114 protein-coding genes, 1 pseudogene and 3 riboswitches (2 of these 118 cut by a window edge) are annotated in these 114013 nt (G+C 63.1%); of the genes and pseudogenes, 53 read left to right on the top strand and 62 right to left on the bottom strand.

The window, feature by feature from the left end; genetic code table 11:
• The 6 genes from AC2ETI_RS16905 to AC2ETI_RS16880 all read left to right on the top strand — a co-directional run.
• Nucleotides 1–405, top strand: partial view of a hypothetical protein gene (locus tag AC2ETI_RS16905; RefSeq protein ID WP_019744481.1) — the 3' portion only. Its footprint begins 48 nt before the window's first position; only the last 405 of its 453 coding nucleotides appear in the window; its start codon lies off the left edge, out of view; the stop codon is at nt 403–405.
• Nucleotides 395–1414: a DNA polymerase III subunit beta family protein gene (locus AC2ETI_RS16900; RefSeq protein ID WP_113682329.1), complete on the top strand. Its 1020-nt coding sequence runs from the start codon at nt 395–397 to the stop codon at nt 1412–1414. Before AC2ETI_RS16905 ends, AC2ETI_RS16900 begins: the two co-directional genes overlap by 11 nt.
• A 72-nt stretch (nt 1415–1486) precedes the next feature.
• A complete protein-coding gene (locus AC2ETI_RS16895) occupies nt 1487–2200 on the top strand; it encodes a phosphatidylserine decarboxylase (RefSeq protein ID WP_003941540.1) in 714 nt (237 codons plus the stop codon).
• 59 nt (nt 2201–2259) lie between these two features.
• Nucleotides 2260–3090: a CDP-alcohol phosphatidyltransferase family protein gene (locus tag AC2ETI_RS16890; protein WP_029254795.1), complete on the top strand. Its 831-nt coding sequence runs from the start codon at nt 2260–2262 to the stop codon at nt 3088–3090.
• A gap of 21 nt (nt 3091–3111) precedes the next feature.
• Nucleotides 3112–5289, top strand: a complete 2178-nt coding sequence (locus tag AC2ETI_RS16885; protein WP_019744483.1) for an AAA family ATPase — start codon at nt 3112–3114, stop codon at nt 5287–5289.
• A 9-nt stretch (nt 5290–5298) separates the two neighbouring features.
• Nucleotides 5299–6921 carry an amidohydrolase gene (locus AC2ETI_RS16880; RefSeq protein WP_483634144.1) on the top strand — a complete coding sequence of 541 codons (1623 nt, stop codon included), beginning with the start codon at nt 5299–5301 and terminating at the stop codon, nt 6919–6921.
• A 90-nt stretch (nt 6922–7011) separates the two neighbouring features.
• Here the strand turns inward: AC2ETI_RS16880 and AC2ETI_RS16875 are convergent, their stop codons facing one another.
• On the bottom strand, nt 7012–7164 hold the full coding sequence (locus AC2ETI_RS16875) for a hypothetical protein (RefSeq protein WP_060939319.1): 153 nt from the start codon (nt 7162–7164) through the stop codon (nt 7012–7014).
• Between the two features lie 198 nt (nt 7165–7362).
• Here AC2ETI_RS16875 and AC2ETI_RS16870 point away from each other — a divergent pair, with 198 nt between their 5' ends.
• Complete coding sequence (locus AC2ETI_RS16870) at nt 7363–8601, top strand: HNH endonuclease signature motif containing protein (protein ID WP_069146186.1); 1239 nt, start codon at nt 7363–7365, stop codon at nt 8599–8601.
• Between the two features lie 88 nt (nt 8602–8689).
• Here the strand turns inward: AC2ETI_RS16870 and AC2ETI_RS16865 are convergent, their stop codons facing one another.
• Genes AC2ETI_RS16865 through AC2ETI_RS16855 form a run of 3 tightly spaced genes read right to left on the bottom strand, consistent with a single transcriptional unit; the run spans nt 8690 to nt 11779 of the window.
• Nucleotides 8690–9709 (bottom strand): DUF2804 domain-containing protein, encoded by a 1020-nt coding sequence (locus AC2ETI_RS16865; protein ID WP_483634143.1) that lies wholly within the window; start codon nt 9707–9709, stop codon nt 8690–8692.
• A gap of 2 nt (nt 9710–9711) precedes the next feature.
• Entirely contained in the window at nt 9712–10464 is a 753-nt protein-coding gene (locus AC2ETI_RS16860) for an isocitrate lyase/PEP mutase family protein (RefSeq protein ID WP_483634142.1), read from the bottom strand.
• 46 nt (nt 10465–10510) lie between these two features.
• Nucleotides 10511–11779: a cytochrome P450 gene (locus tag AC2ETI_RS16855; protein ID WP_019744488.1), complete on the bottom strand. Its 1269-nt coding sequence runs from the start codon at nt 11777–11779 to the stop codon at nt 10511–10513.
• 128 nt (nt 11780–11907) lie between these two features.
• Here AC2ETI_RS16855 and AC2ETI_RS16850 point away from each other — a divergent pair, with 128 nt between their 5' ends.
• The 4 genes from AC2ETI_RS16850 to AC2ETI_RS16835 are packed head-to-tail and all read left to right on the top strand — an operon-like array spanning nt 11908 to nt 16825.
• Nucleotides 11908–12543, top strand: coding sequence for a TetR/AcrR family transcriptional regulator (locus tag AC2ETI_RS16850; RefSeq protein ID WP_020968862.1), 636 nt, complete (start codon nt 11908–11910; stop codon nt 12541–12543).
• Between the two features lie 9 nt (nt 12544–12552).
• Nucleotides 12553–13968 (top strand): hypothetical protein, encoded by a 1416-nt coding sequence (locus tag AC2ETI_RS16845; RefSeq protein WP_483634141.1) that lies wholly within the window; start codon nt 12553–12555, stop codon nt 13966–13968.
• Between the two features lie 13 nt (nt 13969–13981).
• The gene (locus tag AC2ETI_RS16840; protein ID WP_483634140.1) at nt 13982–15397 is read left to right on the top strand and encodes a hypothetical protein; all 1416 of its coding nucleotides are present in this window, start codon (nt 13982–13984) and stop codon (nt 15395–15397) included.
• A 48-nt stretch (nt 15398–15445) separates the two neighbouring features.
• The gene (locus AC2ETI_RS16835) at nt 15446–16825 is read left to right on the top strand and encodes a hypothetical protein (RefSeq protein WP_019744492.1); all 1380 of its coding nucleotides are present in this window, start codon (nt 15446–15448) and stop codon (nt 16823–16825) included.
• Here the strand turns inward: AC2ETI_RS16835 and AC2ETI_RS16830 are convergent.
• The gene (locus AC2ETI_RS16830; protein WP_007730102.1) at nt 16782–17207 is read right to left on the bottom strand and encodes an NUDIX hydrolase; all 426 of its coding nucleotides are present in this window, start codon (nt 17205–17207) and stop codon (nt 16782–16784) included. The two genes, AC2ETI_RS16835 and AC2ETI_RS16830, sit on opposite strands and share 44 nt — an antisense overlap.
• 190 nt (nt 17208–17397) lie before the next feature.
• Here AC2ETI_RS16830 and AC2ETI_RS16825 point away from each other — a divergent pair, with 190 nt between their 5' ends.
• Genes AC2ETI_RS16825 through mnhG form a run of 6 tightly spaced genes read left to right on the top strand, consistent with a single transcriptional unit; the run spans nt 17398 to nt 23752 of the window.
• Complete coding sequence (locus AC2ETI_RS16825; protein ID WP_019744494.1) at nt 17398–20235, top strand: Na+/H+ antiporter subunit A; 2838 nt, start codon at nt 17398–17400, stop codon at nt 20233–20235.
• Nucleotides 20232–20864, top strand: coding sequence for a Na(+)/H(+) antiporter subunit C (locus AC2ETI_RS16820; RefSeq protein WP_019744495.1), 633 nt, complete (start codon nt 20232–20234; stop codon nt 20862–20864). The genes AC2ETI_RS16825 and AC2ETI_RS16820 overlap by 4 nt, the downstream gene beginning before the upstream one ends.
• Nucleotides 20861–22576, top strand: a complete 1716-nt coding sequence (locus tag AC2ETI_RS16815) for a Na+/H+ antiporter subunit D (protein WP_019744496.1) — start codon at nt 20861–20863, stop codon at nt 22574–22576. The genes AC2ETI_RS16820 and AC2ETI_RS16815 overlap by 4 nt, the downstream gene beginning before the upstream one ends.
• Entirely contained in the window at nt 22573–23145 is a 573-nt protein-coding gene (locus tag AC2ETI_RS16810; RefSeq protein WP_003945063.1) for a Na+/H+ antiporter subunit E, read from the top strand. Before AC2ETI_RS16815 ends, AC2ETI_RS16810 begins: the two co-directional genes overlap by 4 nt.
• A complete protein-coding gene (locus tag AC2ETI_RS16805) occupies nt 23142–23411 on the top strand; it encodes a monovalent cation/H+ antiporter complex subunit F (protein ID WP_003945061.1) in 270 nt (89 codons plus the stop codon). The genes AC2ETI_RS16810 and AC2ETI_RS16805 overlap by 4 nt, the downstream gene beginning before the upstream one ends.
• Nucleotides 23408–23752: a monovalent cation/H(+) antiporter subunit G gene (gene mnhG, locus AC2ETI_RS16800; RefSeq protein ID WP_003945045.1), complete on the top strand. Its 345-nt coding sequence runs from the start codon at nt 23408–23410 to the stop codon at nt 23750–23752. The genes AC2ETI_RS16805 and mnhG overlap by 4 nt, the downstream gene beginning before the upstream one ends.
• Here the strand turns inward: mnhG and AC2ETI_RS16795 are convergent.
• The 5 genes from AC2ETI_RS16795 to napA all read right to left on the bottom strand — a co-directional run bounded on the left by AC2ETI_RS16795 (nt 23718) and on the right by napA (nt 28203).
• Nucleotides 23718–25085: a phosphatase PAP2 family protein gene (locus tag AC2ETI_RS16795; RefSeq protein ID WP_019744497.1), complete on the bottom strand. Its 1368-nt coding sequence runs from the start codon at nt 25083–25085 to the stop codon at nt 23718–23720. The two genes, mnhG and AC2ETI_RS16795, sit on opposite strands and share 35 nt — an antisense overlap.
• 105 nt (nt 25086–25190) lie before the next feature.
• Nucleotides 25191–26315, bottom strand: a complete 1125-nt coding sequence (locus AC2ETI_RS16790; RefSeq protein ID WP_003945034.1) for a glutamate--cysteine ligase — start codon at nt 26313–26315, stop codon at nt 25191–25193.
• A gap of 90 nt (nt 26316–26405) precedes the next feature.
• Complete coding sequence (sodC, locus tag AC2ETI_RS16785) at nt 26406–27107, bottom strand: superoxide dismutase[Cu-Zn] (protein ID WP_020906693.1); 702 nt, start codon at nt 27105–27107, stop codon at nt 26406–26408.
• A gap of 95 nt (nt 27108–27202) precedes the next feature.
• On the bottom strand, nt 27203–27799 hold the full coding sequence (locus AC2ETI_RS16780) for a LytR C-terminal domain-containing protein (protein ID WP_021333972.1): 597 nt from the start codon (nt 27797–27799) through the stop codon (nt 27203–27205).
• A gap of 53 nt (nt 27800–27852) precedes the next feature.
• Nucleotides 27853–28203, bottom strand: coding sequence for a nucleoid-associated protein NapA (napA, locus tag AC2ETI_RS16775; protein WP_007730120.1), 351 nt, complete (start codon nt 28201–28203; stop codon nt 27853–27855).
• A gap of 244 nt (nt 28204–28447) precedes the next feature.
• Between napA and AC2ETI_RS16770 the strand changes: the two genes are divergently transcribed.
• Genes AC2ETI_RS16770 through AC2ETI_RS16760 form a run of 3 tightly spaced genes read left to right on the top strand, consistent with a single transcriptional unit; the run spans nt 28448 to nt 30816 of the window.
• A complete protein-coding gene (locus AC2ETI_RS16770; RefSeq protein ID WP_019744501.1) occupies nt 28448–29047 on the top strand; it encodes a peptide deformylase in 600 nt (199 codons plus the stop codon).
• A gap of 10 nt (nt 29048–29057) precedes the next feature.
• Nucleotides 29058–29999 (top strand): N-acetylglutamate synthase, CG3035 family, encoded by a 942-nt coding sequence (locus tag AC2ETI_RS16765; RefSeq protein WP_443706226.1) that lies wholly within the window; start codon nt 29058–29060, stop codon nt 29997–29999.
• Between the two features lie 16 nt (nt 30000–30015).
• Nucleotides 30016–30816, top strand: a complete 801-nt coding sequence (locus AC2ETI_RS16760) for an exodeoxyribonuclease III (RefSeq protein WP_020906690.1) — start codon at nt 30016–30018, stop codon at nt 30814–30816.
• 61 nt (nt 30817–30877) lie between these two features.
• On the opposite strand, the gene AC2ETI_RS16755 is transcribed toward AC2ETI_RS16760, so the two are convergent.
• Nucleotides 30878–31309, bottom strand: coding sequence for a GNAT family N-acetyltransferase (locus tag AC2ETI_RS16755; RefSeq protein WP_223257849.1), 432 nt, complete (start codon nt 31307–31309; stop codon nt 30878–30880).
• 248 nt (nt 31310–31557) lie between these two features.
• On the opposite strand from AC2ETI_RS16755, the gene thiC reads away from it, so the two are divergent.
• Entirely contained in the window at nt 31558–33189 is a 1632-nt protein-coding gene (thiC, locus tag AC2ETI_RS16750; protein ID WP_019744505.1) for a phosphomethylpyrimidine synthase ThiC, read from the top strand.
• On the top strand, nt 33186–34028 hold the full coding sequence (gene thiD / locus AC2ETI_RS16745; protein ID WP_070796573.1) for a bifunctional hydroxymethylpyrimidine kinase/phosphomethylpyrimidine kinase: 843 nt from the start codon (nt 33186–33188) through the stop codon (nt 34026–34028). The genes thiC and thiD overlap by 4 nt, the downstream gene beginning before the upstream one ends.
• A 4-nt stretch (nt 34029–34032) precedes the next feature.
• Here thiD and AC2ETI_RS16740 read toward each other — a convergent pair whose 3' ends face one another.
• The 7 genes from AC2ETI_RS16740 to thiO form a co-directional block, all read right to left on the bottom strand.
• On the bottom strand, nt 34033–34884 hold the full coding sequence (locus AC2ETI_RS16740) for an adenylate/guanylate cyclase domain-containing protein (protein WP_019744506.1): 852 nt from the start codon (nt 34882–34884) through the stop codon (nt 34033–34035).
• Between the two features lie 97 nt (nt 34885–34981).
• Nucleotides 34982–36436, bottom strand: coding sequence for a M20/M25/M40 family metallo-hydrolase (locus AC2ETI_RS16735; protein ID WP_020906687.1), 1455 nt, complete (start codon nt 36434–36436; stop codon nt 34982–34984).
• A 132-nt stretch (nt 36437–36568) separates the two neighbouring features.
• Complete coding sequence (locus AC2ETI_RS16730) at nt 36569–37339, bottom strand: ABC transporter permease (protein WP_019744508.1); 771 nt, start codon at nt 37337–37339, stop codon at nt 36569–36571.
• Nucleotides 37339–38328: an ABC transporter ATP-binding protein gene (locus AC2ETI_RS16725; RefSeq protein ID WP_046378165.1), complete on the bottom strand. Its 990-nt coding sequence runs from the start codon at nt 38326–38328 to the stop codon at nt 37339–37341. Before AC2ETI_RS16725 ends, AC2ETI_RS16730 begins: the two co-directional genes overlap by 1 nt.
• Before the next feature lie 128 nt (nt 38329–38456).
• Nucleotides 38457–39209, bottom strand: a complete 753-nt coding sequence (gene thiG / locus AC2ETI_RS16720; RefSeq protein ID WP_020968851.1) for a thiazole synthase — start codon at nt 39207–39209, stop codon at nt 38457–38459.
• Entirely contained in the window at nt 39202–39417 is a 216-nt protein-coding gene (thiS, locus tag AC2ETI_RS16715; RefSeq protein ID WP_003944402.1) for a sulfur carrier protein ThiS, read from the bottom strand. The genes thiG and thiS overlap by 8 nt, the downstream gene beginning before the upstream one ends.
• A complete protein-coding gene (gene thiO / locus AC2ETI_RS16710; RefSeq protein ID WP_080910214.1) occupies nt 39414–40493 on the bottom strand; it encodes a glycine oxidase ThiO in 1080 nt (359 codons plus the stop codon). Before thiO ends, thiS begins: the two co-directional genes overlap by 4 nt.
• Nucleotides 40493–40639: riboswitch (TPP riboswitch) on the bottom strand. It overlaps the preceding gene by 1 nt.
• A gap of 26 nt (nt 40640–40665) precedes the next feature.
• On the opposite strand from thiO, the gene thiE reads away from it, so the two are divergent.
• Both thiE and AC2ETI_RS16700 read left to right on the top strand, forming a co-directional pair.
• Complete coding sequence (gene thiE, locus AC2ETI_RS16705) at nt 40666–41361, top strand: thiamine phosphate synthase (RefSeq protein WP_019749516.1); 696 nt, start codon at nt 40666–40668, stop codon at nt 41359–41361.
• Nucleotides 41362–41609: 248 nt separating this feature from the next.
• Complete coding sequence (locus AC2ETI_RS16700; RefSeq protein WP_003944354.1) at nt 41610–41741, top strand: hypothetical protein; 132 nt, start codon at nt 41610–41612, stop codon at nt 41739–41741.
• A 78-nt stretch (nt 41742–41819) separates the two neighbouring features.
• Here the strand turns inward: AC2ETI_RS16700 and AC2ETI_RS16695 are convergent, their stop codons facing one another.
• A complete protein-coding gene (locus AC2ETI_RS16695; protein ID WP_019749515.1) occupies nt 41820–42464 on the bottom strand; it encodes an NUDIX hydrolase in 645 nt (214 codons plus the stop codon).
• A gap of 158 nt (nt 42465–42622) precedes the next feature.
• Here AC2ETI_RS16695 and AC2ETI_RS16690 point away from each other — a divergent pair, with 158 nt between their 5' ends.
• From AC2ETI_RS16690 to AC2ETI_RS16680, 3 genes are read left to right on the top strand one after another with little or no spacing between them, the layout of a single operon-like run.
• Nucleotides 42623–43984 carry a hypothetical protein gene (locus tag AC2ETI_RS16690; RefSeq protein ID WP_020968848.1) on the top strand — a complete coding sequence of 454 codons (1362 nt, stop codon included), beginning with the start codon at nt 42623–42625 and terminating at the stop codon, nt 43982–43984.
• Between the two features lie 14 nt (nt 43985–43998).
• Complete coding sequence (locus AC2ETI_RS16685; RefSeq protein WP_020968847.1) at nt 43999–44985, top strand: glutamate ABC transporter substrate-binding protein; 987 nt, start codon at nt 43999–44001, stop codon at nt 44983–44985.
• 7 nt (nt 44986–44992) lie between these two features.
• The gene (locus AC2ETI_RS16680; protein ID WP_483634139.1) at nt 44993–47350 is read left to right on the top strand and encodes a serine/threonine-protein kinase; all 2358 of its coding nucleotides are present in this window, start codon (nt 44993–44995) and stop codon (nt 47348–47350) included.
• A gap of 15 nt (nt 47351–47365) precedes the next feature.
• Here AC2ETI_RS16680 and AC2ETI_RS16675 read toward each other — a convergent pair whose 3' ends face one another.
• From AC2ETI_RS16675 to AC2ETI_RS16650, 6 genes are all read right to left on the bottom strand, one after another.
• Nucleotides 47366–48565 carry an acetate kinase gene (locus AC2ETI_RS16675; RefSeq protein ID WP_019749511.1) on the bottom strand — a complete coding sequence of 400 codons (1200 nt, stop codon included), beginning with the start codon at nt 48563–48565 and terminating at the stop codon, nt 47366–47368.
• 2 nt (nt 48566–48567) lie between these two features.
• The gene (gene pta, locus AC2ETI_RS16670) at nt 48568–50646 is read right to left on the bottom strand and encodes a phosphate acetyltransferase (protein ID WP_003944313.1); all 2079 of its coding nucleotides are present in this window, start codon (nt 50644–50646) and stop codon (nt 48568–48570) included.
• A gap of 146 nt (nt 50647–50792) precedes the next feature.
• Complete coding sequence (gene fgd / locus AC2ETI_RS16665; RefSeq protein WP_003944371.1) at nt 50793–51806, bottom strand: glucose-6-phosphate dehydrogenase (coenzyme-F420); 1014 nt, start codon at nt 51804–51806, stop codon at nt 50793–50795.
• A 108-nt stretch (nt 51807–51914) separates the two neighbouring features.
• The gene (locus AC2ETI_RS16660) at nt 51915–52262 is read right to left on the bottom strand and encodes a YidH family protein (protein ID WP_019749510.1); all 348 of its coding nucleotides are present in this window, start codon (nt 52260–52262) and stop codon (nt 51915–51917) included.
• Nucleotides 52259–52732 (bottom strand): RDD family protein, encoded by a 474-nt coding sequence (locus AC2ETI_RS16655; RefSeq protein ID WP_019749509.1) that lies wholly within the window; start codon nt 52730–52732, stop codon nt 52259–52261. The genes AC2ETI_RS16660 and AC2ETI_RS16655 overlap by 4 nt, the downstream gene beginning before the upstream one ends.
• Nucleotides 52732–53439 carry a hypothetical protein gene (locus AC2ETI_RS16650; RefSeq protein ID WP_019749508.1) on the bottom strand — a complete coding sequence of 236 codons (708 nt, stop codon included), beginning with the start codon at nt 53437–53439 and terminating at the stop codon, nt 52732–52734. Before AC2ETI_RS16650 ends, AC2ETI_RS16655 begins: the two co-directional genes overlap by 1 nt.
• Before the next feature lie 115 nt (nt 53440–53554).
• Between AC2ETI_RS16650 and AC2ETI_RS16645 the strand changes: the two genes are divergently transcribed.
• Nucleotides 53555–54496: an alpha/beta hydrolase gene (locus AC2ETI_RS16645; protein ID WP_029538606.1), complete on the top strand. Its 942-nt coding sequence runs from the start codon at nt 53555–53557 to the stop codon at nt 54494–54496.
• A gap of 29 nt (nt 54497–54525) precedes the next feature.
• Here the strand turns inward: AC2ETI_RS16645 and AC2ETI_RS16640 are convergent, their stop codons facing one another.
• The 15 genes from AC2ETI_RS16640 to AC2ETI_RS16570 form a co-directional block, all read right to left on the bottom strand.
• On the bottom strand, nt 54526–55023 hold the full coding sequence (locus tag AC2ETI_RS16640) for a nucleoside deaminase (protein ID WP_167343319.1): 498 nt from the start codon (nt 55021–55023) through the stop codon (nt 54526–54528).
• 28 nt (nt 55024–55051) lie between these two features.
• The gene (locus AC2ETI_RS16635; RefSeq protein ID WP_070386607.1) at nt 55052–56194 is read right to left on the bottom strand and encodes an LLM class flavin-dependent oxidoreductase; all 1143 of its coding nucleotides are present in this window, start codon (nt 56192–56194) and stop codon (nt 55052–55054) included.
• Nucleotides 56191–57015 carry a DUF1684 domain-containing protein gene (locus AC2ETI_RS16630; RefSeq protein ID WP_483634138.1) on the bottom strand — a complete coding sequence of 275 codons (825 nt, stop codon included), beginning with the start codon at nt 57013–57015 and terminating at the stop codon, nt 56191–56193. Before AC2ETI_RS16630 ends, AC2ETI_RS16635 begins: the two co-directional genes overlap by 4 nt.
• Nucleotides 57012–58382, bottom strand: coding sequence for an NtaA/DmoA family FMN-dependent monooxygenase (locus AC2ETI_RS16625; RefSeq protein WP_020906676.1), 1371 nt, complete (start codon nt 58380–58382; stop codon nt 57012–57014). The genes AC2ETI_RS16630 and AC2ETI_RS16625 overlap by 4 nt, the downstream gene beginning before the upstream one ends.
• 24 nt (nt 58383–58406) lie before the next feature.
• Complete coding sequence (locus AC2ETI_RS16620; RefSeq protein ID WP_070386605.1) at nt 58407–59525, bottom strand: LLM class flavin-dependent oxidoreductase; 1119 nt, start codon at nt 59523–59525, stop codon at nt 58407–58409.
• Nucleotides 59512–61134, bottom strand: a complete 1623-nt coding sequence (locus AC2ETI_RS16615; RefSeq protein ID WP_259121682.1) for a dipeptide ABC transporter ATP-binding protein — start codon at nt 61132–61134, stop codon at nt 59512–59514. Before AC2ETI_RS16615 ends, AC2ETI_RS16620 begins: the two co-directional genes overlap by 14 nt.
• On the bottom strand, nt 61131–62021 hold the full coding sequence (locus AC2ETI_RS16610) for an ABC transporter permease (RefSeq protein WP_483634137.1): 891 nt from the start codon (nt 62019–62021) through the stop codon (nt 61131–61133). The genes AC2ETI_RS16615 and AC2ETI_RS16610 overlap by 4 nt, the downstream gene beginning before the upstream one ends.
• Complete coding sequence (locus tag AC2ETI_RS16605; protein WP_003944382.1) at nt 62014–63012, bottom strand: ABC transporter permease; 999 nt, start codon at nt 63010–63012, stop codon at nt 62014–62016. Before AC2ETI_RS16605 ends, AC2ETI_RS16610 begins: the two co-directional genes overlap by 8 nt.
• Before the next feature lie 2 nt (nt 63013–63014).
• Nucleotides 63015–64652 carry an ABC transporter substrate-binding protein gene (locus AC2ETI_RS16600; protein ID WP_003944291.1) on the bottom strand — a complete coding sequence of 546 codons (1638 nt, stop codon included), beginning with the start codon at nt 64650–64652 and terminating at the stop codon, nt 63015–63017.
• A 137-nt stretch (nt 64653–64789) separates the two neighbouring features.
• Complete coding sequence (locus AC2ETI_RS16595) at nt 64790–64879, bottom strand: putative leader peptide (RefSeq protein WP_310504006.1); 90 nt, start codon at nt 64877–64879, stop codon at nt 64790–64792.
• Between the two features lie 8 nt (nt 64880–64887).
• Nucleotides 64888–64982: riboswitch (SAM riboswitch) on the bottom strand.
• A gap of 17 nt (nt 64983–64999) precedes the next feature.
• Nucleotides 65000–65590: a GNAT family N-acetyltransferase gene (locus AC2ETI_RS16590; protein ID WP_019749497.1), complete on the bottom strand. Its 591-nt coding sequence runs from the start codon at nt 65588–65590 to the stop codon at nt 65000–65002.
• A gap of 8 nt (nt 65591–65598) precedes the next feature.
• A complete protein-coding gene (locus AC2ETI_RS16585) occupies nt 65599–66708 on the bottom strand; it encodes an FAD-dependent oxidoreductase (RefSeq protein ID WP_097387703.1) in 1110 nt (369 codons plus the stop codon).
• Nucleotides 66709–66718: 10 nt separating this feature from the next.
• Nucleotides 66719–67690, bottom strand: coding sequence for an ABC transporter substrate-binding protein (locus AC2ETI_RS16580; RefSeq protein ID WP_020968834.1), 972 nt, complete (start codon nt 67688–67690; stop codon nt 66719–66721).
• Between the two features lie 34 nt (nt 67691–67724).
• Nucleotides 67725–68510 (bottom strand): amino acid ABC transporter ATP-binding protein, encoded by a 786-nt coding sequence (locus AC2ETI_RS16575; protein WP_046378154.1) that lies wholly within the window; start codon nt 68508–68510, stop codon nt 67725–67727.
• Complete coding sequence (locus tag AC2ETI_RS16570) at nt 68507–69481, bottom strand: amino acid ABC transporter permease (RefSeq protein WP_020906669.1); 975 nt, start codon at nt 69479–69481, stop codon at nt 68507–68509. The genes AC2ETI_RS16575 and AC2ETI_RS16570 overlap by 4 nt, the downstream gene beginning before the upstream one ends.
• Before the next feature lie 191 nt (nt 69482–69672).
• Nucleotides 69673–69767, bottom strand: a riboswitch (SAM riboswitch).
• Between the two features lie 199 nt (nt 69768–69966).
• Between AC2ETI_RS16570 and AC2ETI_RS16565 the strand changes: the two genes are divergently transcribed.
• The 8 genes from AC2ETI_RS16565 (at nt 69967) to AC2ETI_RS16530 (ending at nt 76417) form a co-directional block, all read left to right on the top strand.
• Nucleotides 69967–70734, top strand: coding sequence for a sulfite exporter TauE/SafE family protein (locus tag AC2ETI_RS16565; protein WP_003944404.1), 768 nt, complete (start codon nt 69967–69969; stop codon nt 70732–70734).
• Nucleotides 70735–70771: 37 nt separating this feature from the next.
• The gene (locus AC2ETI_RS16560; protein ID WP_029254768.1) at nt 70772–71587 is read left to right on the top strand and encodes an HAD-IIA family hydrolase; all 816 of its coding nucleotides are present in this window, start codon (nt 70772–70774) and stop codon (nt 71585–71587) included.
• 286 nt (nt 71588–71873) lie between these two features.
• Complete coding sequence (locus AC2ETI_RS16555) at nt 71874–72431, top strand: alternate-type signal peptide domain-containing protein (protein WP_020906667.1); 558 nt, start codon at nt 71874–71876, stop codon at nt 72429–72431.
• 4 nt (nt 72432–72435) lie between these two features.
• The gene (locus AC2ETI_RS16550; RefSeq protein WP_355333911.1) at nt 72436–73002 is read left to right on the top strand and encodes a hypothetical protein; all 567 of its coding nucleotides are present in this window, start codon (nt 72436–72438) and stop codon (nt 73000–73002) included.
• Nucleotides 72999–73643, top strand: coding sequence for a signal peptidase I (locus tag AC2ETI_RS16545; protein ID WP_355333914.1), 645 nt, complete (start codon nt 72999–73001; stop codon nt 73641–73643). Before AC2ETI_RS16550 ends, AC2ETI_RS16545 begins: the two co-directional genes overlap by 4 nt.
• Nucleotides 73627–74229: a SipW-dependent-type signal peptide-containing protein gene (locus AC2ETI_RS16540; protein WP_355333917.1), complete on the top strand. Its 603-nt coding sequence runs from the start codon at nt 73627–73629 to the stop codon at nt 74227–74229. The genes AC2ETI_RS16545 and AC2ETI_RS16540 overlap by 17 nt, the downstream gene beginning before the upstream one ends.
• 5 nt (nt 74230–74234) lie before the next feature.
• A complete protein-coding gene (locus AC2ETI_RS16535; RefSeq protein WP_483634136.1) occupies nt 74235–75821 on the top strand; it encodes a signal peptidase I in 1587 nt (528 codons plus the stop codon).
• Entirely contained in the window at nt 75821–76417 is a 597-nt protein-coding gene (locus AC2ETI_RS16530) for an alternate-type signal peptide domain-containing protein (RefSeq protein WP_387404463.1), read from the top strand. The genes AC2ETI_RS16535 and AC2ETI_RS16530 overlap by 1 nt, the downstream gene beginning before the upstream one ends.
• Before the next feature lie 43 nt (nt 76418–76460).
• On the opposite strand, the gene AC2ETI_RS16525 is transcribed toward AC2ETI_RS16530, so the two are convergent.
• The 3 genes from AC2ETI_RS16525 to AC2ETI_RS16515 are packed head-to-tail and all read right to left on the bottom strand — an operon-like array spanning nt 76461 to nt 78581.
• Nucleotides 76461–77684 (bottom strand): O-succinylhomoserine sulfhydrylase, encoded by a 1224-nt coding sequence (locus AC2ETI_RS16525; protein ID WP_029254764.1) that lies wholly within the window; start codon nt 77682–77684, stop codon nt 76461–76463.
• A complete protein-coding gene (locus AC2ETI_RS16520) occupies nt 77681–78109 on the bottom strand; it encodes a rhodanese-like domain-containing protein (protein ID WP_007726822.1) in 429 nt (142 codons plus the stop codon). Before AC2ETI_RS16520 ends, AC2ETI_RS16525 begins: the two co-directional genes overlap by 4 nt.
• Before the next feature lie 46 nt (nt 78110–78155).
• Complete coding sequence (locus tag AC2ETI_RS16515) at nt 78156–78581, bottom strand: Rv0361 family membrane protein (protein WP_019749485.1); 426 nt, start codon at nt 78579–78581, stop codon at nt 78156–78158.
• Between the two features lie 230 nt (nt 78582–78811).
• On the opposite strand from AC2ETI_RS16515, the gene AC2ETI_RS16510 reads away from it, so the two are divergent.
• Complete coding sequence (locus AC2ETI_RS16510; RefSeq protein WP_019749484.1) at nt 78812–80209, top strand: FAD-dependent oxidoreductase; 1398 nt, start codon at nt 78812–78814, stop codon at nt 80207–80209.
• Between the two features lie 109 nt (nt 80210–80318).
• Nucleotides 80319–81158, top strand: coding sequence for an amidohydrolase family protein (locus tag AC2ETI_RS16505; RefSeq protein WP_024487914.1), 840 nt, complete (start codon nt 80319–80321; stop codon nt 81156–81158).
• Here the strand turns inward: AC2ETI_RS16505 and AC2ETI_RS16500 are convergent.
• The 6 genes from AC2ETI_RS16500 to AC2ETI_RS16475 form a co-directional block, all read right to left on the bottom strand.
• Nucleotides 81062–81544 carry a DUF456 domain-containing protein gene (locus AC2ETI_RS16500; protein WP_019749482.1) on the bottom strand — a complete coding sequence of 161 codons (483 nt, stop codon included), beginning with the start codon at nt 81542–81544 and terminating at the stop codon, nt 81062–81064. The genes AC2ETI_RS16505 and AC2ETI_RS16500 overlap by 97 nt on opposite strands.
• Nucleotides 81541–82776, bottom strand: coding sequence for a formate-dependent phosphoribosylglycinamide formyltransferase (gene purT / locus AC2ETI_RS16495; RefSeq protein WP_400821769.1), 1236 nt, complete (start codon nt 82774–82776; stop codon nt 81541–81543). Before purT ends, AC2ETI_RS16500 begins: the two co-directional genes overlap by 4 nt.
• Nucleotides 82777–82816: 40 nt before the next feature.
• On the bottom strand, nt 82817–84322 hold the full coding sequence (locus tag AC2ETI_RS16490) for a GGDEF domain-containing protein (RefSeq protein WP_483634135.1): 1506 nt from the start codon (nt 84320–84322) through the stop codon (nt 82817–82819).
• A gap of 240 nt (nt 84323–84562) precedes the next feature.
• On the bottom strand, nt 84563–84709 hold the full coding sequence (locus AC2ETI_RS16485; protein ID WP_003944356.1) for a hypothetical protein: 147 nt from the start codon (nt 84707–84709) through the stop codon (nt 84563–84565).
• 362 nt (nt 84710–85071) lie between these two features.
• Complete coding sequence (locus AC2ETI_RS16480; RefSeq protein ID WP_019749478.1) at nt 85072–85194, bottom strand: hypothetical protein; 123 nt, start codon at nt 85192–85194, stop codon at nt 85072–85074.
• A gap of 210 nt (nt 85195–85404) precedes the next feature.
• Nucleotides 85405–85527 (bottom strand): hypothetical protein, encoded by a 123-nt coding sequence (locus AC2ETI_RS16475; RefSeq protein ID WP_003944443.1) that lies wholly within the window; start codon nt 85525–85527, stop codon nt 85405–85407.
• A gap of 320 nt (nt 85528–85847) precedes the next feature.
• Between AC2ETI_RS16475 and AC2ETI_RS16470 the strand changes: the two genes are divergently transcribed.
• From AC2ETI_RS16470 to AC2ETI_RS16460, 3 genes are all read left to right on the top strand, one after another.
• Entirely contained in the window at nt 85848–87581 is a 1734-nt protein-coding gene (locus tag AC2ETI_RS16470; RefSeq protein ID WP_019749475.1) for an ABC transporter ATP-binding protein, read from the top strand.
• On the top strand, nt 87578–89644 hold the full coding sequence (locus tag AC2ETI_RS16465; RefSeq protein WP_483634134.1) for an ABC transporter ATP-binding protein: 2067 nt from the start codon (nt 87578–87580) through the stop codon (nt 89642–89644). Before AC2ETI_RS16470 ends, AC2ETI_RS16465 begins: the two co-directional genes overlap by 4 nt.
• A gap of 107 nt (nt 89645–89751) precedes the next feature.
• The gene (locus AC2ETI_RS16460; RefSeq protein ID WP_020968820.1) at nt 89752–90852 is read left to right on the top strand and encodes a CaiB/BaiF CoA transferase family protein; all 1101 of its coding nucleotides are present in this window, start codon (nt 89752–89754) and stop codon (nt 90850–90852) included.
• 59 nt (nt 90853–90911) lie between these two features.
• Here AC2ETI_RS16460 and AC2ETI_RS16455 read toward each other — a convergent pair whose 3' ends face one another.
• On the bottom strand, nt 90912–92015 hold the full coding sequence (locus AC2ETI_RS16455; RefSeq protein WP_211917964.1) for a class I SAM-dependent methyltransferase: 1104 nt from the start codon (nt 92013–92015) through the stop codon (nt 90912–90914).
• Nucleotides 92016–92062: 47 nt separating this feature from the next.
• Nucleotides 92063–93538, bottom strand: a complete 1476-nt coding sequence (yczR, locus tag AC2ETI_RS16450; RefSeq protein WP_050655050.1) for a MocR-like transcription factor YczR — start codon at nt 93536–93538, stop codon at nt 92063–92065.
• A gap of 61 nt (nt 93539–93599) precedes the next feature.
• Between yczR and AC2ETI_RS16445 the strand changes: the two genes are divergently transcribed.
• Both AC2ETI_RS16445 and AC2ETI_RS16440 read left to right on the top strand, forming a co-directional pair.
• Nucleotides 93600–93830 (top strand): hypothetical protein, encoded by a 231-nt coding sequence (locus AC2ETI_RS16445; protein ID WP_483634133.1) that lies wholly within the window; start codon nt 93600–93602, stop codon nt 93828–93830.
• Nucleotides 93831–93875: 45 nt separating this feature from the next.
• The gene (locus AC2ETI_RS16440; RefSeq protein WP_019749470.1) at nt 93876–94346 is read left to right on the top strand and encodes a 5' nucleotidase, NT5C type; all 471 of its coding nucleotides are present in this window, start codon (nt 93876–93878) and stop codon (nt 94344–94346) included.
• Nucleotides 94347–94397: 51 nt separating this feature from the next.
• Here the strand turns inward: AC2ETI_RS16440 and AC2ETI_RS16435 are convergent, their stop codons facing one another.
• Nucleotides 94398–95687, bottom strand: a complete 1290-nt coding sequence (locus AC2ETI_RS16435) for an adenylosuccinate synthase (protein WP_003944351.1) — start codon at nt 95685–95687, stop codon at nt 94398–94400.
• 283 nt (nt 95688–95970) lie between these two features.
• Here AC2ETI_RS16435 and AC2ETI_RS16430 point away from each other — a divergent pair, with 283 nt between their 5' ends.
• The 3 genes from AC2ETI_RS16430 (at nt 95971) to AC2ETI_RS16420 (ending at nt 97971) form a co-directional block, all read left to right on the top strand.
• Nucleotides 95971–96645, top strand: a complete 675-nt coding sequence (locus AC2ETI_RS16430) for a hypothetical protein (RefSeq protein WP_408990074.1) — start codon at nt 95971–95973, stop codon at nt 96643–96645.
• Nucleotides 96642–97412: a site-2 protease family protein gene (locus AC2ETI_RS16425; RefSeq protein ID WP_003944319.1), complete on the top strand. Its 771-nt coding sequence runs from the start codon at nt 96642–96644 to the stop codon at nt 97410–97412. Before AC2ETI_RS16430 ends, AC2ETI_RS16425 begins: the two co-directional genes overlap by 4 nt.
• Nucleotides 97413–97482: 70 nt before the next feature.
• On the top strand, nt 97483–97971 hold the full coding sequence (locus AC2ETI_RS16420; protein WP_020968817.1) for a GNAT family N-acetyltransferase: 489 nt from the start codon (nt 97483–97485) through the stop codon (nt 97969–97971).
• Between the two features lie 97 nt (nt 97972–98068).
• Here the strand turns inward: AC2ETI_RS16420 and AC2ETI_RS16415 are convergent.
• Nucleotides 98069–99308, bottom strand: a pseudogene (locus AC2ETI_RS16415) (HNH endonuclease signature motif containing protein).
• Nucleotides 99309–99400: 92 nt separating this feature from the next.
• Complete coding sequence (locus tag AC2ETI_RS16410; protein ID WP_003944415.1) at nt 99401–99898, bottom strand: winged helix-turn-helix transcriptional regulator; 498 nt, start codon at nt 99896–99898, stop codon at nt 99401–99403.
• Nucleotides 99899–99956: 58 nt separating this feature from the next.
• Between AC2ETI_RS16410 and AC2ETI_RS16405 the strand changes: the two genes are divergently transcribed.
• Together AC2ETI_RS16405 and AC2ETI_RS16400 are read left to right on the top strand one after the other, a co-directional pair.
• Nucleotides 99957–101372 (top strand): MFS transporter, encoded by a 1416-nt coding sequence (locus AC2ETI_RS16405; RefSeq protein ID WP_029538593.1) that lies wholly within the window; start codon nt 99957–99959, stop codon nt 101370–101372.
• The gene (locus AC2ETI_RS16400; RefSeq protein WP_483634132.1) at nt 101369–102538 is read left to right on the top strand and encodes a thiolase family protein; all 1170 of its coding nucleotides are present in this window, start codon (nt 101369–101371) and stop codon (nt 102536–102538) included. Before AC2ETI_RS16405 ends, AC2ETI_RS16400 begins: the two co-directional genes overlap by 4 nt.
• Nucleotides 102539–102566: 28 nt before the next feature.
• On the opposite strand, the gene AC2ETI_RS16395 is transcribed toward AC2ETI_RS16400, so the two are convergent.
• Nucleotides 102567–103223, bottom strand: coding sequence for a class I SAM-dependent methyltransferase (locus AC2ETI_RS16395; protein WP_003944335.1), 657 nt, complete (start codon nt 103221–103223; stop codon nt 102567–102569).
• A gap of 240 nt (nt 103224–103463) precedes the next feature.
• Here AC2ETI_RS16395 and AC2ETI_RS16390 point away from each other — a divergent pair, with 240 nt between their 5' ends.
• A complete protein-coding gene (locus tag AC2ETI_RS16390; protein WP_020968812.1) occupies nt 103464–104405 on the top strand; it encodes a DUF808 domain-containing protein in 942 nt (313 codons plus the stop codon).
• Here AC2ETI_RS16390 and AC2ETI_RS16385 read toward each other — a convergent pair whose 3' ends face one another.
• Nucleotides 104406–105356, bottom strand: a complete 951-nt coding sequence (locus AC2ETI_RS16385) for a helix-turn-helix transcriptional regulator (protein WP_483634131.1) — start codon at nt 105354–105356, stop codon at nt 104406–104408. It abuts the gene before it with no gap.
• Between the two features lie 64 nt (nt 105357–105420).
• Between AC2ETI_RS16385 and AC2ETI_RS16380 the strand changes: the two genes are divergently transcribed.
• Nucleotides 105421–105885: a pyridoxamine 5'-phosphate oxidase family protein gene (locus AC2ETI_RS16380; protein WP_378668118.1), complete on the top strand. Its 465-nt coding sequence runs from the start codon at nt 105421–105423 to the stop codon at nt 105883–105885.
• Here the strand turns inward: AC2ETI_RS16380 and AC2ETI_RS16375 are convergent.
• The 3 genes from AC2ETI_RS16375 to AC2ETI_RS16365 all read right to left on the bottom strand — a co-directional run bounded on the left by AC2ETI_RS16375 (nt 105875) and on the right by AC2ETI_RS16365 (nt 108444).
• Nucleotides 105875–106804 carry a cation diffusion facilitator family transporter gene (locus AC2ETI_RS16375; protein WP_019749454.1) on the bottom strand — a complete coding sequence of 310 codons (930 nt, stop codon included), beginning with the start codon at nt 106802–106804 and terminating at the stop codon, nt 105875–105877. The genes AC2ETI_RS16380 and AC2ETI_RS16375 overlap by 11 nt on opposite strands.
• A 91-nt stretch (nt 106805–106895) precedes the next feature.
• Nucleotides 106896–108002 (bottom strand): FUSC family protein, encoded by a 1107-nt coding sequence (locus AC2ETI_RS16370; RefSeq protein WP_051295979.1) that lies wholly within the window; start codon nt 108000–108002, stop codon nt 106896–106898.
• Nucleotides 108003–108027: 25 nt separating this feature from the next.
• A complete protein-coding gene (locus AC2ETI_RS16365; RefSeq protein ID WP_151531315.1) occupies nt 108028–108444 on the bottom strand; it encodes a DUF3151 domain-containing protein in 417 nt (138 codons plus the stop codon).
• Between the two features lie 125 nt (nt 108445–108569).
• Between AC2ETI_RS16365 and AC2ETI_RS16360 the strand changes: the two genes are divergently transcribed.
• Nucleotides 108570–109517, top strand: coding sequence for an Rv0361 family membrane protein (locus AC2ETI_RS16360; protein ID WP_483634130.1), 948 nt, complete (start codon nt 108570–108572; stop codon nt 109515–109517).
• 79 nt (nt 109518–109596) lie between these two features.
• Here AC2ETI_RS16360 and fbaA read toward each other — a convergent pair whose 3' ends face one another.
• A complete protein-coding gene (gene fbaA / locus AC2ETI_RS16355) occupies nt 109597–110634 on the bottom strand; it encodes a class II fructose-bisphosphate aldolase (protein WP_021343256.1) in 1038 nt (345 codons plus the stop codon).
• A gap of 180 nt (nt 110635–110814) precedes the next feature.
• Between fbaA and AC2ETI_RS16350 the strand changes: the two genes are divergently transcribed.
• Nucleotides 110815–111552, top strand: a complete 738-nt coding sequence (locus AC2ETI_RS16350) for a VTT domain-containing protein (RefSeq protein WP_029254751.1) — start codon at nt 110815–110817, stop codon at nt 111550–111552.
• A gap of 29 nt (nt 111553–111581) precedes the next feature.
• Entirely contained in the window at nt 111582–112244 is a 663-nt protein-coding gene (locus AC2ETI_RS16345; protein ID WP_019749448.1) for a DedA family protein, read from the top strand.
• 11 nt (nt 112245–112255) lie between these two features.
• On the opposite strand, the gene AC2ETI_RS16340 is transcribed toward AC2ETI_RS16345, so the two are convergent.
• Together AC2ETI_RS16340 and AC2ETI_RS16335 are read right to left on the bottom strand one after the other, a co-directional pair.
• On the bottom strand, nt 112256–113383 hold the full coding sequence (locus AC2ETI_RS16340; protein WP_047888713.1) for a GTP-binding protein: 1128 nt from the start codon (nt 113381–113383) through the stop codon (nt 112256–112258).
• Nucleotides 113384–113427: 44 nt separating this feature from the next.
• Nucleotides 113428–114013: the final stretch of an LLM class flavin-dependent oxidoreductase gene (locus tag AC2ETI_RS16335; RefSeq protein ID WP_483634129.1), read on the bottom strand. 767 nt of this gene lie beyond the right edge of the window; 586 of the gene's 1353 nt are visible here — the last part of the coding sequence; the start codon falls outside the window, past its right edge; the stop codon is at nt 113428–113430.

Here is a 114013-nt window from a genome sequence, read left to right as displayed (position 1 = left end):
TCCGGCGATCGAGCCGGGGCTCGCTCTGCGTTCGAGAAGATGTGGGAAGAGATCAGCGCCGCCCCCGATGCGCTCCACATCGTCTCCCTCGCGCACTACATGGCCGACGTTCAAGACGATCCGGCTCAGGAGCTCTGCTGGGACCTGCGCGCCCTCGACGCTGCCGATTCGTTGACCGACGCGCGAGCCCAGGAACACCACGCATCGCTGCAGGTCGCCGGTTTCTATCCATCGCTGCACCTCAACCTGGCTGCCGACTACCGCAAACTCGGACGCGACACCGAGGCCGTCGAGCATCTGACGAAGGCCGAGGCGTCGGTCGGCACACTCGCCGACGACGGTTACGGCCGGATGATCAGGGGCGCTATCGAGCGACTGCGGGCAGAATTGATCCGTGACCACTAGTTCCGCCCTCTTGACGATCGGCGAGATGTCCCGGGCGTCGGCGCTCCCGATCAGCGCTCTGCGGTTCTACGACAAGGAAGGCGTGCTCGTCCCGCATTCCGTCGATCCGCACACCGGTTACCGCTGGTACACCGACGATCAGCTCCGCGACGCCCGCATGATCGCCGGTATGCGACGCGTCGGTGTTCCGATCCGCGACATGATGGCCGTCCTGACCGGGCCGGAACCGCATTCGTGCCTGGACGCCCATCTGCGCAACCTCGAGTACGGTCTCGCCGACGCCCGCGCCGAACTGGGGCGAATTCACCGGCTGATCGATTCGCTACCTGCCTCCGGCGGCGTGGACATCGACTCGTGGGATCTACGACGCGCACTCGACGCCGTGCTGTTCGCCGTGAACGAGGAATCGGAGTTCCCGATACTTCGCGGCGTCCACCTCGACATTCACGACGGCGTCGCTGCGTTTGTCACCACTGATCAGTTCCGGCTCGCGGTCGCCGAGGTGAAAGTTCACTCTGCTCTGACGGTGTCCGCTGTCGTTCCCGTGGCCTTCGCGCGATTGTTGCGCGATGTCGCCGGCGTCGTGACGCTGACTTTCTCCGCGCGCACGGTGACTGCGTCGTATCCGGGAGGTGAGGTGTCCAGCCCGCTGATCGAGGACGGCGAGTTCCCCGATCACCGAATCCTGCGCGAGCACCACGACGCGGTCGAACTGAGCGGCGACCAACTTGCCGCCCTGCTCAACGGCACCGGACACGGAGCCGTCGTCAGCATCGGCGAAGACGGTGGTGCCCGGGTGGATCCGGGTGGAATGGATCCCCGTGAGAGGTTCCGCGTACTGGTCGACCGGCAGCGACTGCGCGACGCCGCCGCAGCCCAACCGGGGCGGCAACTGGTGATCCGAGTAAGCGGCGCGACGCTCCCGCTGGCGATACGCACCGGCGACTGTGTCGGGTACTACTCGTACTTGATGCCACTACAGCCTGTAGGAGAGAAGGCGTTCACGTAATCTATGGATGCTCTACCACCCCGTACTGTCAGTGCGACCAGCAGAAGACCTACCGAGTAGTTAGAGGAGCCTGTGGCACGCCGACCCACACCCCCCGGAACCCCGCAACCCACCGGGATCGGACATATCGTCGATCTGGTTCGCCATGCGATTCCGCCACTTCATCCCGCCGGCCTGCCGTTCGTGCTGGCCCCGCTGGGAGTTGCAGCTCTAGGCCGCAACCGTAAGTGGGTGCGCCGAGCCGGTCTGACCACCGCCGCCGCATGCGCCACGTTCTTCCGTCACCCGCACCGGGTGCCGCCGAACCGCATCGGCGTCGTCGTCGCGCCCGCCGACGGCGAGGTGGCGTTGGTCGACAACGCCGTTCCGCCCGCCGAGCTCAATCTCGGAAGCGAGCCGCGCCCGCGCGTCAGCATCTTCCTGTCTGTTCTCGACGTGCATGTCCAGCGCAGCCCTGTCGGTGGAACGGTCAAAGAGGTCGTTCACCAGGCAGGCAAGTTCCTCTCCGCAGATCTCGCCGACGCCAGCGAGGTCAACGAGCGCAACAGCATGCTGATCGAAACCGCCGATGGTCACGACGTTGCGGTTGTCCAGATCGCGGGACTGCTCGCGCGCCGCATCGTCTGCTACGCCGGTGTCGGTGACGTCCTGCCGATCGGCGACACGTACGGACTGATCCGTTTCGGCTCACGCGTCGACACCTATTTCCCCGCCGGAACCACACTCCTGGTCGAGCCGGGACAACGCACGATCGGTGCTGAAACAGTTATCGCGCAACTGCCGTGAAGACGCCGAAGATGAAGTCAGCCGTGAAGAAGCCGGGAGCAGCCCAACCCGGCGCGAAGATGCCCAAACGCACCCAGGCGGTGCGGTTGCTGCCGTCCGTCATCACCATCCTGGCGCTGTGCGCCGGGCTGTCCGCCGTCAAATTCGCTCTCGACGGACAACCCGGTACCTCGCTCGCGATGATCGGCGCCGCTGCCGTCCTCGATTCACTCGACGGCCGCATCGCGCGACTGCTCGACGCCACCAGCAAGATCGGCGCCGAACTCGACTCACTGGCCGACTCCATCTCCTTCGGCGTCGCCCCGGCCCTGGTCCTGTACGTGACCTTGCTGGACGGCACCAGCATCGGCTGGATCATCGCGTTGATCTACGCGGTCAGCATCGTGTTGCGACTCGCACGTTTCAACACCCTGCTCGACGACGACGACGTCCCCGCGTACGCACGTGAGTACTTCGTCGGCGTGCCGGCTCCGGCCGGCGCACTCATCGCCCTCACTCCCCTGGCCGCGACGGCTCAGTGGGGTGACGGCTGGTGGTCTTCGCACTTCGTCGTCATCGTGTGGACGCTCTTCTCGGCTGCACTGATCGTCAGCCGCATCCCGACGCTGGCGATGAAGTCTGTATCCGTGCCGCCGCACATGGCGGCCGGCCTGCTCGTCCTGGTGACGTTGGCTGCGGCCGCACTCATCACCTACCCGTACATCCTGCTGATCGTTCTCATCGCGATCTACCTGGTGCACATCCCGTTTGCCGTGCACTCGAAGCGGTGGGTGGCAGCACGTCCTGAAACCTGGGACATCAAGCCTTCCGAACGCCGCGCGATCCGACGCCAACCCAACGTCGGTGGCCGCCGCTCGGCCGCTCGTCTCGGATTGCGGCGACCCCGCTAGTCCACGACGTACTCTCGAGAGGTGACTTCGCCGGAACTCGCCCTCACCGTTCGACTCAACACCTCTGCCGCCGACCTACGCCGCGGGGTCGTGCGCTTGCACCCCGAAGCGTTGGCGGCGTTGGGCATCCGCGAATGGGATGCCATCGCACTCATGGGAGCCCGCGGCACCGCGACCGTCGCGGGCCGTGCACCCACCGGAACCCCGGCAGGCACGATCCTTCTCGACGACGTCACCATGTCGAACGTCGGCCTGACCGAGAACTCTTCCGTCGTGGTCGGTCCGGTGACGGTGTACGGAGCGCGATCCGTCTCCGTCACCGGCTCGTCCATGGCGACAAATTCGATCAGCTCGACGGTTCTGCGACAAGCTCTTCTGGGCAAGGTCGTCAGCGTCGGCGACACGGTCTCGCTCCTCCCCCGCGATCTCGGTCCGGGTACGAGCACTTCCGAAGCCACCCAAGCGCTTTCCCGTACCTTCGGCGTCGCGTGGACATCCGAACTGCTCACCGTCACGGCCGTCGAACCTGCCGGTGGTCCGGTCAGCGTCCAGCCGAATTCGGCGGTCAACTGGGGTTCCGGCTCGGCGGGTGCGCTGACACCGAGTGCGCTTGTCTCCAGTCCCGCTACAGCCGCGATCGAGCCTGCACCGTCGGTTCCGCTGGATCACCTCGTCGGCGCGCAAGCGCAGGCAGCCAAGCTGACCGAGTGGCTCGGCCTGGCACTCGACGAACCAGAACTGCTCCGTACGCTCGGCGCCTCACCGCACCTCGGCGTCCTCATCACGGGCCCCGCCGGCGTGGGCAAAGCCACGTTGGCCCGCTCGGTCCTGTCCTCACGCAAACTGGTCGAACTCGACGGCCCGGGAGTCGGTGCCACCGAGGCGAATACCCGCCTGCAGCGAATCGTCGACGCCGTTGCTGCCGTGCGCGGCGGTGGTGTACTGCTGATCAGTGACATCGACGCTCTGCTTCCGGCCACCGCGGAACCGGTGTCCGCACTGATCCTCGAACAATTGCGCAGCGCCGTCGCAACCCCGGGCGTGGCATTCGTCGCGACCTCCGCCCATCCTGAAACCGTCGACGCGCGCCTTCGCGGACAGGATCTCTGCGATCGAGAACTCGCACTTACCCTGCCGGACGGCGCAACCCGCAAGGCATTGCTCGAACTCCTGCTCCGCCGCGTGCCCACCGGAACCCTCGAACTCGACGCCATCGCCTCGCGCGCACCCGGATTCGTGGTCGCCGACCTCGCGGCGCTCTGCCGTGAAGCTGCTTTGCGAGCGGCGACGCGGGCGTCCAAATCCGGTGATTCCCCGGAGATAACGCAGGAAGATCTTGTCGGCGCCCTCGAAGTGATTCGGCCACTGTCTCGTTCGAGTACCGAAGAACTGTCGATCGGCAGCGTCACCCTCGACGACGTCGGCGATATGGTCGAAACCAAACAGGCGCTCACCGAGGCGGTCCTGTGGCCGCTGCAGCACCCCGACTCCTTCGCACGCCTCGGTGTCGACCCACCCCGCGGCGTGCTCCTCTACGGCCCTCCCGGCTGCGGTAAGACGTATCTCGTTCGTGCCCTTGCCAGCTCAGGCCACCTCAGCGTCCACGCCGTCAAAGGTGCGGAGCTGATGGACAAGTGGGTCGGCGCCTCCGAAAAGGCCGTACGCGAGTTGTTCCAGCGCGCACGCGATTCGGCGCCCTCGTTGATCTTCCTCGACGAAATCGACGCCCTTGCCCCGCGTCGTGGTCAAAGTTCCGACTCCGGGGTGTCGGATCGCGTCGTAGCCGCGTTGTTGACCGAACTCGACGGCGTCGAACCGCTACGCGACGTCGTGGTGTTAGGCGCCACCAATCGACCGGATCTGATCGACCCGGCTCTCCTGCGCCCCGGCAGACTCGAACGTCTCGTATTCGTACCGCCGCCGGATGCGGAGGCTCGCAAAGCGATTCTGCGTGCTTCCGGCAAGTCGGTACCGCTCGCCGAAGATGTCGATTTGGACATTCTGGCCGTCGATCTCGAGGGATACTCGGCAGCAGACTGCTCGGCTCTCCTGCGTGAGGCTGCACTCGCCGCCATGCGTCGGAGCATGGACGCGGCCGACGTGACGGCCGCGGACGTGGCAACCGCCCGTGAGAAGGTACGTCCCTCACTCGATCCCGAGCAGGTGGCACACCTACAGGCGTACGCGGACAACCGATAAGGACTGACCATGGCTGCTGATCTGGTTCTGTACGGCGACATCGTGACCATGCACGAGGAATCACCACGCGCCCAGGCGCTCGCCGTGACGGGCGGCCGGATCACGGCCGTCGGCGCGCGCACGGACGTCGAGAAACTGGTGGGGCCGGATACCCGCGTCGTCGACGTCGGAGGTGCCGCTGTTCTGCCGGGGTTCATCGAACCGCACGGTCACCCCCTGGAAGAAGCCATCGTTCTCGGGCCTGACGTCGTCGACATTCGGCCTGTCACGATCGCCGAGGCGGATGCCGTAGTTGCTGCCGTCGTCGACACTGTTCGTTCGCGAGGTGCTGCCGGCGCTTCTTTGAACGGTTGGGACCCGTTGCTGCAGAAGGGCCTACCCGATCCGACCATCGACTGGCTGGACTCCGTAGCGCCGGAGTACCCCCTCGTGATCATGCACAACTCGGGACACGTCGCGTATTTCAACACGGCGGCAGCAGTGCAGGCCGGCATCACCCGCGATACCCCCGATCCGATCGGCGGATCGTACGGCCACGACGCGACGGGCGCACTCGACGGATCCGCGTACGAAATGCCCGCGGTGTTTGCAGTCGCGGGCCACGCAGTCACCATCGGTGACGACTTCCCCGCACTGGTGGCGGCCGAATGCGCCCGGCTGAACGCCGCGGGAATCACCACCATCGCCGAATTGTCGTTCGACCCCAAGATGCGGCCCGCCCTGGCAGCGATAGCCGACGCCGGACTGCTCACCACCCGCCTGCGGCTCTACGAGATGTCCAACGACGCGCGCACTACCGAGGCGTCACCGGGCGACGGAAACGACCTGGTGCGCCAGATCGGCATCAAGGTCTGGTCCGACGGTTCACCGTGGGTCGGCAACATCGCCACCAGCTTCCCGTATCTCGATACCGAAGCCACCCGCGCGCTCGGGATCGCCTGCACGCACGGGCACGCCAACTACACCGGCGAACAGATCCACGACATCAGTTCCGCCTACTTCGCCAAAGGGTGGCAGATGGCGTGCCACGCGCACGGCGACGACGCGATCACCATGGTTCTCAACGCGTGGGAACAACTTCTGAAGGAGCACCCCCGGCCCGATCACCGGTTGCGCCTCGAACATGTCGGCGCGATGCGTCCGGATCAGTTCGTCCGCGCAGCGGAACTGGGCGTCACGGTCAGCATCTTCATCGACCACTTGCACTACTGGGGTGACGTTCTGGTGGATGACCTGTTCGGCCCCGAATACGGATCCGTCTGGGCCGCAGCAGGATCTGCACTCGCGGCCGGGCAACGGTTCACCTTCCACAACGACGGTCCCGTCACCCCCGCCAATCCGCTACGGAATATGCAGGACGCTGTCACCAGGCTTTCGCCCAGCGGCCGCGTCGTGGCACCCCAGGAACGGATCCCCGTGGACGCCGCCGTGCGCGCCCATACGGTCAACGCCGCGTGGCAGCTGTTCAGCGAAGATCACATCGGGTCCATCTATCCCAGTGCCTACGCGGATCTTGTTGTGCTGTCGGCGAATCCCCTCGACGTCGAGCCGACCAGGCTGGCCGACATCACGGTGCTCGCCACCATCCTGGAGGGTCGGACGGTGTACGGAGACCTGAGCGAGATCGGCTGATCGGTCGCCGAACGCCGTGGACAAAGGCCGATAACCTTCTCTGCTCGAGTTCCAAGGATTGTTGCGGAACCGGAGACGGCGCAGGTGGTCTCAGGGTTCAGTGCGGATGTCGTCAATGACCTGGGCAATCGCATGTTTCGCCCAGGCCGTGATCTGCTCGTTCGTGTCGCGGTAGTACGGCAAGGCAACCAATGCAATTGACAGAGCCCATGCGCGGCCACGCGTCCAAGTGCCCTCGTCCACGTCAACACGAAGCCGGAATGTATGCCGAGTGCTCGGCGTCAGCAGAGTCCATGCAATGAGGCAGTCGAGATTGCCTGCCGCAAATCGAATGAAGATCCGAAAAGTCCCAAAAATCGGAATTGTCGAAAATTATTGCATAGGAAGCGTTTTCGAGATCCAAGTCTTGTGTTCGAAACTTTGTTCGATTAGACTTTGAGCATGGACAGTCGGGAAGCGTGGCAGCTGGATGGCGAGGGCCTCAAGAGTGAGGTTCTGGATCTGGTGCGCGCCCGGCACGAGTTGCAGTCGCGGATGGTGTTGTTGATCGTCGAGATGTTTTCCCGTGAGGTTCTCGGGGGGAAGGGTTTTCGGGCGATCGCGCAGTGGTTGCATGGTTCGACGAATTTGGAGATCGGTGAGTGCAGTCTGCTGGTCGGGTTGGCGCGGTTGTTGATGCTCGAACCCGTTGTGAGCGATGCGTTTCATCGCGGTGACGTTGATGCGTTGAAGGCGCGGCAGGTGGCGTCGTTTTGTCAGCATCCACCCAAGAACATGACCCTGGCGGATGTGGACAAGGCTCGCGGGATTCTGCTCGGGTTGGCGTCGAAGAACATCGCGGATTGTGATGCGGTGCGGGCGGCGATTCGGCGGATCGAGAAGCAGTACGGAAAACGCGAGGACGGTGTTCCGGTCGGCGAGGATTCCGAACGTAACGAGTTCTACGCCTCGAAAGGCTTGTACGGGCGGGTCACTGTGAAGGGTGATCTGGATGCTGTGAACGGGGCACGGTTGATCACGTTGTTGTCGAGCCTGTCCGCTCCGACACCGGAGAAGGACGGCGTCAAGGACACCCGCACGCCTGCATTACGGCGGGCGGACGGGTTTTGCGAGTTGTTGCGCCGGTATGAGCGGGCGGGGTTGGGTCCGATCGAAGGCGGAGTGAAACCACACATCACGGTGACCGCGTCGGCCAAGGACATGACGGACCTTAAAGTTCTGAAAGACCTCCTGCCGTCGACCGATGAACTGGGGTTCGCGTGGACGGATTGGGTGGGCCCGATCAGCATCGACACTGCCCGGATGCTGGCCTGCGACTGCACCGTGACGCGGATCTTGTTGGATGAGAATGGTGTTCCGCTCGACTGCGGTAAGGAAGTAAGAACAGCGACGGTTCCGCAGCGGCGGGCGTTGGCGGTTCGTGATGGTGGGTGTGCGTTTCCGGGGTGTGGGACGCCGTCGGGGTGGTGCGATGCTCATCATATTGTTCACTGGAACGATGGTGGCCCAACGGATCTCGACAACCTGGTTCTGTTGTGCGGTCATCATCATCGGACGATGCATCACACGGAGTGGCGGGTGGAGATCGGCCCGGATCGAAAGACGGTGTTCTATCCGCCGATGTCGGTTGATCCGTATCAGCAGCCGATCGGCGGGAACAGCCCACCAACAGCAGCCTGAAGTGAAATAACTCGAGACGCGAGCACCGGGGCACGATCATGCCCCGGTGCCCATGCTGCGTTCCGTCATCTTCGCGGAGATGTACGGCCTACCAGCGGTTCCGAACCTCCTCGGCAAATCCGAGGAGATCTCGAACGACCACGGAGGTACCGTCGTCGAGGATCACTGTGCCGGAGAACTTTCCGAACACCTGATGCTGAATCGAACGCAGTACCCCGACGTCGAAAGTCGCGGCACGGTCGATGATCGGCTCGAAAGTCATCTCGAAGCGACCATCGTTGCTCGAGAAGTTCCACGGAGCGCCGTCGTACGTTCCCTGCGGGATGCCGAAGTCGATCCTGTCCAGTTTGTGTGCCCGACCGCCGACAAACACGATGTTCTCGCTGGCCGCCGTAGTGTCGCCGAAGCCGTAACCGATGTTGAATCCGAACCGCTCGCCGTTCACCAGTCCGGATGCAGAACCCCAGTACCAGGTGTTGTCGTAAGTCCAGACTCCCCTGCCCCAATCGAGAACGCCGAACGAGTCTTCCGAGCGAAATGTGAAGTCGTCGCTCCCGATTCGCACGGTCCCGGCAGCGGGCAGGCAGTTGATCTTCTGGTTGTAGTAAAACGATCGGGACGCCTTCGGAAACGGTGTAGCGATCACCATCCGGTCATCGGCAGGACCCGCCAGGAACAAATCGGCATGAAGGCCTCGCCCACCGTCGAAAGCCGGGTAGTCGACAATCAGGTGGCGCCCACCGTCCACATGGCGAAACTCGAAGCTAGCTTTACCTTTCGACACCACCACATCACCGTCGTCCGCGCTTTCGGGCAGACCGAGCCTTCCCATCGGGAACGGCAGCATCACGTTTTCGGTGGTCTCGTGCGGTGTTCGGAAATCGAGCCAGGAGACTCCGAGCAAGCCCATGTACCCGTTGTCGGCGACGGTCAACGCGATGCCGTAATCCGCAGTGAGAACGCAGTAGTAGTCCCACTCCTTGATCCGGAACTTGGGAGCAGTGATCGCAGAGCGTCGATACTTGCGAATCTCCGATGGGGCCCAACCCGTCTCGACCAAATGTCCGCCATCGTCGAGAAGCGGGCCGGGCGACATCAGTGTCTGCATTCTTACTTCCAGCGTCCCAAGATCTCGTTCGCACGGTTGGCCAATGCCATCTGGAAGAACGGACCGAAGCTCACACGTGCCACTCCGAGCGGACCGAAACTTGCCGGATCGTCCTGGTCCGGGATTCCGATCGCATTGATCGGAAGTGGAAGTTCGGACGTCAGGCGGCGCTGGGTCGCGTCGTCATGCCGCCCGACGGGGTAAAGAACGTCGGCGCCGGCGTCGGCCGCCAGCTTGAGGCGTGCGATGGCGCGATCGACACGATCGGACTCGTCACCGATCTGCTTCACGAACAGGTCGGTGCGCGCGTTGACGACAACGTGAACTCCGGCTGCGTCGGCGGCCTGACGAAGCCCACCCACGAAGTCGGCGTGCTCCTGCGCCTCACGCAAGCGTCCGCCTTCACTGTGAACGGTGTCCTCGATGTTGAGTCCGACAGCGCCGGCATCGATCAACCCGTCGATGAGAACTGCCGGCTCGAGCCCGTAACCACCCTCGATGTCCACCGAGATCGGGGCGTCGACCGCACCGGTGATCTGCTTGATCCGGTGCAGAAGTTCGTCGAAGGTGATGCCCTCGTTGTCCGGCTTGCCGATGGAATCGGAAACCGGGTGGCTGCCCACCGTCAGGGCTGCAAAACCGGCAGCCACCGCAAGATTCGCCGACCACGCGTCCCAGACCGTCGGGAGAATGACCGGGTTACCTGGCTGGTGCAATGCCAATAGAGCAGTTGCCTTGTCGTTGATCGAAGTCATGCGGTGGCTCCTCGAGATCGTGGGGTGTACCTCTCACCTACCGACTCTAGTGAGCGACCGGGCAGCCTGTGCTCTTGTAATCGACCTGGAACTCCTTGATGCCGTTGATCCAACCCGAGCGCAGACGGCGCGGATCACCGATCTTGGTGATGTCCGGGACGTTGTCGGCGATGGCGTTGAACATCAAGTCGATCTCCATGCGAGCGAGGTTTGCACCGATGCAGAAGTGCGCGCCAGTTCCGCCGAAGCCCAAGTGCGGATTGGGGTTACGAGTGATGTCGAACGTCATCGGGTTCTCGAACACGTCCTCGTCGAAGTTCGCGGAGCTGTACAGCATCACCACGCGCTGCCCCTTCTTGATCGACACTCCTGCCAGCTCGGTGTCCTCGAGCGCGGTGCGCTGGAACGCGGTGACCGGTGTCGCCCACCGGACGATCTCGTCGGCCGTCGTCTTGGGACGTTCCTTCTTGTACAGCTCCCACTGCTCGGGGTTGTCCAGGAACGCGATCATTCCGTGCGTGATGGCGTTGCGGGTGGTCTCGTTCCCTGCGACCGCCAGGATGAGCACGAAGAACCCGAACTCCTCCGGGCTCAAAGCGTCGCCGTCGATGTCGGCCTGGACCAGAGTCGTGACGATGTCATCTGCCGGACAGGTACGACGCGCGTCTGCCATTTGGTACGCGTATCCGAGGACCTCGGTGGACGCGACTGCCGGATCACCCTGGTATTCCGGGTCGTCGTAGCCCATCATCTCGTTGGACCACTTGAACAGCTTGTCCCGATCGTCCTGCGGTACACCGATCAGATCCGCGATCGCCTGGAGCGGCAGCTCGCTGGCAACCTGCTTCACGAAGTCGCCCGGGCCTTCGCTCACAGCGGTGTCGACGATGCTGCGCGCACGACGATCCAATTCGTCGCGCATGCCGTTGATCGCGCGCGGCGTGAACAGCTTCGAAATCAGCTTGCGGAGCTTGGTGTGCTCCGGCGCATCCTTGTTGAGCAGAAGATGCCGGAGCATCTCGACGGCCTCACGTGGCATGTCGTCGGCGAAACGCGCGATCGCGGTGTTCTCCCAGCTCGAGAACACATCGCTGCGCTGGCTGACCTCTTTGACGTCAGCGTGACGCGAGACCACCCAGTAGCCCTCGTCCTGGAATCCACCAACGGTCGGCGGCTGCTCACACCACCACACGGGCGCGCTTCGACGCAGTTCGGCGAATTCTTCGAAAGGGATCCGCTCCCCGAGGACAGCAGGATCGGTGACGTCGAATCCGGCCGGTAGGTCAGGCGTGCGAGTTGTGTCCGAGATGGTCATGGCGTCCTCTGATCGGTCGATTGTGCGCTACACCACAGAGTAGCTTTCACTAACAGACTGTCAAGTGAAAGACGGAGAGTCTCGTGCAACTGACCCGTGAGAGCCCCCGCGGCACTAGGATCCCGGTAATGACAGATACCTCCGGCAGACTGACGCTGCGAGAGAAGCAGAAGCAGCGAACCCGCGCAGACCTCGTGGATGCTGCCGGCGCGCTCTTCACCGAACGCGGATACGCGGCTGTCACCGTCGAGGACATCGCCGGCCGGGTCGGTTGCAGCCGCGCCACCTTCTACCTGCACTTCCCCGGCAAGATCGACATACTCAAGGCCCTCGGCTCGAACACGGTCGTATCCAGCACGCTCGCGATATTCCAGGATCTCGACCACGTACTCGATTCCGGTTCGCGCGAAGAATTCGCCGGCTGGATCAACCGCGCTCTCGACTGGTGCCGCGATCACCACCACATGATGCGGGCGTGGGACGAGGCCATGGTCCTCGAACCCGAATTCCGAACACTGGCACGTGAAGGCATCTCCGCACTGCCCAACGCGATGCCGTCGTACCTGGCACGCTGGCCGCAGAGCCGACACGACGAGGCGAAACTCCGGGTCGAACTCCTGCTGACACAGATCGAGCGCTTCTTCATTCGGTGGGCGGAACAGGGCGCGATCACCGCGGGTGCGGACGTCGCAGCAGACGTTCTCACCGACATCTGGTTTCCGGCACTCACGCCGCCCACGACCGATGTTGCGGCGCCGCGATAGGTTGGCCCGATGCCACTCGACCTTCGAGCGATCCTCACCACCGTCGCTGCACTCCTGTCCGGGATACTCGCGGCGCTGGCCCTGACCAATCCCGTTCTTCGCGACTGGGCCATCGTGGCCTCCCCCTCGGAAGTAGATCGCTGGATCAGCAGCGGACCGACTGCTGTCGGCCTCGGCGCCGTGATCGCCGTGCTTGCCTGCGCCCTCTCACAGCGTCGCGGGTCCCGTCGGGCGGCGTGGATCGCGATCGCCGTCGGCGTCGCCGTCATCGCGATCGTTCGGGCAGTCGTACCCGAGGTTGCGTCACTGGACCTGCTGATCGCCTTGATCATCGTCAAAAGTGTTGCAGCCGGCACCATTCTGGGCTGCGTGGTTGCCGTCAGTTGGGACCGCACTGCCACGAAGAACGCGACACTCCTCGGCGTGCTCGCCACCTTCCTCGCGATCCGCACGTTCGCCGGTGGGACAGCCAGGATGACGACGTCTTCGGTGGGTGAGCCGTCGTGGTGGCTGATCGGCGCCACGGCCGCAGCCGCAATCGCCTGTGCAGTGACCGCGCAAGCCGGCTTCCGGATTCGCAAGCCGGACTCGGGTGAAATCCGCATCGCTCTCGTGGTGATCACCGCGCTGGCGATCGGGCATCGAGTGCTCGGCGCCGTGATCGACCGCCAGCAATACGCGTCCGAAGCGACCGCCTGGATCGTCATGGTTTTGGCGGCAGGCGCTGCGCTCGCCTTGACGTGGATCGCCGCTTACCGCCTCGGCGACACCTCCGGTGCTGGTGGCAAGTTCCTCTGGGCGGCAACCGCACTGGCCGCTGCGTCGGCCCCGCTCTTCGTCGACATCGCGAAGGGTTCCGGCCACTGGGGAGACCTGAAGTCCCCTTGGGTACTGGTGCTTTTCGCGGCCCTGCCGGTTGCCGTCGGATTGAGGCTGCACAAGCAGGTGCCAAACCTAGTGCCCATCGTCGTCCTCGTTGCGGTTCCGCTGTCGGAACTACTGCCCTTCGACTCCGCGCACGGCGTCTGGTCAATCGCGCTGAAGATCGCCGCGCTGGGCCTCGCCGCCGGTTTGCTGTTCGGTTCCCTTGCTCCCGGCAGCCTGATCGACGCCACACTCGGACTCGCCATTCCCTTTGCCGCGATGACCTTCTCGTCGATCGCCATTCTCACCGATCAGCTCACCGCGCCGCCAGAGTTGACAGCGGCAGACATTCAGCGATTGATGGAACTTCCCATCCCGGCGCACGTCAGCGCCAACGGAGGACTATTCGGACGCGGAATAGGCATCACCATCGACTACGTCACCCCTCAGACCGTCGGCGCTGCAATCCTCTTCGCCCTGATCATCGGCTTCTGTGGTGCGGCGATCCTTCGACGATCCCACCCACCCGTCGAGGTATCGGAACCCACCGAGACCGCCTGATCGGGACAGACCGATGACCATCGACCTCCGGTCATGGACCGGCGCCCTCGCAGCCTTTCTCTCGGGAATCCTTGCCGCCCTGGCGCTGACGAACCCAGCGCGAATGAGATGGCCTGTTACCGAGCCGCAGTCGAAGATCGACCAATGGATCAGCAGCCAATCCACCAGCGTCGTGGTGGGCGCCATCGTCGCCGTAGGGGCCTGCGCGTATCTCCAGCACCGCGGTTCTCGCAGGCGTGCGTGGGCGTTTGTGTACTCGGGCGTCGTCGTGTTGATTCTGATCAGATTCCTCGTCGCCGAAGAAGTCGGTCTTGATCTGCTGAGCGTTCTGGGTTTCGCCAAAACCATTGCAGCCGGACTCATCCTGGGCGGCGCTGTCGCCGCATCGTGGGACAGCCGCCTCGGACGCAACCTGCTGATCATTGGCGCGGTGTCGACGTGGTTGGCCGCGCAATCGTCCACCGGCGATTTGATGCCCGTCAGCACGTCGTCCATCGGCGAACCTGCCTGGGCACTTCTGTTGCTGACCCTGATCTGCGCAGTGGCGTGCGCAGTGACAGACGACTCCGAATTGCGGATCAGCGAAAGCGAACCGGGCGTCGCCGCAGCCGCTCTGGCAGTTGTCACCGGCCTCGCTGTCACCCAACGGATTCTGAGTTCGGTCGTCGACCGGCAAGAGAACCCACCGACGTTTTCGGGTTGGCTGGTCATGGTCGCGTCCACCGTCGCCGTCCTCACCCTGACCTGGTTCTGTGTGAGGAGACTGGACACAACTTCAGGCAGTGGCGGATTCCTTTGGGCTGCAACCGCTGTTGGAGCCGCCGCCACGACGGTGTTCGCGGATCTGACCGACCGCTTCTTTCTCGACGGTGACCGAACCTCGCCGTTGGTGATCGCTGCCCTCGCGATCATCGCGGTCGTCTTCGGCTTGTCGCGTTCCCGACACCGGGATCGCACGATCGCAGGTCTGGCTCTGCTGGCTGCGATCCCGTTGTCGGAGTGGATCTTCGACGGCGAACACGAACTTGCTCTACTGCTCCGCATTGTCGCGCTAGGCGTCGGGTCGGGATTGCTGCTCGGATCCGTACTGCCGTCGAATCCCGTCATCGGGGCGCTGGGGTTGACGGTTCCTTTCACTGCCCTGGTCTTCATGTCGATCGGGCAGCACGAGATCGAAACAGTGTCGTCAAAGTACGTCAAGCACGATCCGTCATCGACGTACTTGCAGGACGAGTCCGGACTGCGAGCCTACGTCGACGCAACCGAGCCCGACGCAGCCTTCCGAGCCGACGCCGCGTTCGTTATCGTCGATGCAACTGAAGATCCGCCACGCTCCGACGGCGCGGCACTTCTGATGTGTGTAGTTGTCGTCGCCACCGGGATCGCGCTCCGCCGCCGCAGCCCCGTTGACACACCGTCACCGGACTGAGACCTCCTATTGCGGTGCAACTGGTACCGGATTGACTATTTTGGAGCAGTGCCCATCGCCCGCAGGACGCTGCTCGTCGCACTGAGTGGTGTGACGGCATTCGTCGTCACCGTCGTCGCTTTGGCACCGTTCGTGAACAGCCAGTCGACGTCGATTTCAACGGGCGACCGATTCTGGTCCATCTCGACCATCGGCGCCGGCGTCTTGGCTGTGGTCGCGGTCGGGACAGCCGCGATGATGGCCCGTTGCCGATTGCGGACCGCGGCCATGACGGTCTTCGGTGGGCTCCTCCTCGAACTGCCCGGGCTCTACGATCACAACTTCGAGGCACTCTCGCCCGTCGGTGCGGGAGTCGCTGTCGGCGCGGTGACGGTTGCTGCCGCTCCCCGGGTTCGAACTGCCTCGGTCGCGGGAACGATTGTGGCTGTGCATGTCTCGGATTCACTCCTGGACGAAGACGCAATTCCTCGGCGGTACGCGGACTACATCGCCGACAACACCAACCAGTTTCAACCACCAGTGTTGGGGGCAACACTGCTCGCGCTTGCATTGGCAGCCGCCTGCGTCGCCGCGTTCTGGTTCCACGACTTCGACAAGGACCACCCCAAGGAACGGATGGCCGTTCGGCCCGTGACGATCGCGGCGGTGCTCACGCTCTTCGGCGTCGCGGCAAATTGGTGGTTCGAGATCACCACCGTCACGGCGGCCGTACCCCTTCTACTCGTCGCGCTGGTGATCACGGTGATCTGCGCGCGGGTGTTGGGCGACGGAGGTCGAATCCTGCTGATGTGTACCGCAGCCGTCGCAACTCTGGCGGCGGTGTCGGCGAACCGTCCCGCAACCGAGGCCATGGAGTGGTCGAAGACCCCCGCCTCCACCGCCGTCGTGATCGGAGTCGTCATCGTCGCCGCGGCAGCAATCGGCGCGATCGCTCCCTCGCGGGTCGTCGGCTACGGATTGCTCCTGACGGTGACGGTCGCCGGGATCGTCAGCTACGCCACGTCGCCGTCGCCGAAGATCGGTGACGTTCTCACGATCAGCGATCTTCTTGTCGCCTTCACCTCTGCGGTCGTCACGTACGCGATCGCCAGCGCGATGTACCGAGAGCCACCGCGGACCGGAGCGTCACGAGCCCTCGTCGGACTCGGTGTCATCTTCGGCCCGACGGCGCTGGCCCTGCTCGTCTATCCGCAGTTCGACTACGGATGGACCGCGTACACGCCGCTCGACGAGAACAAGCCCTTCAACGGCATCACGACGGTCGGCCCGTTCGAAATCTCGACCGACATCCTGATACTCGACGCCTTGGCACTGATCATCGTGGCCGTCTGCGCCTATGCAAGTCTGCGCTTGGGGCGAGTCAATCGATCCGTACCTCCGCCGATCAGTCGATCAGATCCATCGACGCCAGGCGATGGAACACTTTGAGTGATCCCGGCGCCACCTCGTCCATCGCTGCGTACTCGGCGAGCGTGAAGTAGCGGAACTCGGCGATCTCGCTGGTCGGGTGCGGGTCTCCGGCCATCTCCGCCAGATAACAACTCATGTGCAGGCCCGTGTCCGCGGAATGTCCGAAAGCGTGAGCCTCGAAAACGTCGAGGAACGTCACCGTCCCGTCGACCAGATCGACGTCGAGTTCCTCCCGAATTTCGCGGTGCAGTGCCTGCTCGGGCGTCTCACCCGGGTCGATCTTTCCGCCGGCCATGTAGAACGCGGTCTTGCCCACGGAGCGGGTCTGGATCAGCTTGCGGTCACGAATGTGCGCAAGGGCGGCGGTACGGATGATCGTGGTGGGAGTCGACGAATTCACGTCGTCCAACCTACGTGTATCAGCGAGTGCCGATGATGTCCGAATCGACTCGCTGCACATCGAAACTGCCACGCCCGGTAATATGTACGCAAAGACAACCTCTCCGACTAGGTGAATTGTCTCGTTAATCCGATAGGTTCGATTTTGTTCGGACACCCCGCCGCCCGCTGACAACACGACGGAGTGCCTTTTGCTCGCTATCTTGCTTGCCCATGCCGTTGCCGCCCTCTTGGCTCCGCTTGTGGTGCGCAGGTTAGGGCGAAACGGCTTCTTCCCCCTCGCGATAGTCCCCCTCGCCAGCCTCGGCTGGGTCATCGACAAATGGGGCACCGTCGAGACGCTGCACATCACCTGGGTTCCCGGCCTGTCGATGGACATCGACTTCAGGTTCGACGCGCTTTCCGCCATCATGGCCGTGCTCGTCCTGGGCGTCGGCACGCTGATCCTGATCTACTGCGCCCGCTACTTCAACGACGACGAACCTCGACTCGGCATCTTCGCCGCCGAGATGGTCGCCTTCGCGGGTGCCATGTTCGGACTCGTGACCAGCGACAACATGCTGCTTCTCTACGTGTTCTGGGAACTGACGACCGTCTTGTCGTTCCTGCTCGTGGGTCACTACGCCGAACGCGCCACCAGTCGCCGCGCCGCGACCCAGGCACTGCTGGTCACCACCGCCGGTGGTCTGGCGATGTTGGTCGGCATGATCATCCTCGGCCAGGTCGGCGGCAGCTACAACCTGTCCGAACTGGTCGCGAACCCGCCGACGGGGTGGCTCCCGTCCGTCGCGATCGTCTTGATCCTGATCGGTGCGCTCTCCAAATCGGCAATCGTGCCCCTGCACTTCTGGCTGCCAGGTGCGATGGCCGCGCCCACCCCCGTCAGCGGTTATCTTCACGCGGCAGCAATGGTCAAGGCCGGTATCTACCTCGTCGCGCGCCTGGCTCCCGGGTACGCCGATTCGCCGCCGTGGCGCATCACCATCATCAGTTTGGGTCTGCTGTCGATGATCCTCGCCGGTTGGCGAGCCATGCGCGCGTACGACCTCAAACTCGTCCTCGCCTTCGGAACCGTCAGCCAACTCGGCTTCATGATGGTCCTGGTCGGCATCGGCACGCGTGACGCCGCCCTGGCCGGCATGACGATGGTCGTAGCGCACGCGATGTTCAAGGCCGCACTCTTCATGGTCGTTGGCATCATCGATCACACCACCGGCACCCGTGACCTGCGCAAACTTGCTCACCTGGGTAAAGCGGCACCCGCTCTCGCGATCATCGCGAGCCTCGCTGCCGCCAGCATGGCCGGTCTACCACCGCTACTCGGATTCGTCGGCAAGGAAGCCGCACTCGAATCAGTTCTCGAAACGAACGCGCTCGGCCACTGGTCGTCGATCGCCGTCGTCACGGTGATCGTGTTGGGCTCGATCCTGACCGTCGGCTACAGCGTCCGGTTCATCTGGGGAGCCTTCGGACGCAAGACCTTGAGCAAGCCGAGTCCGGCCGTGAGCAAGATGCACAAGCCGGGTTGGCTGTTCCTGTTCGCGCCCGGCCTACTCGCGGTTCTCGGTCTGGCCGCCGGCATTCTCTCGCCCCAACTCGAGAAGCTGCTGACGCCGTACTCGACCACGCTGGCCCCCGGACCTCACGCCGACTACCACCTCGCGCTGTGGCATGGATTCAACACTCCGCTGCTGCTCACCTGCATCGTCATCGCCGGCGGCATCGCGCTCTACATCGCGCAGCGTCAGATCAGCCGCCTGCATTTCGAGCACCCGCCGCTCGGCAACGCCGACCGTATCTACGACGCGACCCTGCGCGGCATGGACACCATCTCGATGCGCCTGACCGGTGCCACTCAGCGTGGTTCGCTCCCCCGCACGCAGTCGACGATTCTTGCGACGCTGGTCGTGGTGCCACTGTTCCTGCTGATCATCGACACCGATGGCGGCGGAGTCGACCTTCGGATGTGGGATTCACCCATCCAGTTCACTATCGCGCTGATGATGATTTCGGCCGCCATCGCCGCGACGCTGATGCGCAACCGACTCGCCAGCGTCATCCTCGTCGGACTCACCGGCTACGGCTGTGGCGTGTTGTTCGCGCTGCACGGCGCACCCGACCTCGCGCTGACCCAGTTCCTCGTCGAAACCTTGACCCTCGTGATCTTCGTGCTGGTACTCCGGAAGTTCCCCGCAGAGGTCGACGAGAGCAAGGCAATCGGCTTCAAGTGGCCGCGTGCCGCACTCGCCGTCGCCGTCGGTATCACCGTCACCACCATCGCGGCCTTCGCGACCAATGCGAGAAACACTCGTCCGATCTACGAACTGCTTCCCGACGCGGCCTACGACCTGGGCAACGGCAAGAACGTCGTCAACGTCCTACTCGTCGACATCCGCGCATGGGACACGCTCGGTGAGATCTCGGTCCTGCTGGTCGCGGCAACCGGCGTCGCCAGCCTCGTGTTCCGCAACCGCCGCTTCGGTATCGCGCCGCGAGTCGCGGACGCCCCCTCCGTCATCGTCGACAAGGCAGCGGCCAACTCGGACACGACGTGGTTGCGCGGCGGAGACCTCATCGATCCTCGACACCGTTCGCTGGTTCTCGAGGTCACCACGAGGTTGATCTTCCCGACCATCATGGTGTTGTCGATCTACTTCTTCTTCTCCGGTCACAATGCCCCCGGCGGCGGTTTCGCCGGAGGCCTGACGGCGGGCCTCGCCCTCGTGCTGCGTTACCTCGCCGGTGGCCGCTACGAACTCGGTGAAGCCGTACCCATCGACGCGGGCAAGATTCTCGGCCTCGGTTTGGCACTGGCCGCGGGCACCGCCCTGGTGTCTCTGTTCCTCGGCGCCCCGGCACTCTCGTCGGCTGTCTTCGAGTTCACGCTCCCACTCATCGGCCACGTCAAACTGGTCACCGCACTGTTCTTCGACCTGGGCGTCTACCTCATCGTGGTCGGCCTGGTCCTGGACGTACTCCGAAGTCTCGGCGCCCGCCTCGACGCAGAAATCGAGGTGAAAGCACCATGAGCGCAAACATCGGAATGCTGATCCTGATCGGCGTCCTCACGTCGGCCGGTGTCTACCTGCTGATCGAACGAAGCATCACCCGGATGCTCCTCGGTCTACTTCTATTCGGTAACGCCATCAACCTCTTGATCCTGACCGTAGGTGGATCGGACGGGAATCCGCCCATCGTCGGCCGAGATTCGGTCCACGAGGAGATAGCGGATCCGCTCGCCCAGGGCATGATCCTGACGGCCATCGTGATCACGATGGGTATCGCCGGCTTCGTTCTGGCACTGGCGTACCGGTCTTACAAGATCAACACCGCCGACGCCGTCGAGGACGATCCCGAGGACACCAAGATCCTCAAGCGTCGCCTGCCTGCCGACGCTCCCGACCACGACCGCTCCGACGACCCGGTCACCGGTGCCCCGAGCATCGGCGGCGACGCATTCGACAAGGACGGAAACCCTATTCCCCTCGAACAACTGGTCAACCTCGAGGACATCGAATGCTACGACGACCTCCACGACGGCGACTTCGAGGACGAACCGGTACCCGACTGGGCCACCGACCTTGCTCGTAAGAAGGAATCCGAGAAGCGGCGCAAAGACGCTCGCCAGACCAAGATCGAGGGAGGTGGCGGCGCATGACCATCTCGGACAACCTGATGGGAGCCCTTGCGCCCCTGCCCGTCCTGATCCCGATGCTGGCCGCAGCTGCGACGCTGGTTGTCGGCCGACGTCCGCGTTTCCAGCGTGTCATCACACTGATCGCGCTCATCGGCGTCGTCGCGGTGTCTGGCTTGCTGCTCTACCTCGCCGACCGCGACGGTACGACGGCCGTTCAGGTCGGCGGCTGGGACTCCCCCATCGGCATCACACTCGTCGTCGACCGTCTCTCGGCGATGATGCTCGTGGTCTCGTCGGTGGTGTTGCTCGCCGTCATGATCTACGCGATCGGTCAGGGTATTCGCGACGGCAGCGAGGCCCAGCCGGTCTCGATCTTCCTGCCGACCTATCTCGCATTGACCGCCGGTATCTCGAACGCGTTCCTCGCCGGTGACCTCTTCAACCTGTACGTCGGATTCGAGGTTCTGCTCGCCGCGAGTTTCGTGCTCCTGACGCTCGGTGCCAGCGCCGACCGCGTTCGGGCCGGTGTCTCGTACGTGATGGTCTCGATGGTGTCTTCGCTGATCTTCCTGGCGGGCATCGCCTTCGCCTATGCGGCGACCGGCACCCTCAACATGGCCGACATGGCCCTGCGCTTCGACAACATTCCGCCGGGCACACGAACCGCCATCTTCGCTGTCCTGCTCGTGGCGTTCGGCATCAAGGCTGCGGTCTTCCCGCTGTCGGCGTGGCTACCGGACTCGTATCCGACCGCGCCCGCACCGATCACCGCCGTCTTCGCCGGGTTGCTCACCAAGGTCGGTGTGTACGCGATCATCCGCGCGCACTCGTTGCTGTTCCCGCAAGGAGAACTCGACAACGTACTGATGGTGTGCGGTCTGCTCACGATGGTGGTCGGCATCATGGGTGCCATCGCGCAGAGCGACATCAAACGTCTGCTCTCGTTCACACTGGTCAGCCATATCGGTTACATGATCTTCGGTATCGCACTGTCCACGACGTCCGGGCTGTCCGGCGCGATCTACTACGTCGCCCACCACATCATCGTGCAGACGACGCTCTTCCTCGTCGTGGGTCTGATCGAACGACAAGCCGGGTCGTCGTCGCTGCGCCGTCTCGGCGGTCTGGCTGCGGCCAGCCCGATCCTCGCGATCGTCTTCCTGATCCCGGCACTGAATCTCGGTGGTATCCCGCCGTTCTCGGGCTTCATCGGCAAGGTCGCGCTCCTGCAGGCCGGTGCGGCCGACGCCAGCGCGCTGGCCTGGATCCTCGTCGCCGGCGGCACGATCACCAGCTTGCTGACGCTCTACGCCGTCGCCCGCGTGTGGACCAAGGCCTTCTGGCGAGCCCGCGCCGACGCGCCCGAAGGTGACCTCGCCGACGTCAGCCCGTCAGCACTGATCGACGAGTCCGAAGAGGACATCGCGTTCGTCGACCGCGAGGACGTCGGCAAGATTCCGGTCTTCATGCTGATTCCGACGGTCGGACTCGTCATCGTCGGCCTGGCACTGACGGTGTTCGCAGGCCGGATCATCGACATCAGCGACAGAGCGGCGAAGGATCTGCAAGACCGGTCCATCTACATCGACGCGGTTCTCGGCAACCACCGACCCGTGCCGGTCGACGAAGCTCCCGTCGCTGCAGACGACCCTGCTGTAGCTCCCAGTACCGATGCCCCGAACAGCGACGTCCCGAACACCGACGCCCCGAACACCGAGGAGGCTCCGCGATGAAACGCGAACAGGTACTCCGCGTCGGGATCCTGCTGTGGCTGATGGTCGTATGGATCCTGTTGTGGGGCAACATCAGTTTCGGCAACATCTTCGGCGGACTCGCCGTCGGCCTGATCATCATGGTCCTGCTTCCCCTCCCCCGTGTACCGGTCGAGGGTCGGGTACATCTGCTGTCGATTCTGCGTCTGCTGTGGATGATCGTGTACTACGCGATCCAGTCGAGTATCCAGGTAGCGTGGCTGGCGATCCGTCCGTCGCCGCCGCCGGTCACCGGAGTTCTGCGTTACCAACTCGGGATCAAGTCCGACCTGGTTCTCACGCTGTGCATCGACGTACTGAACCTGATCCCGGGCACCATGGTTCTCGAGATCGACCAGAACCGGCGCATCGTCTACGTCCACGTGCTCGACGTCGGCTCGCAGAAAGCCGTCAGCGCGTTCTACCGCTCGGTGGAGGATCTCGAGCGGTTGTTCATCGCGTCGTTCGAACGTGATTCGGACTGGCAACCCAGCCCGTGGCACCAGCGCGACTACGAATTCGATGCACCCCGGCAGGAGGACCAACCATGAACGGGTTCATCACCACGATCTTGATCATTTCCGGAGTGATTCTGCTGATCGCCGCCGTACTGACCACGTTCCGATTGCTCGACGGTCCGAGCTCACTCGACCGCCTCGTCGCTCTGGACACGATCATCGCGGTCTCGATGTGTGGACTCGCCGTCTGGGCCGCGTACAGCAAAGACACCACGATCGTTCCCGCGATCGTGGCGCTGGCACTGGTCGGCTTCATCGGTTCCGTGTCAGTCGCGCGCTTCCGGGTGAGTGACCAGTGATCGGCAACATCCTCGACACGATCGGGGCCATCTCCATCTTCCTCGGCGCGCTGCTCGCGCTGACCGCCGCGGTGGGAATCGTTCGCTTCCCCGACACCCTGCGTCGTATGCACGCGGCCACGAAACCTCAGGTGGTCGGACTGATCCTGGTGCTGATGGGCGCCGTGTTCCTGCTTCGTGGGAGCGTCGACATCTGGATGTTGGTCCTGGTGGGCATCTTCACGCTGCTGACCGCGCCCGTGATCGCGCACAGCGTCGGCCGAGTCGCCTACCGCGAACAGCGCGAAGAGGACGACCTCATGAAGATCAACGAGCTGGAAGACCCGGACTCTCTCCTGTAGCGGCATCCCACTCGCCGTCGCGCTCGCCCCACACCGCAAGAGCAGTGCCGGGGCGGGCGAAGAAGGTGGCGAAGTACGCGACCGACATGAGAACCAGGACAGCCATCAGCAGCGGCCCGAAGATCGCCGGGTACTCGGCCATCTGCACCGCAGCGAACCGGTACGAGAGCAACAACCCCGCGAGTAGTGCCGAGCCACCGATCAACAGACGCACTCGGAACCACCCCCAGCCTCGCTCCGGATCCCGTAGCGCCGCATCGAGGGTCAAGCACAGGACGGCACCGGCAATGAGGTCGACGCCGTAGTGGAATCCGAAACCGAGCGTCGCGGTCAGGGTCGCAACGAGCCAGAACGATCCCAGGCTGCGAATCCACCACGGCCCGCTGCGCGAGTGGATGAACAGTGCGACCGCCCACGCGGTGTGCAGGCTCGGCATGCAGTTTCGCGGTGCGGCGTCGTCGAACGGCAGCGACGACGGTGATGCGAAGTCGAAGTTGGGCACGATGTTCGGCCAGTAGTCACCGATCTGGAATCCGAACCCACGCGGACCGAAGGCGAACACCGGGCCGACCACCGGGAACAGGACGTAGAAGATCGGGCCGATCAGCCCGATGAGCAGGAACGTGCGCAGCAGGTGATGCGACGGCCATCCCTTACGTGCTTGGTAGAGGGCAACCACGATCACTGCGACGGGCAGTTCGACGTAGATCCAGTCGAGGGCTGCTGCACCGACGGGGCCCATGGCGTCGACGATCTGGCCCATCACCCACGACGGATTCCCGAGAGCCTGGTCGGCGAGGAACACGTACTCGTCCCACACGTCGGTGCCGACGAGAATGGTGATCTCCAGCCACGTCTCGGCAACCTTGGCGGCGATGATGAGCAACGCGCCGAGAGCGACGCCGTGCAGAACGCTGAGTCGACGCTCGCCGGACAACTTCCACACCGCGTACACCGCGATGGCCGTCAGCACCCAGGTGCCGCCGGTGCCCATAGTCAGCGGTCCACCCGAGAACCAGCGGATCGCGCCGACGACCACGTCGATGACAACGGCCGCGGATACCGCGTAGATGCGTTCTTTGTTGTTCAGTCCAACCAGCGCGAGAGCGAGACCCACCCAGGGCATGGTCGCCGAGCGAGGAACGAGGAAGTAGTCACCGAACAGGCTTTCCACCGGGCCGAGATAGCCCTTGTACGACGCGAACGCCTGCACACCCAGGACCAGCACGGTCAATGCTGCTGTGCCGATCAGAAGGAGTCGATGAGAACTCGACCACGAACGATCCGACTGTCCGGGTACGCCCCCTCGTTGGGACCAACTGTCTATCAACACCGGACAATAGTAAACGCCGTGTGAACCGAATATGGACGCAGACTGGACAATCGGTCTGTATGCCCGTATTTCGACCCTACGAAACCATCGGCAAGACGGAGTGCTCTAAGTACCCAACTCCGCGACCAATGCGTCGACTACCGCAACCAGATCGCCGCCCGTCGCTTCCGCGACACGGCGTTGACGCTGGTAGGAGGCACCGCGACGGGGAATGTCCGCCACCGACGCCAACTCGTCCGCGCAGCCGAGTGAGACCGCTATCGGCGCCAAGTCGTCGAGCAGGCGATCCAGATCGTCAGTGACGAGGCACTCGTTTGCGTCGGAGTCGAGGATGATCTCGGCGTCCAGTCCGTATCTCGCTGCGCGCCACTTGTTTTCCTTGACGTGCCACGGCTGCATGTTCGGCAGAGTCTCACCGGCACTCAGTCTGCGGTCCAGATCGACGATGAGGCAGTGGACCAGAGCAACGAGAGCACCCAGTTCAGCGCGTGTCGAGACGCCGTCGAACACCCGGACCTCGATGGTTCCCCACTTCGGCGCGGGACGGATGTCCCAGTGCATGCCGCCGATCTTGGTGATCACACCGGTCTTCATCTGGTCGTCGATGAACGACTCGTATTCGGCCCAGTTCTCGAACTGGTACGGAAGGCCGGCGGTTGGCAGCTGCTGGAACATCAACGCGCGATTGGACGCATAGCCGGTGTCCACACCGGCCCACATCGGCGAGGACGCCGACAGCGCCAACAGGTGCGGATAGCGCTGCAGCAGTGCGTTGATGATCGGGAAAACGCGATCCGCGGACGAGACACCCACATGAACGTGCACGCCCCAGATCAGCATCTGCCGACCCCACCACTGCGTGCGTTCGATGAGTTCGTCGTAGTCGGGTGTCCGGGTGACCAGCTGCGTCGACCATTGCGCGAACGGGTGCGTGCCCGCGCTGATGAGGTCGACGCCGAGCGGATTCGCAGCGCGGCGAAGCAGATCCAGTGACCTGTCGAGATCACTCATCGCCTCGCCGACCGTCGAGTGAATACCCGTGACGAGTTCGACGGTATTTCGCAGTAGTTCCTTGGTGATGTGCGGGGTTTCCGAGCCGGCAAGCTCTTCGACCGCCGAAAACACCTCGGCTGCTGTGTTGGAGAGATCTCTGGTCTTGCGATCGACCAGCGCGATCTCCCACTCCACGCCCAGCGTCGGGCGCGGCGAACCTGGAAATGGAACTACCACGCAGAGAATCCAATCACAGTGTCGGTAAAAACACCGTGCTGGCTACTGCGTGGTAGTCGCCGGAAGTGATGCAAAACTCAGGTGAGTTTGTCAGCTCTTGGTGATGACACCGCAAGCGACGCGTCCGCCGGCGTCACCGGTGTCGAGCGTCTGCTGATCCGGTGCCGGCGCGTAACGCGTCGGGATGTTGCCGAAGTTGTCCGCACCGGCATGGATCATGACGGATGTTCCACCGTTTGCGACCAGTTCGTCGACGGTGAACGCGTCGGTCGTGGTGACCAGCGTGGCGGTGCCGTCTTCGAGGACCTGAACCGAGGTGAGGTCACCGCTCGCCGGGTGGCCCGAGTGCCCCTCGGCCTGGAAGTGTCCGCCTGCCGAGAGGAAGTTACCCGGCTCTCCGCCGCTGGGAGCTACGGAATTGGTCTCGCACTTGGCGACCTGGTGAACGTGGAATCCGTGGAAGCCGGGGGTCAGGCCCTTGGCGTCGAGGGTGACCTTGACGTCGCTACCTTCCTGCGCGAACGTGACCGTTCCGACCTTGGCGCCGTCGGTGCCGTTCAGCGTTGCGGTGACAGTCTCGGCAGAAGCGCCGGCGTGAGCCGTCTCGGAACCGTGGCCGCCCGCGCTTTCGTGCGCGCTGGGATCGGCTGCACCGGTCCACACCGGAGGAGTCGTGCCGGGGACGCTGCTGGGCTCTTCGCTGTTACTGCAAGCGGTCAAGCCGAAAGCGGCAATCGCGACTACAGGGGCAACGACGCGCCAGGACATACGCCGGGTGCTGCTGGGGGCCATCGAACCGCTCCTTTGAGGTGGCGAGAAAGTGCTTCTGATCATAACGGCGCGTGTAGTAGCTGGAACCGACGGGTCAGTTCCACCTTCACGACCGGTCAGTTGGAGGTCACGATCACGATCACGCCAGGTGACGCGTTCGCGATGCCGGCGAATCGAGGTTCTGCGGTGACTCCGAGTTCAGCTGCGATCTTCTGCGCCGCTGCCTTCTCCGCCGCGGACGATCCGTAGTACACCGTCGTCGTACTGACGGTGCCCTCGCTGTAGTTACCCGTCTCCTCGACGTTCCAACCTGCAGCCGTCAATTCCTCGGCAGTGCCTGCTGCCAGACCCGAGACGGTGCTGTTGTTGAGAACTCGAACGCTGATATTCGACGTGTCGACGCCGCTCGCGGAGCTGGAAGTCGTGGTCGTCGCAGTTCCCGAGGGGCGCGACGTAGTGGTGGTATCGCCCGAAGCGGGTTGCGTCGTCGCTGCCGGCTTGGAAGTGGCAGATGCCGGTGCGGTGGCGCTCGTCGTGGCAGATGCCGAGGATTCGGTCTGCTCTGCTGCGGTGTTCTCGTCGCCCGATCCACCGTCGCTCGATCCACCCAGTGAGGCTGCTCCGAGACCGATGAACACGATCGCCAACGCGATCAACACCATGGCGATTGCGCGAAGCGGAGGTCCGGACGGCTGCTCTTTCGGGGTACTCACGATGTCGACCTTATCGCCAGTGTGTGGACAGCCCGATCATATGTACGCGTGATTCAGGTGACCTCGAAGCCGAGGCGACGGGCGGCCCTGGCCTTCTGACGGCTGGCACGCAGACGACGCAGGCGCTTGACCAGCATGGGATCAGCCGCCAAGGATTCGGGGCGATCGACCAAGGCATTGAGAACCTGGTAGTAGCGGGTTGCCGACATGTCGAACAACTCCTTGATGGCTTCTTCCTTCGCACCGGCGTACTTCCACCACTGGCGCTCGAAGGAGAGGATGTCGTGCTCCCGGCGGGTGAGGCCGTCTTCGCCCACCTCGTGCATGCCTGCTGTATCTACTACCGAATCGTCGGCGCCAGTGCCTTCGGACTGGTTCCGACTACGCGCGGTTGCGCCGTCCATGTCACTCCTCGACTGCTGTGCTCGGCGTCAGCGAGACTCGTATGCCCGGTGTTCTTTTCCGACCGATATTCTCGCGGCCGTGAGTTTCCCGGTCCCCTGGCCCGAAGGTAACTCACAATTTCCCCCGCGGCCCACGTTCCGACCGAGCAACGAATTACATCGCTGTTCTTCAGCAACCATTGAACCATGATCGAGTGTGCGGGCCGTGATAACTACGCGGGCGCGCCGCACTATCCTTGTCCGCATGGCTATCCTCCCCATCCGAATCGTCGGCGACCCGGTACTGCACAAGGCGACAGAGCCGGTCACTCAGTCCCCGGCCGAGATCGCCGAACTGATCGCAGACATGTACGAGACGATGGACGCCGCCAACGGCGTCGGTCTGGCGGCCAATCAGGTCGGCGTTTCACTCCGAGTCTTCGTCTACGACTGCCCCGGTGACGACCGCAGCAGCGAGCGTCGTCGCGGCGTCGTCGTGAACCCGGTACTCGAGACGTCCGAAATCCCCCAGACGATGCCCGACCCGGAAGAAGACTTCGAGGGTTGCCTTTCCGTTCCCGGCGAGCAGTTCCCGACGGGCCGCGCCGATTGGGCGAAGGTCACCGGCACCGACGCCGACGGCAACCCGATCGAGGTCGAGGGCACCGGATTCTTCGCACGGATGCTCCAGCACGAGACCGGGCATCTCGACGGTTTCCTCTACACGGACGTGCTGATCGGCCGCAACGCGCGCGCCGCCAAGAAGATCATCAAGCGTTCCGGTTGGGGCAAGCCCGGTCTGACCTGGACGCCGGGCACCGTCGACGATCCGTTCGGTCACGACGACGACGATTACGAAGACTGAGAATTCCGCTCTGAACGGCAACATTTCGATCGGTAGCCGGGTGGTTTTGCGATACAAGCTCCCACCCGGCTATTCGCATCCCATGACCGACGTCATCGGCATCCTCGAGGGCGCCGATCCCATCGCCGTCCGCAGCGGCGACGGTCGGCTGGTCCAGGTCTCCGCCGATCAGGTGATTGCACTCAAGACTCTCTCGGCCCGCCCGATTCGCATCGGCGAGATTCGAAACCTCGAAACGGCTGCTGCGGCGGCGTGGCCGGGGGTCGAGCAGGCGTGGATCGAAGGTTGGTTGCTGCGCGCCGGTCACGGCTTCACCGGCCGCGCCAATTCAGCTTTGCCGCTCGGTGGTGCGGGGACGGTTGCCGGCTTCGACGCGAGCACTCTCGAACGGATACGCCAGTGGTTCGGTGACCGCGGCCTGCCGACCCTGCTGCTCCTCCCCGATCGACTCGGCACCGCTCCGGACGGGTGGACCAGCGAGAAGGAAACCATCGTGATGGCCGCCGATCTGGGCAATGTCACGCTGCCGCTCGGTCCTCCGGTCACCTCGTTCGCCGACCGCCCAGACCACAACTGGCTGTCGACGTACGACGCCCACGGAGATCCGGCGTACGTCGAGGCGGTCCTCACGGCTGTCGTGGGCAGTGCAACTTTCGGCGCGATCGGAAACACCGACACGACGCTTGCCATCGGGCGCGCTGCGCTCACCGAGGCGCCCGATGGCAAGCGCTGGGTAGGACTGACCGGCATTCACGTCGCCCCTGAACACCGTCGTCACGGAATCGGGTCGCTGATCTGCGGAGATCTACTCTCCTGGGGTCGTCAGAACGGTGCGACGCACGCGTACCTCCAGGTTTCGGCGGAGAACTCCGCGGCGATCGCGCTCTACGAGCGGCTCGGATTCGTCGAACACCACCGCTACCGATACGCCACCGATCCTGTCGGCGGCTGACGCTAGGCTTGCCCTCGTGCGCATCGCTACTTGGAACGTCAACTCCGTCCGTGCCCGTACCGACAGGATCATCGACTGGCTCGGTCGATCCGACGTCGACGTCCTGGCAATGCAGGAAACCAAGTGCAAGGACGAGCAGTTTCCGTACGAACGCTTCAAGGAAATCGGCTACGAGGTCGCCCACGTCGGGTTGAGCCAGTGGAACGGTGTCGCCATCGCTTCGCGCGTCGGCCTGGACGACGTGCAGATCGGCTTCGAGGATCAGCCCGGGTTCGACAAGGATCCCGAGGCAGACCCGGTCCGCGAGGCACGTGCGATCGGTGCCACCTGCGGCGGTGTGCGGGTGTGGAGCCTGTACGTCCCCAACGGCCGTGAGCTGGAAGACCCGCATTACGCCTACAAGCTGGATTGGCTGGCCAAACTGCGCGACGACGCGGAGGGCTGGCTCAAGCAGGATCCCGACGCGCAGATCGCCCTGGTCGGTGACTGGAACGTCGCTCCTACGGACGACGACGTGTGGGATCCCGCTTTCTTCGAGGGCAAGACCCACACGTCGGAGCCGGAACGAGCTGCATTCACCGCCTTCACCGAGTCCGGGTTCGCGGACGTCGTTCGCCCGTACACCCCCGGTCCCGGCGTGTACACGTACTGGGACTACACGCAGCTTCGCTTCCCGAAGAAGCAGGGCATGCGAATCGACTTCATCCTCGGCTCTCCGGCATTCGCAGCGCGCGTCGAGGCGGCCGAGATCGATCGAAACGAGCGAAAAGGCAAGGGCGCCAGCGATCACGCTCCAGTGATCGTAAAGCTCGGGTGATCGTGAATCTCGGGTAATCGTAAAGCTCGGAGCCTGATCGCCTGTTTGCAACCTTCGGCGGCTAGTCCTCGACGAGCAGTTCCAGATACTCGGGATGCTCGCCGAGGTACCGCTGAACATAGGTGCACACAGGCCGCACCGACCATTCACGTTCACGGGCGCAGTCCATCGCGAACTGCACGAGTACGGCTGCCAGTCCCTGCCCGCCGTACTCCTCCTTGACAACGGTATGCATGTACGCAACCACGTCGCCCGCTTCGGCTCCGCTCCCCGAAATCTCGTCCTCGTCGCGGTATCCGAGGATGCCGACCAACTCGTCGTCGGAGAGCAGTTCGAATCGTTCGTGCGACGGATTGTCCACGAGCGTGACTTCCGGTGAGGTTCCGGTTCTCGAGTTTTCGATGTCGTTCATTGCGGCGACCTCCACGGCACGATCTGCAACTGCGCGATCTGCGACTGCTGCGTTCGCACGCTCTCCATAACTGTGATCCATGCCACTCATAGAATCAGCTACCGACGACGCTGTCCCGGGTTCGACCAATTTTTGCACCGCGAACGACTCCACCGCAATCGCAGTGAAACGCTTTTTCGGGGTTGAGATAGAGTCGCCCGGTGCCGCTGTGACAGCGGGCACAAATTTCATACAACCACCACGGGGGCTCGCACCAGCGGGCTGAGAGGACGGCTAGGGCCGTCGACCGGATGAACCTGACCGGATAATGCCGGCGTAGGGAGCGCACCATGCAGGAGAAGTCTGTCCGTACGGCTGTTCACGCGACTGTCCACACCGCTGTGACAACCGGCCCGATCGAGGGCAGTAGTAAGCACTACGTCGAATCGGATTCTCTCCGGATCCCACTTCGACGCGTCACTCTCACCAATGGTGAGCATCTGGACCTGTACGACACGTCAGGTCCTTACACCGACACGGACGCCGACATCGACCTCGATGCAGGGCTCCCGACGACCAGGGACACCTGGGAACGCCCGGAAAGCAATCGGACGCAACTGGAATGCGCCCGAGACGGTGTGATCACCCCGGAGATGCGCTATTGCGCTGCACGCGAGGGCGTTTCAGCCGAACTGGTGCGTTCCGAGGTGGCTCGCGGGCGGGCGGTAATTCCCGCGAACCATCGCCACGGCGAGCTGGAGCCGATGATCATCGGCAAGAAGTTCGCCGTCAAGATCAACGCGAATATCGGGAACTCGGCCGTAACCTCCTCTGTTGCAGAGGAAGTAGAAAAGATGGTGTGGGCGATCCGCTGGGGCGCCGACACCATCATGGACCTGTCCACCGGCAAGGACATCCACCTGACCCGTGAATGGATTCTGCGCAACTCACCCGTGCCGGTCGGCACGGTACCGATCTACCAGGCACTCGAGAAAGTCAACGGAGATCCCACTGCTCTGACATGGGAAATCTACCGCGACACGGTAATCGAGCAGTGCGAGCAGGGCGTCGACTACATGACCGTGCATGCCGGTGTAAGAATCGGTTACATCGCTCTGACTGCTGGTCGCGTCACGGGAATCGTCTCGCGCGGCGGCGCGATCATGGCCGCGTGGTGCATGCACCACAGGCAGGAATCGTTCCTCTACACCCACTTCGACGAACTGTGCGAGATCTTGCGCCGATACGACGTCACGTTCTCCCTCGGTGACGGGCTTCGACCGGGATCGATCGCCGACGCCAACGACGCCGCCCAATTCGCGGAGCTTCGCACTCTGGGAGAACTCACGCAGATTGCGAAATCCGCAGGAGTCCAGGTCATGATCGAGGGCCCCGGACACGTTCCCATGGACAAGATCGAGGAAAACGTCCGTCTGGAAGAAGAGCTCTGCGACGAGGCACCGTTCTACACCCTCGGACCGCTCGCTACCGATATCGCGCCGGCGTACGACCACATCACCTCCGCCATCGGTGCGGCGATGATCGCACGGGCGGGAACGGCGATGCTCTGTTACGTCACACCCAAGGAACACCTCGGCCTGCCCAACCGAGACGACGTGAAAACCGGTGTGATCACCTACAAGATCGCTGCCCATGCAGCAGACCTGGCAAAAGGGCACCCGAATGCACAGGCCCGCGACGACGCACTGTCCAAGGCGCGCTTCGAATTTCGCTGGTTGGACCAGTTCGCTTTGTCACTCGACCCGGACACCGCCAGGGAGTTCCACGACGAGACACTGCCGGCCGAGCCCGCCAAGACCGCACATTTCTGCTCGATGTGCGGGCCGAAGTTCTGCTCGATGCGGATCTCGGCGGACGTACGTCAGTACGCGGAAATCCTGGAAGCGGAAATCCCGGAAACCGAGTCCATCCGGACCGAGCTGCCGTTTCCCCAGGTCCGGTCGGTAGGCTCGTCGTCGTGAAGCTGCTGCCCCTGACCCCCGCCGGACAGACCCCGATTCGGGCATTGACCATCGCCGGAACCGACTCCGGCGGCGGAGCCGGCATTCAAGCCGATTCCCGCACGATGGCGATGTGCGGAGTACACGCCTGTGTGGCCGTCGCCGCTGTGACGGTCCAGAATTCGGTGGGCGTCAGCGGATTCCACGAGATTCCGCCGGAGATCGTCGCCGACCAGGTGCGCGTTGTGGTCTCGGACATCGGCGTCGGCGCAGCGAAGACGGGAATGCTGGCCTCGACGACGATCATAGAAGCGGTAGCCGCAGTTGCCGCCGAGGTGGGGATCGGCCGCGACCGACCGATCCCGCTGGTGGTCGACCCCGTGTGCGCGTCGATGCACGGCGATCCACTGTTGCACGAAGAAGCTCTCGACGCGGTCCGCAACACCTTGATCCCGGCTGCCACGGTGGTCACTCCGAACCTCGACGAGGTTCGGTTGATCACCGGCATCGAGGTCGTCGACGACAAGAGCGCCCGCCAAGCGGCAGAAGCGTTGCATGCGCTCGGCGCTCAATGGTCCATCGTCAAGGGCGGCCACCTTCGTACTTCGGAGTTGTCCACCGATCTGTTGTTCGACGGAGACCGTTTCCTCGAATTCAGCAGTGCCCGGATCGACACCGGCAACGATCACGGCGGCGGAGACACGCTGGCCGCTGCGATCACTTGCGCTCTCGCACATGACTATTCCGTTCCGGACGCGGTGGCGTTCGGCAAAGAGTGGGTGACCAAGTGTCTCGAGGCGTCGTACGACCTCGGCGCAGGACATGGTCCGGTGTCCCCGCTCTGGCGGCTCCAGGTCTAGTGCGCTAGTTCCGGCGTACGCGCCAGATTCCCAGGTCGACGGGAACTCCGTTGGGCGTGGTCGCGAAAAACCCTCGCCGCCACGGACGGATCGTGAGATCGAGATCCTCCAGGGTGCCGGCTTCGAGTTCCTCGAGAGTTGTCGCCGACATCATGACGTTGCCGTCGCCGCCCAAGCCCATCATCCGGGCGGCGATGGTCACGTCGACGCCGAGCCAGTCGTCGCCGATCTGGCGCGGAGTACCCGTGTGGAGGCCGACGCGCATGCGTGGGGTGTATCCGTCGAGGTCGACTTCCGCGAGTGCGTCCTGCGCGGTGAACACCGCCTTCAAAGCCGCATCCGGGCGAATGAACACGGCCATCAGACCGTCGCCCATCCGTTTGACGACGTGTCCGCCGTTGTCGGTGATCGGGGTTTCCACGGCCTGCGCCACGGCACGCAGGAGCGTCAGCGTGGCGCCGTCACCGGCTTCGAGTGACCAGGTGGAGAAGCCAACCAGATCGGTGAAGACGATGGTCAGTTCTTGATCACCGCGGCCGCGGCCCATCTTTTCCAGCGCCGCCTGCCACACCTGCAGTGCTCCGAGGCTCACTTCGCGAGTGGCTGCCGGCTTCTGATCGAGCAATCTGTCAGCGACGCGGGCCACGGCACGAGCACCGCCAGGACCTGCCAGCGAGAGCGGGTCTCCGAACCCGGGATCACCGGGTAGTGCCCGCCTCAGCCGTCGTAGCGCGTCGATGAGCTGCTGCCGACGGTTCAGTTCTGCCGCAGAGTTCAAGACGACGTCGACGACGCCTCGAACCGAGGAGGAAGGAGCACCTGTCGTGTCGGTGCCCTCCGGGGACAGATCAGCCATAACTCAAGCGTAACTCAGAGTTACAGACAGTGTGCTGCCGCCGTTCTCGCACAGTGGCCTCCTGGTCGCTCGCACAGTCGATCATTCGGTCAGTCGATCATTCGGTTCTGGCCTGCGTTCGAGCATCGCCGACGGGAACTCCGTTCGGGCCGCTCAAATCCTGGGCATACGTCGCAACTCCGAAGGCTACTGCAGAAGCGTTGGCCGCGAGCGCTTCGCGATCGATGTTCGCGAGGTTGTCCTGGGCACTGTGGTAGTTCGGGTCGAAGGTCTCCTCCGCTTCGCCGCCCCACTTCTCGGCCTGAGCCGGCGTCTTGCGTTCGTCCGCGCCGCTGAACACTCCGCCCGCCGGGATTCCGATCTCGATGAACGGGCCGTAGTCGGAACGCCCGTCGAAGTCCGTTCCGTCCGCCGCAATCCCCCGATCGGCGAGGAAGTCGACGAAGGTGCGCTCGATGCCTGCCGAACCCTCGGGCCCTGGCCCCTCCCCGACCGCATCCGAGTTGTCGCCGTCGTAAGCCAGGTATCCGGCATTGGGCGAACCGAGCATGTCGAAATTCAGATACAGGGCGATGTCGGCTCGTTCCTGATCGCTCAGACCTTCCACGTAGCGGGTGGAGCCGACCAATCCCACTTCTTCCGCTCCCCAGAAAGCGAAACGCACGGCATTCTCGATGCTCGGTGAGCTTCCCATCTGCAGCGCGGTTTCCAGCACGGCTGCGGTGCCGCTTCCGTTGTCGTTGATGCCGGGACCTTCCGGCACGCTGTCCAGGTGGGCGCCCACGACAACCACGTTGTCGGTCGCGCCGGTCTTGGTCTGTGCAATCACGTTGCGCGACTTCGTCGTTTCCGTCGACGTGTCGAGAATCAGCGTGAGGTCTCCGGGCGCTACGGCAAGAGCCTCGCCCGACGCCTTGCTCACCCCGCCGGTCGGAATGCGGGCGTCTTCGGGCTCACCCAAGGTTGCCCCGCCCAGCATCGCGTCCTCGTTGTTGGCAACCAACAACGCTGCCGCGCCGCGGTCAGCGGCGATCTTCTGCTTGTCGCCGAACGGGCACACTCCGCGGGTGACCAGCACGATTGCACCGTTCACGTCGCGGCCGTCGTAGTCAGTGGCCTCGCAACCTGGTGTCTCGTCGGCGGGAATCACCACCAGGCGTGCCGTGATTCCGGTCGGTCCCGTGGAGGGGGAATATGTCAACGCCCGCACCGGAACATCGGAGCCGTCAGTAGCTTTCAGGGATTCGGTGCCGGGATCGAAGGAGCTGAAGTCGAATTCCGGGGTACTGACGTCGAAGCCCTTGTCTTCGAGCAGGTTTGCCACGTAGTCGACACTGGCGTCGTAGCCGGGGGTTCCGGCCGATCGATTGCCGTCGTTGTTACCGGCGATCTTCTCGAGTTGCTCCAGATGCCCGGTCACGGCGTCGACCGTGACGGTCTCGGAGAATGCCACCGGATCTGCCGGGACGGCTGCTTCACTTCCTGACGACGAGCATCCACTCACCACGAGTGCTCCAGCCATTCCGACCACAACCACACCGAAGAGTCTCATCTTCGGAGGATATCGGCCGGAGCACAGGAAAGGGACCCAGTACGAATGGTTTTTCGTACTGGGTCCCCACTCTGCTGTCACTCCTCGTTCTCGGTAGGTCTCCCGACAACACCTACCGAGGGAGCGACAAGATCAGGCGTCGCGACGATTCACGATGACAATACTTGCTCCGAAAATCACCAGAACGAAGGCCGCGAAGTAGATCAGGCTGCCCCAGGGTCCCCAGTGGAAATCAAGGCTTCCGCCGCCAGGGCTGAGGAAGTGGTTTGCGTTCGCGAACGGCAGGAACGGGGTGATCTTCTCGCCGACACTGCCGAACAGTCCGAACAGGCTCTCGATGAGCAGCGGCCAGAGCAGGAGCAACGCAATAGCGCCCGCAGACTGCCGGATGATCGATCCGACGCCGACAGCAAGAATCACGCAGAGGAAGGCGTACACCGGGATGCCGTAAATCGCACGCCAGTCATCGCCGGTCGACAGGGTCAGGCCCGTGCTGGCCTCGGTACCGGCCATGGCTTTGGCCACCGCGTAGGACCCGAAGGCGAGGACAAACGTCAGCACCGCGCCGAAGGCACCGATGAGGCCGGCTTTGGCGATGAGCACCGAGGCACGGTTCGGAACTGCCTGGAAGGTGGTGCGGATGGTCCCGAATCGGTACTCACTGGTGACCGCGAGGGCCGCCATGATCATGAGAACCATGATTCCGAAACCCGAGATGCCGGCCGTGGCAACGGCGGTGTCGAGGTCCGGTGCTCCCTGGACGTCGGAGGACGTCAGAGCCGACTTGGCAACCGCGCCCATGATGGCCGCGAAGCCGAGAGCGAGCACGACGATGATGACCGAGCACCAGAGCGGCGACTTGGTCGTGGTGATCTTGATACGTTCAGCACTGAGAACAGCCATTACAGTGCACCTCCCATAGCCTGCTGTGTGTTTGCCTGCTGCGTATTTGCATGGTGTGCACCAGCACCCGGATCGATACCGGATGCGTGGTACTGGACATCGTCTCCGGTCAACTTCATGAACGCATCCTCGAGCGAACCCTGCTGGGACGCCAACTCGTACAACACGATTCCCTGCGAACCAGCCAGACCGCCGATCACGTCAGTGGTCGAATCCACGACCACCAACGCCGGCGCAACACCGGAACCGTCCTCACGCACCGTCAACCCCTGCGAGAGCAACACACTGCGCAACGCATCGAGCTGAGGACTACGCACGCGCACCGTCGACTCCGACGAGCGATCCACGAACTCCGCGACCGTCGAATCCGAAATCAACCGTCCCCGGCCGATCACCACCAACTGCTCCGCCGTCAATGCCATCTCCGAGAGAAGGTGACTCGACACCAGCACCGTGCGGCCCTCGGCCGCCAACCGCTGCATGAACTTACGAATCCAGACGATGCCCTCCGGATCGAGACCGTTGACCGGCTCGTCGAACAACAACACCTTCGGATCACCCAACAACGCACCCGCCAACCCGAGACGCTGCGACATACCGAGCGAGAACCCGCCGGCCTTCTTGCCCGCCACCTCGGACAATCCGACCAACCCGAGTACCTCGTCGACGCGGGACTTCGGGATCCCGTTCGAAGCGGCCATCCACTGCAGATGCGCCCGCGCACTGCGGTTCGGGTGCACCCACTTCGCATCCAACAACGCGCCGACAGTCCGCAGCGGTGTCTTGAGCTCGCGGTACGGCTTGCCCTCGATCAACGCCGCACCCGACGTCGGCTGATCCAAACCCAGAATCATCCGCATCGTTGTCGACTTACCGGCACCGTTGGGGCCCAGAAAGCCCGTCACGATGCCCGGCTTGACCGTGAACGACAAATCGTCCACCGCTTTCGTCGGTCCGTAAACCTTGGTCAATCCCCTCAGTTCAATCATGAGGAGAACTCTGCCCTACGGCGCTGACCAGCACATCGGCCACAGGTCTAGTTCCGAGTGGTACTCAGGTAGGACATGAGTCCGGGCAATTCGGGCAGAACCCCGAGAAATCACCCGGATCTCGTCCCTCAGGACGACGCTTGAGCCCAGAATCGCTTGGGGATCCGGCCGGCGTGCCGCGCCTCGAAACCAGCCACGACAGCGTGACGCATCGCCGACGCCATCAGCGCGGGATTCTTGGCCCGCGTCACCGCTGTCGCAAGCAGGACGGCGTCGCAGCCCAACTCCATGGCAAGGGTGGCGTCGCTGGCCGTTCCGATCCCGGCGTCGAGGATGACGGGCACGCCGGCGCGCTCGACGATCATCTCGATGTTGTGCGGATTCGCGATACCCAGCCCGGTGCCGATGGGTGAACCGAGCGGCATGACCGCAGCGCAACCAACCTCTTCGAGGCGAAGCGCCAGCACCGGATCGTCCGTCGTGTACGGCAGAACGGTGAATCCGTCGTCCACCAATTGTTCTGCGGCGGAGACGAGTTCGATTGCGTCGGGCAGCAGCGTCCGCTCGTCGGCGATGACTTCTAGTTTGACCCAGTTCGTCTCGAGCGCTTCGCGTGCCAACTGCGCCGTCAGCACTGCTTCGGCGGCGCCCCGACACCCGGCGGTGTTCGGCAACGGTTCGATTCCGAGACGACGAAGCAGGTCCAGAACACCCGTGCCGCCGGCCGCGTCGACTCGCCGCATCGCGACGGTGGTCAGTTCGGTGCCGGAGGCGACAAGCGCTTCCTCGAGCACCGCAAGGTTGGCGGCGCCGCCTGTTCCGGTGATGAGCCGGGAACCGAAGGTGCGGCCAGCGATAGTGAGAAGGTCCTGCTCAGCCACCCTGCACCGCCGTGAGGATCTCGATTTCCCAACCACGTCCGACGGATTCGTCCCAACGCCCGCGAGGAAAGAGCGCACCGTCGACGGCGACGGCGATACCCTTGCTCGGCAACTCGAGGTGCGTCAGTAGCTCGGTCACCGTGACTGCTCGATCGAACTCGAGATCTTCGCCGTTGACGGTGATCCCGATCGGGACCTGCTCACTCATGAATTTTCCTTAACTACTGCGAACCGCTCGGGTTCGGTTCCTTTTACCTCGACCAAAGATGTGCCGTTCAGCAACGCGACCGTCGCATCGGCGGTGACGGGCGTCAGCAGGACACCGTTGCGTCCGTGTCCGGTGGAGACGACAACACGATCGGACACGCGCCCGATCAAGGGCAGGTTGTCCGGCGTCATGGGACGCAGGCCTGCCGCGCATTCGTACAGTTCGTATTCGCCGATCGCCGGCATCAGTGCCTCGGCGTCGTTGATCAGGTCGCGTACTCCGGCCATCGTGACCTGTGTGTCCTCACCGGACTCGTATTGTGTTGCGCCGACGACGATTCCGTCACCGCGCGGGACGAGGTAGGCGGGCCGCCCGTGGACGCTTCCGCGGATGGTGCGGCTGGGCGCCGGGGTGACTCCAGGCCTACTCCGCAGGCGAAGGATTTCGCCCTTGACCGGGCGTACCGGTAACCCGGGCCACAGCTTGGGTGACGCGATACCGGCGGTGAGCACTATCTGGTCGGTATCGAGTTCGGCGAGGTCGTTGACGGCACGCGCGATCAATTCGACACCGGATTCCGCACAGGCCTTCTGCAACGCCTCCAGCAGAAGTCTGTTGTCGACGGCGGACTCACCGACAGCCATCAGTCCCGACCGGATGCCCCGGCCGAGCATCGGTTCGAGTTCGCGGATGCGGGCGCGACCGAGAACTTCGAGTTCATGGCCCTGCGCGGTCACCCACTCGGCGATGGTCTGCAGGTCCTGCGCGTCGGCCGCATCGAGTGCAACCGTCAGCGAACTGTCCGCGGTGAAGACCGATGGCCCGAACTTTCCGAGCTCCTCACCGAACGTCGGCCACCGTTCCAGGGACGCTGCACCAACCGTCAACGCTGTCTCTTCACCCGGCCAGCCTTCGGAAAGCGGGGCGAGCATTCCGCCCGCCACCCACGAAGCACCTGATCCAATGGACGGGTCGTACAACCGAACGGACCACCCGTCGCGGGCGGCTCGCCACGCAATGGCGAGACCGATGACACCGCCGCCGACAACCGACACCGTACGAGCGTGTGTACTCACGAAACTCCACCTCCACTTCCTGCGCCGGCATGATCCGGGTCAGGTCTGACGGTCGGGATCTGGTCGCGATCCCCTCTCAGCCCCACGAACCTCGCAGTCACGACAAAAAGTGACAACGACGTTTCAGGACTCCCGTGTCGAACCTTGCTCCCTAGAGGCTACCGTTTGCTCCGTGCACCCCACACATCCCAGTAACGTCATCGACCGGCGCGAGCGCCTGGCAGCAGCACGGCTGTACCTGTGCACCGACGCGCGCCGCGAGAAAGGCGACCTCGCGCAGTTCGCCGAGGCAGCATTGTCCGGCGGAGTCGACATCATCCAATTGCGTGACAAGGGCTCTGCCGGTGAGCGCGAGTTCGGCCCGCTCGAGGCCAAGGACGAACTGGTAGCACTGGGCATTCTCGCGGCCGCAGCGCGACGCCACGGCGCATTGTTGGCTGTGAACGATCGCGCGGATCTCGCGATGGCTTCCGGTGCCGACATCCTCCACCTCGGGCAGAACGACATTCCCGTCCCCTACGCACGAACGGTTGTCGGTGAAGACGTCGTCATCGGGCGTTCGACGAGTAGTCGCGCGCAGGCGAGTCTGGCCGCAATCGAAGAGGGCGTCGACTACTTCTGCACCGGGCCGGTCTGGGCGACACCGACCAAACCGAATCGAAGTGCGTCCGGTCTGGAACTGGTTCGATCGACCGCCGACGCCGCACCGCCGCGCCCCTGGTTCGCAATCGGCGGCATCGACGAGGAACGCCTGCCGGAGCTGCTCGATGCCGGTGCCACGCGCATCGTCGTCGTGCGTGCAATCACGCAGGCGTCGGATCCGCAGGCGGCTGCGCAGCGCCTCGCCGCGGCCGTCGCTGGACGCTGAAAACCGGTAACTGGCGACCGTCAACTGTTTGCCGGGCGATTTCCACACAGTTACGGGTCAGCACGCCTGACTCGAAACATGAACGGAAGTTGTCCGATCAGACAACAAACCCCCAGTTCCTAGGTGCGATTGGATGTCCGAAAAGTCGGATTACGTGATCTTGATCACAGTTGTTTCGATTGCGTGTCACATCCCATTCGGTTTGTTGTAGTTTACCTCCAGTTACTAACTGAACCTAGGAGCACTAAATGGGATCCCTCGACACCGGCTCGCTCAGCACCGAATCGCTCGAAGACCTGAACCTCGGCAAGATCAGCGAGCTGCTCAAGCTCGGTATCACCGCGGTCAGCTTCATCACGGCGCTGAACTCGCTCAGCTGAGCCTCGTTTCGGTCGACGACCGAAACACAGAAGGGCCGGACTCCTGAGGAGTCCGGCCCTTCTGCTGTATATGCCCTGTTAAGACTGCGTACTCGACGCCTCGGACAGGTTCTGGTCACTGCCTGACTGCTCACTGCCTTGGTGGGAACTGCCTTGGTGGGAACTGCCTTGGTGCGAGCTGCCCGACAACCATCCGAAGCCACCGTCTTCGAGTACGACGGTGTGTGGGTCGCCGGCCTGTAGGTCTTCAGTCTCGGCTGGTACAGGCGCAGTCCGGAGCTCGGGCCACGAGGAACCGAATCCCGGATGCAATGGCAGCGAATCGACGTCGGCTTCACGCACCCACCGCAACTCGGTGCTCTCACCGTTGGCAACCGTCGACAGTGGATGTGCCGCATCAGCCACGACGGTGGTGTAGGTCCACCCGCTCTCCGCGTGCATCGTCACTACCTCACCGCGGACGCGAACGGCGTCTTCGGCGATTCCGGCTTCTTCGTGTGCCTCCCGGACAGCGGCGTGCGTCGTGCTTTCGTGTGAGTCCCGTGCTCCACCGGGCAATGCCCAGGTACCACCTTGATGGCTCCACGCCGCACGATGCTGCAGCAAGACCAGGGGCGATCCGTCCGAATCGGGGGCGCGAAGAAGCAGTCCAGCGGCTCCGTGTTTACCCCAATGCCGAGTACCGTCCGGTCCGATCGACCAACCGTCACCGTCACCACGCATCGACTACCTCGCTCCGCCTGCTCTCGCCGTTGTCCCACACTAACCGTTTCAAACTGCTCCAGGTGTAGGTGATGCTTATATGCTCGCGAAGATGCCCTGAATCATTTCTCGGCGGCATCATTTCTCGGTGGCCCGCCTACAGCGAAGTGAGGTGCTCGATGGTCGACCGTGTCGTCCCGTCCATCGAACCCCGGTCGCTGCCGCCCGCCGAGGGCACTTCGGTATCGGCGGAGGACGAGCGAGCACTTCTGCGGCGCGAACTCCAGGCATTCATGTCCTCGACGCCTGGCCGGTTGACCGTCGTCGGAGTGATCTTGATTGCGATCACCTTGATCGCCGGACTCCTCGCCACCGCAGCGATCGAGAACCGACAGGCGAACCTCGACCTCCTCCTCGTCGAAACCGAACCTCTCGCCAACTCGGCCCAGAACCTCTACAGCGCGTTGTCTTTGGCAGACGCCGCCGCGGCCACCGCCTTCATCTCCGGCGGCCTCGAACCCGCCGAAGTACGCGACCGATACACGCAGTCGATCGGTGAGGCGTCGGCGGAGATCGTCCAGGCGTCGGCCGGTCTCGACTCGACTGATCTTGCCGGGCACAGCGCGTTGACCACCATCTCGACCGACCTCTCCGTCTACACGGGGCTGGTCGAAACTGCACGGGCGAACAATCGCGTCGGAAACCCGGTCGGGGCAGCATATTTGAGCGAGGCCTCGCAGTTGATGCAGACCTCGCTGCTGCCGATGGCTCAGCAACTGCACGCCTCGCAGGAGACCCTGGTCTCGCAGGTACAGCGCGATTTCGAGACTCCACCGTGGTGGCCGATCGTGGCATTCGTCCTCGTGTTGTGCGCGCTGGTGGCAACACAGGTGTACTTCTCCCGCAAGAGTCGCCGACGCTTCAATCTCGGGTTGATCCTTGCCTCGCTCGCCGTCGCGGCTGCGCTGCTGTGGCTGCTCACCGTCGGACTGGTGTCCGCACTTGCCACCGGACGCGCACTCGACGCGGGCGCCGAGCCACTGCACGAACTGACCGAGGCCCGGATCATGGCACAGCAGGCACGTACCGTCGAAACCCTCACGTTGGCGAGACGGGATTCAACTGCCGAGGACAACGTGACGTTCACTCGCAAGGTCGACGCCCTGCGCGACATCCTCGAGGGCCTACGCAGCGACGAACGCGCCCGAGTGAACAACGAGGTGCTGACCGCCGCACTGGATTCGCGCGAGCAATGGGTGGCTGCGCACACGCGCATGTACGACCGTCTCGGGACCGGCGACTTCACGTCCGCTGCCGCCATCACCATCGGCTCCGGAGAACAGGATTCGGCCGCGGAATACGGAAAGCTCGATCACGAACTCTGGCAAGGAATCGTGGATTCGCGCACAAATCTTCGGTCCGACGTTTCGTACGCCTCACGTGTGTTGGCTGCCTCTGCACCGGGCATGACTGTATTGGCAGTTCTCGGAGTTGCCGGAATCTTCATCGGGTTCTGGCCCCGACTGCGGGAGTATCAGTGACGGGAGTACCGGAGATGCGGAGGAAGCTCCCGGCCGTGTGCGTCGCGGTTCTGGCAGCGTCCGTGCTGGCGCTCGCCGGTTGCGGTGCAGATCGAGCCGAAGACCTGAACAACGCGGCCGCCACGTCGTACACGGAACCGCCGCTGCCGGCCGAGGCCACCATCGCGCCCAGTCCGACACCGACGACCACCGCGTCGTGCACCAACCTCACTGCGAGCCTGCGCCCCACACCCGCAGACGCATCTCCGCAGCCACCCACGCCGAGCCTCGACGCCATCCGCGCCCGCGGGCGGCTGATCGTGGGCCTGGACACCGGTTCCAACCTCATGAGCTTTCGCGATCCGGCGACCGGACGCCTCGAAGGCTTCGACGTGGACATCGCCCGCGAGATCGCCCGCGATCTGCTCGGCGACCCGGAGAAGATCGAGTACCGAATCCTGACCTCGGACGATCGGATCGCCGCACTCCAGGAATCCATGGTCGACGTGGTCGTCAAAACCATGACCATCACGTGCGAGCGGCGCGAGAAGGTCGACTTCTCGACGCAGTACTTCTCCGCCGAGCAACGAATTCAGGTCCTGCAGGGTTCACCGGTACGCGGCATCGCCGATCTCGCAGGCAAGCGAGTCTGCGCGGCCCGGGGAACGACGTCGGCCACGCGAATCCAGGAGCTCCAACCCGAAGCCACCGTCGTGACCGTCCCGATGTGGTCCGATTGCCTCGTCGTCCTCCAGCAGGGGCAGGTGGACGCGATCAGCACCGACGACACGATTCTCGCGGGCCTCGCCTCGCAAGACCCGTATCTCATGATGGTCGGTGGTTCGTTGGGCGTCGAGCCCTACGGAATCGGAGTGAACAAGGACAACCCCGACTTGGTCCGATTCGTCAACGGAACCCTCGAGCGGATCCGGGGTGACGGGACCTGGAACCGTATCTACGACCGTTGGCTCAGCGTCCTCGGTCCGTCACCCGGTCCCCCGCCGGCCGTCTACCGGGATTGAGGCTGACATGACCGAAGAAACCGGCCCCGAGCCCGACGCCACGCAAGCCTCCGTACGCCCCGAGCCTGACTCCACGCAGGCAGTTCACCGCGAGCCTGACTCCACGCAGGCATCCCTACGCTCCGAACCCGAAGCCACCGGTGCCTACGAGCGCCTCGAACCGACCTCGGCCCAGATACGAGGAACCGCGCCGTCCGCATCCTCCTCCCCTACCGGCCGCTCCACTCGATCCCGCCGCAGCCGGTCGGGACGAAAGCTGCGCCTCGGCGGCGGCCTGGTCGAAGTTCCCCCCGTCCCGCAGATCGACCCCGCATCTGCGGTGATGAGTGACCCGACGGTCCCCGAGCGCAAACGGTTCTGTTGGAAATGCAACGAACCGGTCGGCCGTAAGAGCGCAAGCACCAAGGCAACTCAGCACGGCACCTGCCCCAAGTGCGGTTCCACTTTCGACTTCCGCCCACTCCTCGAAGAGGGCGAATTGGTATCAGGTCAATACGAGGTTCAAGGGCCCATCGCGCACGGCGGCCTGGGATGGATCTACCTCGCGATCGATCGCAATGTCAGCGACAGGTGGGTAGTTCTCAAGGGACTCTTGCATTTCGGTGATTCCGAAGCGCAAGCCGTTGCGGTGGCCGAGCGTCAGTTCCTCGCCGAGGTCGCCAACCCCAGCATCGTCAAGATCTTCAACTTCGTCGAGCATCCGCGCCCGGACGGGACACCCATGGGGTACATCGTCATGGAGTACGTGGGCGGGCGATCATTGCGCGAGGTGCTGGCCGAATTCCCGGACGGCAAGCACATGCCGATCGAGCAGGCAATCGGCTACGTACTGGAAATCCTTCCGGCGCTGAGCTATCTGCATTCCACCGGCCTGGCGTACAACGACCTCAAACCTGAGAACGTGATGGTCACCGAGGACCAACTGAAGCTGATCGACCTCGGCGCCGTGTCCGGGATCGAAGACTACGGATACCTGTACGGCACTGCCGGCTATCAAGCGCCGGAGATCATCGAGACCGGCCCGACCATCGCCTCCGACATCTTCACCGTCGGAAGAACACTCGCGGTTCTCACCCTCGACATGCCCTCGAAGCACGGACGGTACCTCGACGGCCTTCCCGAACCCGAGGACGAGCCACTGCTGCGGGACAACGAGTTCTTCCACCGCCTGCTGCTGCGCGCCACCGACCCGGATCCGAAGAAGCGTTTCCAGTCGGCCGAGGAGATCGCGGGCCAACTCACCGGCGTTCTGCGAGAAATCCTCGCGGAGCAGACCGGGCAGGAGAATCCCGGGCTCTCGCTCGTGTTCAGCAGGCAGCGAACGTCTTTCGGCACCGATGAATTGGTCGGGCAAACCGATGTGTACGTCGACGGTATCAGCCACGACGCTGCTCTCGATCCGCGCGAAGTTGCGCACGCACTTCCCATCCCGTTGGTCGACCCCACCGATCCCAGCGCGCCGTTGCTGGCGGCAGCGGTGCACAGCGAACCGTCTCAGACTCTCGATGCGTTGAAACACGCCCGCGAGAACGGAATCGACCGAACGTCAGGCACACCGGCGGCCGCCATCTCCGGCGAGGTCCGACTGGCCGAGGCCAAGGCTCATCTCGATCTCGGCGATCCGGAGACCGCGCTGAGTGTTCTGGACGAACTCCAGCAGAGCATCGGTGATCACTGGAAGATCGAGTGGTATCGAGGGCTTGCAGCGTTGCAACTGGACCGATTCGAGCCCGCCTTCAGTCATTTCGAGACCGTCCTGACGGCTCTGCCGGGCGAGGCTGCACCCAAACTCGCGTTGGCGGCGACAGCAGAACTGATCCTCCAGCATTGGGAGAGCGACGACCCGGACCAATGGTGCCGCTTCTCGGAGAAGTACTACCGCACCGTCTGGCGGACCGAACGGAACTACGTCAGCGCAGCATTCGGGCTCGCCAGGCAACTCGCCGATCACGGCAACAAGAAGGCAGCCATCGCCGCCCTCGACGAAGTTCCCACGTCTTCCCGGCACTACAACGTCGCACGGATGTCGAGCGCTCTGACGATGCTGTCCGGCGTTCCGATCGCCGAACTCGACGAATCGACTCTGAGGGAAGCCGCCCGTCGCGTTCGCGCGCTACCGGCCGAGGAGAGCCGAAGTCTGCAGATGCGAACCCTGGTGTTGGGCACGGCACTCGATTGGATTCGCTACGGAAACCGCTCGCACACCGAACTCGAACCCATCCTCGACCTGCCATTCACCGAGCAGGGTCTGCGCACCGGAGCCGAAGCCTGCCTTCGCGCCCTCGCCCGCGCCACGACCTCCCGCACGCACCGCTACGCCCTCGTGGACCGGGCGAACGCGGTGCGTCCGCGCAGCAATTTCTGACGCGCTCCCCGAGATTTACAGCGCGGCCACCAAAGCCTTCGCCGCGCGGGCGATCGCCAACTCCTCGTTGGTGGGGACCACCAGCACCTCGACGGCCGACGTGGATGCGGAGATACGACGCTCGTCGCGGCTCTTCGCCTCGTTGAGAGCCGGGTCGACCTCGATTCCGAGACGGGAGAGGCCGGCCAGGCTGTCGCGTCGTACGTCGATGTTGTTCTCGCCGACACCGCCGGTGAAGGTGATGACGTCGACGCCACCGAGTTGAACGATGAAGGCGCCGATGTACTTACGGAGCATGTGTACGTAGACGTCGTAGGCAAGTTGTGCGTCTTCGTCGCCGCCCTCGATCAGTGCGAGCAGGGCACGGAAATCGTTGACTCCCGACAGTCCCTTCAAACCGGAACGACGGTTGAGGAGGTCGTCGATCTCGTCGACCTTCATTCCCGAGTTGCGATTGAGGTGCAAGATGATGCCTGGGTCGATGTCGCCGCTGCGGGTGCCCATGACAAGACCCTCGAGCGGGGTGAGGCCCATCGTGGTGTCGATAGCCTTGCCGCCCTTGATTGCCGAGGCCGAAGCGCCGTTTCCGAGGTGCAGAACAATCTGATTCAGCTCGGCCGGATCCTTGCCGAGGAAGTCCGCGACTCGTCCCGACACGTATTCGTGTGAGGTCCCGTGGAAGCCGTATCGACGAATCTGGTTGGCCTTGGCCACATCCCGATCGATCGCGTAGGTCGACGCTGCGGCGGGCAGCGTGTGAAAGAAGGCAGTGTCGAATACTGCTACGTGCGGAACGTCTGGCAGTTCTTCGCGCGCCACCTCGATACCGATCACGTTGGCCGGATTGTGCAGCGGCGCAAGGTTCGACAAATCCTCGATGGCTTTCACGACGCCGTCGTCGATGAGCGTCGGCGAATAGAAGATGTCACCACCGTGCACGACTCGGTGACCGACGGCGATGATTCCTGCCTCGCTCAGCGGCCGTCCGACCTCGGCGACGATGTCGAGCACCATCTTCAGTCCCGCACGGTGATCGGCGATGGGGAGGCTGCGGTCTTCGACTCCGGTGCGGTGGTTGTAGACGATGTGGCCGTCGGGTTCACCGATCCGCTCGATGAGGCCGTGCGCTACCGATTCCGCTGTATCCGGATGCACGAGTTGAAATTTGATCGATGACGAGCCGGAATTGATGACCAGTACGGTGCCGTCGCTCACGCTTACGCTCCCTGTGCCTGTATTGCCGTGATAGCCACGGTGTTGACGATGTCCTGGACCAACGCTCCACGCGAGAGATCGTTGACCGGCTTGTTCAGTCCCTGCAGAACCGGGCCGACGGCGATAGCGCCGGCGCTCCGCTGCACTGCCTTGTAGGTGTTGTTGCCGGTGTTCAAGTCCGGGAACACGAACACCGTGGCCTTGCCCGCCACCAGAGAATCCGGCATCTTCTTGTCAGCGACACTCTGCTCGACGGCCGCGTCGTACTGAATGGGCCCTTCCACCAACAGGTCCGGTCGGCGCTCGCGCACCAAAGCGGTCGCGGTGCGAACCTTGTCGACGTCGGCTCCACTGCCCGAATCGCCGGTGGAGTACGAGAGCATCGCAATGCGCGGATCGATACCGAACTGCGACGCCGTCTGTGCGGACGAGATCGCGATGTCCGCCAACTGCTCCGACGTCGGGTCCGGAACCACGGCGCAGTCACCGTAGGAGAGAACGCGGTCGGCCAGGCACATCAGGAAGATGCTCGAAACCGTCGAAACTCCGGGGGCCGTCTTGATGATCTCGAACGAGGGCCGGATCGTGTGAGCGGTGGTGTGGGCGGCACCGGAGACCATGCCGTCGGCAATACCCAAGTGCACCATCATCGTTCCGAAGTACGAGATGTCGGCGATCACCTCGCGTGCCCGCTCGATGGTCATGCCCTTGTGCGCCCGCAGCGCGGTGTATTCCTGTGCGAAGCGCTCGGTGTACTCGGACTGCGCGGGCGCGAGTACCTGCGCGCCGCTGATGTCCACGCCGAGTTCCGCTGCGCGTCGACGCACACTGGGTTCGTCGCCGAGGATCGTCAGGTCGGCAACCTGGCGCTGCAGCAGCCGGCCGGCCGCGCGCAGGATCCGGTCGTCGTCACCCTCCGGGAGGACGATGTGCTTGCGATCGCGCCGAGCGCGGTCGATGAGCTTGTACTCGAACATCTGTGGGGTCACGACCGACGGAATCGGCAGTGCCAGTCGGTCCATCAGGACGTCGGCGTCGACGCGCTGTTCCATCAAGCTCAGCGCAGTGTCGACCTTTCGCTGCGAACCGACTGCCACGCGTCCGCGGGTTTGGGCTGCAGCGCTTGCGGTGTCGAAAGTGCCGAGGGTTGTCGTGAGGATCGGAAGACGCTGTTTGAGGCCGGCCATCAACGCCGCGATGGCCGGGTGCGGCGTGATCCCGCCATTCATGATGATGCCCGCGAGCGACGGAAATCCTTCCGCCTCATGCGCATTGAGCAACGCGAGCAGCACGTCCGAGCGGTCACCCGGGGCGATGACGACCATGCCCTCGACCAGACGCTCGAGGATGTGCTCGGCGGTCATGCCTCCCACCATCACCTTCAGTGCCTCGCGGTGCAGCAGTTCCGGGTCACCCGAGTACAACTCGCCGCCGGTGGCCTCCATCAACTCGGCCATCGTGGGTGAGACGAGCAACGGAATCTCCGGCAGGCTCCACGTCGGAACTCCGATGTCGGACAGGGCTGCGGTGACCTCGTCGAGCTTGTCGGGATCGCAGCGATTGGCGACGACCGCGAGCAGGTGAGCGTGGTTGGCGGCCAACTCGGCGGCGCACAGGTGCGCGAGCTGAGCAACCTCCTCGACGCTGCGCCGAGCGCCTCGAACCGCCAACAGGACCGGCGCTCCCAGGTTCACGGCGATGCGGGCGTTGAAGCTCAATTCGCTGGGGCTTGCGACGTCGGTGTAATCACTTCCGATGATCACGACGGCGTCGCACTGCTCGGCCACGGTGTGGTACTTCGCCACGATGTCGGCCAGTGCAGCTTCGGGATCGGCGTGAACCTGCTCGTAGGTGACGCCGAGTGCGTCGGCGTAGGAGAGATCGGCAGTGGTGTGCTCTAGCAGCAGTTCGAGGATGTAGTCGGTTTCCTCGGTCGAGCGGGCGATCGGGCGGAAGACACCGACCCGGGCGACGGTCGCGCACAGCATCTGCAGTACGCCCAGCGCGATGGTGGATTTTCCGGTGTCACCTTCAGGGGAGGCGACGTAGACACTCGACACGGCAGCGGGCGCTTCTGGCATGCCCAACAGCCTAGTGTGGGCCGCCGCCCACCTTGCCACTGATCGTGGTCACGCTCACGCTCGTGCCGACAACCGGCCGCTACGAGAAAGACGAACGGTGCCTGCCACACGTCGAGTGGCAGACACCGTTCAGTTGATCTCGAGGATCAGCCAAGAGCACGCAGGCGGGGCGCGAGGTCACGCTCGAACAGTTCGAGGAAGCGGCGCTGATCGTGGCCCGGTGCGTGGAACACCAGGTGATTGAGACCGGCGTCGACGTAGGCCTTGACCTGCTCGACGGCGTCGTCGGGATCGGAAGCGACGATCCAGCGCTTGGCCACCTGCTCGATGGGCAGAGCGTCGGCAGCTGCTTCCATTTCGATCGGATCCTCGATGCTGTGCTTCTGCTCCGGCGTCAGGGAAAGCGGCGCCCAGAAACGCGTGTTCTCGAGTGCAGCCTCCGGGTCGGTGTCGTAGCTGATCTTGATCTCGATCATCTTGTCGATGTCGGCGACGTCGCGCTCGGCCTTGGCCGCGCCCTCGGCAACCGCCGGAAGCAACTTCTCGGTGTAGAGCTCCATGCCCTTGCCGGAGGTGCAGATGAAGCCGTCACCGGCACGTCCCGCGTACCGGGCGACAACGGGTCCACCGGCCGCGATGTACACGGGAATCCCACCCTCGGGGACGTCGTAGATCGACGCGCCACGAGTGGTGAAGTACTCACCTTCGAAGTCGACACGATCGCCCAGCCACAGCTCACGCATCAGCCGCACCGACTCACGCAGGCGCGCGAAGCGTTCCTTGAACTCGGGCCACTCGCCCTGGAAGCCGGTGGCGATCTCGTTGAGAGCCTCACCGCTGCCGACGCCGAGCATGATGCGCCCCGGGTAGAGACATCCCATCGTCGCGAACGCCTGAGCGATGACCGCCGGGTTGTAGCGGAACGTCGGCGTCATCACGGACGTGCCGATCTGCACGCGCTCGGTGCGCTCACCGACGGCCGTCATCCAGGCGAGCGAGAACGGCGCGTGTCCACCGTTGTGGCGCCACGGCTGGAAATGATCGCTCACCGCAACGGAATCCATGCCGTGCTGCTCTGCCAGAACTGCCAGCTCTACCAGTTCGCGAGGGCCGAATTGCTCAGCCGATGCCTTGTATCCGAGCTTGAGTTCCTGCGCCACCGTGCACTCCCTTGTCGTCTGTTTCGTTTACTTCTCTGACTTGCTTCTCGTTCTTTGCAGACTATCCAGACACCGCTCGGACTTCTCTGCGTATCTCAGCGAGGTATCTCAGCGAGCGAGGCTGGTAACCACCGTTGCCACGCCGGCCGCGACGGCAACCCCGGCCAATGCCAGTGCGAACAGCCACAGCGCATGCGGTTCCGGCATCGCCGCGCCGTCCTCGAGCGCCTTCTTCACCTGTAGCCAGCGTCGCATACCGACAAGGGCGGCTGCTGCCGAGAGTGCGATCAATGTCAGACCGAGCGCCGTACGAACCCACCCTGTACTCCACTCGGGGACCAACTGGACGACGGCAATGCCGCCCGCCAGCAGGGCAAGCGAGCTACGCATCCACGCGAGGAAGGTGCGCTCGCTGGCAAGGGTGAATCGCTCGTCCGGGCGGTTCGGTTCACTCATGCGTGCTCGCCTCCGTGGGGTGCCACCAGATCCGGGTCCTGACGCCAGTCGTAGACGACCTCGGTGCGCAGAACGATGTCCTGCAACGATCGTCGCCGCCGATCGACCGCCGACCACAGCAATCCGAAGGCGAAGAGCACACAGAGCACCGCACGGATGAAGGCGAGCGGCCAACGGACCAACCGGTGACCCGACGTGATCACCCGCAGCCCCATCACGAGGGAGCCGACAGTTCGACCGGTGGTCGCCCAGCAGGCAGTCAGGTAGGCCACCGAGACGCCGAGAAATGCCGTCGTGGACAGGAAGATTCCCGGTTCCGAGAACGTGAAACTCTGCGGCGAGAAGAGCAATCGAACAAAGGCCAAGGCCACGTACACGGAACCCATCAGGATCAGCACGACGCCCAGGTCGATCAGTCCGGCGAGGCCACGGGTGACGATTCCGGCCGGGCCGGAATTCTCCTGGGCCACTAGCGTTCACCTGCGTTCGTGTCCGGATGCGGCTCGTGTGAGGGTGGTGCGTTGTCGCGGCCGAACAATCGTCCGACGAACCCGGCGACAGCGTCGTCCGCCTGCATCCCCTGCACGCGCGCCCCGTGCACGGCTTCGGTGGAGAGTGAACCGGTCGATTCACGAATCATCTGTGGGAGGTCGACACCCTCGATGACCTGGTCGGCGATCTTGAGGAGGTCGACGCGGTCGATCTGGCGCTCGAGGTCGACACTGTCGACGATGCCGTCGAGGTCGAGGCGATCGATCACTGCTTTGACGTCGAGTCGGCTCGCGATCGCATCGACGTCGACGCGATCGATGATCGGTTCGAGCGAGACCCGTTCGGCAATCTTGTCCACGTCGATGTTCTCGGCGATCTTGTCGATGTCCACGTGGTCCACGACGATCTTCGTGATGTCGACTTCGGCAAGAGCAGCGTCGACGACAGCTTTGATCACCGTTCTCAACGTGGAATCGGCAAATTCCGCTGTCGAGCGAATCGCTTCCGTGCCGCGGGTGGCGACCTGGGTGATCGCGTCGTCGAGTGCGTCACCGACAACGGGGATCCGCTGCACCGAATCAATGGCGAGACCAGCGGTTCTGCGCGCCGCACCAGCCGTGATCGCGGCCAGCCCGAAGGCCAGCCGAATCACGTCGGATTCGGGGTGATGCGACTGCGATCCCACGCAATTGTCTCCATCTTCTTACCGGACTGTTATCCGGACATTCGTCACTCTCCTTCGCATTGTGCCACTGTTGGTAGGCACAAATACGCTGTCCGGCTTGCGCCAGGGGGAAATAATGAAGGCACGTCGATTCACGGTCCGATTGACGATGGCGGTGGCCATGGCTGCCGGCTTTCTCGGCCTCAGCGCGCCGACCGCGAGCGCGGATTCAGTGGTCAGCCGCATCGATGTCTACTCCCCCTCCATGGACCGCTGGATCGCCAACGACGTGATTTCCCCGGCCGGCGGTGGCCCCGCCCCGACCTTCTACCTGTTGACCGGCGTCGGCGGCGGCGAGGACGGGATCTCTTGGTTCAACAACACCGGAGTTCGTGACTTCTTCGACGACAAGCACGTCAACGTGGTCATGCCGGTCGGCGGCAAGTTCAGCATGTACACCGACTGGAACGCCGACGATCCGGTGCTCGGCCGCAACAAATGGCAGACGTACCTCACCAAGGAACTACCGGCAGCGGTCAACGCTCGATACAACACGACCGGCGTCAACGCACTCGGCGGCGTGTCGATGGCCGGTGGACCGGTTCTGGACCTCGCGATCCAGTCGCCGGGCACCTACCGCGCCGTCGGCTCGTACAGCGGCTGCCCGCGCGCCGGCGACCCGCTCGGCCAGGCTGCGGTGCGCTCGATGGTCGAGATACTCGGCGGAGGAAACGCGGCCAACATGTGGGGGCCGTGGGGTAGCCCGCAGTGGGCTGCTCACGACCCGCTGATCAATGCCGAGAAACTGCGCGGCACAGCGCTGTTCATCTCCACCGGCAACGGCCTTCCCGGTCCGGTGGACGGAATCAACTCATTGGCGATGGCTGCCGGAGTCGTTCCCGGCGCTGTGCTCGAAGGCATCACCAACATGTGCACCGCTGCCCTACAGGGTCGATTCGGTCAGCTCGGCATTCCCGCGACGTTCAGCTTCCGGCCTGAAGGCACCCACACCTGGGGACTCTTCGAAGCCGACATGCGTGCGTCGTGGCCGATGATCGCGGGCGCAATCGGTGCGTAAGCCTCACGGACCTCCTTCAAGCCATGGCGTCAGGTGAGACTGCGCGCCCAGTCCCGCATCCCGGCGGGGCCAGTGCCAGTGGCGTATTCAGCGAACAGATTTCGCGATTCGTCACGGCGAATGCCGCCGAGGACTTCACGCGGCTTACGGAAAAACGGAAGTTCCTCAGGCGGCGCCCACAGCTGCACGAGTTCCCTCGCACCGTCGTTCGGGGATTCGAGAGCGAACCACACCCGGGACACACCGAGTGTGATCGCGGCACCCATGCACATCAGGCATGGTTCGAGATTGACCGCCAATGTCAATTCTCCTGACGCTCGAGTGAACCCGAGAGCCTCGTCGGCCTGCAAGAGCGCTTGAAGGTCCGCATGGACTACCCGTCGGCCAAGTGCCCGTTCTTGCGTATACGCCCGCCCGAGCACACGGTCGTCGTCGAACACGACTGCCCCGATCGGCATCTCCCCGAGTTCCATGCCCTCACGCGCTACGTCAAGAGCAAGCGAAAGCGCATCTCGGGGCGAAAACATCACTCGACACTAATGGACCAAGGCAAGCTCATGCCGCCAGTAGTGCGGGTAGTCCCCATTCCTTGGCAAGCAGCTCGTACGAGCGCAGGCGATCCTCGTGTCGATGGGTCACCCCGGTGATCACCAATTCGTCCGCTCCGGTCAGCTTCTGCAAACTGTCGAGTCTGTCGGCGACGGTGGTGGGTGAACCGACGAACTGCGTGATCAGCCGATCCTCCACTACTGCTTTGTCGGCATCGGAAAGTGGGAGCGCTGTGGCCGGATCGGGGTACGGGATGGCGCCGTGCCCGCTGCGAATGCTGTGTGTCCAGTGCGCGAACGTCGACGCCAACTCTCTCGCCGTCGCATCGTCCTCTGCGGCAACAACATCCGCGGAGACGACGACATACGGCTCCGACAGAACTGCCGACGGTCGGAATGCTGCACGGTATGCCTCGACGGCGTCGAGCGTACTCGAGGGCGCCACATGGTAATTCGCGCCGAACGGCAATCCGAGTCGTCCGGCGAGTTCGGCACTGGGGCCTGCGCTGCTTCCGAACACCCACAGTTCGACGTTGGCGTCCTCGCCGGGACTGGCGTGCAATTCGATGCCGTCGCGGGTGCGGTGGGTGCCGTTCAGGAGCGAGAGTATGTCGTCGACCTGCTGCTCGAAATCCGGCGCCTGCGCACCCGGAAACGCCAATGCCTCGAACGACGCCTGCAATCTCGGTGACGTGAGAAGACCGGTTGGATCGAAGGGCGCCGGGATCACGACGCCGTCGCGTACGACGGTCTCCCGCTTCGATTCTGCCGGGGCGGGCGTTCCGGCAGCGACGGCACGAAGTGCCTCCACCCGACGCTGTCCGCTGCGCCCGATACCGAGATCGATACGACCCGGATACAACGCTTCGACGGTACCGAAGGCCTCGACCACCTGAGCTGCCGTGTTGTTGCCCAGCAGCACGGCGGCCGAGCCGACGCGAATGGTGTTGGTCGCGGCCGCAATCAGTCCGACCAGAACGGCCGGTGACGAGCTGGCTACGCCGACGAAGTGGTGTTCGGCGACCCAGTACCTCTTGTATCCCCACGCTTCGGCAGAACGAGCGAGGTCCAGCGAGTTCCGCAAGGCCTGGCGGGCCGTTTCACCCTCACTGATCGGAGAGAGGTCGAGTACGGACAGGGGCGCGCTCACCTCGGTGCGCTTCCGTCGCGGGTATTCGGGGTCTTCTCGCCGGCTTCCACCGCGAACGACAAACGATTCTCGGCGGGGGCGACGGGGCACGTCGCGTAATCGGTGAAGGCGCAGGGCAGGTTCGACGCCCGATTGAAATCGAGGGCTACCGCACCACCGGGCTCCGGTGCGCTCACGTGCAGCGAGCGTGCGGCCGGGTAGGTGGATACACCACTGGTCGCGTCGGTGAACAGGATGTGAAAGCCGTTGTCCTTGCCCGCGAACGCAATCAGCGTATGCGTTGCACCATCGTGTTCGAAGCTGATGGTTCCGCGGGCGTCGTGATGATGCTCGAGGCGCTCGACGACCGCACCCGTCGTCACCGTGCGAGCCTCCTCGAAAGCTGTGAAGACACCCTCGACGCGCCACTGCGGGTTCGGCTCGAAGGTCGGGATACCACTGAACTGCGCCAATGTCGGGGCCGACGAATCGTGGATCCGCAGAGCCACCTCGCCGGTGCGGCGGATGACCTCGACCAACCGCGCGCCCTGCTTGACGATCAGTCCCGGCGCACCCTCGATCGGATTCAGAGTGACTGAACCGTCCACTGCGACGCCGTCGATCGAGAGGTCGTCGGCCGGCGTCGCGGTGACGACAACGGCATTCGCGTCGGCGCGCCACGCACCGGGCAGGTCCGCGAAGGTGGAATCGGTGTCAACCAGCCAATGCAACGCAGTCAGGCTCAGCCAGCCGAGTGGTTCACTGAAGGTGGCGTCGCGCGAGGCATGCCAAGCATTCCACTCGCCGGTGAAGGTGCTGGTGGAAGTGTCGGTAACGGTCATGATGCGCGGACTCCTTCAGCCTGCTCGTACGGGTGGCGCAGCCCGAGATGGCTGCGCAGGGTGGTTCCTGAGTATTCGGTCCGGAAACTGCCGCGGTCCTGTAGTTCTGGTACGACGGTGTCGATGAACTCGTCGAGGCCCGCGGGGGTGATGTGGGGAACGAGAATGAATCCGTCGCTCGCGTCGCCCTGGACGTAGGTGTCGATCTCGGCAGCCACCTCCGCTGCACTACCCACGAACTGTTGGCGGGCAGTTACTTCGATGATGAGTTCACGGATGCTGAGGTTTTCGGCCTCGGCCTTGGCACGCCACTGATCTGCGACCGCTCGCGGATCCTTGACGTGGCGGACGCGTCCGCGGGTGATGTTGACGTCGTCCGACGGATCTTCCTTCGGCAACGGGCCGTCGGCGTCGTACTGGGAAAGGTCTCTGCCCCAGACTTGTTCGAGAAAAGCGATGGCAGTCTGGGGTCCGACCTGCTGCCGCCGGATGTGATACGCCTTCTCCTGTGCGTCCGCGGCGTTGTCACCGAGCACGAAGGTGGCGGCGGGGAGAATCTTGAGGTCTGCGTGCGTGCGTCCGTACTTGGCCAAGCGTCCCTTTACGTCGGCGTAGAAGGCCTTGCCTGCTTCGAGCGTTCCGTGCCCGGTGAAGATGGCGTCTGCCTTGGCGGCGCCGAACTCGCGTCCTTCATCGGAGTCACCTGCCTGCAGCAGGACTGGGTGTCCTTGGGGACTCCGAGGTACTTCGAAGCGTCCGGTGATGTCGAACTGCTTACCGGAGTGTTGGAACTGACCGACCTGCTGGTCGGTGGCAAAAACGCCGCGCTCACGGTCGACGATCGGACGATCGATGCTCCAACTGTCCCACAGCGTCCGTACTGCGTCGACCAACTCGTTTGCGCGTGCGTACCGCTCGGAATGCTCCAGATACCCACCGCGGCGGAAGTTCTCACCGGTAAAGGCATCCGAAGAGGTGACCAGGTTCCACGCGGCGCGGCCGTCGGAGAGATGATCGAGCGTCGAGAACTGCTTGGCCAACTCGTACGGCTCGTTGAACGTGGTGTTGATCGTCCCGGCCAGGCCGAGATGCGTTGTCACACCGGCAACCGCGTTGAGAATACTGAACGTATCCGGGCGACCGACCACGTCGAGGTCGTGAATCTTGCCCTGATGCTCGCGCAGGCGCAAACCTTCTGCGAGGAAGAAGAAGTCGAACAATCCGCGTTCGGCACTGCGGGCGAGATGCTCGAACGAGCTGAACTCGATCTGGCTCTTGGACGCCGGATCGGTCCACACCGTGGTGTTGTTCACGCCGGGGAAATGAGCACCCAGATGAACTTGCTTGCGAATCCTGTTCTGTGTCATCGGTGTTCCTGTTCTCTGTTCGCGCTACGCGAACTGATTGACGGGCAACTCGAAACCCAACCGCTCGCGCAGCGTCGGGCCGGTAGTCGGTCGCGGATTGAGATTCGGCACCACGTCCGCCGCGATCTTCTCCACTGCGGCAGCCAAAGCCAAGGGACGCAGGACAACACCGTCGACCCCGGCCAGCCCACCGATCTCGCGAAGGAGGACAGTCAGGCCGGCGCTGTCACCGCGATAGAACAGCGAGTGCGGGGCGTACGGCGCTCCCGCCCATTCCTCGAGTTCCGCCAGAGCGTCGTCGGCGGCTCCGCGATCAGCGCCGAGAAGCACGTCGACGTCGAGGAGAACCCTGACGCTGCGCCCGAGGGCAGCGGCATTCGCGTGGACCAACTTGGCCGTGGCGTTGGCCTCGCCGAGGTCGGTTGCCGAGATCCGAATCAGATCTCCGCGCGCAACAGCGAGCTCGCGTGCCTCCGGCCTGCTCGCGTCGACGGCGATCAGCGGCTGCCCCTGCGGGGAGCGCGGCGTGATGGACGGCCCCTTGACGGAAAAGTTCTTTCCCTCGAAGTCGATGTAGTGCAGCTTGTCTCGATCGATGAATCGTCCGCTCGCAGCGTCCCGTATCTCGGCGTCGTCCTCCCAGCTGTCCCACAGCCGACTGACCACCTCGACAGCCTCGGACGCTTCCTCCCACGCGGACTCGGGGCCCTGCACTGCCTTTCGGCCGAACAACGACGCCTGCTCAGCGGTGTCGGACACCGCGACCTGCCAGCCGGCCCGCCCCGCTGAGGAGTAGTCGATACTCGCGACGGCCTTGGAGATGTGGAACGGCTCGGTGTGCGTGACTGTCGCGGTGGGGATCAGGCCGATACGCGAGGTCACAGCACTCAGCCGTGCCGCAGTTGCAACCGCCTCCAATCTGCCCCGCACTGCGTGCTGGCCCTCGGATTGCAATCCGAACGAGTCAGGGAGGAACGCCAGATCCACCCCACCCCGATCCGCGGCGGTCACCAGGTCCACCCAGTACGAGGGCGTGAACAGATCTTCGGCGCGCGAATCCTCGCGTCGCCAGGAGTACGGATGAGCTCCGGTTCCCTCGAATTCGAGGCCGACCAGGAATGCTCCGGAACTACGCTCGGACATGTTCGGCCTTTCGTGTCGAATGATCCCGCCCGGGGATCGCGTCGAGAAGTGTGCGTGTGTACTCGTTTCGGGGATTGTCGAAAATCTCGGTGGTAGTGCCGATTTCGAGCAATCGCCCGGCCTGCATGACGCCGACGACGTCGCTGATCTGGCGAACAACCGCAAGATCGTGGGAGATGAAGAGATAGGTCAGGCCCAGTTCGCGCTGCAACTCGTCGAGTAGCGCCAGAATCTGCGCTTGCACCGAGACGTCGAGAGCGGACACAGGTTCGTCGAGAACGAGCAGGTCCGGCTTCAACGCAAGCGCACGAGCGATCGCCACCCGTTGACGCTGGCCGCCCGAGAGTTCGGCCGGTTTGCGGCTCAGGAACTGCTCGGGAAGTGCAACCTGATCGAGCAACTCTGCTGCACGACTCTGCTGCTGACTGCGTCCACCAACCTTGAAGGCCCGCAGCGGCTCCGCAACGATGTCCTGGACGGACAATTTCGGGTCGAGTGATGCATAGGGGTTCTGGTACACGAGCTGGATCTTTCGGCGCAGCTCGCGCAGATCGCTGCCCTTGACCTTCGTGATGTCGTGTCCGTCGAAGGAGATGGTGCCGGCATCCGCCTGCTCCAACCGCACGGCGATGCGCGCCGTGGTCGACTTGCCGGAGCCGGACTCCCCCACCAACGACACCGTCTGACCCCGCGGAACAGTCAGCGATACCTCGTTCACCGCGGTGATCGAACTCCCGCGTCCGACGTTGAAACGCTTGGTGATTCCGGTCAACGTCAGCAGCGGGCTCGTATCCTGACGGACCGGCCGATCGACCGGTCCCGAGGACAGGCTCGGAGCCGAGTCGAGCAGCTTCTTCGTGTACGCGTGTCGCGGGTTGTCCAGAATATCTGCGGTGCGGCCGGATTCGACGATCCTGCCGCCCTGCATCACCAGGATCCGGTCCGCGCGGTCTGCGGCCACTCCCAGGTCGTGCGTGATCAGGAGCACGGCGGCACCGGATTCGGCGATTCGCTCGTCCAAGTGGTCGAGGATACGTCGTTGAACCGTGACGTCCAGAGCACTGGTCGGCTCGTCGGCGATGATGAGGGCGGGGTTCGCGACAAGCGCGATACCGATCAGAACGCGTTGCCGCATACCGCCGGAGAGCTCGTGCGGGTACTGGCGTGCTCGGATTTCCGGCCGGTCGATACCCGCGCGCTCGAGCACCTCGACGGCGTCCAACCGGGCTTTGCGACGGTCTGCGAGGCCGTGGATCCGGAGGACTTCTGCAACCTGGTCGCCGATCCTCGTCACCGGGTTGAGCGAGGTCGTCGGATCCTGCGGCACCAAACCGATACGCGCGCCGCGGATTCGCTGCCACGCACGGTCGGAATACGAGTCGATCTGTTCACCCTCGAACTCGACGGTCCCGCCGGTGACGTGGCCACTGCCGGCGAGCAGACCCAATATCGCGTGTGCCGTGGTCGACTTACCGGAACCCGATTCCCCGACCACCGCAACTACTTCGCCCCGACCGACGGTGAAGCTCACGCCGGATACCGCGGGCTCGGCGCCGTAGGCGATCTGTAAGTCGGTGACGGAAAGCAACTGTTCCTCGGTCGTGCTCATCGCCGGTTGTTCCTTTCGATCTCGTGGCCGATACGGTGTGCCGAGATGACCACGGCGACAATCGCGAGACCGGGAAGTGTTGTCATCCACCAGGCATTGGCGAGGAAATTACGTCCCTCGGATACCAGCGATCCCCATTCCGGGGTAGGCGGAACGGCGCCGAATCCCAAGAAGCTCAGAGCCGACACGGCTAGTACTGCCTGCCCGAACTCGACAGCGGACAGCGCGACCACCGGCGCGTAGGAGTTGGGAAGCACGTGCCGACGCAGGACACCGAGCCACTGCACACCTGAACTGAACGCAGCCTCGACGTACTGAGCTCCGCGCACCCGCATCACTTCGGCACGCATCACTCGCGCGAAATTGGCGACCATACTGACGCCGACAGCGATGGCGACGTTGATGGTGCCGAAGCCGAGTGCGGTGACAAGGGCCAACGAGAGCAGCAGTGCCGGAATGGACAGCAGCACGTCGACGATGCGCATCAGCACGGCGTCGACGACGCCACCGACAAAGCCCGCGAGCAATCCGATTATCGATCCCGCCACCAATGCGATTCCGACCGCCACCAAGGTTGCGGTCAGGGACAGCGCGGCGCCGTGCACGAACCGTGTGTACAGGTCACGTCCGAGATTGTCGGTTCCGAACCAGTGAGCCAGGCTCGGGCCCTGCAGTTTGTCCGCCGGGACACCGGACAACGGATCGCCGCTGGCAAAGAATCCGGGTGCGACGGCAAAGCCGATGGCAAGCAACACGATCAACACCGGAATCACCAAGCCGGGCTTTCGGATCCAGCCGATGGCCGTGGACTTTCGGCGCGAAACAACAGGTGCATTCGCCTCGACGCTCGGATCGAGGAGTAGGGGTTCGATCAATGTGTCAGACATGAGCCGGCTCCAGATCGGTCGAGCTTTCGGTATTCGACTTTTCGGTGTGACTCTTCTTCGTCTGGATGATCCGTGGATCTATCAAGGGGTAGAAGAGGTCGACCGCGAGGTTGACGAGCACGAACACGAGAGAGGCGAACACAACGACTCCCTGCACCACCGGGATGTCCTGCGCCATCACCGACGTCTGTGTCAGACGGCCGACGCCCGCGCGAGAGAACACCGTTTCCACAACCACCGAGCCCGCCAGCAGCGTGCCGACCAGCACACCGGCAATGGTGAATGCCGGAATGCTCGCCAGTCGCAACGCGTGACGGGTCTGCACGCGCCAACGGCTTGCGCCCTTGGCGTACGCAGTCTCCACATGCGGCGAACGTAGCGTCGACTGCAGGCTGGTCGTGAGCACCTGCGCGATCACCGCGCCGGTCGGGATCGCCAAGGTGATCGCCGGAAGAATCACCGTTGCGAATCCCTTGTCTCCGAATGCCGGGAAGATGTGCAGACGGAACGAGAAGAGTTGCAGGAGAATCAGGCCCACCCAGAAAGTGGGCACTGCCACACCCAGCGGCGGCAGCGAGAACAACAGGTTCGCGAGCCACCGCTTGCGGGTGTAGGTAGCGAAGAACGCGATCGCCACTCCGAACAACACGGCCAGAACCAAGGCGGTGGTTGCCAGCACCAGAGTGCTGGGCAGCGCCGAGAAGATGGCATCCGTCACCGACTGACCGGTGGAGATGGACGTACCGAAATCGCCGCGAAGAGCATTCGTCAGCGACGTCCAGTACTGCACCCACACCGACTGGTCCAAGCCGTACCGTGCACGAAGCTGATCGAGCGCAGCCTGATCCACTGCGACACCCTGACCGGACGAGTCGGCAGCCATGCTGACGGGATCACTGGGCAGGAGGAACAGAATCACGAACGAGATGGTGAAGGCGGCCCACAGGACCACTGCGGCCTGACCCAGTCGGGTGAGTACGTATCGAGTCATGATTACTTACCCGACAACCATGCGTCGTAGAACTGCAGGCGTGAGGAGGCTTCGAAGTTCAGGTCCTGCACACTCGATCCGGCGCCGATGGCCTGTGAGAGCTCGATGGTGGGGATGGAGAGTCCACGGTCGAGGATCAATTCCTGTGCGGTGGATACCAGTTCGCCGCGTTGGCCGTTGTCCGTGGCTGCAAGCTGGTCTGTGAGTACCTTGTCGAGCTCCGGATCTGCGCCGCGACGGTTCAGGTTGCGGCCTTCGGTGCTGAACGATGCCCGCAGGATGTCGGCGTCCGCGCGAGTGCTGTTGTAATACAGCGAATCGTAATCACCCGATACTCCCTTCTCGGTCCATTCACCGTTCGAGACCAGGTTGAGCTGCAGGTCGACGCCGACCTTCTTGAGCTGCTGCTGTACGAGCTCGAGGATGGCCTGGTTACCCGAGAACACCGGACTGAAGGTGACGCTGAAAGTGAGCTTCTGCCCGTCCTTCTCGCGGATACCGTCGCTGCCGGTCTTCCAACCAGCCGCGTCGAGGAGTTTCGCCGACTTGTCGGCGTCGTACGTCACGACACTGGATTCGTCGCTGTAGAGCGGAGTGGTGTGAGCCAACGGGCTCGTGGCCGGGAAGAACGACGGATCTAGAACGGTGTCGACGAGTTCTTGGCGGTTGATTGCGGGAATGATGGCCTGGCGAACAGCCTGATCGGCGAGAACGCCGCGACTGACGTTGGGCTGGAAGAAGAAGCTCACACCCGGGTTCGGCCTTGTGAGGATTCGTCCGCCTGCGCCCTCGATCTGCGGCGCATCCTGCGGAAGCGCATCGCTGACCGCATCGAGCTGGCCGGAGGCCACGCTGCCTGCCCGCACACCGGATTCGGGGACCACCGTGAAGTCGACGCCGTCGAGGTAGGCCTCGCCCTGATGCGCGACCGCGTCCGACGCCCAGTTGTATCCCGCACGCTTGGCGATCTTGACGCTCTTGTCCTGCTGCCAGTCGGTGTACACGAACGGTCCGGAGGCGATCACCGCTGCACCGGGGCAGCGCTGCTCGGATGCCAGCGCGGTGGTGGAATCGGCGAGGATTCCGAGCTGTGGCGTCGAAGTTGCCTGCAGGAACTGAACATTGGGTCCGGAGAAATTGATCTTCGCCGTGTGAGCATCTACGACGTCGGTACCGGTGTACGAGGACAGGTAACTCTTCGCCAACGACGCGTTCGGTCCGAGATTCTTGACCGAGTCGAAGGTCTTCTTCACCGAATCCGCCGTCACCGGGGTGCCGTCGCTGAAGGTGGCGTCGTCGCGAAGGACGAACGTGAAGCTAGCGGCGTCGGGGCTGATCTCCCAGCTCTTGGCGAGCCACGGGGTGATCTCTCCGGTGTCGGGATTTTGATCGGTCAGCGAATCCACCACGGTCCGAGTGACATACACGGTCTGGTTACTGCCGGCCTGGGCCGGATCGGCGCACGTCGGCGCCTGCGACAGACCGTAGCGAAGGGTTCCGCCGGACTGGGCGGGGCCTGCGTCGGCAGCACTGTCACTCCCGCTGCTGCAGCCGGCGAGGACGGTGCCGAGAACCGAGACAGCACCGATACCGGCGATTACGGTCGCGCGTTTGCGGGCACCGAATGAGGGCGAAGACACCAAGAACTCCTAAAGAGGCATGCCGAAGAGCGCACCCGTCGCCTGAGACGAGAAAGGCGATCGAGCACGAATCACTTGTGAGAGAAGAGAAAACAGACTTGTCGACGACTCGCCTGAGTGTGAATGACTGACCGAGGTCAGTTGGTACAGAAAGATCCCGCGGTGCGGCACAGGTCTACGTGACGACGCGACCAGGCGGTATCGAAACCGCCTTCGACTGCCTTCATTTCGTGTTCCTCCATCGGTCCTGGCGGTAGCACCCGCACCCGATCACTCGGGGGGTTGCTGCGACTTCAATGAGCCAGGTCTCTCGGTCGCTCTGGATGGTCGTTCGCAAGTGTACGAGGTTAAACCCGGGTGTTGTCAACCCGGTCGGTAGGAATTGCTGCTCGAGTCACATTTTCGAGGACCCGAAGTTGTTTCTCGAACGGGTGGATGCCCACCTCTTCGGGCGAGAGTGACGCGTCGTAAAGCGGTGTGTATCCACTGGACAGATACAGCGCGACGGCCTCGGGTTGCCGAGGACCCGTCGTGAGAAACACCCGGTTGTATCCACGAAGTTCGATCTCTCGTTCCAACTCGCGAACGACGGCCTTGCCGAGGCCGCGCTTCCGATAGTCGACCGATGTCCAGATTCTCTTCAGTTCGGCAGTGGTGGAATCGAATTGACGAAACGCACCACCGGCGATCGGCAGACCGTCGTGGGTGAGCACCAGAAGCGCACCCTGCGGGTAGGCAAATTCTTCTGCCGGATACGTCGTGAGATCCTCGAGCATCGCTTCGCGAGTCCCGCCGTAACGCGAACTGTATTCGAGTGCCAACTCCGCGATCAGTGGAGCTGCCAAGGGATCGTCCTGCGATACCGAATAGACCTCTACCGCTCCGACACCCTCGAGCTGTCGAGTTCCGAGCTCCAGTGCCACAACACTTTCCTCCATGAATCTGGTCAACGCTCCCCCAGCCTGAAAACTTCCGGAGCGAGGGTGGTTCCGTCGACGAGGTCCGCCACAAGTTCACCCAAGGCCGGACCGAACTTGAACCCATGCCCCGAGAACCCCGCCGCCACCGTGACGGCGCCGACTCGGTCGATGACGAAGTTACTGTCCGGCGTGCTCGTGTACAGGCAGGTGAGCGACTCGACACGGGTGGAATCGACACCGGGCAACCACGACTCGGCGTACTCCACCAATCGCTGCTCTCCGTCGACATCAGGGGTGTAGTCACGGGTCTGCGGAGTCACCACCGGCCCGGTCGCGTGTTCGCCGATCTTGATCCCGTCCTCGGAACCGAGCCCGTAGATCCCCGCGGTCTCCAATTCTGCGCCGGTGTGGTGGACGAAACTCGGCCACTCGACTCCGGGATCGAGCGGTGCAAAGTGGGCCGGTTGTTCCTGCGTCGTGCGCAGCGTCGGCAATACGATCTCGGAGCCGAGACCGCTGTCTGCGATCAGATCCGCAGTCCACGCACCGGCCGCGATCACTACCTGACGAGCTGCGAGCGTTCCACTGTCCGTCACCACGTCCACGCCGTAGGACGCCCGCGCGAGTGCCAACACCCGAACATCGTGACGGACCTCGGCGCCGGCAAACACCGCTCCCGCCTTCAGAGCGGTCACGGCGCGGTCCGCGTGCAACCGGCCTGCATCGGGGTGATGGAGCACCGTGGTGTCGAATCGCAGCCCCGGCCAACGGGCGGACGCCTCGGCAGGGGTGAGGATCTCGCCCTTGATGCCCGCCTCGAGAAGTATCTTCGCCTTGGACTGCACTGCCTGCGGCAGGCCGTGATCAACGGCACCGGTGAGTTCCAGGAACCCGATGTCCGTCGTGGTCTCCAACTCCCGCCACAGCGGCAGCGCGTCGGCCGCCAACCCGGTGTACAGGTGATTGTCGTACGCCTGACGGTAGATGCGCGAAGTACCGTGCGACGCACCGTGCTTGTGCCCCGGCCCGAACTGTTCCAGCTGAACGACGCTACGTCCGCGCGCCGCGAGCCGCCAGGCGGCGGAGGACCCGACGAGTCCTCCGCCGATGACGATCGCATCGAAAATCTCACTCATGGACGAGAGCTCACTTGGTCTTCGGAAGGCCGGGCGGGTTGATCAGGGACGTGTCGACAGCTTCACTCGTGATGTTCCAGCGCTCGAGGATCTGCTGGTACGTGCCGTTCTCGATCGTGTGGTTGATCGCGTCGTTGATTGCCTTGATCAGGCCATTGTCCTTCTTCACCAGAACCGCGATCTGACCCTGCAGCGTGTCGCCTGCACCGGAGAACTCACCGACAACTTCGGTTTCACCCGACTGCTTGGCATGGAACTGCGACGACGGGTTCGGTCCGAAGTAGGCGTCGATCCGGCCGGACTGCAGCGGCAGGTAGTAGTCGGTGGTGTTCTGGTAGTAGGAGATGTCGGTGGGCGCCAGGCCGGCCGCGACGTTCTGCTCACTCCATTTGACCAGCAGCGCTTCCTGATTGGTGCCCGAGGAGACGGCGATCTTCTTACCCGCGACGTCCTTGGGCTCCTTGATGGAGATCCCGGCTCCCTTCTTGGCTTCGAAGGCGAGGGTGTCGAGTCGGTAGGTGGCGAAGTCGTACTTCTCCTTACGCTCTTCCGTCACAGTCACATTGGACAGGAATGCATCAGCCTCGCCGGAATCGACGCGAACGAAGTTCTGTGCCCAGTCTGCGGTCTGCAGGTCGACCTTCAAACCGAGAACGTCACCGATCAAGTAGGCGAAGTCGGTCTCGGAACCGATGAGAGTGGTGTCGTCGTCGGCGTAGAAGCGGAGCGGCGGAGCGGAACCGGCACTGCCGGTGACGCGCAGCGTGCCACGATCGCGGATGTCCTGAGGTAGCTCGGCGGCGATGGAATCCACCTTGTCGGTGGTAATGCGGTTCTGATCGGCCGTGAGGTTGTAACCCGCAGCAGCGGTGACCTGGGCGCCGTCGGACTCGGCGTCCGCACTGCTGCATGCAGCGCTGAGCAGTCCGACTGTGGCAAGAGCCGAGATCAGAAAAGTCGCGCGACGGGATGGGGAGAACATCAATTTTTCCTTCCGGGAATGAGTCTGGGTCGCGTCAGAGGACGCGGGAGAGAAAAGCTTTGGTCCGTTCGTGGACCGGATTGTCGATCACCTGCGAAGGTGGGCCCTGTTCGACGATGACGCCGCCGTCCATGAAGACCGCAGTGTCCGCCACTTCCCGAGCAAATCCGACCTCGTGTGTGACGATCACCAAGGTGGCGCCGTCACGGGCCAGCTGAGCGAGGACTTCGAGAACCTCGCCGACCAGTTCCGGGTCGAGCGCCGACGTCGGCTCGTCGAAGAGAATGACCGCCGGCCGCAGTGCCAGCGCTCGCGCTATCGCGACGCGCTGTTGCTGGCCACCGGAGAGTTGGCGGGGATACTCGTCCGCCTTGTCCCCCACTCCCACTCGCTCGAGCAGTGCGCGGGCCTCGCGGTACACCTCGTCACGATCACGCTTCTGGGCCGAGAGCGGCGCTTCCACCACGTTTTCCAGCGCGGTCAGGTGCGGAAACAGATTGAAGTTCTGGAACACGAATCCGATGTGCGAACGCTGTTTCAGGATCTCGCGGTCACGCAGTTCGTGGAGCCGATTTCCCTTGCGCCGGTACCCGATCAGTTCTCCGTCGATCCGCACGGTCCCGCGGTCGACCTTCTCGAGGTGATTGAGGGTGCGCAGCAAGGTGGACTTACCGGAACCAGACGGACCGAGAATGACGGTCACTTCACCCTTGCGGACCAGGAGATCAACGCCTGCAAGTACTTCCAGCGTGCCGAACGACTTGTGAATTCCGCGCGCTTCGACGGCATACACCGTCTCTTCGGTCAGTTCTGCGGTCATCGGGTCGCACCTCTCGGAATATCGAGACGCGCATCACGAATCTCTTCGAACTTCTTGCGCGCCTTCTGTACCGGAGTCAACGGAAGCGCACGGGCGGATCCTCGTGCATAGTGGCGCTCCACGTAGTACTGACCGATCGAGAGCAACGTCGTGAGGATGATGTACCAGATCGTGGCGACCATCAGCAGGGGCACGACTCGTCCGTTGCGGCCGAAGATGACCTGCACCTGGTAGAACAGTTCGGCGATTGCCATGGTGGAGACGATCGACGTTCCCTTGAAGAGTCCGATGACCTCGTTGGCGGCGTTGGGGAGGATCGCTCGCATTGCCTGCGGGAGAACGATCTTGAAGAACTGGCGACTGCGCGGAATACCGAGCGAGTGAGCAGCTTCGATCTGACCGTGATCCACCGAGATGATTCCGGAGCGGATGATCTCGGCCGAGTATGCAGCCTGGTGCAGCGCCAAACCGATGACTGCCGCGGTGAATCCGCCGATCACACCGCTGACCTGGAAGGTGAAGAACTCGGGCCCGAAAGGTATTCCGAGAGAAAGCGTCTGGTACAGGTATGTGATGTTGAACCAGAAGAGCAGCTGCACGATGAGTGGAATCGAGCGGAAGGCCCAGATGTAGGTCCACGCGATCACCTGCAGGACCGGGTTTTTCGACAACCGACCGAGTGCCAGGAAAACACCGAGACCGAATCCGAGGATCGTCCCCCACAGCGTCAGTTTGATCGTCATCCACAGCGCGGCGAGCACTGATTTCGCGGTGAAGTACTGCGCGAAGGTCGGCCAGTCCCAGCCGGGGTTGACGACGAGTCCGTGGATGAACTGAGCAAGCAGTACCAGCACGACCGCACTGATCACCCAGCGCAGCGGGTGCCAGGTGCGAGCAACGACAAGCTCCGAGTCCGGAAGTTGCGGCTCGGACACCGACTTTTCGGGGCGGACATCGGTGGGCGCGCTCACGGCGCGCTACCTGACGGAGTGGACATGACGAATAGACCTTTCGGGGAATGGGAACGCAGCTGTGGTCTCGAGTTGGTGAGCTCGAGTTGCGAAGACGACGGTTCGGTCAGCGACAGTGACACGAAGCGGTGCGGCACAGATCGATATGGCGGCGCCTGTGCGGAGCGTGCGAAGTGGAACCCATGTGATGCCTTCCATCGGTCCTGGCGGTAGCACCCGCTCCCGATCGCTCGGGGGGTTGCTGCGACGTCGACGAGCCAGGTCTCTCGGTCGCTCTGGATGGTGAGCAAAGACTAGACCCGAATTGTCTAGTCGTCAAATGTTGTATTTCCCTGCACTGCAAGGGAAATGAAAGATCAACCAGGTTGGAATCGCACTGATTTCAACGGTGCCAGAAGCCGCGTTCGACGTGTTCAATGGAGTGTTCGAACGAAGACCGGGACCGCCGTCTGGACCGACTTTTCCTCTGCCGTACCGTCTGCGGAGTGAGTGGACTCGACGCTTTCTTCATATTGCTGGCCGGCATCGGTGCGGGCGCGATCAACGCCGTGGTCGGCAGTGGAACGCTGATCACGTTCCCGACGCTGGTCGCCTTCGGCATGCCGCCCGTGACCGCGACCATGTCCAACGCGGTCGGGCTCGTCGCCGGCGGAGTTTCCGGCACCTGGGGCTACCGACGCGAGCTGTCCGGACAGTGGGATCGACTGAAGTGGCAGATTCCGGCGTCACTCGCCGGGGCACTACTCGGTTCCTGGTTGCTCATGCATCTACCCGAGAAACTGTTCGAAACCATCGTTCCGGTGCTGTTGGTCCTCGCTCTCGCGCTCGTCCTCCTCCAACCACGCATCCAGGCTTGGGCCAAGAAGCGTTCCACCGAAGAAACGACGCTGTCCACCAAGAGGCTGATGCTCCTGACCGCCGGCACCTTTGCGGTCGGCATCTACGGCGGCTACTTCACTGCCGCGCAGGGCATCCTTCTCATCGGTGTGATGGGTGCCATCCTCCCTGAAACCCTCCAACGCATGAACGGCGCGAAGAACCTGCTCTCACTGCTCGTCAACATCGTTGCAGCGGGGATGTACATCACTCTGGCGTTCGATCAGATCAATTGGGCAGCAGCCGGTTTGATCGCTGTCGGCTCGCTCGGCGGTGGCGTCCTGGGCGCCCGCTACGGACGGCGCCTGTCCCCCACTGCATTGCGCTACACGATTGTCGTCGTCGGCCTGATCGGGCTGTGGCGCCTTCTCGCTTGATCGCCCACATCGGGCGGCACCCGCACATACTGGAGTCATGACCAGTACAGAAGATCAGACCGGTTGGACCTACCTCATGGACATGGACGGGGTTCTCGTCCACGAGGAGCACTTGATACCTGGAGCGGACACGTTCCTGGCAGAGCTGGCGTCGAACGACATCCCGTACATGGTGCTCACCAACAACTCCATCCGAACCCCGCGTGACCTGCGAGCACGCTTGCTCAATTCGGGACTCGACATCCCGGAGAAGTCGATCTGGACGTCAGCGCTCGCTACCGCGACGTTCCTGGCCAACCAGCGGCCAGGCGGCAGCGCCTACGTGGTCGGCGAATCGGGCCTGACCACTGCCCTGCACGACATCGGTTACGTCCTGACGGACAGTGACCCCGACTACGTCGTACTCGGCGAGACGCGCACGTACTCGTTCGAGGCGATCACCACCGCGATTCGACTGGTCGAGCGTGGTTCGCGGTTCATCGCCACCAACCCCGACGCCACTGGGCCGTCGCGTGACGGCTCGCTGCCGGCCACCGGCTCGGTCGCGGCTCTCATCACCAAGGCAACCGGACGCGATCCCTACTACGTCGGCAAGCCCAACGCCTTGATGATGCGCTCTGCCCTGCGGTCCATCGGCGCCCATTCGGCCAACACGTTGATGATCGGCGACCGGATGGACACCGACATCGTCTGTGGCCTCGAAGCCGGACTGCAGACGATTCTGGTGATGACCGGGATCTCGACCCGCGCGTCGGTGGAGCTCTTCCCGTACCGACCCACAGTCGTTCTCGAGTCGGTCGCCGATCTTGTAGGAATGACAACCGATCCATTCCGTAGCACCGCAAACAATTGATTCAATTGCAAAACAAAACCGCGAGTCGGTAATTAACTGGTAAAAAACACTAGATTTGCCAGGATCCGACTCGTCCACTTTGTCCAGCTGGACAAACAAGCGGTTTCTTTCGAAGGAAGATTGCGTACTGATAGTTATTCGCAGGTCAGAGGCGAATACACCCCGACAATAGGTGGATCACAGTCCAAAAAGAAGTTTGAGAAAAAGTAGTAACGAATCGTTTGCCGTGGCTGATACTCATGTCTGAACGACCCATTTCGGGTCCCAGACATGAAATGAGATTTTCATGAAGAAACAGACCAAGGGCGCGATCGCTGCTGCGGCGGCCGGCGCCCTCCTCCTCGGCGGTGCGGGCTCGCTCGCTGTGTGGAGCGACTCGGCCGACGTCAGTGGCGGCGGACCCGTCACTTCCGGTGCACTCGACCTGAGCGCCTGCGCACCGGTCGGCGGCGGTTGGAACTCCCTCAATCCGACGAAGACCGCGATCACCAACATCTCGGCTTACCGCATCGTCACCACCGAGAGCATCGAATACACCTGCGACGTCACAGTGACCGCAGTGGGCGATCGTCTCGCGGCTGTTCTGACCGCTGATACGGCCGGCATCGTTCCGGGTGCCAACAGCGCCGAACTTGCCGCCGCTGTACAGCCGGTTACGACCATCAAGGACGCTGGTGGCAACCCGATTTCACAGATCACCAAGGTACAGAACGGCACGATCGTGCACGTCGGAGTCCGTCTGAACTTCACCGAGGTGGCCAACCAGGTCGCGCAGAATCAGTCGCTGAACTTGGCGGCGATGAAGCTGGTCGTCACTCAGACAGCGCTGACTCCGGCTCCGTAATTTCATGAGGAAAAAGGTCTGGGGAGCGATCGCAGTCGCGGTGGCTGCTGTAGCGGTGTTCGCATCGTCACAGCAGTCGCTCGCGCTGTGGTCCGATTCGGCGAGCGCGAGTGGTGGGACCGCAACCGCTGCAAGCGTCAACCTCACCGTTGGTACATCGGCCGGAACCAGTGCGGCGTACACCCTGGCGAATTTGACGACGGCCACGACGCCTGTGGTCCCGGGAAACACGGTGCAAGCTCCGCTCACCGTCAAGAATTCGGGGTCTGATCCTCTGCAGTGGCGAATGCAGTCGACGAGCGCACTTCCGGGATTCACGTTGACCACGTACGGAGTCGCCAACGAAGGCGCCTGCCCGGCCGGCGTCAACACCGCGGCTCCGGCAGTGACCCCAGTGACGTCCGGATCGATGAATGCATCGCTGCAGTACCCGGTTTCCCCCGCGTACATGCCGACTCCGCTCGCAGCCGGTGGCACCTACATCCTGTGTCTGCGGCTCACGGTGGGTGTTGGTGCGGTTTCCGGTCAGACGACCAACGCCACCTTCACGTTCCAGGCAGGGGCGCCATGACGAAACACTCGACCAAACGCGGTGAACGTACCGGCCCTCTGTGGTGGGTCACCTCTATCGTCAGTTGGACACTGCTGCTGGCGATTTCGGCAGTCATCGTCGCAACCATTGTCATCCCCTTCTTCGCGGGAGCGCAGCGCTTCACGATTCTGACCGGTTCGATGCGCCCGACGTACAACCCTGGATCACTGGTCGTCGTCAAACCTGTCGATCCGTCCGAACTGGGGATCGGTACACCTATTACGTACCAGCTGGAATCCGGTCAGCCGACAGTCGTCACACACCGGATCATTGCCACGAGCGAAAACCAGAAGGGTGAAAGAACTTTCATCACCCAGGGCGACGCGAACGGTGAACGCGACGAGAAAGAAGTACGGCCAGTACAGATCCGGGGAAACGTCTGGTACAGCCTTCCGTATCTCGGCTACGTCAACACTTGGCTCACCGGAGAGCAGCGCACCGTGATCGTGGTGATAGTCGTGACGACACTACTGCTGTACGCGGCCTACATGATGATCAGCGGCATCCGTGACGGCCGGAAGGAGCGAGCTCGAGCCCGATTGGCTCCTGACCCTTCAGCTTCCAACCTCCCCAACTCCGACCAGAACGAGAAAGGCCAGCACGATGCCCTCGCGCCCTGACCGTCCGGCCCACCGGATTCGTCACCTGTTGACCAGCACGCGTTTTCGCGCGCTGCTCGCACTGGGGATGGTGCTTGGCGTCGGCGGTGTGACCACGCTCGCGGCCTGGACGTCTTCCGCGACTGCGACTTCGGGAAACATCACGACCGGGTCGATCAATCTGCAGTTGAATACCACAATCCAACCCACGCTGACCACGACACTGAACTTCAGCCAACTCGGCAAAACCGGGATGATTCCCGGCGACTCGAACTCCGCCATCGTCAAAGTCAACAACGTGGGGGCAGGCGTGAATCTTCCTCTGAAATACACGATTACTTCCACCAGCGGCGGCGCGCTGACGACCTACTTGCGGATGACTGTGTCGTTGAACGGAACTGTGGCCAACAAATGCACAGATGGCAGCAATGTGGTGTTGTCCTTACCGCTGACACTCACCACAAATCAGGCGGTCGGTGCGCCCGACCGTTCTCTGGCTATCGGGGCAACCGACAATCTTTGTGTCTCGGTGACGCTTCCGACGAGTCCGACCCCACCGACGAGCAGCTCGTCGAGCATCGTCCTGAACTTCTCGGCAAAGGTGTGAGCGCCGTGTCACGACACACGAAGATGTCACCGAAAGCCTCGACGCCACGTCGGATTCACGAACTTCTGCTCACCCTCGGTGCCCTCGCCGGTCTGGCATCCATCGGATTGTTCATTGCCGGCTTCGCTTTCGGTATCACTCCGCTTATCTTCAAGAGCGGATCGATGTCTCCCACGATCGAGACCGGTGCTCTGGCATTCGCGCGCACCGTGCCTGCTTCGGAAGTTCAGGTCGGTGACATCGTCAGTGTCTACGACAACCAAGGCGTTCGAATCACCCATCGTGTCGAGACGGTCGAGCAGCAAGGCAACAATCTTGCAATTGCACAGCTGCGCGGCGACGCGAATCCCGTCACAGACCCAGATCCTTACGTCATCACCGAAGCGGATCGAGTTTTCTTCAGCATCAACCGCCTCGGCTACGTGGCCGTCTGGCTGTCCGGACCGAGTGGGCTTGTGCTGGGTGCGATTGCTGTCGGAGGACTGCTGTACATCGCATTTCGCCCACGGAAAAGACCGGATGAAGGGGAACCCAGGCTGGATCGTCAGGACGCACACGGCGATTCCCACGCCTTCAAGGCAATCATCGCATTGGCAACGGTCGGTCTCAGCGTGGCGGGCATTGCGAACATCGGCGGAACACAGGCCGCCTTCACGGGCATGGCGACAGCGGGAAGCATTTCGTTCACCACTGCTGCGAGCTTTCCGAAACCTCCCGCGTCAATGACCTGCTCGGACAAGGGAACTTCCGTCGTGCTCGCTTGGCCTGGCGTTGCCACGGATACATTTCGAATCATCGTCCGAAACGCAACCAACACCACCCAACCTCCGCTGATCAGAGACGTGACCGGCCTCTCGACGACCCTGACGTTGTCCGATCTGCCAAGCGGCGGGATTCTCCTGTCGAACACAAACTACGACGTCGAATTACACGGACTCGTTGGAACTTACGTGACACCGGAATACACCGGGTACCGCATCAGCAGTTCGACACTGCTCATCATCCTCAATGACATGGCGTGTGTATCCGGACCCACGAGCGGAACCACGGCAGCCTCAGCTCCGGCCGCTCGTTCGGCGCTGGTTGCACAAGCTCCGAGTGCGACGACCACCACCTCCACCGCAGCGGTCAGTTCGACCACACCTTCACCCACGACTACTCCGAGCGCATCAACAACCTCGCAGGCCACGACAACCACCAGCACAACTACACCTTCGACAACCACCTCGTCACCGGCTACAACTACTCCGTCCACAACGACAACAACAACGACCATGACAACGACACCCACAACAACTACGCCCACCCCGAGCGAGGTTCCCATCGACGCCCCGGCGACCACGACCGGTCTCAGCGCCCAGAAGCTCTCGACTGCCAGTGGACCCGTTGTATCCGTGTCGAATTCATCGGGCACTGAGGTATATCGAGGTCCCGTTGACAGCGACGCTGTACTGCATTGGCTCACCGGAACCGATCAGTTGTATGTGATCACCACTGGCGGCGTCACCGTCATCGACACGTCAACGGGAGTCTGGGCCGAATCTCCTGCCCCGAGCGAACTTCCGGACGAGATCAAGGCCCTGGTGCCGTGATGAAAAAGACGACGAAAGCCGCCCTGGCAGTCGCCGCGGCCGGAGCTGTATTGCTCGGCGGCTCGGGCACATTGGCGAAATGGACGGACAGTACGACCCTGACGAGCGCCGCTGTGCAATCCGGAACCCTCGACCTGGGTGCGTGCGTGACCACCAACGGCGGGGGATGGTATTCGCAGGTCTACGTCAACGCGCCGACCAACCCCAATCCACTCGTGGCCATCCCGAACATCGCTACCTACCGTCTCAAGCCTGGATTCAACTACACGTATTTCTGCGATTCGAAGGTACTTGCCACCGGCCCACGCCTGAAAGCGAACGTGACAGTCGACAAGACCAAGCTCAGCGGTGGTCTCGCGACCGCCAGTGTCGATCTCCGCACGTACGTCACGGATCAGAGCAACAATCTTCTGTACGACAGCACGGCACCGACGCCGAACCTCATCCCGGTCACATCGGCGTTGAACAACACCAACCTGACCGCGCAGGTGCTGTTCACGATCTACCCCGCCGACACGACAAGCTCAGGTCTAACACTGAATACGACGGCGTTGACGATCGACGTCAAACAACTGGGTCTCACGCCCGCCCCGTAGAAGGCCTTGCCGACTGAAGTTCGGGGCAAGGCGCTCTAGCGATTCAGCCGAGAGCTCGCTTCAGATCAGCCAACAGATCAGCCGTGTCTTCGAGCCCGACGGACAGACGCACAACGCCGTCGGTAATACCCACTGCTGCACGACCTTCCGGACCCATGGCCCGGTGGGTCGTGGTTGCGGGGTGGGTGATCAACGACTTGGAATCACCCAAGTTGTTGGAGATGTCGATGACGCGCAGGCCGTTGAGAACCTCGAACGCCCGCTTCTTGCCCTCGCCGTCAGGCGCATTGAGCTCGAACGTGACTACAGTTCCGCCGCCGCTCATTTGAGACTTCGCGAGTTCGTGCTGCGGGTGCGAAGTCAGGTACGGATACTTGACCCACTTGACGCCGGAGTGCCCTTCGAGGAATTCGGCGATCTCGAGTGCCGAAGCCACGGAATGCCGAATACGGACCGGCATGGTCTCGAGACCCTTGAGCAGAGTCCACGCATTGAACGGGCTGAGCGCAGGGCCGGTGTGCCGCATCAGTTCTCGGACGGGACCGCTGATGTATTCCTCGGTGCCGAGGATCGCGCCGCCGAGCACGCGGCCCTGACCGTCGATGTGCTTGGTACCGGAGTACACCACGACGTCGGCACCCAGATCGAGGCTGCGCTGCAGAAGCGGCGTCGCGAAGACGTTGTCCAGCACTACCTTTGCCCCGGCAGCATGAGCAAGCTCCGACACCCGCCGAACGTCGACGAGGGACTGCATCGGGTTGGACGGCGTTTCGAAGAACACCGCAGTGGTCGGCACCGAGAGCGCCTCTTCCCACTGCGCGTTGTCTTCACCGTCGACGAAGACGACCTCGACTCCCCAGCGCGGAAGAATCTCGTTGCACACGACAAAGCAGGATCCGAACAGGCTGCGCGCAGCCACCAATCGGTCGCCGTTGCCCAACAGCGCGCCCAACGCGGTGAAGACAGCCGACATTCCGCTGGCAGTCGCAAAGCAGGCTTCCGCGCCTTCGATGAGACGCAGACGCTCTTCGAACATCTTGACCGTCGGATTGCCGTAGCGGGAGTAGACAAAATGATCCACCTCGCCGGTGAAGGCTTGTTCGGCGGCTTCTGCACTCTCGTAGACGAATCCGGAGTTGAGGAACAACGCTTCGGAAGTCTCCTCGAACCCGGTACGCATCAGTCCGCCGCGAACACCGAGAGTGCCGAGACCGACGTCGTCCGGCAGCGCTCGTTGAAATGCGCCACCCTGGGGAATTCCGCTCACTGCTGCCTCCATGGCAAGCCGATGGCCCGCCAACCTACAAGTCCGCGATGTCCGTCGGCACCCAATGCGCCTTCGAACCCGTCGAGCACGTTGTACGACGGGCCGATGCCCGCCGCAGTCGCAGCTTCTGCCGCACCGATGGAACGTTGTCCGGATCGACACAGGAAGATCACCGGACGCTCCGACCCGGAGGAATCGGCGGTGATGCCGGCTTCCTTCAACTGGTCGACGAAGTTGTCATTGCGCGCGCCGGTCGGGTGGCTCACCCATTCGATCAGTGCGGCCTGCTTGCCGAGGGAGGAAACATCGGGGACACCGACGTACTTCCACTCCGCATCGGTCCGCACGTCGACCAGCACGGCGTCGGGGTTTTCGCGGAGCAGCTCCCAGGCTTGCTCCGGCGTCAGATCGCCTGCGTAACTCACGTAGGCCATGTTTTCACAAGACTGCCGTGAGCGCCTGAGCGGGCCGTCAGTTACAGACGACCCAACGGTTGCCGTCACGGGTCAGGGCCCAGGTCGAGACCCGCTCGCCCGCTCCGCCGCCGGTGATCGTCACGTCGGCCCTGGCGCGATCGCCGTTGACCACGACCCCGTCCACACCCTTCAGTTCGACCGTCCCGTCGACTCCGGCCATCGGACCAGTGCTCGAATTGAAGCTCGCGCAGGTCAGGGTCTTGACCGTCTCCGCGTCGTTTCGATTCTCGGCATCGACGTAGTCGGTGACGGAGCGGCTCACGCGGTCCGACTCGGTGACGTTCTCCTCGGCCGGCGAGATCCACGATGCGACGAAGATTCCACCCAGGATCAAGGCGACGATGGCAACAGCCAAGAGGAACGGCCCCGCAGACGCCTTCTTGCCATCGATGTTGTCGGATTCGCGAAGCTCGTCACTCATAACGCCAATACTCCTCCACAACTTGAAATTGTGGCCCGTCAAGGACCAGGCCCCTACCCCGAATACCCGAGACAACGGGAGAATGGGAAGAAAGAATAGGTTTACCCACAACCGATCGAGTGAGAGTGTGGATCCGTTCGGCCGCAACCGAGGCACTGTGCTTAGGTTCGGCTAAATTGGATACTTGTCGATATGTTGTCCGAACTTCGAAGAAGGTAGCTGTCCTCACGATGACTGACTCCAACCGCCCACTCCGGGTCGCGATCGTCGGCGCCGGCCCCGCCGGCATCTACGCCGCCGACGCCCTCATGAAATCCGACACCGCAGTCTCCGGCCGCGGCGTCAGCATCGACCTCTTCGAGCGCATGCCCGCGCCCTTCGGCCTGATTCGCTACGGCGTCGCGCCTGATCATCCGCGCATCAAGGGCATCATCACCGCTCTGCACAAGGTGCTCGACAAGCCTCAGGTCCGCCTGCTCGGCAACATCGACTACGGCACCGACATCACCCTCGACGACCTGCAGTCGTTCTACGACGCGGTCATCTTCTCGACCGGCGCCAACGCCGACCGCGCGCTCGGCATCCCGGGTATCGAACTCGACGGCAGCTATGGCGCGGCCGACTTCGTCTCCTGGTACGACGGCCACCCCGACGTACCGCGTACGTGGCCGCTCGAAGCCGAGAAGGTCGCTGTCCTCGGCGTGGGCAACGTTGCGCTCGACATCGCCCGCGTCCTCGCCAAGACCGGCGACGAACTGCTGCCGACCGAGATCCCCGCCAACGTCTACGAGGGCCTCAAGAACAACAAGGCCGTCGAGGTTCACGTCTTCGGACGCCGTGGCCCGGCCCAGGCCAAGTTCACGCCTCTCGAACTGCGTGAGCTCGACCATTCCCCGACCATCGAGGTCATCGTCGACCCCGAGGACATCGACTACGACGAGGGCTCCGAGCAGGCTCGCCGCAACTCCAAGCAGGTCGACATGGTCGCGAACACGCTGCAGGACTGGGCAATCCGCGACGTCGGAGCCCGCCCCCACAAGCTGTTCCTGCACTTCTTCGAATCTCCCACGGAGATCCTCGGTGAAGACGGCAAGGTCGTCGGCCTGCGCACCGAGCGCACTCAGCTCGACGGCACCGGCAACGTCAAGGGCACCGGCACGTACAAGGACTGGGATGTCCAGGCCGTGTACCGCGCCGTCGGTTACCTCTCGCAGAACGTCACGCAGCTGCCGTTCGACGACCAGGCGGGCACCGTCCCCAACGACGCCGGACGCGTCGTCGCCGACGACAACGCCGAGGGCGCAGCCCGGTTCATGCCGGCCACCTACGTCACCGGCTGGATCAAGCGCGGCCCCGTCGGCCTCATCGGCCACACGAAGGGTGACGCCAACGAAACCGTCGCGAATCTTCTCGAGGATTCCGTCGGCTTCGCCGGCGCCGCGAACCCCGACGAGAACGCCGTCATCGAGTTCCTCGAAGGCAAGCAGGTGCCGTACACGACCTGGCAGGGCTGGTACCGCCTCGACGCGCACGAGCGCAGCCTGGGCGAACCCGAAGGCCGTGAGCGCATCAAGGTCGTCGAGCGTCACGACATGCTGAAGGCGTCCGAGCCCGACCGCGCGAACTGAGTGCGCAGAAGTAACTGAACAGAAGCCCTCCACCGGCCCGACGCGACCCAGGTCACATCGGGCCGGTGGTGTGTGCGGGAACCCAAGGCAACAGGGCAAAATAGACCCCGTGTTTGACGCCCACGTGCATATCATCGACCCGCGCTTCCCGCTGGTCGAGAATCACGGGTACCTGCCTGAGCCCTTCACCGTGGCCGATTACCGGGCCCGGCTTGCCTCACTGAAGGGCCTGAGTGTTGACGGCGGCGCTGTGGTGACCGCGTCGTACCAGGGCAATGACCAGGAATACCTGAAAGCCGCCTTGTCCGAGCTCGGCGAAGGCTGGGTGGGCGTCACTGCTTTGCCGCTCGATGCGACGGATGAAGACATCGTTGCGCTGGACGCGCTGGGAGTGCGCGCCGTCCGATTCAATCTGCGCCGAGGCGCCACCGACCTGCGTCTACTCGCCGATCTCGCCAACCGCGCATTCGATCTGGTCGGCTGGCACGCCGAGTTCTACGTCGATGCCACGCTGTTGCTGTCGCTGGAACCCGTATTCGCCAAATTGCCGGCGGTGAGCATCGACCACTTGGGAATGTCCACCCGCGGACTGCCGTATCTCCTCAACCTCGTCGACCGCGGGGTACGCGTCAAAGCCACCGGGTTCGGACGCACCACCATCTCCGACGTCGGCGACGTGCTTCGCCAGATCCACGCGGTCAACCCCGCTGCGCTGATGTTCGGCACCGATCTACCCGGCACACGGGCACGTCGAGCGTTCGAGGTCCACGACCTGGACGTGATCGCCGAAGCTGTCGGCGACGACCTGTCCGCGGTCATGTGCGACAACGCCCGCTCCTGGTACCGCTGCGCTCAAGTGAACGCGACGGCTCCCAGCCACAGCCCCGCCGCGATCAGCGCTCCGAACAGTTCCACCAGCATGGACAATCCGACTGCCTTCACCGCGTGAAGCGTCGACGACCAGGCGATGTCGTAACGGCGCAGCCGCGCTAGTTCGGCGAAATACGTTCCGACGATGAATCCGAGGAACAAGCCCACGACCGGAATCACGAAGAACCCGATGATGCCGACGACGCCGCCGACCACCACCGACAGGTTGGGCACTCCCCCGGACTTCATCCGCTTGCCTGGCCAGGTGTACTTCACGATCCCGGTGACCACCAGTGCCAGCGTGGACAGCGCGAACACCGTCCACGCTGTCGCGCCGCCGGTCATGATCGCCCACACCAGAATTGCACCGAAAACGAGAAGTGTCCCCGGAAGAATCGGAACGACGACACCGATCAGACCGACCAGGATGACCAGCCCGACGAGGACCTCGGCCACAGGACTCATCCGACGGGACGCACCTTCGACGCGGCCTCGCGAGCACGGGCGCGTGCAGTCGGCACATCGGCGGCCGTCGACACTGCAACACCCATGCGACGACGCGTGAAGCTCTCGGGCTTGCCGAAGAGCCGCAGGTCCGTCTCGGGAACCGAGAGTGCCTCGGCGACGCCGTCGAATCCGATCCCCTTGGCCTCCACTCCGCCGTAGATCACCGCCGATGCTCCCGGCACCGTGAGCGTCGTGTCGACCGGCAAGCCCAGGATCGCGCGGGCATGCAGCTCGAACTCCGAAAGTCGCTGCGTCCGCAGAGTCACCAATCCGGTGTCGTGCGGCCGTGGGCTCACTTCGGAGAAGAAGACGTCGTCGCCCTTCACGAATAGCTCGACACCGAAGATGCCTCGCCCGCCCAGAGCCGTGGTCACCTTCTCGGCGACGTCTCGGGCCGAGGCGAGGGCAACTGCGGACATCTGCTGCGGCTGCCACGATTCGATGTAGTCACCGGCCTCCTGCAGGTGCCCGATCGGCTCGCAGAACGACGTCTCGACCTGACCGCTCTCAGCGACGGCGCGAACCGTCAATTGTGTTATCTCGTAATCGAAATCGACAAAACCCTCGACGATCACCCGGCCGTGATTCACACGACCTCCGGCCATCGCGTAATCCCATGCGGCGTCGAGATCTTCGGCGGATCGAACCGTCGACTGTCCCTTCCCCGACGAGGACATGACGGGCTTGATGACGCACGGGAAACCGATTCGGTCTGTCGCTGCCTGCACTTCGGCAAGCGAGTCCGCGAAAGCGTACGGCGAAGTGGGCAGGCCCAACTCCTCGGCCGCGAGCCGACGGATCCCCTCACGGTTCATCGTGAGCTGGGTGGCGCGGGCGGTCGGAATGACCACCGCGGCCCCGCGTTCTTCAACGAGTGCAAGCGCATCCGTCGCAATGGCCTCGATCTCGGGAACCACGAAGTGAGGCTTTTCCAACTCGATGACGGCAAGCAGCGCTTCCGGATCGGTCATGTCGACGGTATGCGCACGATGAGCCACCTGATGCCCAGGGGCATCGGGATACCGATCCACCGCAATCACTTCGACGCCCAGACGCTGCAACGCGATGACAACTTCCTTACCCAACTCGCCTGATCCCAACATCATCACGCGGATGGAGTTCTCGGTCAGGGGAGTTCCGAATCGGAGCGGAAGCGTCGGCAGGGGCGAAGGCGTCGAATCAAGCTGCATGGGTGCGACTATATGCCAATCCCGATGCAGGTCAGCGTAGTTATCGGCCGTCCACCACACCTTCGCGGCCAAATCCTCGCCTGATCGTTCGTGGTATGTCAGGTTTGCGATAGGTGCGGGTGGCCATATCCGGCTCGGAATTCCGTTGCGGCAATGCATCGTTGCCGAGCCGGCGCACTTTCACGAGGTTGCGCCCGGCGCGCTTGGCTTCGTACAGAGCCTCGTCCGCGACGCTCATGAGGGTGGTCAACGTCGGCGTCGCATGATCGACCCACGCGACGCCGACACTGACGGTACTCGTCACTTCTGATTCGGCCGAGTACTCGACTTGCGCGCCGCGGACCGCCTCGGCCACATCGACTGCTCGCGCGTAGCTGCAGTCCGGAAGCAGAATGGCGAACTCCTCGCCGCCGAGCCTTCCGATCAAATCGCCGTCCGACAATCGGTCAGCGGCCCGTTCGGCGAAGTTCGCGAGAACGCTGTCACCGGTCATATGTCCATGCGTGTCGTTGATGCTCTTGAAGTGGTCCAGGTCGAGCATCAGCAGGCCGACCGGGGATTGTGTGCGGGCCGCGGCGGCAAGCTCCGATTCCGCATGCCCGAGAAACGCACCACGCGAGAGGACCCCGGTCAGATGGTCGAATTCGACAGCAAGGAAGAGCTCACGCTCGGCAGCGCGACGTTCCTCGGTCGCACAGGCAACCGCGATCGGCCCCAACGCGATCAGCGTGACGGCAATGGACGTGATGACGTCCTCGTTCCACGTCGAGGCGGCTTGATCTCCGATATCGAGTCGACCGCTACCCGCCATCATGAGCGACCACACCGACCAGACCACGGAAACGAAGGCAGTGCTCGGAACCGAGATGCGAGTGGCGCACCAGAGGAGAGCCGGAATCGGAAGGACCAGCGCGATCGGCCCTTCGATACTCAGGGCGATCGGCACGCAGGCTGCAGTGGCGAGTAGCGGAACGCTCATAGCGGCGACAGTTTTGGCAGTCAGTTTGCTGCGGAACTCGGCAAGGCTCGACGGGATGGTGAGAGTGAGAATGAGAGGAAGGACGAGCAGGTACGCCATGACCTCGGTGGCACCCCAGTGGAAAAACGTGTCGGTAAATGACTGACCGCGTAAGAGCCGGTCCAAGGCGCCGGCAGTGGCCGCGGTACCAGTCGCCGCGACGAACGAGACGAAGACCATCCACACCAGCGACTGCGAATCGACCAATCGGAACGGTGTGCGCTTCAAGTGGTACAGAACAAGAACACCGACTGTGACTCCGGCGAGGTTCGCCCCGTTCAACTGCACCGCAAGCGAGAGCGAGTTGCCGGTGATCAGGTCAGCGCAGACGTATCCGACAGCCGCAGCGATCCACGTCGGCCACTCGATCAGGACCGGCCATCTGACCATCATTCCCAGCAGAATGGCGTTGGCACACCAGAATGTCGCGAGCAAACCTGGTGGGCGCGTGAGGATGCCGATCAACGAAGCCGCAAGTACAACGGCCAGCACTAGGAGAAGGCGCAGAAAGCGACTCGTCCCTACCATGCGTCACCTCGCGGTCGGCTACCTCTGAATTCGGGAGCACCGGACGTCGCGGTGACCGTATGCCGATGTCGTCGAACCATCGTACGCAGGTGCTGCCACTCACAGTTCTGTGTTCACATGCCAAAACGGCAACTACGAAAATCTCCGCAAACGCGGGTGCCCTCCGGCCACGACAGTGGACAGAGGGCACCTGCATGCAATCCGATTGGCAGAGCCGAATGGACCTGCCGGAAGGGATGACTACTCGGCGGATCCGCTGGACAGACCCGAGAGTGAACCGGTGGACGAGCCCTCGCCCTCGCCGGACAGCGATTCGGTGGGAACGGACTTGAGGAAAGCTCCGAGCGCGGTGAGCAGGGGTCCGAGGGTGCTGAGTGATCCGAACATAGGAGGTTCTCCTGTTTGTGAGGTGGTGTGATGTTCCAGCGCCATTCCGGCCGCAGGCGGTGGCCGAGATGGTTCGGGAACTTCTGCCGCGCGGATGGCTGAACCGCCCCCCGAACAACATCCCGAGCTGTGATGTAGCGCACTACCTTGGCGCTGCCTGCATTTATAGACCGACTGCTCACACTTGTCTAGCTACCGAATAGCTACCAACCTGAACTGTCGGTAACGCCTTCTGGCATAATTGCAGTTCAGAGCCCAAATAGACAGTTCGAAATATCCGATAATGTGATTTAGCTCACAATTGAAATGCAGAAAGTGTGGCCCGCAGACAACCGCGAGCCACACTTTCGGACAAACGGGACTTACTTGTCAGCCGCCGATCCGGTACCCGGAGTGAGCGAGCCACCACCGAGTGCCGTGAACAGGTCCTTGAGTACCGGAATGAACGTCTTGACGACGCCGCTGAAGTCTTCGAACGAACCCATGTCGGGTCTCCTTATGTCGGGATGCAGTTGAAATGAAGTGGGGACCGAGAACTACTCGGCAGTGGAACCGGCCGAACCCGAGCCGTCTGCCGATCCCGCGTTCAACTTGGTTACGAACGCGAGAACGCTCTTGAGGAAGGCGTCGAGATTCTGAATCGAGGTCATGCGACTACTCCTGTGTTGTTTCGGAAGAATTGTTGTGGTCGAACGTCAGGAGTTCGAGCTCGCGGTGTCCAGCCCCTGAAGGGTCTTGAGCATGTTGACCAGGGGAAGAAGCTGGAGAATGCCCCAGCCCATGCCGTTGGCCTTGAGAAGGTTTCCGAGGGATCCCATGTGTGACTCCTTGCATGAATATCTATGACGCGGCGCACGTTTTGTTCGCTCCGCCCCTTTGTAGCCAAGCTAAATACGTACGTCCAGTTTGTTTCGATCCAAGTTAAACCGTGACATATTGGAGCAATGTGTAAACCGGCAGTTGAGGCCCTGTGACCTGAAACCAATATCGAATTCAAGTGTGTTGGACATCACATCCGATTTGGACAAATGGTTGCAATCGTCAGAGTCGGTGCCAACCTCGACCACGATCTGTCATACCGTGTGCTTGTGATCAATCGCGAACGAGCGGCAACCGAAGCAACTCACCGGGAACCGTCGTGCTAGCAAAACTCCTCAAGGCGTACCTGCCGCCGTACCGCTGGTTGCTTGCCGGGGTCCTCGCACTTCAACTCTTCGGGGCCATCGCGTCGTTAGTCCTCCCCACGCTCAACGCTCGGATCATCGACGACGGTGTAGCCCGAGGCGACACCGGATTCATCATGTCCACGGGCGGGATCATGCTGCTGGTCTCGCTTGCGTCGATCATCGCGTCGGTCGCATCGACCTATCTCGCGGCAAAATCGTCGATGGGCTTCGGCCACGACGTTCGAGGCGCCTTTTACAAGGCCGTCGGCAGCTTCTCTGATCGCGAATTCAACAGTTTCGGTGCGCCGACGCTGATCACACGGAACACCAACGACGTCCTGCAGATCCAGGCCCTGGTCATGCTGACCTCCTCGATGCTCGTCAGCGCCCCACTGATGTGTATCGGCGGCATCATCATGGCGCTGCGCGAGAACCTGCAGATGTCCTGGCTCCTGACGATTTCGGTACCACTGCTCGGCATCACCGTCTCGGTCGTGGTGGCCAAGCTGATCCCGCATTTCCGGACGATGCAGACGCGGATCGACAACATCAATCGATCACTGCGCGAACAGCTCACCGGTATGCGTGTCATCCGCGCCTTCGTTCGAGAACCCGACGAGACGATCCGCTTCGACAAAGCCAACAAGGAACTGACCGACACCTCGCTCCTCATCGGTCGCTACCAGGCGGTTCTGCTGCCCACCGTCATGTTGATCGCCAACCTGTCGAGCGTCGCGGTGCTGTGGTTCGGCGCGCATCTGGTCGATACCGGAGACATGCAGATCGGCCAGATCAGTGCCTTCCTCGCCTACGTCATGCAGATCCTGATGTCCGTGGTCATGGCGACCATGTTGGCCGTCGTGATCCCCCGCGCGGCCGTGTGTGCCGACCGCATCACCGAGGTACTCGACACCGAGCCGACCGTGCCCGCGCCGGCCCAGCCCCTTCGCCCGACCAGCCCCTACGGCGTTGTCGAGTTCGGTGGAGCCGGATTCACGTATCCGGGAGCCGAAACGCCGGTCCTGTCGAATGTCTCGATGCGATGCATGCCAGGAACGGTCACCGCGATCGTGGGCAGTACCGGTAGTGGCAAATCGACCCTCGTCTCACTCATCCCCCGACTCTTCGACGTCACGGCCGGCGCCGTCCTGGTCGACGGCTTGGACGTCCGTGGCTGGGATCAGGACGAACTCTTCGCCAATTTCGGATACGTGCCCCAGAAGGCCTACCTGTTCGCCGGCACGATCGCGAGCAATATCCGCTACGGAAACCCGACCGCCACCGACGACGACATCTGGGCAGCCCTCACCATCGCCCAGGCAGACGACTTCGTCCGTGAACTCTCCGACGGTCTCGAGTCTCCGATCGCCCAGGGCGGCGGCAATCTCTCGGGCGGACAGAAACAACGTCTCGCCATCGCCAGAGCTGTGGTCCGCAGACCCCGGATCTTCGTCTTCGACGATTCGTTCTCCGCACTCGACATGCACACCGACGCCGCAGTCCGACGCGAACTCCGCACGGTCTCGACTCATTCGACGGTCATCATCGTCGCGCAGCGCGTCGCGTCCATCATCGATGCCGACCAGATCATGGTCCTCGAAGACGGCGCTCCGGTCGGTCTCGGCGACCATCAGTTCCTCCTGGCCAACTGTCCGACGTACCAAGAGATCGTGGCTTCCCAGATTCCCGCGGAGATGAGCGCATGACCAGCCCGCAGGACCCGACGTGGGGCAGCCCCAACAGCCAGTACTTAGACGATGCCCCGACGGTGGTGTTCGCCAAGATCCCGAGCGAACCTGAATCCGCGGACGGGGATGCGAAGTCGAGTAACCCCGAGAACCCCGACAAAGAGCCGAAGCCCGCGCTGACCGCGACGGACACCAAACCTCGCCACTTCAAGGCGACGATGAAGCGGCTTCTCTCGCTTCTGCAGCCACACAAGTTTGCGGTCGTCTGTGTCGTCGTTGCGACGATCGCCAGCATCGCGCTCTCCGTCGCGGTGCCGAAGATCCTCGGTCACGCGACAGACCTCATCTTCGCCGGGTTCATCGGCAAGAGCCTGCCCGCCGGACTGACCCGCGATCAGGCAGCAGAGGCGATCCGCGCATCAGGAAATTCGACGTTCGCCGACCTCGTCGCCAACTCGACCGACGTCGTTCCCGGTGTAGGTCTGAACTTCGACGCCATCGGCAAAGTCGTCATGCTCGCGATCGTCGTGTACTTGCTCTCGTCGCTACTTGCCTGGTTGGAAGCATTCCTCCTCAACATCATCGTCCAGAAGACCATCTACAACCTGCGTGCCTCGGTCGAGGCGAAGCTTCACCGTCTCCCCCTTCCATACTTCGACAAGACGCCGCGCGGCGAGATCCTCAGCCGCGTCACCAACGACATCGACAACATCTCGTCGACGTTGTCGTCGACGTTGACCTCGCTCCTGACGTCGGTGCTCACCGTCCTCGGCGTCCTGACGATGATGTTCGTCATCTCTCCGATGCTCGCCCTGATCGCACTGATCGCGGTGCCGGTATCGGTGCTCCTCGTTGCCAGGGTCGCCAAGCGTGCACAGGTGTTGTACAAGGCTCAGTGGACCGAGACGGGCAAGATCAACGCACAGATCGAAGAGAACTACAGCGGTCGCGACCTGGTACGCGTGTACGGGCATCAGGCCGAAGCCGAGCGTGAATTCGCCGAGCAGAACAAGAAACTCCTCGACGCGTCCTTCGGCGCACAGTTCCTCTCCAGCCTGATCATGCCGGTCATGAACTTCGTCGGAAACATCACCTACGTGCTGCTCGCTGTGGTCGGCGCACTCAAGGTCGCCAGCGGCAACATGTCACTCGGTGACGTTCAGGCGTTCATCGTCTATTCGCGCCAGTTCAGCCAACCACTCACGCAGATCGCGTCCATGTCGACGAGCCTGCAGTCCGGAGCAGCGTCGGCCGAGCGGGTCTTCGAGCTTCTCGACGAACCCGAGCAGTCGCCCGACATCGACGTGCCACTAATGCCCGAGCCCGCCGGACGCCATCGCAACGTCGGACACATCGAGTTCGAGAACGTCTCGTTCCGCTACGAGCCGGACAAGCCGTTGATCGAGAACGTGTACCTGACGGCTCGGCCCGGGCAGATGGTCGCCATCGTCGGACCCACCGGTGCCGGCAAGACCACCTTGGTCAACCTGCTCATGCGCTTCTACGAAGTCGACTCGGGCCGAATCACTCTCGACGACGTCGACATCTCGCAGATGCGCCGCTCCGACTTGCGCAAGCACGTCGGCATGGTCCTGCAGGACACCTGGCTCTTCGGCGGAACGATCCGCGACAACATCGCGTACGGCCGGCTCGACGCCAGTGAATACGAGATCCACGAAGCCGCACGCGCTGCCTTCGTCGACCGCTTCATCCACACGCTCCCGGACGGGTACGACACCGTGCTGGACGAGGAGGCATCGAACATCAGCTCCGGCGAGAAGCAGCTCATCACGATTGCCCGAGCATTCCTGTCGGAGCCGTCGCTGCTGATTCTCGACGAGGCGACCAGCTCGGTCGACACACGTACGGAACAGCTTGTGCAGCAAGCAATGTCCGCGTTGCGCGTCGGGCGCACCAGCTTCATCATCGCGCACCGGCTCTCCACCATCCGTAACGCCGATCTGATCGTCGTGATGGAGGCGGGCAAGATCGTCGAGCAGGGCACACACGACGAACTCATCGCAGCGGCGGGCGCGTATTTCCGTCTCTACAACGCTCAGTTCGAGGGTGCCGCCGTCTAGTGATCGGCGCCTCCCTCGGCGGACACAGTGCCCCGGAGCACACCTGACCGATTCGACACGTTACCGTCGAGTCAGGAGTGTTGTCACCGTCTGAATTGGGAGTGCGTGTGTCTGCAGAAGCTGTGGAGAAGAAGGGCCCGCTCGCGGGCATTCGGATCGTGGAATTCGCTGGATTGGGACCGGGCCCGCACGCCGCGACGCTTTTGGCGGACATGGGCGCCGACATCGTCATCGTGCAGCGCGCAGGGCAGATTCCGCAGGACTCGAACGCAACCGACCAGATCAAGCGCGGCCGCCGCATCGTCGAGGCCAACCTGAAGGATCCGGCCGACGTCGCCAAGGTTCTCGATCTCCTGGGCCGCGCCGACGTCCTCATCGAGGGCTTCCGCCCCGGCGTCATGGAACGCATGGGACTCGGACCCGACGTGGTGTCGGAGCGCAATCCGCGCCTCGTTTACGCCCGTATGACGGGCTGGGGACAGGAAGGACCGCTCGCCAACGCCGCCGGTCACGACATCAACTACATCTCACTGACCGGTGTCCTCAACGCCATCGGACGCAAGGGTGAACGCCCCGTCCCGCCGCTCAACATGGTCGGCGATTTCGGCGGCGGTTCCATGTTCCTGATCTTCGGCATTCTGTCGGCTCTCGTCGAGCGCTCGACGTCCGGTAAGGGCCAGGTCGTCGACGCGGCGATGGTCGACGGAACCCTCGCGCTCTCGCACATGATGTGGGCATTCCGCGGTCGCGGCGTCTGGTCCGACGAGCGCGGCGTCAACCTCCTCGACACCGGCGCTCCGTTCTACGACACCTACGAGACCTCCGACGGCAAGTACATGGCCGTCGGATCCATCGAACCGCAGTTCTACGCATTGTTGCTCGAGGGCCTCGAACTCGATCCCGCGACGCTCCCTCACCAGATGGACACGTCCAAGTGGGACGACATGAAGACGCTCTTCACCGAAAAGTTCTTGTCCAAGACTCGCGACGAGTGGGCCAAGATCTTTCTCGGCACCGACGCCTGTGTCTCCCCTGTCCTGACTTTCGCCGAGGCTCCGTCCAACGAACACATCGCGGCCCGCGGTTCGCTCATCGAACTCGACGGCGTCACTCAGCATGCTCCCGCACCGCGCTTCTCGCGCACGCCCACCGCGACGCCCGCTGCGCCGGCGCGTGAGGCGACGGATATCGACACGGTCTGGACCTAGGGCCTTCGGCCCCGTGCGCGGTTAAGGAGCCTCAGGACTCTCTAACCACGCACGGGGCGTCAGCCCAACCTGTAGAACCTGAACATCTCGTGCTCGATCGGGAGCACGTCAACCCGCTCGAAACCGGCCGCCTTGGCATAGCTTTCGAGTGTCGAGTGCCTCATCACCGTCCCGGTGGCAACGCTCCCCGGATGCGACAGGCTGTCCGGTAAGCAGCAGGTCAGCGAAAATCCGTACAACAATTGCTCGATCGGACCCGCCTCTGGATCGAACACATCTGCCGTTCGTTCGTCCATGACGATCACCGGAGCGCCCGGCTGGGCAATCGCCCGAGCCGTGGACAGAAATCCCACCGGATCCGGAACGTCGTGAAGGCATTCGAAAGCGAAGACGGCATCGTAGGTCCCGGCATCGACTCGCCCGGCCTCAGGAGCCTGTCCGGCGACGTCGACCAACGAGAAATGTACTCGGTCGTCCACCCCACGATCGTGGGCGTTACGACGGGCAGCGTTCACCGATGCCGCGTCGACGTCGAAGCCGTGCACTTCGATCTTCGGGTATCCGAGGGCGAGCGCGATCGACGACCAGCCCTCCCCCATCCCGAGATCAGCGACCTGCCCGCCGCCGACAAGAATGGCGTGCAGGTCGGTGACTACCGGCAGGAACTGCTGACAGAGCTGCCGGAGATACATCGGCCGGTTCAGCAGCGCCTGGCCCTCGCGAGCATCGGGGCCCATCGATTCCCACGTGACTCCCCCGCCGTGACGATAAGCGTCGAGTAGACGCGGCATCGACGACGTCGTCGCGACGAACAGCCTCGCCAACGGCGCCAGGAAAAGCAGGTTCTCGTCGTCGACCAGAACATCGGCGTGGGCCTGCGGCAGGCTGTACCGGCGATCGGCATCCGAATTGACGTCCACGTAACCGGCGACGGCCTGCTGCTCGAGCCACTCTCGCGCATACCTTTCGACGGTCCCGGTCCGGTCCGCCAGCTCCGTCGACGTGAGCGGGCCGTGATCGCTCAGCGCGCGGTACCAGCCCAGCCGGTCGCCCAGATACACAGCCTGCAGCTCCGACGCCCCGAGCGTGGCCGCGAACAATCGCTCTGCGAGCGCGTCCGCCGCACTTGTTCCCGCTGCGCCTGTACCGTCTACCGCCGTCATGCCCTACCTCCTGGTTTCACACCACTTTCAGGGTGTGTACCCAGTTCTCAGACGACGACCATTCGTTGGTCTGCCGTGTCGCGATCCGTCGCGAGGGTGTCGTACGCAGCGGCGATGGACGCGACGCCGCGAATGAGGTCCTCGGGAGAACGTGCGTACGGCACGCGGATGAATCGTTCGAACGCACCTTCGACGCCGAAACGGGGGCCGGCGGCAAGGAGTACACCGAAGTTGGGTGCCACCGCCGCCAACGCCGTCGAGACTGGTGCGGACATTCGCATCCAGACCGACATTCCACCGGAGCCGATGGTGGGACGCCAGTCGGGCAGATGCTCTGCCACTGCACCGAGGAGTACCGCACGCTGTTCTCGCAGCACTTCGCGACGCTGTTCGAGCAACGAGCGGTCGTCGGCGAGCAAGTAAGCGGCTGCCAACTGATCCATGACGGGAGTACCGAGGTCGACCGCGGCGCGCGCCCCCACCAACTGGGTGATGAGCGCGGCATCGGCGCGAATCCAACCGACACGTAGCCCGCCCCACAGCGACTTCGCCGTCGAACCGAGGGTCACCACTTCGGTTTTCGCCGCGCCTCGCCCATGTGAGGCGACCGGCGCCGGCGGCGGTGCGTCGAGCCACAGGTCCACCATCGTCTCGTCGACGACCAGAGTCATTCGCGTTTCGTGCGCAATCTTCGCAAGCTCGGCGCGGCCGGAAGAGTCCATGCAGAGGCCGGTCGGGTTGTGAAAGTCGGGAATCAGGTACGCCATTCTGGCAGCGGTTTGCCTTGCTGCACTTCGAATCCCGTCGAGATCCCAGGCTCCGGCCGCCGCGAACTCCGGTCGGACCGGAACCGGTACGGGCCGAGCGCCGTTTCGCCGAATCGCTTCCAGCGCATTGGGGTACGTCGGATGATCGACCAGCACTCGCTCGCCGGGTGAGGTGAGCACCGACAGCAACAATCGAAGCGCGTGCTGCGCACCCGAGGTCACCATGATCTGTTCGGCGGTGGTGGGTAGACCCCGCGCCGTGTAGCGCTGCGCGATCACGTCACGCAAGTCGGCGATCCCGACCGGTTCCATCCCGTGCGTGGGCAGGAAGTTCGGAAGTTCCTGCAGCGCAGACGCATACGCCAGTTCGACCTGAGCGGCGGGAGCTGCCATCGCCGCGTAACTGAGGTCGACGACGGGCCCACTCGGCCCCGGTTGATGGGAGCGGAACATCAACCCGTTCGGCCGCGCGCCGGCGGGCAAAGCCACGGTGCTTCGCGAGCCCTGCCGGCTGATCAGATACCCCTCGTCTCGTAGCACCGAGTACGACGACGTGATCGTGGTCCGACTGAGTTCGAGCACCGTCGCAAGTTCACGCTCACTCGGCAGTGCGACCCCCAGCGGAACGCGACCGTCGTGCACGAGCAGGCGGATACCGTCGGCAAGCGCACGGTACGCGGGCCTGCGCCCGGACTCTTCCTGCCAGGACCCCAGATCGCGCGCAAGCGAACGGGCACCGAGAACTCGAGTCATCATGCAGTCCAGTATCGACAACTTGGCTATGTAACTCAATACCAGTCGAGTTGATCATATGTCCATGACTACCTTCGCAACCCTGATCGGCATCGGACTCTTCGTGGCGCTCGTCTACTTCTTCGCGCCCGCTGAAGGTGAAGGTACATACATTCGTTTGGAGCAGTTTCGCCTGGCAGCACCCCTCGGCGGCATCTTCCACGACAAGACTTCAGACCGCGAGATCAACTCTGTCAGACCTCCGTGCGATTGTGATCAAGGGGAAGAATTCACTGATCTCAGTCCAGTTCCGTAAAACTGGACTCTTTTCGCACTCAGAAAGTCTCCAGAGAGGGATTGCATGCCGGCTTCCAAAAAGATCCTCTACATCGATCTCGACAACACCTTGGTCAACTTCCAGTCGGGCATCGATCGCCTGACCGACGGCGTCCGGGAGAAGTACAAGAACGACCTCGACGAAGCGCCGCACATCTTCTCTCGCATGGATCCTCTCGACGGTGCTATCGACGCCTACCACCAACTGGCGCAGCAGTTCGACACCTACATCCTCTCGACAGCGCCGTGGAAGAACGCCACAGCCTGGCACGACAAGGTTCTGTGGGTCCAAGAGCACCTCGGCATGGAGGAGGGCAGCGTCGCGTACAAACGTCTGATCCTCTCGCACCACAAGCACCTCAATCGAGGCGATTACCTCGTCGACGACCGCGGAGCAAACGGCGCAGATCGTTTCGAGGGCGAGTGGATCAAGTTCGGCAGCACCGAGTTTCCCGACTGGAAGACCGTCACCGCGCACTTGTCGAAGCTGGCTTGAAACACGAAGTCCCCGCTCCTGCTTGCAGGAGCGGGGATCTCGAGGGACGAACTAGCGGACGATCTCGCGCCGGACGATCGTCTCGTCGCGGCCGGGACCGACACCGATGCAGGAGATGAACGCACCCGAGAGCTCTTCAAGTCGAAGCACGTAGTTCTGCGCATTCTGCGGCAGTTCCTCGAAGGTGCGAGCCTCCGAGATGTCCTCCCACCAGCCAGGCATCTCTTCGTAGATGGGCTTGGCGTGGTGAATGTCGCTCTGCGACATCGGCATTTCGTCGTGGCGGACACCGTCCACCTCGTACGCGACACAGATCGGCACGGTGTCGAGGCTGCTCAACACGTCCAGCTTGGTGAGGAAGTAGTCGGTGATGCCGTTGACGCGCGTCGCGTAACGCGCGATGACAGCGTCGAACCATCCCGTACGACGAGCGCGTCCGGTGGTGACACCGACCTCGCCGCCCTGCTTCGCCAGGTATGCGCCGTGATCGTCGAACAGCTCCGTCGGGAACGGACCGGAACCGACACGTGTCGTGTACGCCTTAAGGATTCCGAGCACCGTGGTGATCTTGGTGGGACCGATGCCCGAACCGACCGCCGCACCACCCGAGGTGGGGTTGGACGAGGTCACGTACGGGTACGTGCCGTGGTCGACGTCCAGCAGAGTGCCCTGCGAACCTTCGAGCAAGACGGTCTCGCCGCGCTCGAGGGCGAGGTTGAGCTCCAGGCGCGTGTCCGAGATGCGGTGCTTGAAACCCTCGGCCTGCGTCAGTACCTCTTCGACGACCTGCTGCGGGTCGAGTGCCTTGCGGTTGTAGATCTTGACCAGCACCTGGTTCTTGAATTCGAGTGCTGCTTCGACCTTCTGGGTCAGGATCTTCTCGTCCAGGACGTCCGCAGCACGGACACCGACACGGGCGATCTTGTCCTGGTAGCACGGGCCGATACCGCGGCCGGTCGTGCCGATCTTCTTCGCTCCCAGGAAGCGTTCGGTGACCTTGTCGATGGCCACGTGGTACGGCATGATCAGGTGCGCATCAGCAGAAAGCAGCAGGCGGGACGTGTCCACACCGCGCTCTTCCAAGCCTGCCAATTCAGTCAGCAACACACCCGGGTCGACGACGACACCGTTACCGATGACGTTGTTGACGGCGGGGGTGAGGATTCCGGACGGGATGAGGTGCAGTGCGAACTTGTCACCGTTCGGCAGAACCACGGTGTGTCCGGCGTTGTTACCGCCCTGGTATCGCACGACCCACTGAAGCTGCTCGCCCAGTAGATCTGTAGCTTTGCCCTTACCTTCGTCGCCCCACTGGGCGCCGATCAGGACGATTGCCGGCATGACGTTGTCTCCTACGGTCGACGTGCAGCAGTTGTCCCGCCGCATTGGTACTGCCTGGCTTCCGCGCACATGATGCAGCGCCGAACTGTTGCAGTGACCGAAGGAGCAGTCTAGCCCAGAGCACCAGACCAGACCTGACGGTCCAGAATTTGGCCGGTGACCATCACGATTGCGAGTCGACACAGAGACTCGCACTAAGATCGTCGGCAGTGATTCGGACGGCCATTTCGGGGAAGGGTGGCGAGGTCCCACTACCCGAGAAGAAGTCTTGATCGAGCTAGGAGTGGCTTTGACCCCTGTGGTGCTCAAATGTGGCGATTCGCCGGTTCCACTCCCCCTGGGTGAACTCACGTCGTTCACTGTCCCTGAACTTCCGGAGAAGCAGGACTTCGACGAGGCCCTGTCCCAACTGCAGGTCGTCACGGAGCCTCGCTTGATCGTCGTGGGTAACGACGGCGCGTTTGCCGCGGCATTGACACGGTTGATGCGACTGGAGCGACTCAACGTCGAACTCGCCTACGTCACCGAGAACAGGTCCGACGCAACCGACGCGTACAAACTCGCAACCGGTGCCCGGGCGGCGCGCACGGCGTTGAAAGGCACAGTCCACACCGTGCCGCTCATTCGCGACGACGCCGGAATCGCGCTGGTCGGTGCGGCAACTGTCACGGGTCCGGCCGATGCCGCCGAATTGATCGGCGAGGCGTACGTCGACGACAACAAGCTGTTCTCCGGCACAGTCCCCGGTATCCGGATTGTGCCGAGCCCCAAGCTCCCCGGGATCAAGGCATCGGTCGACCGCAAGAGCCGCTGGAGCGGGCGACGCTGGCTGGAAGGCCGAGCCATTCAGCTGGGCTCGCCGGCAGCGCATCTGGTTCGCGACGGGGTGTCCAACCCACGCGATCTCAAGCGCTCGACCTTCTACCGGCACGACAAGACTTGGTTGTTGGTCAGGTGAGAACCGGAGCAGCACGGTCGGCGGTTCGGCCGAGCCCCGTCTTCCTGGGCGTCGTTGCGATCACCGTCATCGCTGGAATTGTCGCTTGGAACTCAACGTGGGGTTCCATCGCGGGCCGCGCAGGTGTTTTTGTCCTCGTGGTCGCCGGCTGGGTAGTCACGCTGTGCTTGCACGAGTTCGCCCATGCATATCTGGCGTGGCGTCACGGAGACACCGACGTCGAGGCTCGTGGTTATCTGACGCTCAACCCGCTCAAGTACAGCCATCCGATGCTCTCGATCGGTCTGCCGGTGCTGTTCATCGCCTTGGGCGGCATCGGGCTTCCCGGCGGCGCCGTGTACCTGCGCACCGGGATGTTCCCGCCCAAGGTGCAGGCGCGAATATCGCTCGCCGGTCCGTTCACGAACGCCGTCGCCGCGGTAATTCTCCTCGTCGTCATACGTACGTACGGCTCATCGGCCGAGCATCTGACGTTCTGGGCCGGCCTCAGTTTCCTGGCCTTCTTGCAGGTCATGGCAACAGTTTTGAACCTGCTACCAGTCCCCGGTCTGGACGGTTACAACGCGCTGGAGCCCTACCTCGCGCCCAACACACGACACCAACTCGACCAGTTCAAGCCGTACGGACTGCTCCTGCTGGTTGCGCTCCTGTTTGTCCCGCAGATCAATGTCGTCTTCTTCGATGCGATCTACTGGATCTTCGAACTGAGCGGTGTGTCCGACTACTACGCCATGCTCGGTAACGCCCTCATGCGTTTTTGGACGTGATCGAGTGCACTGGAGGAGACTCGTGAGAGTCTGACATTTCAGACATTCATTCTTCTTCAGGAGAGCATCGATGATTGCGACGTCATTTCAGTCCGGCGGAGTGGAGTACACCCTCACGCGGGCCGAGATTCGACACGTGGAAGCACTGATCGACTTGCTCGCCGACGACCCGATCGGGAGCACCCGGGAGACGACCAACCCCGAGGCCCGAACGATCTACGAGGACGCATTCAAGCGAATCGACGAGGATCCGGCGCAACTACTCGTCACCGTTCTGGTCGGTGACGCAGTGATCGGCACCATGCAATTGACCTTCATTCCGGGTATGAGCCGAATGGGGGCGACACGACTGCAGATCGAAGCTGTTCGCGTCCACGAGGATTACCGGAGCAAGGGCATCGGCAGTTCGATGATCCGTTGGGCCTGCGAAGAAGGTGCCCGGCGCGGCGCGTTCCTGGCGCAGCTCACCTCGGATCAAACTCGCAAGGAAGCTCACGACTTCTACGAGCGACTCGGATTTGTCGCCTCCCACATCGGGTTCAAGAAGTCGCTGAGCTGACACACAGCCACCCAGCCAACCACCCAGACTCCCAAAGGCGGGCTCGAGCACCGGGGCATGGCGGTGCCCCGGTGCTCACGTCTCGAGTTGTTTCACTTCAGGCTGCTGTGGGTGGGCTGTTCCCGCCGATCGGCTGTTGATACGGGTCAACGGACATCGGCGGATAGAACACCGACTTCCGATCCGGGCCGATCTCCACCCGCCACTCCGTATGATGCAGCGTCCGATGATGATGACCGCACAACAAGATCAGATTGTCGAGATCCGTTGGGCCACCATCATTCCAGTGAACAATATGGTGAGCATCGCACCACCCCGAGGGTGTTCCGCACCCCGGAAATGCACACCCGCCATCCCGAACCGCCAACGCCCGGCGCTGCGGAACAGTCGCCGTTCTCGCTTCCTTGCCGCAGTCGAGCGGAACACCGTTCTCATCCAACAAGATCCGCGTCACGGTGCAGTCGCACGCCAGCATCCGGGCAGTATCGATACTGATCGGCCCTACCCAATCGGTCCACGCGAACCCGAGTTCCTCCGTCGACGGCAGGAGGTCTTTCAACGCTTGGAGGTCCGTCATGTCTTTCGCCGATGCGGTGACCGTGATGTGTGGTTTCACGCCGCCTTCGACCGGGCCCAACCCCGCCCCCTCGTAACGGCGCAACAACTCGCAAAACCCGTCCGCCCGCCGTAATGCCGGAGTACGCGTGTCCTTCACGCCGTCCTTCTCCGGTGTCGGAGCGGACAGGCTCGACAGCAACGTGATCAGACGGTCCCCGTTCACAGCATCCAGATCACCCTTCACGGTCACTCTGCCGTACAAGCCTTTCGAGGCGTAGAACTCGTTGCGCTCCGAATCCTCGCCGACCGGAACACCGTCCTCACGCTTGCCGTACTGCTTCTCGATCCGCCGAATCGCCGCCCGCACCGCATCACAATCCGCAATGTTCTTCGACGCCAACCCCAACAAGATCCCGCGAGCCTTCTCCACATCCGCCGGCGTCATGTTCTTCGGCGGATGCTGACAAAACGACGCCACCTGACGCGCTTTCAACGCATCCACATCACCACGATGAAACGCATCGCCCACAACAGGTTCGAGCATCAACAACCGCGCCAACCCGACCAGCAGACTGCACTCACCGATCTCCAAATTCGTCGAACCATGCAACCACTGAGCGATCGCCCGAAAACCCTTCCCCCCCGAGAACCTCACGGGAAAACATCTCCACGATCAACAACACCATCCGCGACTGCAACTCGTGCCGGACACGCACCAGATCCAGAACCTCACCCTTGAGGCCCTCACCATCCAGCTGCCATGCTTCCCGACTGTTCATACCGAAAGTTTAATCGAACATACTTTCGATAACTAGAGACAAAACGGACAACTTCAAGAAGACCTACACTCGAGAGCTGTTGAGATGCATTGCTATTCGCGCAACCGCCGACGCGATTCGTTGACAGAGACTCGCAACTCCCCCAAAGGTACTTCACGACCCGACTCACTGCGCACCTCGACGCGAACACGCTCGCCAGTGGCGTCGTCCGCCACCTCCAACGGTCCGCCTTTTCCGCCGTGCAGATACTTGTCTCCCCACTGCATCAGCGCAAGAACCGCCGGCAGCAGGTCACGGCCCTTCTCGGTGAGCACGTACTCGTGCCGCGTCCGCTTTCCAGGCTCCTTGTACGGCACACGCTCGAACAGTCCCGCCTCAGTGAGTTCTTTCAGCCTTGCCGACGCAACCGCCTCGGTGATGCCGACTCGCGACGCGAAGTCGTCGAAACGCGTTGTGCCGTAATAGGCCTCTCGCAGAATGAGCATCGCGGACCGGGTGCCGACCACTTCCATCGCCCGCCCGATCGAACAGTGCGTGGCCCGCCAGGCGTCGCGATCTTCGAGCACTCCGGTCAGTCGTACAGCGTCCATGCAATTCACCATACCCCCTGGCTTGCCATAACCATAGCCAGAGTCTAGATTGCTGACTATGGAACTTCATAGCCAGCCAGTGCGGACTGGGCCGCTCCTCGCAATTCTGTCGGGAGCGCCGTTTGTCGCCAGCCTCGATCTTTTTGTGGTCAACGTGGCCTTCGGCGACATCGCCAAGAGCTACCCGGGCCACTCACTAGGCGAGTTCAGTTGGATCCTCAACAGCTACGCGATCGTCTACGCCGCGCTTTTGATCCCCCTCGGACGCTGGGCGGACCGGATCGGGCACAAGCGCGCCTTCATCGCCGGCCTCGCACTGTTCACCCTCGCCAGCGCCGCCTGCGCTTTCAGTCCGTCATTGTGGGCACTGGTGGCATTCCGCATCGTTCAGGCAGTCGGCGCCGCAGCGCTCACCCCGGCCAGCCTCGGCCTCCTGATCAGTGCACTCCCGGCTGCGAAACGTCAATCCGGCGTACGCATCTGGGCGGCAGCCGGCGCGGCCGCTGCGGCATTCGGCCCCGTCGTAGGCGGCATTCTCGTCGAGGCGTCGTGGCGCTGGGTCTTCCTGATCAATGTGCCAGTCGGGATCGTATTGCTCTACTTCGCAATCCGACTCGTCCCGGATACAACACACAAGGACTCCGATGCCGGGATCGACTTCGTCGGCGCCGCCCTCCTCACAGTCGGAATCGGCTCTCTCGCGCTGGCACTCGTCCAGGGACCTGATTGGGGATGGACCGACAACCGCGTTCTGATCGCCTTCGCCGTCGCCGTCGCGACCCTACTTTCGTTCTGGTGGAGCAACTCTCGCCATCGCACTCCGTTGATTGCTCCCGACCTTCTGAAGATCCGCTCCTTTGCCTGGTCCAACGTCACCGCCATCCTGTTCAGCGCGGCATTTGCTGCCGGACTGCTCTCGAACATCCTCTGGCTGCAAGAAGTTTGGGGATACTCGGCATTGCGCACCGGCTTCGCCGTCTCGCCGGGTCCGCTTCTGGTTCCGCTGTTCGCGATCGCCGGTGGATCGCTTTCGCGCAAGTACTCGGCGGGACGCGTCGCCGCACTCGGCAGCCTTCTGTGGGCCGTCGGAACGGTATTGGTCCTCGTCTCGGTTGATTCGACGCCCAACTACGCGACCGGACTCCTGCCGGGCTGGATCATCGCCGGAATCGGTGTCGGCCTTGCCCTGCCGACCATTCTGTCGCAGGCCACGGCGGATCTTGCACCTGCCAGATCGGCCACCGGTAGCGCAATCGTCAGCATGAGCCGACAGATCGGAACCGTTCTCGGCGTGAGTGTTCTGATCGCGGTTCTCGGCTCCTCCGTCGACCCCGACACCTTCCGCCAGGCCTGGTGGGTGATCTTTGCCGTCGCGCTTGTGTCTGCCCTGGCATCGCTGGGAATGACGCCTTCGACCACACCCACCCCAGTTGTCCCTGCTGAATCCGCCATCCCTGAAAGGAATTTGTCATGAGAGACGCAGTTATCGTCGAAGCCGTTCGCACTCCGATCGGCAAGGGAAAGGCGAACGGCGCCCTGCACGGCATCAACGCCGTCGACCTCCTCGCCCACAGCCTCAAAGCGGTAGTCGAGCGCACCGGGATCGATGCTGCGCTGATCGACGACGTCATCGGCGGCGCGGTCAGTCAAGTCGGCGAACAGAGCCAGAATGTCACTCGCACTGCCCTTCTCGCCGCCGGCTACCCTGAGTCGGTACCGGGAACCACCGTCGACCGACAGTGTGGAAGTAGCCAACAAGCAGTTCATTTTGCTGCTCAGGGCGTTATTGCCGGTGCGTACGACATCGTTGTTGCTGCCGGAGTCGAGTCGATGAGCCGAGTGCCGATGGGCTCGAGTAGCGTCGGGCGCGAGTCACTCGGTATAGGTTTCGAAGAGCGCTATCCGGACGGACTGGTACCGCAGGGCATCAGCGCCGAATTGATCGCTGCCAAGTGGGGACTGAGCCGCACCCAACTCGACGAATTCTCGGCGTCGAGTCATCGGAAAGCCGCGCTGGCAACCGAGAGTGGTTACTTCACCAAGGAACTCGCCACGCTCCCGCAGCTGTCGGTCGACGAGGCCATCCGCCCCGGTACCACGGTCGAGACCCTTGCCGGCCTACGGACCGCCTTCGAATCCGACTACTACGCCCAGCGATTCCCACAGATCGACTGGTCCATCACCGCGGGCAACAGCAGCCCGCTTTCGGACGGCAGTTCGGCGGTGATGATCACGACCAGTGAGATCGCCGCGAAACTCGGCCTCACCCCGAAGGCACGGCTGCACAGCTTCGCTGTCGCCGGCGACGATCCGCTGTACATGCTCACGGCGGTCATCCCGGCCACCGAGAAGGTCTTGGCCCGTGCGGGGTTGACGGTCTCGGACATCGATCTGTTCGAGGTCAACGAGGCGTTTGCCCCCGTCGTCCTCTCGTGGGCAGCGGACACCGGCGTCGACCTGTCCAAGGTGAACGTCCACGGCGGCGCCATCGCGCTCGGCCACCCACTAGGTGGCAGCGGAACGCGGATCATGACCACCCTGGTCAACGCGATGGAGCAGCGCGGCGCGCGCTACGGACTCCAAACCATGTGTGAGGCAGGTGGGCTGGCCAACGCAACCATCCTGGAGCGCTTGGGCTGAGCGGTCACCGCTGGACGGCACTCGGACACTAGTGACCGAGTGCCGTCCATTCGGGATCCGGCTTGCGCGCAACGACCCGGAACACGATTCCACCCCGTCCACTGCGCTGCACCTCGTCGATCAGGAAGCCTGCGTTTTCGAGGTATCCGACCGGTTCGCGGGTGAGGTGATCGGCACCGAACCGTACAGAAAGCGGTTCGACGGCCTTCATCAGCGCCCGTACAACCGTGTTGGTGCTCGGCCCGTGCTCAGCGAGCACGAATCGACCACCAGGCACCAGCACTCGAAATGCTTCGCTGGCAACTCGGTCCGGATCGGGGATCGTGCAGAACGCGTAGGTGGAGACCAATGTGTCCACGCATTCGTCAGGAACATCGAGTGCTTGCACGTCTCCGAGTCGTAGGTCGACTTCGGTCTTCACTCCCTCGGAGACCTTGACCCTGGCCTGATCGAGCATCGCAGTCGAGATGTCGACGCCGATGACGTAGTCGACGTCGTCCCCGTAGAGCGGCAGGTTCAGCCCGGTGCCCACGGCAATTTCGACCACGCGCCCATGCGCCTGATCTACTGCCCATTTCCGGGCGTCACCGAGCACAAAGCGCTCGAAGCGCCCGATCTGTCGGTCGTAGTGCGCCGCCATTGCGTCGAAAGTCTTGGCGACCTGTGCAGTGTCTGGTTCACGCATAGTGCCCCGTTTCGATCGATCTTCTGTGCAGTCTTACACGCGAGCACCGGGTCGGGAAGACCTTTCGTGACGAAGAACGACCGGCCGCGCGACGCAGTCCCTGACGGATGACCCCGGTATCGTTCCAGGTGACCTGACCTCACCAACGACCATCATGGATAGAGACCTCGTGCGATCAAGTAACTGCGTCACCGGATCGGTCCGGCCACCTCTTTCCACTGATTCCACTGGAGGTCTGTGATGGCCGGAGGACTCTTCGCCCTGCTCGACGACGTCGCAGCCCTGGCTCGTATGGCTGCCGCCTCGATCGACGACGTCGCCGCCGCAACCGGTAAGGCGACCGCCAAAGCTGCAGGCGTCGTCATCGACGACGCAGCCGTCACGCCGCAGTACGTCCGTGGGCTCGCGGCCGAACGCGAGTTGCCCATCATCAAGCGCATCGCCATCGGGTCGCTGCGCAACAAGCTGCTGATCATTCTTCCGATCGCTCTGCTGCTGAGTCAGTTCCTCCCCTGGCTGCTGACGCCACTGTTGATGGTCGGCGGCTGTTACCTCAGCTACGAAGCGGTTCACAAGATCTGGGGTGCGATTTTCGGCCACGGTGACCACCACGAGGCCGCTGACGAGCATCCTCGCGACGAAGAAGCAGTGGTTTCCGGCGCCGTCCGCACCGACCTGATCCTGTCCGCCGAGATCATGGTGATCGCACTCAACACCATCGCGGGCGAAGGTTTCTGGAGCCGGTTGGTGATCCTTGCCGTCGTGGCGGTCGTCATCACCGTGGTCGTCTACGGCGTCGTCGGACTGATCGTGAAGATGGACGACATCGGATTGAAGATCGCCGAGACGTCGTCTGGCTTCACCCACAAGGTCGGCCGAGGCCTCGTTCGCGGCATGCCTCACGTGATGTCGGTGCTCTCGGTGGTGGGTACCGCCGCGATGCTGTGGGTCGGTGGCCACATCCTGTTGGTCGGCATCGACGAACTGGGCTTCCACCCGCTGTACGACGCCGTTCATCACGGCGAAGAAGCAGTCAGTGACATCGCCGGAGTCGGCGGGGTACTGGCGTGGATCGTCAACACCCTTGCGTCGGCGGCACTGGGTCTGGTGGTCGGCGCCATCATCGTCGCAGCTCAACTGGGTATCACTCGCCTGCTCGCAAAGCGTTCTGCAACGGCCTAGTCACTGCGAGTTGTGGCGGAGCACCATCTGCTCCGCCACAGCGCGCAGTCCTTCACGCAACGACCGTGGCTCGAGCGCTTCGACGTCCGCTCCCAAACCGATCAACTGCGAGAGCGCGACAGCTTCGCTCTCGAGTTTCAGCTCGGCACTCACCCATCCGTCGTTGTCCTCTGGCCCCACTTCGACGGCAGCGGCAAGCTCGCCCACCACATCGGGGAGCCGGCGGCTGCCCTCTGGTGACAACCGCACGCGACACTCGAAGCGAAGCAGCGAACGGTCGAACTCGGCCATCGACGCCGTCCACCACGACGGCAGATCGAAATCCACCGACCGAGTGAACGAATCATCTTCTACCACGGCATTTTTGATGCGCCCGACTCGAAACGACAGCGTTCGACCGTTCATCCCCGCCACCAGATACCAAACACCGGCTTTGATGACCAGACCCAGCGGATCGACCGTCCGCTCGCGATCGCGATAGACGAAGCGCAGTCGACGCGAGTCCAGCACAGCGGATGTGACGATCGGAAGCGCAGAGATGTCGTCGACGCCGCCGAACCAACCCGGAACGTCCACGAGAATGCGGTCCTGCCACAGTCGTGCACTCTCGCGCAGGGGACCGGGCAGGGAGCGGAGCAGTTTTGCCCCCGCCGAACCGACGGCGTCGGATCGCCCGAGATCTGCAGCGATGGACGGCACGCCCAACAGCATGAGTGCGGACGTCTCGTCGTCCGTCATGCCGGACAGCTTGGACTGCCAACCGTCGAGCAGACGGATGCCACCACCGGGGCCGCTCTCGGTCCAGATCGGCACGCCGGCAGCCGACAACGAGGCCACGTCGCGGTAGATCGTCCGCACCGAAACGCCGAACTCTTCGGCCAACTGATCGGCGATAACGCCGCGACTCCCCTGCAAACGCAGCATGAGTTGGAGCAACCGCGCGGATCTCATGGACCGAACATTACCGAGAATCACTGACAGAAGTTGTCAGGAATAGGGGTGCACAATGACCGTCATGGTCACTTGGAAGCAGTTCTCCGAAGAAGTACCCGCTCTTGCCGTCGCGGTCCAAGCACGATTCAAAGCCCACAAGCATCACGTCCTCGCAACGCTGCGCAAGGACGGTTCACCGCGGGTCAGCGGCACCGAAGTCGAAATCCTCGACGGGCGTCTGGTGCTCGGTTCGATGTTCGGCGCACTCAAGGCGAAGGATCTCATCCGTGACGGGCGCTACGCCCTACACAGCAATCCCGGTGAGCACACCATGGAGGGCGGCGATGCGAAGATCGCCGGAATCGCACGCGAGGTGACCGGCGACGAGTTCGAAGCCGTGCTCGCAAGCTACGCCTACGAGGTTCCGAAACCTCTGCACCTCTTTGTCCTCGACATCGACGAGGTGGTGCACACGACGGTCGACGACGAGCACATGTACGTCGATCTCTGGAAGCCGGGCAAGGAGATCACCCGCTTCACCAAGTGACGTTCTTCTCGCAATGCTCGCCGTTGGCACACGATTCCACCTGAACGGTGGCGTGGGAAAGACCGTGACTCTCGAGGACGGTGCGCGCGGATTCCAGAACGTTCGACGAATTCGCGTCACTGGTCAGGTGGACCGTCGCGACATCCATGCCGGTGGTGAGCGTCCAGACGTGTAGGTCGTGAACACCCATCACGCTCGGCAGCGCCGCCAGGTCGGCCTCGACCGCTTCGACGTCGACGTCGGCCGGCGACGCCTGCGTCAGAATGCGCAGCGATGCTGCGGCCAGTTTGATCGCACGCGGCACCACCCACAGCGAGATGAGAACACCGACGACGACGTCCGCCCACGTCCAGTTGAACAGCAGGACAAGGCCACCGGCAATCAGAACTCCGACGCTACCGACGGCGTCTGCAAGCACTTCGAGGTAGGCGCCACGCACCGCGAGGCTGTCCTTGGAATCGCCGCGCAGCATCAGCATCACGACGATGTTCGCGGCCAGACCGGCGGCCGCAGTGATGATCAGGGCGCCGCCCGGGATCTCGGGTTCGTTACCGATGCGGCCGATTGCCTCGTAGAAGACCCAGGCGGCGACGGCCAGCAGCATCACGGCGTTGGCCATGGCGGTCAGCACTTCGGCGCGGTGCCAACCGAAGGTCCTGGCCGCGGTGGTGCTGCCCTTCTTCGCGAGCAGCAAAGCCGTCAATCCCATGGCCATGCCCACCACATCGGTGAGCATGTGGCCGGCGTCGGCAAGCAGCGCCAGCGAGTTGATCAGAATGCCGACCGTGGCTTCGAGTACGAGAAATGCAACGAGGATCGCAAGCGCGATCGCCATTTTCTTGATGCGTTGCGGTGACGGCCCTACTCCGACCGAATCTGCTGCCGAGTGGCCGTGTGAATGGCCGTGCCCTGCTCCCATTTGTCCTGTTCCCTCCCAAGTCCTTCTCAGAGCATATGCATACATTCGCATACATACAATGAGTTGCTCAGTGAGCGGGAAAAGGCAGAGGTCAGTGATCCGGCTCGTACGCCGGGTGCGGCACAGTGGGCGGCAGAGTGGCGATCGACGAGATGCGCTTCATGCCTGCTACCTGCAAGAGGTCGACCACCAGCGATCGAATCTGGGCAAACACCACCGTCGAGGACAGGCCTGCGTTCTCGACTATCGCCGGTTTCAGTTCCTTCGCCACCGAGCGCAGGACGCGCGCTGCCTCGGCCTGATCAGGCTGCTCCCCCGGCTCCGCCAGGATCATGTCCTTGAGAACTTCGACGGCTTTCGACAAGCGCTCGACCTGAGCCACCAGACGAGGATCGAGGATCTCGTCGTCCCTGACCAACGTCAACGAACGACGCGCGAGCACTCGAATGTTGCGCATCGCGTTGTCGATGGGATCGGCTGTCGCCATGAGCCTTTCGAGGCGCGGTCGACTGTTCCAGTACAGCGGGGAGATTCGGCTGATCTCGCGCCCGCCGAGGAGGTTGCTGCGCAATCCGTCGATGGCACCCTGAGTTGCGCGCGCCTTCTGCAGCGCCTTCACGATCGGGTCCGGGTCGTTCGCGACGAGGCCGTCTGCCACCAATTGCAGTACCTCTGACGCTGTTCCGAGAATCGATGCAGCGTCCTTGCGTGCGCGTCGTACCGGGTGCGTGGGGATGATCGCGACCACCGCGATGCCCACCAAACCACCGACAAGGGCGTCGATCATGCGATCGGGCCCGCCGCTGCCGCCCGGTGGGATCAGCGTCGCCACCAGCACGGCCGAGTTTCCGGCCTGCATGGAGAAGATCGGCCCGCTGTTCAGTAGCACCGCGACGGACATCGCCAGCACGACAACCAAACTGATCTGCCAGGGTCCGCTCCCGATGCCGGAGATGATCAGGTCACCGATTCCGATACCGACCGTGACACCCGCAACCAACTCGAACGAACGTCGTAGTCGGGCGCCCAACGACAGACCGAGCGAGACCACGGCGGCAATCGGCGCGAAGAACGGCGCATGGTGCCCGATCACCGTAGTGGCAACCCACCACGCCAATCCGGCCGCCAAGGCACATTGAATGATCGGTAGCGCCGACGTCTGAAGCCGACGCACCGATTTGCGAGCACGGTCCTTGATACCGGCCGGGCTCGGACGGAAACTGCTAACCGAGGCCAAGCGCTTCGGCGGCGTTGGGATCGCAGTCTTCGAGCAGATCTAGGCAACGCGCGTACTCGTCGGCCTCACCGATCGTCTTCGCGGCCTTGGCCAAGACAGCGACGCAACGGAGGAATCCGCGGTTCGGTTCATGGCTGTAGGGCACAGGACCGAAACCCTTCCAACCGTTACGACGCAGTTGGTCGAGTCCGCGGTGGTAGCCGGTACGCGCGTAGGCGTAGGCAGTGATGGTTTCGCCCTTGTCCATGGCAGCCTCGGCGAGGTAGGCCCACGCGATGGAGGCAGTGGGATGGTCGGCCGCGACCTGGGCCGGGTCAGCGTGGTTGAGCAGTGCCGATTCCGCCTCGTCGTCGCCGGGAAGCAGAGTGGGCTTGGGTCCGAGCAGGTCACCGAATTGGGTCATGCGCTCATTGTGCCCGCTACGCCTTTCTGCCACAGGACCGCCTCGCCGACGGTCGGAGTTATGCCCGGTACATACCGGTCGTTACCCTGACATTGTCATTGCCGCATAAGACCGAAGGGTTACCCGTGCCGGACTCGAAAGACGACAACTCGAAAAAGAGCGCAGCCCCGAAGGGTGCGCCCGAGAAGTCGGCCCCGACCGAACCTGCGACTGTGGCGATCCAGAAGGCAGACAAGAACTCGAAGGCGGACAAGAACTCGAATGCGGGCGGCGACGCCAAAGCCGCCAGCGCGCCAACCGTCGCGATCCCCAAGGCAACTCAGGCACCCACACCAACACCAGCAGAAACACCGGCAGCAGCACCGACACCCCAGCCCGAGCCGGAGCCCGCCACCGTCGCGATTCCGAAAGCCGCGCAGCCGACACCGCCACCCCGGCAAGCTCCGACCCCGCCGCCACCGCCACAGCGCGCCGCGCCTCAACCGCCACAGCGCTCCGCGCCTCAACCGCCACAGCGCGCCGCACCTCAACCGCAGCAGCGCGCCGCACCTCAACGTGTGGGTGTCGCAGCGACCCCACCGCCGGCCCAGCCGATGCCGACTCGCATCGAGCCTGCCGCGCCGGAAAAAACCAAGCGCAGCGGCAAGGGCTGGTACATCGCGGCAGCAGCGGCCGGCGTCGCCGTCCTCGCGGCAATCGGCATCGCAGTCTTCGTCTCGTCCAACAGCGGTAGCGGCGAAAGCTCACCTGAAGCCCAGGTTCAGACCGCCATCTCGACGTACGTCGATGCTCTTCAGACCGGTGATCTGGCGACTCTACGAACGTCGACGTGTGGCGCGCTGGGCGAGTACTACCGCACTATTCCGGACGCGGCGTTCGCTCAGGTCCACGACAATGCCGTCGCTCAGAAGACGATCCCGCAGGTCGGAGCCGTCGATGCGGTGCGCATCACCGACGACACCGCGATCGCTCAGGTCCAGGCAAGTTTGCCGAGCACCGGCGAACAGTCGTGGCGCACGTTCGACCTCGAGCGCCAGGACGGCACGTGGAAGGTCTGCGATCCCAGCAAGTAAGCACCTGAACAGAAAATGCGCGCCGACGAGAAATTCGTCGGCGCGCATTTTGTTCTGTGAAGCGCAGTTGTGAAGCCGATCAGCCTGCGGACACCGAGCGTCCGGCCGACTTCAGGTCGTTGCACGCCTCGACGACGCGAGCCGTCATGCCTGCTTCGGCCTTCTTGAGGTAGCTGCGCGGGTCGTATGCCTTCTTGTTTCCGACCTCGCCGTCGATCTTGAGGACGCCGTCGTAGTTGGAGAAGAAGTGTCCGGCGATCGGACGGGAGAACGCGTACTGGGTGTCGGTGTCGACGTTCATCTTGACGACGCCGAAGTTCAGCGAATCCTCGATCTCGGACTTCAGCGATCCCGATCCACCGTGGAAGACGAAATCGAAGGGCTGCGAGCCGGCGGCCAGGCCGAGCTTGGCAGCGGCGACCTTCTGGCCCTCTTCGAGAACCTCGGGCTTGAGCTTGACGTTGCCCGGCTTGTAGACGCCGTGGACGTTGCCGAAGGTGGCTGCGAGCAGGTACTTGCCCTGTTCGCCGATGCCTAGAGCATCGACCGTCTTCTCGAAGTCTTCACTCGAGGTGTAGAGCTTGTCGTTGATCTCGGCCTCGACGCCGTCTTCTTCGCCGCCGACGACACCGATCTCGACCTCGAGGATGATGCGTGCAGCCTTGGAGAGGGCGAGCAGTTCCTTGGCGATGGCCAGGTTCTCGTCGATCGGGATAGCCGAGCCGTCCCACATGTGCGACTGGAACAGCGGGTTACGACCGGCGTCGACGCGCTCCTGCGAGATCGCGAGCAGCGGACGCACGTAGGTGTCCAGCTTGTCCTTCGGGCAGTGGTCGGTGTGCAGCGCGATGGTGACGTCGTACTTTGCCGCGATCACGTGTGCGAACTCGGCGAGCGCAACAGCGCCGGTGACCATGTCCTTGACGCCCAAACCGGAACCGAACTCGGCGCCGCCCGTCGAGAACTGGATGATGCCGTCACTGCCGGCGTCCGCGAAGCCCTTGATGGCTGCGTTGATGGATTCGGAGCCGACACAGTTGATGGCGGGGAAGGCAAAGGAATGCTCCTTGGCCCGACCAAGCATCTCGGCATAGACCTCGGGAGTTGCGATAGGCACGGCGGGAGTCCTCCATATACGTGTCGTTCGGAGCGCTCGGCGATGTGAAAGCGCTTCGTGTGGTCCTAGCAGTATGGCAAGTCCGACTCGTCACGTCTCTTTGCGGTCTCGGCCGCCGCCACCGACGCGATGACCTGCGGTGGTGGGAAACACTCAGATTCGGCCGGTACTCTGGCCCCCGTGAATGTGCAGGCAGCAACTGAATCCGTGACGAACCTGGCCTTGCTGCCTGGCTTCCTCGATCCCGTGAACCTCTTGAATTCCTTCGGAACGTGGGTTCTGGTGGGACTGCTTCTGGTGGTCTTCATCGAATCAGGGCTGCTGTTTCCGCTCTTGCCCGGCGATTCTCTGCTCTTCACCGCAGGGCTGATCGCGGCTTCCAAGTCCACCGAGATCGAACCGTTCGCGCCGCTGTGGGTGCTCCTGGTGACGATTCCGATCGCCGCGATTCTGGGTGACCAAGTCGGGTTCTACATCGGCGCCAAGGGCGGAACTGCCCTGTTCAAGACGGACGACGCGCGGTTCTTCAAGAAGAAGTACATCGACGAGTCGCATGCCTTCTTCGAAAAGCACGGCCCGATCACCATTATCCTGGCGAGGTTCGTGCCGATCGTGCGTACTTTTGCACCGGTTGTCGCGGGCGCCTCGAAGATGAAGTACTCACTGTTCCTGACCTACAACATCGTCGGCGGCATCCTGTGGGGTGCCGGTGTGACTTTGCTCGGCTACCTCCTGGGGCAGATCGAATTCATCCGCGACAATGTCGACTACATCTTCATCTTGATCGTCCTGGTGTCGGTTCTGCCGATCGTCTTCGAAATCGGAAAGCGAATTCTGGCGTCGAGACGTGGTGAATCGGCGAATACTTCCACTACGGACAATTCGACGGTGACAGTCCCCGAAGACCCCACCCCCTGATTGCAGAACGAGGCGAAGAACTGACCACGATGACGCTCGCATCCGGCAGTTTCTCCCCACTCGAGACTGCCGGGCCCCTGTTGGTCTGGATTATCGTCGTCACGTTCGTCTTCATCGAGTGCGCGATCATCCTCGGGTTGTTTCTCCCCGGCGACTCACTGCTGATCACAGCCGGAATCGTGCTTGCCGGTCACGAATCCGGTGCAGGCCACGTGTGGGCGCTGTCGGTGGGCGCGATGATCGCTGCCATTGCCGGCAACCAGGTCGGGTACGTCATCGGCCACCGGACGGGCAACCACATCAAAGCCCGTAAGGGCGGCAAGTACTTCACCGAGAAAAATCTGCACCGCGTCAACATCCTGTTGGAGAGACACGGGTTCTGGGCCGTCCTGATCGCCCGCTGGGTTCCGTGGGTTCGCACCTTGTGCCCGATGGTCGCAGGCGCAGCCAAGATGAACCACACGCGCTACACCATCGCGAGCACCATCGGCGCGATCATCTGGGCACCGGTGCTCCTGCTGCTCGGTTTCTACGGTGGCTCGTTCCTCGATCGCGTTCCGTGGTTGCTGCCCGCCGTGCTGATCGTGATGATGGTCAGCTTGGTCATCGGCACCGCTTTGGGAATCTGGCAGTACCGCAAGGAAATGGCCCGACCGGCCGAAGACGTCGAGGTCGAAGAGGTTCTCGACTAGAAGCTGTCTGCTCAGTGCAGGTGGCTCTGGTCCCACGCCGGAAGCGGGTCCTCGTAGCGAGTCCAGGCCCGCGGTCCTTCGCGTAGTTCGTCATCGGTCAGCAGAGCCGGATCGAGGATTCGCGACGGCGTCGCCGGGTCGAGTTTCACTCCGATGAACACGATCTCCTGCCCTGGCACCTCCGCTGCCGACGCCCACAGTTGCGCCGGTTCGATGACGAGGTTGGGGCCTGCCTGCGACCAGATAGCGGCGAACTCGGGCCTACTGGCGATCCAGCAGAAGCCTTTGCTTCGCAAGAGTCCCGCGAACTGACCGAGCGCAGCCTCGAGTCGCGCCGGATGGAAGGGTCGCGAGGCTCGATACGTGACGCTGCGTATTCCGTATTCCTCGGTTTCCGGGGTGTGCCCGCCGGCCAGCTCCTCGTCCCAACCGGGTACTTGCGCAGCCAGTTCCGGGTTGTAGAGACCGGTTTCGAGGACGCGATCGAGGGTGACTTTTCCGTGGTCGGTCCGAATCAGTTGAGCAGTGGGGTTGAGCCTACGAAGCGTCGCCTCGACGGTTCCCGCCGCCCGCGGGCTCACCAGGTCGGTTTTGTTCAGCAAGATGACGTCGGCGAACTCCACCTGATCAACCAGGAGATCGGAGATGCTGCGTCCGTCCCCCTCCCCGGCTTCGAGGTTGCGCTCGTCCAGTCGTTCGCCTTTTGCCAGTTCGCCGAGAAAAGTCGACGCGTCCACCACGGTCACCATGGTGTCGAGCTTCGCGAGCGAGCCGAGGCTGAAGCCGTCCTCGAATTCCCAGTCGAAGGTGGCCGCCACCGGCATCGGTTCGGAGATGCCGGTGGATTCGATCACCAACTGATCGAACCGCCCCTCGCGGGCCAGCGCGCCGACGGCGTCGATCAGATCCTCGCGCAGCGTGCAGCAGATGCATCCGTTGGTCAGCTCGACCAACTTCTCCTCCGTGCGATCGAGGTGGCCCTGGCCCGCGACGAGCGCCGCGTCGATGTTGATCTCGCTCATGTCGTTGACGATGACGGCGACCCGACGGCCGTCTCGATTGGCGAGGATGTGGTTGAGGAGTGTGGTCTTGCCTGCGCCCAGAAATCCGGACAGCACGGTTACCGGTAGCTGCTTCATTCCTTAATGGTAACCATTGTCATTATCGACAACGGGAGGCGGGCCTACTGCACTGCAGACGCACTACCCGAGAACTGGCTCTCGGGCCTCGGCAACCCGAAATGATCACGAAGCGTCGTACCCGTGTATTCGGTGCGGAACAGACCGCGATCCTGCAGGATCGGGACCACACGCTCGGTGAAGATTTCGAGTCCACCCGGGTAGTACGGCGGCATGACGTTGAATCCGTCAGCAGCACCGCTGGTGAACCATTCCTCGATCGTGTCAGCCACCTGCTCGGCGGTTCCGGCGAACACCCGGTGTCCGCGCGCACCCGCCAAACGATGAAGCAGTCCCCGAACCGTCGGACGCTCACGCTCGACTATGCCGGCGATCACCTGCAATCTGCTTTGCTTGTTGTCGGTGACATCACCTGCCGCCGCGAACAATTCGACAGGAACCGGTGCATCCAGTTCCAGATTCCGAACATCGGTCCCGGTGAGTGTACCGAGTTGCGCGAGCCCGTACTCCGGCGAAGTCAACTCGTTGAATTCTCGCTCCAGCGCCTTGGCTTGTTCCTCGGTGTCACCGATGAACGGGCTGATTCCCGGCAGAATCTTGACATGATCGGGGTTGCGCCCGAACTGAGCA

This window comes from Rhodococcus sp. MurmanLake-1, from assembly GCF_056945715.1.
The sequence above is the reverse complement of the archived record's forward strand: the minus strand, read 5'-3'. Positions and strand labels throughout refer to the sequence as shown.

Coding starts and splice junctions, on each gene's coding strand:
- AC2ETI_RS16890 (WP_029254795.1), top strand. CDS start 2,260: ATGCCCAAACGCACCCAGGCGGTGCGGTTGCTGCCGTCCGTCATCACC.
- AC2ETI_RS16880 (WP_483634144.1), top strand. CDS start 5,299: ATGGCTGCTGATCTGGTTCTGTACGGCGACATCGTGACCATGCACGAG.
- AC2ETI_RS16870 (WP_069146186.1), top strand. CDS start 7,363: ATGGACAGTCGGGAAGCGTGGCAGCTGGATGGCGAGGGCCTCAAGAGT.
- AC2ETI_RS16865 (WP_483634143.1), bottom strand. CDS start 9,709: ATGCAGACACTGATGTCGCCCGGCCCGCTTCTCGACGATGGCGGACAT.
- AC2ETI_RS16860 (WP_483634142.1), bottom strand. CDS start 10,464: ATGACTTCGATCAACGACAAGGCAACTGCTCTATTGGCATTGCACCAG.
- AC2ETI_RS16855 (WP_019744488.1), bottom strand. CDS start 11,779: ATGACCATCTCGGACACAACTCGCACGCCTGACCTACCGGCCGGATTC.
- AC2ETI_RS16850 (WP_020968862.1), top strand. CDS start 11,908: ATGACAGATACCTCCGGCAGACTGACGCTGCGAGAGAAGCAGAAGCAG.
- AC2ETI_RS16845 (WP_483634141.1), top strand. CDS start 12,553: ATGCCACTCGACCTTCGAGCGATCCTCACCACCGTCGCTGCACTCCTG.
- AC2ETI_RS16840 (WP_483634140.1), top strand. CDS start 13,982: ATGACCATCGACCTCCGGTCATGGACCGGCGCCCTCGCAGCCTTTCTC.
- AC2ETI_RS16820 (WP_019744495.1), top strand. CDS start 20,232: ATGAGCGCAAACATCGGAATGCTGATCCTGATCGGCGTCCTCACGTCG.
- AC2ETI_RS16815 (WP_019744496.1), top strand. CDS start 20,861: ATGACCATCTCGGACAACCTGATGGGAGCCCTTGCGCCCCTGCCCGTC.
- AC2ETI_RS16810 (WP_003945063.1), top strand. CDS start 22,573: ATGAAACGCGAACAGGTACTCCGCGTCGGGATCCTGCTGTGGCTGATG.
- AC2ETI_RS16805 (WP_003945061.1), top strand. CDS start 23,142: ATGAACGGGTTCATCACCACGATCTTGATCATTTCCGGAGTGATTCTG.
- sodC (WP_020906693.1), bottom strand. CDS start 27,107: ATGGCCCCCAGCAGCACCCGGCGTATGTCCTGGCGCGTCGTTGCCCCT.
- napA (WP_007730120.1), bottom strand. CDS start 28,203: ATGGACGGCGCAACCGCGCGTAGTCGGAACCAGTCCGAAGGCACTGGC.
- AC2ETI_RS16770 (WP_019744501.1), top strand. CDS start 28,448: ATGGCTATCCTCCCCATCCGAATCGTCGGCGACCCGGTACTGCACAAG.
- AC2ETI_RS16755 (WP_223257849.1), bottom strand. CDS start 31,309: ATGGATCACAGTTATGGAGAGCGTGCGAACGCAGCAGTCGCAGATCGC.
- thiC (WP_019744505.1), top strand. CDS start 31,558: ATGCAGGAGAAGTCTGTCCGTACGGCTGTTCACGCGACTGTCCACACC.
- AC2ETI_RS16740 (WP_019744506.1), bottom strand. CDS start 34,884: ATGGCTGATCTGTCCCCGGAGGGCACCGACACGACAGGTGCTCCTTCC.
- AC2ETI_RS16735 (WP_020906687.1), bottom strand. CDS start 36,436: ATGAGACTCTTCGGTGTGGTTGTGGTCGGAATGGCTGGAGCACTCGTG.
- AC2ETI_RS16730 (WP_019744508.1), bottom strand. CDS start 37,339: ATGGCTGTTCTCAGTGCTGAACGTATCAAGATCACCACGACCAAGTCG.
- AC2ETI_RS16725 (WP_046378165.1), bottom strand. CDS start 38,328: ATGATTGAACTGAGGGGATTGACCAAGGTTTACGGACCGACGAAAGCG.
- thiS (WP_003944402.1), bottom strand. CDS start 39,417: ATGAGTGAGCAGGTCCCGATCGGGATCACCGTCAACGGCGAAGATCTC.
- AC2ETI_RS16700 (WP_003944354.1), top strand. CDS start 41,610: ATGGGATCCCTCGACACCGGCTCGCTCAGCACCGAATCGCTCGAAGAC.
- AC2ETI_RS16695 (WP_019749515.1), bottom strand. CDS start 42,464: ATGCGTGGTGACGGTGACGGTTGGTCGATCGGACCGGACGGTACTCGG.
- AC2ETI_RS16690 (WP_020968848.1), top strand. CDS start 42,623: ATGGTCGACCGTGTCGTCCCGTCCATCGAACCCCGGTCGCTGCCGCCC.
- AC2ETI_RS16685 (WP_020968847.1), top strand. CDS start 43,999: ATGCGGAGGAAGCTCCCGGCCGTGTGCGTCGCGGTTCTGGCAGCGTCC.
- AC2ETI_RS16680 (WP_483634139.1), top strand. CDS start 44,993: ATGACCGAAGAAACCGGCCCCGAGCCCGACGCCACGCAAGCCTCCGTA.
- pta (WP_003944313.1), bottom strand. CDS start 50,646: ATGCCAGAAGCGCCCGCTGCCGTGTCGAGTGTCTACGTCGCCTCCCCT.
- AC2ETI_RS16660 (WP_019749510.1), bottom strand. CDS start 52,262: ATGAGTGAACCGAACCGCCCGGACGAGCGATTCACCCTTGCCAGCGAG.
- AC2ETI_RS16645 (WP_029538606.1), top strand. CDS start 53,555: ATGAAGGCACGTCGATTCACGGTCCGATTGACGATGGCGGTGGCCATG.
- AC2ETI_RS16640 (WP_167343319.1), bottom strand. CDS start 55,023: ATGTTTTCGCCCCGAGATGCGCTTTCGCTTGCTCTTGACGTAGCGCGT.
- AC2ETI_RS16630 (WP_483634138.1), bottom strand. CDS start 57,015: ATGACCGTTACCGACACTTCCACCAGCACCTTCACCGGCGAGTGGAAT.
- AC2ETI_RS16625 (WP_020906676.1), bottom strand. CDS start 58,382: ATGACACAGAACAGGATTCGCAAGCAAGTTCATCTGGGTGCTCATTTC.
- AC2ETI_RS16620 (WP_070386605.1), bottom strand. CDS start 59,525: ATGTCCGAGCGTAGTTCCGGAGCATTCCTGGTCGGCCTCGAATTCGAG.
- AC2ETI_RS16615 (WP_259121682.1), bottom strand. CDS start 61,134: ATGAGCACGACCGAGGAACAGTTGCTTTCCGTCACCGACTTACAGATC.
- AC2ETI_RS16610 (WP_483634137.1), bottom strand. CDS start 62,021: ATGTCTGACACATTGATCGAACCCCTACTCCTCGATCCGAGCGTCGAG.
- AC2ETI_RS16605 (WP_003944382.1), bottom strand. CDS start 63,012: ATGACTCGATACGTACTCACCCGACTGGGTCAGGCCGCAGTGGTCCTG.
- AC2ETI_RS16595 (WP_310504006.1), bottom strand. CDS start 64,879: ATGAAGGCAGTCGAAGGCGGTTTCGATACCGCCTGGTCGCGTCGTCAC.
- AC2ETI_RS16590 (WP_019749497.1), bottom strand. CDS start 65,590: ATGGAGGAAAGTGTTGTGGCACTGGAGCTCGGAACTCGACAGCTCGAG.
- AC2ETI_RS16585 (WP_097387703.1), bottom strand. CDS start 66,708: ATGAGTGAGATTTTCGATGCGATCGTCATCGGCGGAGGACTCGTCGGG.
- AC2ETI_RS16580 (WP_020968834.1), bottom strand. CDS start 67,690: ATGTTCTCCCCATCCCGTCGCGCGACTTTTCTGATCTCGGCTCTTGCC.
- AC2ETI_RS16575 (WP_046378154.1), bottom strand. CDS start 68,510: ATGACCGCAGAACTGACCGAAGAGACGGTGTATGCCGTCGAAGCGCGC.
- AC2ETI_RS16560 (WP_029254768.1), top strand. CDS start 70,772: ATGACCAGTACAGAAGATCAGACCGGTTGGACCTACCTCATGGACATG.
- AC2ETI_RS16555 (WP_020906667.1), top strand. CDS start 71,874: ATGAAGAAACAGACCAAGGGCGCGATCGCTGCTGCGGCGGCCGGCGCC.
- AC2ETI_RS16550 (WP_355333911.1), top strand. CDS start 72,436: ATGAGGAAAAAGGTCTGGGGAGCGATCGCAGTCGCGGTGGCTGCTGTA.
- AC2ETI_RS16545 (WP_355333914.1), top strand. CDS start 72,999: ATGACGAAACACTCGACCAAACGCGGTGAACGTACCGGCCCTCTGTGG.
- AC2ETI_RS16540 (WP_355333917.1), top strand. CDS start 73,627: ATGCCCTCGCGCCCTGACCGTCCGGCCCACCGGATTCGTCACCTGTTG.
- AC2ETI_RS16530 (WP_387404463.1), top strand. CDS start 75,821: ATGAAAAAGACGACGAAAGCCGCCCTGGCAGTCGCCGCGGCCGGAGCT.
- AC2ETI_RS16515 (WP_019749485.1), bottom strand. CDS start 78,581: ATGAGTGACGAGCTTCGCGAATCCGACAACATCGATGGCAAGAAGGCG.
- AC2ETI_RS16510 (WP_019749484.1), top strand. CDS start 78,812: ATGACTGACTCCAACCGCCCACTCCGGGTCGCGATCGTCGGCGCCGGC.
- AC2ETI_RS16500 (WP_019749482.1), bottom strand. CDS start 81,544: ATGAGTCCTGTGGCCGAGGTCCTCGTCGGGCTGGTCATCCTGGTCGGT.
- purT (WP_400821769.1), bottom strand. CDS start 82,776: ATGCAGCTTGATTCGACGCCTTCGCCCCTGCCGACGCTTCCGCTCCGA.
- AC2ETI_RS16490 (WP_483634135.1), bottom strand. CDS start 84,322: ATGGTAGGGACGAGTCGCTTTCTGCGCCTTCTCCTAGTGCTGGCCGTT.
- AC2ETI_RS16485 (WP_003944356.1), bottom strand. CDS start 84,709: ATGTTCGGATCACTCAGCACCCTCGGACCCCTGCTCACCGCGCTCGGA.
- AC2ETI_RS16480 (WP_019749478.1), bottom strand. CDS start 85,194: ATGGGTTCGTTCGAAGACTTCAGCGGCGTCGTCAAGACGTTCATTCCG.
- AC2ETI_RS16475 (WP_003944443.1), bottom strand. CDS start 85,527: ATGGGATCCCTCGGAAACCTTCTCAAGGCCAACGGCATGGGCTGGGGC.
- AC2ETI_RS16465 (WP_483634134.1), top strand. CDS start 87,578: ATGACCAGCCCGCAGGACCCGACGTGGGGCAGCCCCAACAGCCAGTAC.
- AC2ETI_RS16455 (WP_211917964.1), bottom strand. CDS start 92,015: ATGACGGCGGTAGACGGTACAGGCGCAGCGGGAACAAGTGCGGCGGAC.
- yczR (WP_050655050.1), bottom strand. CDS start 93,538: ATGATGACTCGAGTTCTCGGTGCCCGTTCGCTTGCGCGCGATCTGGGG.
- AC2ETI_RS16445 (WP_483634133.1), top strand. CDS start 93,600: ATGACTACCTTCGCAACCCTGATCGGCATCGGACTCTTCGTGGCGCTC.
- AC2ETI_RS16440 (WP_019749470.1), top strand. CDS start 93,876: ATGCCGGCTTCCAAAAAGATCCTCTACATCGATCTCGACAACACCTTG.
- AC2ETI_RS16435 (WP_003944351.1), bottom strand. CDS start 95,687: ATGCCGGCAATCGTCCTGATCGGCGCCCAGTGGGGCGACGAAGGTAAG.
- AC2ETI_RS16420 (WP_020968817.1), top strand. CDS start 97,483: ATGATTGCGACGTCATTTCAGTCCGGCGGAGTGGAGTACACCCTCACG.
- AC2ETI_RS16410 (WP_003944415.1), bottom strand. CDS start 99,898: ATGGACGCTGTACGACTGACCGGAGTGCTCGAAGATCGCGACGCCTGG.
- AC2ETI_RS16405 (WP_029538593.1), top strand. CDS start 99,957: ATGGAACTTCATAGCCAGCCAGTGCGGACTGGGCCGCTCCTCGCAATT.
- AC2ETI_RS16400 (WP_483634132.1), top strand. CDS start 101,369: ATGAGAGACGCAGTTATCGTCGAAGCCGTTCGCACTCCGATCGGCAAG.
- AC2ETI_RS16395 (WP_003944335.1), bottom strand. CDS start 103,223: ATGCGTGAACCAGACACTGCACAGGTCGCCAAGACTTTCGACGCAATG.
- AC2ETI_RS16390 (WP_020968812.1), top strand. CDS start 103,464: ATGGCCGGAGGACTCTTCGCCCTGCTCGACGACGTCGCAGCCCTGGCT.
- AC2ETI_RS16385 (WP_483634131.1), bottom strand. CDS start 105,356: ATGAGATCCGCGCGGTTGCTCCAACTCATGCTGCGTTTGCAGGGGAGT.
- AC2ETI_RS16380 (WP_378668118.1), top strand. CDS start 105,421: ATGGTCACTTGGAAGCAGTTCTCCGAAGAAGTACCCGCTCTTGCCGTC.
- AC2ETI_RS16375 (WP_019749454.1), bottom strand. CDS start 106,804: ATGGGAGCAGGGCACGGCCATTCACACGGCCACTCGGCAGCAGATTCG.
- AC2ETI_RS16365 (WP_151531315.1), bottom strand. CDS start 108,444: ATGACCCAATTCGGTGACCTGCTCGGACCCAAGCCCACTCTGCTTCCC.
- AC2ETI_RS16345 (WP_019749448.1), top strand. CDS start 111,582: ATGACGCTCGCATCCGGCAGTTTCTCCCCACTCGAGACTGCCGGGCCC.
- AC2ETI_RS16340 (WP_047888713.1), bottom strand. CDS start 113,383: ATGAAGCAGCTACCGGTAACCGTGCTGTCCGGATTTCTGGGCGCAGGC.